The sequence below is a fragment of the Streptomyces niveiscabiei genome, assembly GCF_033794345.1.
GTDB classification, from domain to species: domain Bacteria; phylum Actinomycetota; class Actinomycetes; order Streptomycetales; family Streptomycetaceae; genus Streptomyces; species Streptomyces niveiscabiei.
Window position 1 is genome coordinate 1 of record NZ_JARAYJ010000026.1, and the last position, 115,343, is coordinate 115,343.

The window sequence follows — 115,343 nt, forward strand, 5'->3', positions numbered from 1 at the left end:
CCCACCCTGCCGACCACGCCCCCACCCACCCCACCCCCACCCAGCCCCGCCGGCGCATGATGACGAGGCCCTTCGGGCCGACGGGGGTCCAGGGGGCGGAGCCCCTTGGCGGGGTCGAAGGGGCGGAGCCCCTGGAGGACGGGAAGGGTAGGGGCGGCGGGGGCGAGAAACCCACCCGAGAAACCCACCCGGGAAACCCACCCACAGCCCTCAACGCAAAGCGCGCCCCACCCCGACCCCAGCCGGAACAGAGCGCGCCCACGCACCACACACCTCACCCGGTGACGATGTTCACCAGCTTCGGCGCCCGAACGATCACCTTCCGCACCGCAGCCCCGTCCAGCGCCTTGACCACGGCCTCATCCCCCAGCGCCACCTTCTCCAGCTCCTCCTCGGAGATCCCCGGCGACACCTCCAGCCGAGCCTTGACCTTCCCCTTGATCTGAACGACGCAGGTGACGGTCTCGTCGACGACGTACGCGGGATCGGCGACCGGCAGAGCCTGATGCACGACGGACGACGTGTGCCCCAGCTTCCGCCACAGCTCCTCGGCGACGTGCGGAGCCAGCGGAGCGACCAGCAGCACCAGCGCCTCGGCGACGGACCGGGAAACCGGCCCCCCCACCTTGGTCAGATGGTTGTTCAGCTCGGTGATCTTGGCGATGGCGGTGTTGAACCGCAGCCCCTCCAGATCACCACGCACCCCGTCGATGGCCTTGTGCAGGGCACGCAGCGTGGCCTCGTCAGGAGCGACGTCGACAACGGTCACCGCACCGCTAGCCTCGTCGACGACATTCCGCCACAGCCGCTGCAACAGCCGGAACTGCCCGACGACGGCCCGGGTGTCCCAGGGCCGGGAGACGTCCAGCGGCCCCATGGCCATCTCGTACAGCCGCAGCGTGTCGGCCCCGTACTCCTCACAGATCTCGTCGGGAGTGACGGCGTTCTTCAGGGACTTGCCCATCTTCCCCAGCAGCCGCGAAACCTTCTCGCCCTGGTAGAAGTACGAACCGTCCCGCTCCTCGACCTCGGCGGCGGGCACCGGGAACCCGCGCTCGTCGCGGTAGACGTACGCCTGGATCATCCCCTGGTTGAACAGCTTGTGGAACGGCTCGGCGGACGAGACGTGCCCCAGGTCGAACAGCACCTTGGACCAGAACCGGGCGTACAGCAGGTGCAGGACGGCGTGCTCGGCGCCCCCGACGTACAGGTCGACGCCCCCGTGGGGCTGACCGGCACGCGGCCCCATCCAGTACTGCTCGATCGAGGGATCGACCAGCTGGGCGGAGTTGTGCGGGTCCAGATACCGCAGCTCGTACCAGCAGGATCCGGCCCAGTTGGGCATGGTGTTGGTCTCACGCCGGTACTTCCGGGGCCCGTCGCCCAGATCCAGCGTGACGTCGACCCAGTCCTGCTTGCGGGACAGCGGCGGCTCGGGCTTGGTGTCCGCGTCGTCGGGGTCGAACGTACGCGGCGAGTAGTCGTCGACCTCGGGCAGCTCCAGCGGCAGCATCGACTCGGGCAGCGCGTGCGCGACACCGTCCTCGTCGTACACGATCGGGAAGGGCTCGCCCCAGTACCGCTGACGGCTGAACAGCCAGTCCCGCAGCCGGAAGTTGACGGTCCCGCGCCCGATCCCCTTGCGCTCCAGCCACTCGGTGACGCGCACCTTGGCCTCGGCGACGGGCAGCCCGTCCAGCGAGATCTCGCCGTTGGCGGAGTTGACGATCTTCGCGTCGTACGACGAGAAGGCGTCCTCCCACGCGGCGGTGTCGGTGCCGCGCCCGTCGGTCGGCTCGACGATGCAGGTGATCGGCAGCTCGAAGGCGCGCGCGAACTCGAAGTCGCGCTGGTCACCGGCGGGTACGGCCATGATGGCGCCGGTGCCGTAGCCCATCAGGACGTAGTCGGCGATGAAGACGGGGACCTGCTCGCCGTTGACGGGGTTGACGGCGTACGCCCCGGTGAAGACGCCGGTCTTCTCCTTGGCCTCGGCCTGCCGCTCGACGTCGGACTTGGCCCCGGCCTGCGCGCGGTAGGCGGCGACGGCGTCGACGGGGGTGGCGTGCCCGCCGGTCCATACCTCGTGCGTGCCCTCGGGCCAGACGGCGGCGGTGATCTTCTCGACCAGGGGGTGTTCGGGGGCCAGGACCATGTAGGTCGCGCCGAACAGGGTGTCGGGCCGGGTGGTGAATACGGTAATCCGATCTTCGGCCTCACCCGCCGAAGCGCCCCCGGCCGAAGCGCCCCCGGCCGAACCGCTCACCGCGAAGTCGACCCGAGCCCCCTCACTGCGCCCGATCCAGTTCCGCTGCTGCAACTTGATGGCCTCGGGCCAGTCCAGCTCGTCCAGATCGTCCAGCAGCCGATCGGCATACGCGGTGATCCGCATGTTCCACTGCCGCAGCTTGGTCTTGAACACGGGGAAGTTCCCGCGCTCGGACCGCCCGTCGGCGGTGACCTCCTCGTTGGCCAGCACGGTCCCCAGCCCGGGGCACCAGTTGACCGGCGCCTCGGAGGCGTACGCCAGCCGGTACTCCCCCAGCAGGTCGGCCCGCTCGGCGGCGCTCAGCGCGCTCCAGGAACCGCCGCCGGGAACCGCCCGCTCACCGCTCTCGAACTGCGCGACCAGCTCGCTGATCGGCCGGGCCCTGCCCGCCTCCTCGTCGTACCAGGACTCGAAGATCTGGACGAAGATCCACTGGGTCCACTTGTAGTACTCGGGGTCGATGGTCGCGAAGGAGCGGCGCTTGTCGTGGCCCAGGCCCAGCCGGCGCAGCTGGGCCTTCATGTTCTCCATGTTGGCCTCGGTGGACACGCGCGGGTGCGTGCCGGTCTGCACGGCGTACTGCTCGGCGGGCAGCCCGAACGCGTCGAAGCCCAGGGTGTGCAGGACGTTGTGCCCGGTCATGCGCTGGAAGCGGGCGTAGACGTCGGTGGCGATGTACCCCAGGGGGTGGCCGACGTGCAGCCCCGCGCCGGAGGGGTAGGGGAACATGTCCATGATGAACTTCTTGGGCCGGGCGACGACCTCGGGGTCACCGGCCAGGTCGCCCGTGGGGTTGGGCGCGGAGTACGTGCCCTCGGCGTCCCAGAAGTCCTGCCAGCGTGCCTCGATGTCGGCGGCCAGCGCGGCCGTGTAGCGGTGCGGCGCAACCGTCTCGGCGGCTGCGGGGTTCGTCTCGCTCATGATCCTCAAAGCTCCATCGATCGTCATCTGCCCAGCGGGGCCCGGAAACGAAAAATCCCCTCGCGCAGGAGGGGAAGCCACGCCGACTCCGACCACACTCACCGGCGGTCGGGACTGGTCAGCGCGGCCCGCTAAGCAGAAGGCGTACGGCACACATGTCGTCAGGGTACCGCAGGGCTTGAGCAAGCTGCGACGAACCTGCGTATAGCTGTACGACACCGCGAGCACGGGAGCAAAAACTGACTACTGTTCAAAAATTACCTGACACAACACCTCCTATAGGGACATCGCCTCGGCCACCCCTCCCTTAGGTAACAGCCCAATAACTCAAACTCGTACCCATCGGTATGGCGCCCACTTAGAGTTCGGCAGCGGGACCGCTTTCCCGGACTGCTCGGAGTTGCCCCCATGAACCCTCGTCGTAGTAACACCTCGCTCCCCCAGCCGGGGCGGTCCGCGTACGGGATCGCGACGGCTGTCGTCCTCGTCCTCATACCCGTGGTGGTGGTCCTCGGAGGCAACTGGCTCCAGGAGTTCCTGAACTTCGGTGCGGGCGTGCTCTCCCTGGTGAGCCTCACCTGCTCGGTGATCTGGGGGCTCGTCGCCCAGGACCGGCTGATCCTCAACACGCGTCAGCGGATCGTGGCGCAGGGCATCCACCGGGTGACCGCCGTCGCCTCGATCGCGTTCCTGCTCGTGCACATCAGCATCAAGCTCGCGCTGGAGCACACGGTCCTGATCGGCGCGCTGATCCCCTTCAGCCTCGGCATCAGCGGCAGCGGCGGCCTGATCGGCCTCGGCTCGCTGGCCGCGCTGCTGATGATCTTCGTCGGCGTGACGGGCGCGCTGCGCAACCAGTTCGCCTCCCCGGCGGCGACCGCCGCGCGCTGGCGGATGATGCACATGATGGCCTACCCGGCGCTGTGCGCGGCCCTGGTCCACGGCCTGTTCGCGGGCCGCGCGGCCAAGCCGTTCTTCGTGGTGAGCTACCAGCTCTGCCTGGTCGGCGTGATCGCCGCGCTCGCCCTGCGCGCCGCCCCCCGCTCCTTCAAGCGCAAGGTCGCCGACCGCCTCGGCGCGATCATCGGCTCCGAGGGCGGCATGCGCGACGACCTGGAGCAGAGCCGCGCGCGGGTCGCCGAGTCCGGCCCCCAGGAGCGCGCCCCGCGCGCCGAGCGCGAACGCCCGGCGGCCCCGAAGACGTCGTCGCTGTTCGGTACGCCCGCCCCGGAGGCGGGCGGTTTCGCCGCCGCCTACCGCAACGCGCCGCCCACCCCGCAGCCGACGTACGGCGCGGGCATGCCGTACGACACGCAGGCCACGGCGGCGATGCCGCGCATGGACGGCCCCGGCAGCACGTCCGGCAGCTGGCCCGTCCCGTCCCCGCCGCCGGTCGGCGAGGCCCCGCCGTCCGCGTACGACCCGATGCAGGACACCGGGTTCAACATCCCGGTGTACGGCACCCCGCAGCCCGGCCAGACCCCCAACCCGAACGACCCGTACAACAACGGGACCCCGCCCGGCTCGGGCGAAGCTTGGAACACGCCTTCCGGAGGCTATAGGTGAACGAGGCCCTGCCCGACGTCCCAGAGGTCCGCGTGGTCGGTCTTCCGCAGCTCACGTCGGGTTTCGACCTTGTCGAACGGCTCGATCTGCCCATGCATCTGAAGGTGCACGGGCCGCTGGAGCCGATCGGCGGCGAGAAGCTCGCGCAACTGGCCGAGCGGATCAGCCTCAAGGGGCGCGGCGGGGCGGGCTTCCCGTTCCACAAGAAGCTGCGCTCGGTCGCGGACGCGGCGATCAAGAAGGGCATCCGGCCCGTCGTCGTCATCAACGGCAGCGAGGACGAACCGGCCTGCCGCAAGGACACGGTGATGATCAACCGTGCCCCGCACCTCATCCTGGACGGCGCGCTGCTGTGCGCCGAGGCGCTCGGTGCCCGCACGCTCGTGGTGGGGGTCACCCGTGAGTCGACGCAGCGCTCGATGGAGGCGGCCCTCGCCGAGCGCGGCCTCAGCGACAGCCGGCGTTCCGCGCTGCGCGCCTTCGTGCAGCGCAACCCGATCCGCATGGTGACGGGCGCCGCCGCGTCCCTGATCCGCTCGATCGACGGCGGCCCCGCGATCCCGCCGGGCCGCAAGACCAGCGCCTCCCAGAACGGCGTCGGCGGCGCCCCGACCCTCCTGTCGAACGCCGAGACCTTCGCCCAGCTCGCCATCGCGGCCCGCATCGGCCCGGAGCGCTACGGCAACACGGGCCTGTACGACGAGCCGGGCACCGTCATGCTGACCGTCTCCGGCGCGGTGGCCCGCCCGATGGTCATCGAGGTCCCGACGGGCGTGCCGCTGCGGTACGTCCTCCAGCTCGCCGGTGCCCCGCCGGTCCCGCAGGGCGTGCTGACGGGCGGCTACCACGGCAAGTGGATCGACGCGGCGACGGTCAACGAGGCCGTCGTCTCCCGCAACTCCCTGGACGCCGTGGGCGGCGCGCTGGGCGCGGGGGCGATCCTGCCGATCAGTCAGGAGACGTGCCCGCTGGGCGAGTCGCTGCGCGTGGCGCAGTGGCTGGCGGAGGAGAGCGCGGGGCAGTGCGGCCCCTGCTACCTGGGGCTGCCGGCCGCCGCGCGCGGTATGGAGGACATCCTCAACGGCGGTGGTCCCGCCGCCCTTGAGGCCCTCAAGCAGGTCGCCCGCAACGTCAAGAGACGCGGCGCCTGTTCGCACCCCGACGGCTCCGCGATGTTCCTCGAATCGACCATCAAGGCGTTCACGGACGACCTCGCGGCGCACGTCCTGGGCAACGGCTGCGGGCGCCCCGTGGAGGGCGTGCTCCCCCTCTTCGAGGACGGCCAGCTCCCGGCCGGCATCCCGGGCGGCGCGCCTGCGGAGGACGCCTCGGGCAGCCGCCAGAAGATCTTCGTCGACTGGACCCTGTGCCGGGGCCACGGCCTGTGCGCGGACATCCTCCCGGAGGTCTTCCAGCTCGGCGCCGACGGCTTCCCCACCGTCGCCCAGGCCAAGGTGCCCCGGTACGCCGAGGCCAAAGCTCTACGCGCGGTGCGCCGCTGCCCCGCCCTCGCCCTGCGCATCGAGGAGGACACCCGGGGCCAGGCTCCCGCCAAGAACCTCCCGGTCCTCTCGAACCGCGAGGGCGGCGGGGGCAGGGGACGGCGGGCGCTGGGCCGCTGACCCGGACACCGAAGGGGCCGTCCACCGAGGGCGGCCCCTTCCGTCCCACCCCCCATGGGCAACGAAAAATCCCGCCGGATCCAGGAAGGATCCGGCGGGATCTGCTGTGGAGCTAAGGAGAATTGAACTCCTGACCTCCTGCATGCCATGCAGGCGCTCTACCAACTGAGCTATAGCCCCGTGCGGTGGTCCGCCGGGTTTCCCTGGCGGCGACGCCAACATTACACGGTCACCGGGGTGCTCCACCAAATCGGTTTACGCGGTGACGAAGGAGTAGAAGCGCTTGAGGGTGCAGTGCTCCTCCAGGAGCCGCCCGTAGATGGGCTCGCCCTCCAGCTCGCGGTACGTCTCGATGGGGTCGCCTTTTATGATCAGCGCCCGCGCGCATTCCTCGCACCAGTACTGGTACTCGGGGTTGACCGGTTCCATGTCGCGGACGATCGGGGTGCCGCTCCCGCACCAGTCGCATTTCCGCCTGTGTGCACCCATCGCTCAGCTCCAGCTGTGGCCGCAGGCCGTGCACACGTAGGAGATCCCGCCGTTGTCGCCGAGGACCTGGGCGACGAACGCGGAACCGCAGGAAGGGCAGGAGAGCCGGGTGGCCGTGTCCCGTGTCGACCCCGCTCCGGAGAGGTGGCCGACCTCTCCGAGGATGCTCGCAGGCATCACTGCTCCCTCCCGTCGGGCCGCGCTCCCATCCGGCCGTTTGATTCTGCCACGGCCGGACCGACACGGTCAGCGACGCCTCAGTACCAGTCCGGACACGGCCCCCGCGACGGCGGTCGCGGCAAGCGCGTACATGCACACGAGAAGCGCTTCCGAAGAGGTATACGCCCGAGGCCCCTCAAGTGACTCAAGGCGGTTCAGGAAGAGTGTGCCGAAGGCCGAGACGCCGACCAGCTGGCCGACCTGGGTGACGGTCGCGAGCAGCCCGCTGGCGTCCGCCGCGTCCTCGGCCCGTACGGCCGCCAGCGCGCGCGTGAGGGTCGGCCCGAAGGCCATCGCGAGCCCGGCCCCCAGGCCCGCGTACGCGACGTACACGGCCGCCCCGCCGTGGCTCCCGTCCCGCAGCGCGAGCCCCACCCCGGTCACCGCCGCCGCGACGAGCGCGAACCCGCCCGGCACCAGCGCCCGCTGGAGCCGGGCCGGCCACCTCCGCCAGGTCAGCCCGACCGCCCCGAACACCACGGCGGTCGGCCCGAACGTCAGCCCCGCGCGCAGCGCGCTGTACCCGAGCCCGGCCTGGAGATGCAGCGTCAGGACAAACAGGAAGGCCCCGTTGACGGCCATCACGGCGGCGATCCGTACGACGGCCAGGGCCGTACCGGGGTGGCGCAGCACCCGGGGCGCGATCAGCGGTACGCCCCCGTGCCGGGCGAGCCTCGACTCGTGGGCGCGGAACAGGGCGAGGACGGCGGCCCCGGCGAGCAGCGACAGCCACGACCACAGCGGCCAGCCGGCCTCCTGCCCGAGCACCAGCGGCACGGTCACGAGCGACACGGCCGCCCCGAGCAGGAGCTGTCCGGGCCAGTCCAGCCGGCGCGCGGACCCGGCACCACCCGCGCGCGGGAGCACGCGCCGCCCCACGACCAGCAGGAACACCCCGACCGGCACGTTCACCAGGAACACCGGCCGCCACCCGGTCCCGAACAGGTCCGCGCTCACCAGCACCCCGCCGACGATCTGCCCGGCCGCCGCGCCGACCGCGAGGACGGCCGAGTACACCCCGAGCGCCCGCACCCGCGCCTCCCCGGTGAACGCCCGCTGGATGAGGCTCAGCACCTGCGGAATCATGACGGCCGACCCGGCGCCCTGCACCAGCCGGAAGCCGATCAGCCCGGCCGCCCCCTGCGCGAGCCCGCACGCGAGCGACGCCCCCGTGAACAACGCGAGCCCGGCGAGATGCACCCGCCCGTGCCCGAACCGGTCCCCCAGCCGCGCACCGGTGATCAGCAGCACCGAGTACGTGATCGCGTACCCGGCCACGACGAGCTGGAGCTGCGCCCCCGAGGCGCCGAGGTCGGAACCGATCGTGGGGGCCGCGACGTTCACGATGAAGACGTCGAGCAGCGCCATGAACAGGGCGGCGAGCACGGCGGCGAGCAGCCGCCCGGAGCCACTGTCAGTGGCGGGGGTTTTACTTGGAGCAAGCGGTGTGGTGGTCATGCCGCCGAGCCTGACCCCGCTCCGGTACGGGTGCCGAGAGCTCACCGATGCTGGTACCGACACCACCAGGCAGCCAACTGGCGGCACGCGAGGGGGAGTTCGAGGATGGGGGACGTGACGGTGGGGACGATGCCGACAACGACGACAACGACACGCGCCGCGCAGCGCCGCCGCCCCGAGCTGGCCGCCTTCCTGCGCACCCGCCGCGCCCGCCTCACCCCGGCCGACGTCGGCATGGCCCCCGGCCTGCGCCGCCGCACCCCCGGCCTGCGCCGCGAGGAGGTCGCCCAGCTCTCCGGCGTCGGCGTCACCTGGTACACGTGGCTGGAACAGGGCCGCCCGATCAACGCCTCCGCGCAGGTCCTGGACGCAATCGCGCGCACCCTGCGCCTCGACCAGCCCGAGCGCGAGCACCTCTACCACCTCGCGGAAGTCCCGTTCACCGCCCACCCGCGGGCCGAGAACCACCGCGTCACCCCGGAGGTCCAGGGCATCCTCGACGCCCTCGCCCCGCGCCCGGCGGTCGTCTACAACGCCCGCTACGACATCCTCGCCACCAACTCCGCCTACCGCGCCCTGTTCTTCCCCGTCGAGGAGGGCGTGCAGAACGCCCTGTGGCGCCTGTTCACCGCGGGCGACGAGGAGTGCCCCCTCGCCTTCCGCGACCAGGAACTCCCGGTCATGGTCGCCACGATGCGCTCCGCCTACGGCCTGCACGCCGGCGAACCGGCCTGGGAGGGGTTCGTCCAGAGCCTGTCCGCGGCCAGCGAGATGTTCGCCCGCCTCTGGAAGTCCGGCGACGTCGTGGAACCCGGCCGCCGTGTGAAGGTCTTCCGCGACTGCGGAGTCGGCGAACTGCGGATGACCTCGATGTCCCTGTCGATCGACGGGATGCCGGAGTGCCGGATCGTCGTCTACACGCCGAGCGACGAGGAATCGGCGGAGCGGACAAGGCGGCTGACGACAAAGAATCCCGCCCCCACCGGGGACGGGATCCTGAGGAGTGGAGCTAAGGAGAATTGAACTCCTGACCTCCTGCATGCCATGCAGGCGCTCTACCAACTGAGCTATAGCCCCTTGTGTTCTTCCCGTTCCGTCTGGCCGGGCGAACAAGAAGAACTTTAGCCTGCGACCTGCCGGAAAGTGAAATCCGGGGTGCGGGCCGCCGGGGACGGTCAGTCGTCGTCGCCGAGGACGGGTTCCGGGAGGGTTCCGGCGTTGTGCTCCAGGAGCCGCCAGCCGCGGGCGCCCTCGCCGAGGACGGACCAGCAGCAGTTGGAGAGCCCGCCGAGGGACTCCCAGCTCCCGGAGTCGAGCCCGAGGAGGCGCCCGATGGTGGTGCGGATCGTGCCGCCGTGGCTGACGACGACGAGCGTGCCGTCGTCGGGCAGCTTCTCGGCGTGCCGCAGGACGACGGGGGCGGCCCGGTCGGCGACCTCGGTCTCCAGCTCGCCACCGCCCCGCCGGACCGCCTCGCCGCGCTTCCACGCGGTGTACTCGGCGCCGTACCGCGTGACGATCTCCTCGTGGGTCAGCCCCTGCCAGACGCCCGCGTACGTCTCGCGCAGCGCCTCGTCGTGGGTGACGTCGAGGCCGGTGAGCGCGGCGAGTTCGGCGGCCGTGTCGGCGGCGCGGGAGAGGTCGGAGGCGACGATGGCGTCCGGCCCGAGGGAGGCCAGCAGGCGGGCGGCGCGGCGCGCCTGGGCGACGCCGGTCCCGGTCAGGGCGACGTCCGTGGTGCCCTGGAAGCGGCGTTCCACGTTCCACGCGGTCTGGCCGTGCCGCCACAGGATGACCCGGCGGCCCCGCCCGGGCCTGCCGTCGGCGACCTCACCCGTGGCGCTCACCACTCACCGCCGGCGCTGTCCTCGGCGGCCTGGAGCTTGGCGTGCTCCTCGCCCTTGCCGCGGGTCGCCTTGGCGTCGGCGGGCAGGTCGAGCTCGGGGCAGTCCTTCCAGAGCCGCTCCAGCGCGTAGAACACCCGCTCCTCGCTGTGCTGGACGTGGACGACGATGTCGACGTAGTCCAGCAGCACCCAGCGCGCCTCGCGGTCGCCCTCGCGGCGTACCGGCTTGGCGCCCAGCTCCTTGCTGAGCCGCTCCTCGATCTCGTCGACGATCGACTTGACCTGGCGGTCGTTGGGGGCCGACGCGAGCAGGAAGGCGTCCGTGATGGAGAGCACATCGCTCACGTCGTAGGCGATGATGTCGTGCGCGAGCTTGTCGGCCGCGGCCTGGGCGGCGGCCGAGATGAGCTGGACAGAGCGGTCGGTGGCGGTCACTGCACGGCTTTCCCTAGACGGTCGGTTACCTGTCAAGGGTCTCACGGCCGGCCGAGCCCGCTCACGCGATAAACATCAGGACGCCGACCGCTTGTAGTCCTTCCCGAGGATCACGGTGACGTCCCCGCCGGAGGCCGCCGTGGATTTCCTGACGGCGCCGTCGGCCAGGCCGAGGGTCTTGGCGACCTCGGTGGCGTTGTTCTTGTCGGCGTCGTCGCTGTAGGTGACGGACGAGGTGGCGGCGGTCGAGGTGGCGGTGCCGCCGTCGAGGACGGTGAAGCCGCCGTTGAGCAGGACGACGCGGGCGTCCTCGGAGTCGGCCCGCTTCCCGGTGGCGTTCTGCACGGAGACGCGGACGGCGGCGCCGGGGTCGGGGCTCTTGGCCGTACCGCCGAGGACGTCCTTGACGACCTCGCCGCTCGCCTCGGCGCTGAGGGTGCCGTCCTTCTGGACGGGCAGGGTGTCGGTCCTGTAGTCGCCGCCCTTGGCGAGGGTGGCGAGGTTCGCGAGGAAGGCGCCGAGGTCCTTGTCCGTGAGGGACGGGTCGAGGATCTGCGCGAGGGTCTGGACGGTGACGGTCGCGGCCTGCGCGTCGGAGGAGACCTTGCGCAGCACCCCCTGCATGACCTGCCCGAACCGCGCGAGCTGGGCGTCCTGCGTCTCCTCCTCGCCCCGGTACGTGGCGTACGCGACGGCCATCTTGCCGCTGAGCGACTGCTTCTCGCCCTTGTTGACCAGCGCCTCGGCGCCCTTCTTGGCGGCCGGGTCGGGGACGGTCGTGTCGGTGTCGACCTCGATGCCGCCGACCAGGTCGACGAGGTTCTGGAGGTAGGGGGTGTCCAGGCGCCAGGTCCCCTCGATGCTCGTGCCGAGGACGGTGTCCAGCGCGTCCCGGGTGCCCGCCGAGCCGTCGTCGTCCACGGACTTCGCGAGCGTCGTGCTGTTCCCGTCGTCCGTGGTGACCACGAGGGAGTTCGGCAGGAGGACCGTCGTCCCCCGCTTCGCGGTCGTGTTGTCGACGAGCAGCAGCGAGGAGGTGCCGCCCTTCGCGGTGTCGTGGAGGTGGACGACGACGACGTCCCGCTTCTGCGCGGCGCCGCCGGTCGCTGTGGTGGCCTTGCCGTCCGAGGAGGACAGGCCGGGGAGCTTGCCCGCGTAGGCGAGATAGCCGAGCCCGCCGACGGCGGCCAGCGCGAGGACGACGACGAGCGCGACGAGCCGGCTCTTCGCGCGCCGCTTGGCCTCCTCGCGGCGCTCCGTGCGGTTCTCCGTGAAGTTCAGCCAGTCGATGACGTCCTCGGAGTCGGCACTCGGCTCCTCGACGAACGCGAACTGCTCGGTCTTGTACTCCCGTTGCTCCGCGGCGGGGGCGTCCTCGGCGGGGGCCTGCGGGGCCTCCTCCGGGGCGGGGGTGGACTGCTGGGGCGGGATGTAGGCGGTCGCGGTGGCCTGCTCGGCGCTCGGCCCGCTGTCCGCCGCGGTCTGCTCGTAGGGGGCGTAGGGGGTGGGGTACGAGGGTGCGGGCGCCGGCTGCTGCGCCGTCCCGTACGCGTCGTACCCGTAGCCCTGCTGGGGGTACTGCTGCTGGGGGTAGCCCTCGTAGACCTGCTGCCGGCCCGCGTCGTACCCGTAGCCCTGCTGGCCGGCGTACGGGTCGTAGGGCTGCTGCTGGGGGACCTGTTGCTGGGGGCGGCCGTAGACCGGGCGGCCGTAGTCGTCGTAGCCGACCACGACGTACGGGGTCTCCTCGTCGTCCGACTGGTCCGCGTCGTAGCGGTTGTTCACCGGTGCCCCTCTCGGCCTGCTCGCCTCACTCGCCGCGGTACAGCTCGCGCTTGTCGATGTAGCGCACGACGCCGTCCGGCACCAGATACCAGACGGGGTCCCCCTTCGCGACGCGTGCGCGGCAGTCGGTGGAGGAGATGGCGAGCGCGGGGACCTCGACGAGGGAGACGATGCCGTCGGGCAGGCCGGGGTCGGCGAGGTTGTGGCCCGGACGGGTGACGCCGATGAAGTGCGCGAGGGCGAACAGCTCGTCCGTGTCGCGCCAGGTGACGATCTGCGCGAGCGCGTCGGCGCCGGTGATGAAGAAGAGGTCCGTGTCCGGGTTGAGGGCGCGCAGGTCGCGCAGGGTGTCCACGGTGTAGGTGGGGCCGCCGCGGTCCATGTCGATGCGGCTCACCGAGAACTGGGGGTTCTCGGCGGTCGCGATGACCGTCATCAGGTAGCGGTCCTCCGCCGGGGAGACCGCGCGGTGGCTCTTCTGCCAGGGCTGGCCGGTCGGGACGAACACGACCTCGTCCAGGTGGAACGCCGCGGCGACCTCACTGGCCGCCACGAGGTGTCCGTGGTGGATCGGATCGAACGTCCCGCCCATGACGCCGAGGCGGCGTTTGCCCGGGGTCGACGGGCCGGTAGGCATGTCCTGCTCTCCCATGCGGCAGACCCTACCGGCACCGGGTGAAGGTCCTGTCAGGTGTCTCAGCGGTCGCGGTTGAAGCGGGTGGTGATCCACAGCAGGAGCATCAGGATCAGGAAGGCCGCACCACCGGTGACCAGCGGGTCCAGGCTCTCGTGGTTGCCACCGTGCTCCTCGCCCTCGGCGGCGAGGGTGACCAACTGAACTGCGGTGCTGTGGAAGCTCATCTTCGTCAGGACCTATCCGGTGAGGGCTACATAAAGACGTCGGCCCATCGTACGGGGAGGCCCCGCCGGCGATCACGCCGACTCCGCCATCCAGCAGGCCGGGCGGGGAACTTTCCCGGGGCGTCAGTCGTCCTTCTTGTAGCCGCGCAGCAGGAACCACCCCGTCAGCACACAGCCCACGACCATCACGACCAGGACGATCCGGAGCAGGTTCCCCGGTCCCTGCTGGTCTGCGGCGGCGAGCCAGACGGCGGGGTTGTGCTCCATGGTGCGGGACTCCTTAGGTGTAGTGCCCGTCCACCGTAACTCCGCCTAGGCTGGCAGCGTCCTCGGGGGCACAAAGGACCGCACAAGGGTCAGCAAAGGGGCCGTAAGAAGCCCCGCCGAAGAAGCTCACTCATATCTCGCACATGGGGGATGACATGTCCGACGACGGCCCAGAGCAGAACAACGACGAGCAGAGCGGCCACGAGAACGTGCCCAGCAGGCAGCGCAGGCGATTCCCGGAGATCTCCTCGCGTGCCTACGAACACCCCGCCGACCGTTCCGCCCTGGTCGCCCTGCGCAAGCTGAGCGGCTTCGACACGGTGTTCAAGGCGCTCAGCGGGCTCCTCCCGGAGCGCAGTCTGCGCCTCCTCTTCCTCTCCGACTCGGTCCGCGTCTCCGAGCAGCAGTTCGCGCACCTCAACGACATGCTGCGGGACGCCTGCTACATCCTGGACCTGGAGAAGGTCCCGGCGATGTACGTCAACCAGGACCCGCAGCCCAACGCCATGTGCATCGGTCTCGACGAGCCGATCATCGTCGTCACCACGGGCCTCGTCGAACTCCTCGACGAGGAGGAGATGCGGGCCGTCATCGGCCACGAGGTGGGCCACGCCCTCTCCGGGCACTCCGTGTACCGCACGATCCTCCTCTTCCTCACGAGCCTCGCGCTCCGCGTCGCCTGGATCCCCCTGGGCAACCTCGCGATCATGGCGATCGTGACGGCGCTGCGCGAGTGGTTCCGCAAGTCCGAACTCTCCGCCGACCGCGCGGGACTACTCGTCGGCCAGGACCTCAAGGCCTCCATGCGCGGCCTGATGAAGATCGCGGGCGGCAACCACCTGCACGAGATGAACGTCGACGCGTTCCTGAAGCAGGCCGAGGAGTACGAGGAGGGCGGCGACCTCCGCGACTCCGTCCTCAAGATCCTCAACGTCCTCCCCCGCTCCCACCCCTTCACGACCGTCCGCGCCGCCGAGCTGAAGAAGTGGGCCGAGTCCCGCGACTACCAGCGCATCATGGACGGCCACTACCCGCGCCGCACCGAGGACAAGGACACCTCGGTCACCGACTCCTTCCGCGAGTCCGCGGCCAGCTACGCCTCCAACGTCAAGAACTCCAAGGACCCGCTGATGAAGCTGGTCACCGACATCGCCGGCGGCGCGGGCGACCTCGGCGGCCGGGTCCGCCGGGGCTTCGGGGGCGGAGGCCGCACCTCGACCCCGACGAAGGACCGCCCGCAGACGGACGCGGAGGGGGACGAGCAGTAGCAACCCCGGCCATCCTCTCCGTACCGACCGCCCGGGCCCGGTACGGAGAGGGGGCTTACGGAAGGTGCCGGTAGACGTCCCGTCGGTTGCCGACCGCCAGGACCCACACGATCATCTGACCGTCCTCGACGGTGTAGACGATGCGGTAGTCACCGACCCTGAGCCGCCACCGGGCGCTGTGCCCTTGGAGCGCCCTGACGTCGAACGCGGTGGTGTCCCCGGCGTCCATCGCCTTCTGGAGTTCGGTGAGGCGGTGCAGGACACGGAGGGCGTCCTGGCGCGGGATCTTGAGCATGTCCCGCTGGGCGTGCGGCGTGAACCGCGTGAGGTACCCCACGGCGTCATCCTTGATGGGCACGGAGCAAGGCGGCCATCTCTTCGAGCGAGACCGACCCCTGCACCCCCTCGGACTCGGCCTCGTCGGCCAGCCGGTTCAGCCACGCCTCCTCGGCGCTCTCCGCGACCTCACGCAGGCGCCGATACTCCTCGATGTCGATCACGACGGCTTCCTGCTTGCCGCGTCGGGTGATGATCGTCGGGGTCCCCTCCCGGCGAGCACGGTCGATCACGTCAGCGAGGTGACTACGGACCTCGGCCATGGACTCAATCACCGGATCACTCATGCCATCAATGTACTAGATGTACATGAACGGCGGCCCTCTCACACCTTCGGCAGCGCCCCGCCCGCCAGCGTCCCGCACAGTGCCGCGGTCGTCCCCGTCCCGTACGGGTCTGTTCCTGCGGGGCCGGCGGTTCCTGCTGTCTGGCCCGCCAGCAGGGGCCGTAGGTAGCCGACCGCGTCCGAGGAGCAGGCCAGGGGGCCCGCCTGGGTCGAGGAGACGAGGAGTTGGGTCTGGCGCAGGCGCAGGTCGTCGTGGTCGAAGCGGAAGTGGAGTTCGCGGCGGACGGTGAACAGGGAGGCCTGGGCGGAGGGGGTGGAGGCGGGGCGGAGGGCGTAGACGTAGGTGTGGTCGGCGGTGACCTCCAGGGTCTCGGAGTCCGTCTCGGCGATGCCGAGGGTGCCGCGGACGCGGATGCCGGGGTCGGCCAGCTTGACCTGGTGGGGGTCGAAGCGGACGAGCCAGCCGGTGGGGGCGTGGCGGCCGTCGGCGGAGGGGTGGGTGAAGCTGGCGTCGAACTGGTCGAGCTGGGCGGAGTCGAGCAGCACCCGGGCCGCCCGGATCTGCTGGCCGAGAATCACCTCCGGGTAGAGGGCCGAGCGGACGATGTACTCCTTGGCCGTGGTGAGCGCGGTGACGACCTGGCTGTCGGAGAAGTGGGCGGTGCGCCGCGCGGCGGGCAGGGTGACCCCGTCGGCGCCGGTCCTGAACTCGGCGGCGGGGCTGTGCTCGAAGAGGTACCCGGCGTCGGCGGCGCCGGGTACGGGGGACTGCGGGGCGAGCGGCACGACGGTCATCCGCAGGGGCTCGACCGCCCGCCGGGCGCCCGGCGACTGGTAGGGGCTGCGGACCCCCATGTAGATCGCCGTGCCGAACGCGATCGTGATCAGCAGGGCGAGGAAGAGGACCTGCCGGGTCAGCCCCCGGCGTAAGGGCGGGGGCCTGCGCCGTACGGCGGGCGCGTGGTCGCCGATGCGCTCCTGCGCGGAGTACTCCTGGAGCCGGGCAGCGCGGACGAACGACTCGTCGAAGACGACGGATCGGTACTCGTCCTCTCCACCGGCAGGAGTGCCCTCGGGTGTCCCCTCCGGTGGGTCTCCAGGCCCGCCCATACCTTCAGAGTAGGTCTCAGGGGCCTCGGGTAAACGCCCTGTCGCAGGACAACTTCTGACAGGTTCTCAGCAACCGCTCACGGCGCCTGCGGGACCACCGAGACGGGCGGCGGGCCGGACGGCGTCGCGTCCGCGCCGGTCGACGTGGGCGGTGCCTGCCGGCTGCCGCCGCTGCCCGCGGAGGCGCCCCGGTAGACGGCGGTGAAGGCGAGCGCGACCATGCCGACGCCCATGACGAGGGCGAGGAGCCAGGCGACGGGGCGGTGCCAGCGGACCTGTTTGCCGTACGCCCCGTAGAAGCCGTACGAGGCGGGGGCGCCGTAGCGGGCGTCGAGGACCTCGGGGTCGTCGAGGTCGTCGAGGTCGTCCACGGGGGCGTGGCGGTCGCTGCGGGCGCGGCCTCCGCGGGCTTCCGCCTCGGCCTCGGCTCTCGCCTCGGCGGCGGCCAGGAGGCGTTCGACGGCGGACGGCTCGTGGTGCTGGGCCGCCCGCACGAATGCCTCGTCGAAGACCACGGAGGCGAACTCTTCGTCCGACACTCCGCGGTCGTGGTCGTCGTCGGGCTGTCCGCCGTCAGGAAACGGCGTGCCCCCCACGTCCTCCGGCATCGTCCCAGAGTAGACCTGAGGGGTCCGTTTGGGCAGACGGTATGGATATTCGCTCACCCGATGAGACGCCTCTCACGCAAGGGAGTTCACTTCCGGATGTGGCCGTCCCCGGTGACGATGTACTTCGTGCTGGTCAGCTCCGGCAGCCCCATCGGGCCCCGGGCGTGCAGCTTCTGCGTCGAGATGCCGATCTCCGCGCCGAACCCGAACTGTCCGCCGTCCGTGAACCGGGTGGACGCGTTCACGGCGACGGTCGTCGAGTCGACCAGCTGGGTGAAGCGGCGCGCGGCCTGCTGGGAGGTGGTGACGATCGCCTCCGTGTGGCCCGAGGTCCACAGCCGGATGTGCTCGACGGCCTTGTCCAGCGAGTCGACGACGGCCGCGGCGATGTCGTACGACAGGTACTCGGTCTCCCAGTCCTCCGCGGTGGCCTCCACGACCGTCGCGGACGAGTCCTTCGCGTACGCCATGACCCGCTCGTCCGCGTGGACGGTCACCCCGGCCTCCGCGAGGGCGTCGAGGGCGCGGGGCAGGAACTCGGGCGCGATGTCCTGGTGGACGAGGAGGGTCTCGGCGGCGTTGCAGACGCTGACGCGCTGCGCCTTGGAGTTGATGAGGATGTCGATCGCCATGTCGAGGTCGGCCTGCGCGTCGACGTACACGTGGCAGTTCCCGGTCCCCGTCTCGATGACCGGGACCGTCGACTCGGACACCACGGTCTGGATCAGGGCGGCGCCGCCGCGCGGGACGAGGACGTCCACGAGCCCGCGCGCCCGCATCAACTCCCGTACGGATTCCCGGCTTTCGCCGGGCACGAGCTGTACGGCGTCGGCGGGCAGCCCGGCGCCGCCGACCGCGTCGCGCAGGACGCGGACGAGGGCGGAGTTGGAGGAGTAGGCGGAGCCGGAGCCGCGCAGCAGGACGGCGTTGCCGGACTTGAGGCACAGGGCGGCGGCGTCGACGGTCACGTTGGGCCGGGCCTCGTAGATGATCCCGACGACGCCGAGCGGCACGCGCACCTGGCGCAGGTCGATGCCGTTGGGCAGGGTGGAGCCGCGCACGACCTCGCCCACGGGGTCGGGCAGCGCGACGACGTCCCGGACGTCGGAGGCGATGGCCCGGATCCGCTCGGGCGTGAGCGTCAGCCGGTCGATGATCGCCTCGCTGGTCCCGGCCTCGCGCGCCCGCGTCACGTCCTCCGCGTTCGCCTCGACGATCTCCCCCGTCCGCACCTCCAGCGCGTCCGCGATGGCGAGCAGCGCGTCGTCCTTCACGGCCCTCGGCAGCGGCGCGAGATCTGCGGCGGCGGCCTTGGCCCGGTAGGCGGCCTCGATGACCGGGGACATGGCGTCGTACGGAGAGAGGGTGGTCATGGGGAAAGCGTAGTGCGCGGCGTGAGGGCGTCCATCTCGTGGTCCACACCGCGAGACGGGTCAGAACGGGTGCACGCCCACCGGGGTCGCCGGGAGGGGGCCGTAGCCCTCCGCGACCCGCTGGTGGTACGTCTCGCGGTCGATGACCTCCAGGCCGACGATCTCCCAGGGGGGCAGGGCGGCCGTCTGGCGGTGTTCGCCCCAGAGGCGCAGGGCGACGGCCGCCGCGTCGTGGAGGTCGCGGGCCTCCTCCCAGTAGCGGATCTCCGCGTGGTCGGGGGCGTAGCGGCTGGTCAGGAGGAAGGGGTGGTCGTGGGCGAGTTGTTCGAGCCCCCGGCGGAGGTCCTGCACCGGGACCGCCGCGCCGGAGACGCTGAGGGTGACGTGCCAGAGGCGGGGGAGGTCCTTCGGTTCCTGGTACGTCTCACCCGCCGCGACGCTGGTCAGTCCCCCGCGGGCCGTCGGCCCGGGGCGCGTTCGACTCACGACGGCCTCCTTGACAGCTTGTACCTGGAACACAGTTGAGCAGGCCGCCGCCGTCCGCGGGGCACTTTCACGGAACGTCCCCCGGCGGTACGGAGACCGTTCGAATGCGGGGCGGGACGCTCACACGCCGGGGAGAGCGCCGTACGGTCAGGATTCCGCCAGTACCACCAGGTCGTCCCGGTGCACGACCTCCCGCTCGTACGCCGCCCCCAGCTCCCGCGCCAGCTCCCGCGTCGACCTGCCGAGCAGCTGCGGGATCTCCTTCGCGTCGAAGTTGACCAGCCCCCGCGCCACGGCCCGCCCGCTCGCGTCCCGCAGCTCGACCGGGTCACCGGCGCTGAAGTCGCCCTCCACGGCCGCGATGCCCGCCGGGAGCAGCGACGTGCGGCGCTCCACGACGGCCGTGACCGCGCCGTCGTCCAGGGTCAGCGAGCCCTGCGGGGTCGAGGCGTGCTGGAGCCACAGGAGGCGGTCGGCGGAGCGCTTGCCCGCGGGGTGGAAGTACGTCCCCGTGTCGCCCCCGGTGAGCGCCTCGGCGGCGAAGACCGCGCTGGTCAGGACGACCGGGATGCCGGCCGCGGCGGCGATGCGGGCCGCCTCGACCTTCGTGACCATGCCGCCCGTGCCGACGCCCGCCTTGCCCGCGCTGCCGATCTCGACGTGCGCGAGGTCCGCCGGTCCGTGGACCTCCGCGATCCTCGACGTGCCGGGCCTGCCGGGGTCGCCGTCGTACACGCCGTCGACGTCCGAGAGGAGGACGAGGAGGTCGGCGTGGACGAGGTGGGCGACGAGGGCGGCGAGCCGGTCGTTGTCGCCGAAGCGGATCTCGTCCGTGGCGACCGTGTCGTTCTCGTTGACGACCGGGAACGCGCCCATCGCGAGGAGCTTGTCCAGGGTGCGGGAGGCGTTGCGGTGGTGGGCGCGGCGGCTCATGTCGTCGCTGGTGAGGAGGACCTGGCCGACGCGGACGCCGTAGCGGGCGAAGGAGGCGGTGTAGCGGGCGACGAGGAGGCCCTGGCCGACGCTCGCCGCCGCCTGCTGGCGGGCCAGGTCCTTGGGGCGGCGGCGCAGTCCCAGCGGGGCGAGGCCCGCCGCGATCGCGCCGGACGAGACCAGGACGATCTCCTTCTCGCCGCCGCTGCGGGTCTTGGCCAGGACGTCGACGAGGGCGTCGACCCGGTCGGCGTCGAGGCCGCCGGAGGCGGTGGTGAGGGAGGAAGAACCGACTTTGACGACGATTCGCCGTGCGTCTGCTACCCGCTGCCTTGCCGCTGTCACCTGCGTGTCCTCACTGCGTCTGGGATTCGCAATGTACGTGAGGAGCCCGGGGCGGTGCGCGCCCGTTTCAGAGTGCGGAAGCCAGCGAACGCCTGTACGCCACGCAGTCCTCGTACTTCGGCAGGATGCCCGCCTCCAGCGCCTCCGCCAGCGTCGGTGCCTGTGCGTCCTTCTCCGACAGTTCCGGCTCGCCGGAGACCGGCCACTCGATGCCGATCTCCGCGTCCAGCGGGTGCAGCCCCCGTTCCCGCTGGGGCGCGTACCCCTCGGAGCACAGGTAGGTCACCGTCGCGCCGTCGGTGAGCGCGCAGAAGCCGTGGCCGAGGCCCTCGGAGAGGTACACGGCGTTGCGGGTCTCGTCGTCGAGGCGGACGGCCTCCCACGTGCCGAAGGTCGGGGAGCCGACGCGGATGTCGACGATGACGTCGAGGACGGCGCCCTTGACGCAGGTGACGTACTTGGCCTGGCTGGGCGGCACGTCCGCGAAGTGGATGCCGCGCACGACTCCGGCCGCCGAGACGGAGAGGTTGGCCTGCCGCAGGTCGAGGGCGTGGCCGACGGCCTCCTCCAGCCGTTCGGCCTTGTACAGCTCCATGAACATGCCGCGGGAGTCACCGAACTGCCGCGGCACGAACTCCCAGGCACCCTCGATGGAAAGGGGGCTGACCTTCATGAGACAGGGTCCTTCTCTCAGGCTCTCAGGCTTCGTACGTGAGCAGGTCGAGCAGGTAGTCGCCGTACCCGCTCTTGGTCAGCGGCTCGGCCAGCGCCCGCAGCTGGGCGTCGTCGATGAACCCGGCGCGCCAGGCGGCCTCTTCGAGGCAGCCGATCTTCATGCCCTGGCGTTCCTCGACGACGCGGACGAACTCGGAGGCCTGGACGAGGGACTGGAAGGTGCCGGTGTCGAGCCAGACGGTGCCCCGGTCGAGGACGGAGACGTGCAGTTCGCCCCGGTCGAGGTAGTACTTGTTGACGTCGGTGATCTCCAGCTCGCCGCGCGCGCTGGGGGTGAGGTTCTTGGCGATCTCGACGACGCGGCTGTCGTAGAAGTACAGCCCGGGGACGGCGTACCGGGACTTCGGCTGCGCGGGCTTCTCCTCGATGGAGCGGGCGCGGCCGTCCTCGTCGAAGTCGACGACGCCGTAGGCGGTCGGGTCGGAGACGGCGTGCGCGAAGACGACGCCGCCCTCGGGCTCGGCGTAGCGCGCGAGCTGCCGGCCGAGGCCGACGCCGTGGAAGATGTTGTCGCCGAGGATGAGGGCGACGGGCTCGTCCCCGATGAAGTCCTCGGCGATGAGGAACGCCTCGGCGATGCCGTTGGGCTTCTCCTGCGTGGCGAACTCGATGTTGAGGCCCCAGTCGGAGCCGTCGCCGAGGAGCCGCTCGAACTGGGGTCGTTCGTCGGGTCCGGTGATGATCAGGATGTCCCTGAGGCCGGCCATCACGAGGGTGGTCAGCGGGTAGTAGATCATCGGCTTGTCGAAGACCGGCATGAGCTGTTTCGACACCGCACGGGTGATCGGCCACAGTCGGGAACCGGTACCACCGGCGAGCAGGATTCCACGCATGGACAAGCACCCTACGGCAGGTGGGGACCCCCGATTGTCCCGGTGCCGACCTCATCGGGCACAGTTCGCACAACAAACAGAGCGACAACAGGCACGGAACAGTACCCATGCCGACGGCCTAGAATGCGGGTTCTTATGAGGATTCTTGTCACCGGCGGCGCCGGATTCATCGGGTCACAGTTCGTGCGGGCCCTGCTTCTGAACGAGCTCCCCTCGGGCGAGGGCGCACAGGTCACGGTTCTCGACAACCTGACCTACTCCGGCAACCAGGAGAACCTGGCCCCGGTCGCGGACAAGGCGGGCTACACGTTCGTCCACGGCGACATCCGGGAGTACGCCACGGTCGACGACGTGATGCGCGGCCAGGACGCGGTCGTGCACTTCGCGGCCGAGTCCCACGTGGACCGCTCGATCGCGGACTCCTCCCCGTTCGTCACGACGAACGTGCTGGGCACGCAGGTCCTGCTGGACGCCGCCAAGCGGCACGGCGTGGCCCGCTTCGTGCACGTCTCCACGGACGAGGTGTACGGCTCGATCAGCGAGGGCTCCTGGACCGAGGACTGGCCGCTGGCCCCGAACTCGCCGTACTCGGCGTCGAAGGCGGGCTCCGACCTGCTGGCCCTGTCCTACCACCGCACGCACGGCATGGACGTCGTCGTCACCCGGTGCTCGAACAACTACGGGCAGTACCACTTCCCGGAGAAGATGATCCCGCTGTTCACGACGAACCTGCTGGACGGCAAGAAGGTCCCGCTGTACGGCGAGGGCCTGAACATCCGGGACTGGCTGCACGTCTCCGACCACTGCCGGGGCATCGAGATGGTCCTGCGCGGCGGCCGGCCGGGTGAGGTCTACCACATCGGCGGCGGCACCGAGGTGACCAACAAGGAGCTGACCGGTCTCCTCCTGGACGCCTGCGGCGCGGGCTGGGACATGGTCGAGCACGTCGAGGACCGCAAGGGCCACGACCTGCGCTACTCCCTGTCGATCGAGAAGATCCGCACCGAGCTGGGCTACGAGCCGCTGGTGACCTTCGAGCAGGGTCTCGCCTCGACCGTCCAGTGGTACCGCGACAACCGCGCCTGGTGGGAGCCGCTCAAGGCGAAGGCGGCGCTTCCGGCATGACGCGCTGGCTGATCACCGGCGCGGGCGGGATGCTCGGCCGGGACCTCGTGGCCACGCTCCCCGGCGAGGTCACCGCGCCGACCCGCACGGAGCTGGACATCACCGACCCCGCGGCGGTCCGCGCGGCCGTCGAGGGTCACGACGTGGTGGTCAACGCCGCCGCGTGGACGGACGTGGACGGCGCCGAGACGGACGAGGCCGCCGCGACCCGCGTGAACGGCGAAGCCGTACGCGTCCTGGCCGAGGCGTGCGCGCCCGGCCGCACCAAGCTCATCCAGGTCTCCACCGACTACGTCTTCCCCGGCGACGCCGGCGAGCCCTACCGCCACGACTCCCCCACCGCCCCGCTGAACGCCTACGGGCGCGGGAAACTCGTGGGTGAGAATGCCGTGAAGATGCTGCTGCCGGATTCCGGATACATCGTGCGCACGGCGTGGCTGTACGGCGCCCACGGCCGCAATTTCGTCTCGACGATGCTGAAGCTCGCCGAGTCCCGGGACACGGTCGAGGTCGTGGACGACCAGCGCGGCCAGCCGACGTGGACGGTGGCGCTGGCCCGGCAGATCGCGGCGCTCGGCGAGAGCGACGCCCCGGCCGGCGTCTACCACGGCACCGCGTCCGGCACGGCGACCTGGTTCGACCTGGCGCGCGCCGCGTACGAGCTGTCGGGCCTGGACCCGGAGCGGGTGCGCCCGACGACGTCCGAGAAGTTCGTACGGCCGGCCCGCCGGCCCTCGTACAGCGTGCTGGCGCACGACCGATGGGCCGCGGCCGGTGTCGCCGTGCAGCCCGACTGGAAGGCGCAGCTCGCGGAGTACCTCGGGTGAGCCTCCTCGACCGCATCACCACCGCCCTGCCGTCCGGCACGGCGCTCGTCGGGGCGGGGACGGCGCTGCTCGGCATAGCGAGCTACGTGCATCTCGCGGCGGCCGGGCACACGCTCGACGTCGACGACATGGCGAGCTTCTCCGTGCTGTGGACGGTCGTGTCGTCGATCGGGCTCGGCCTGTTCTTCCCGGTGGAGCAGGAGATCACCCGGCTCGTGGCGTCCCGTGTCGTGCACGGCGACGGCGTGGCCCCGGTGCTGCGGCGCGGCGCCGCGCTGTCGCTGGGGCTGCTGGCCCTGGTGCTGGTGCCGCTCGGGGTGTTCTCGGCGAAGGTCGCGGACGTCCTCTTCCACGGCGACGAGGCCCTGGTCCTCGCCCTGGGCGGCGCGTTCGCGGCCCTCGCCATCGCGTACGTCACCCGCGGCGTCCTGGCGGGCCTGGGCCGCTTCCAGGCGTACGGCACGCAGCTCGGCCTGGACGGCGCGTTCAGGATCGTGCTGCCGGGGATCCTCGCGGTGGCCGGCGTGAAGTCGGTGTTCGCGTTCGCGGCCGTCCTGACGGTCGCCCCGCTGCTCGCCGTGCTGCTGACGATCAAGCCGGTGCTGAGCGGCAGCCACCACGGCACCCCGGCGCACTGGCGGGACCTGATCGAACACCTGGGCCTGCTGGTCGGCTCGACGCTGCTGGCGCAGCTCCTCGTGAACATCGCGGTGATCAGCACGAAGCTGATCTCGACGAACGACGACGCGCTGGTCGCGGCGCTGCTGTCGGCGCTGGTGGTGGCCCGGGTCCCGCTGTTCGTGTTCGGGGCGTTCCAGGTGTCGCTGCTGGCGGGGCTCTCCTCGGCGGCGGCCGAGCAGGACTGGGCGGGCTACCGGCGGCTCCTGCTGCGGGCGGCGACGGTCACCGGCGGCCTCGGGGTCGCGGGCGGGATCGGCGCGACCGCGCTGGGCCCGGCGCTGCTGCCGGCGCTGTTCGGGGCGCCGGACGTGCTGACGGGCGTCGACTTCGCGTGGCTGTCGCTGGGGACGACCCTGTACATGCTGGCGATGGTGCTCGGCCAGGCCCTGCTGACGAGCGGGGGCGCGCGCAAGCAGCTGCTGGCGTGGGTGGTCGGCACGGCGGTGCTGCTGGCGGTCACGTTCAGCTCGCTGGAGCTGCGGACGCGGGTGGAGGTGGCGTACGCGGCGGGGTCTTTCGCCGTCGTCGCCTTCATGACACTCGTTGTTCGAGCTCGTGTAGGCTACCGTTCGCCGCACTGACGAGAGTGACCATCTTCCCCTCACTCTGGGTAGTCACCGTGACGGACAGTGGATCACAGTCCGACGGCCCCCTTTCTGTGGCCGTCCACCTTTTCGGAAGAGTAGACAGGCCCTCTAGCCATGCAACTGTGGATGCTGACCTCGGTCACCGGCGTCTTCCTGGTGCTCTGCATCGTGGAACTCCTGCGCCGCCGCAAGCTCAAGGAGAAGTACGCGTTCCTGTGGGTGTTCACCGGCATGGTGATCATCCCGCTCGGCTTCTTCCCCTCAGGCCTTGACTGGGTGGCGCGCAACGTCGGGGTCCGCTCGGGTGTGAGCCTCATCCTCTTCCTCAGCGTCGCCTTCCTCTTCATCGTCTGCCTCCAGCTCAGCTGGGAGGTCGGGCACCTCGAAGAAGAGGGGCGCACGCTCTCCGAGGAAGTCGCGCTGCTGCGCATCGACGTCCAGGAACTGCGTCAACAACTGTCCGAGGGCGAGACGACCGTCGCCTCGGGGGACTCGGGGAGGCTCAAGTGATCGACGGCAAGCGCGTCCTGATCATCATGCCCGCGTGGAACGAATCCGAGGGCGTCGCCGACGTCGTCAAGGAGGTCTACGCGACGCTGCCGGGTGTCGACATCCTGGTGGTCGACGACGGCTCGGGCGACGAGACCGCGAAGGTCGCGGGCGCGGCCGGGGCGACGGTCATGAAGCTGCCGTACAACCTCGGCGTGGGCGGCGCGATGCGCGCCGGCTACAAGTTCGCGCACGACCGCGGCTACGACGTCGCCATCCAGGTCGACGCGGACGGCCAGCACGACCCGCGCAACGTGCCCGAGCTGATCGCGCGCCTGGACGCGGGCGCCGACCTCGTGATGGGCGCCCGGTTCGCGGGGACCGGCGAGTACGAGGCGCGCGGGCCGCGCCGCTGGGCGATGCTCGTCCTCGCGTTCTGGCTGTCGCGGATGGCCCGCACCAAGCTGACCGACGTCACCTCGGGCTTCAGGGCCTGCGGCCCCGACCTGATCGACGCGTTCGCGCGCTGGTACCCCGTGGAGTACCTGGGCGACACCGTCGAGTCGACGATCGCCGTGGTGCGCGCCGGGTACAAGGTCGAGCAGGTGCCGGTCGCGATGCGGGCGCGCACGACCGGTACGCCGAGCCAGTCGCCGTGGAAGGCGACGATGTACCTGGGCCGGATCGGGATGATCCTGCTGCTGGCCTTCAGCCGCCGCTCGGCGCTGGGTCCGGCGCGCAAGCGGTCCCAGCAGAAGGCACGGGAGAAGCAGGCCTCGTGACCATCGACATCATGCTGCCGCACTACGGCGACACCGCCCTGATGCAGGCGGCCGTGCAGAGCGTGCTGGACCAGACCGACCGGGACTGGCGGCTGACGGTCGTCGACGACGGCCGCGAGCCGGACGTCCCCGAGTGGTTCGCCTCCCTCGGCGACGAGCGGGTGCGCTACCTGCGCAACGAGGTCAACCTCGGTATCACCCGCAACTTCCAGAAGTGCGTGGACCTCGTCGAGGCCACCCACTTCACGATGCTCGGCAGCGACGACCTGATGATGCCGACGTACGTCGAGACGCTGCGCGCGGCGATCGAGGCCGAGCCCGGCGCCGCGATCTACCAGCCGGGCGTCGAGGTCATCGACGAGCACGGCAAGCCGGTGACGACGCTCGGCGACGAGGTGAAGCGGCGCCTGTACGCGCCGAAGACCAGCGACGGCAAGCGCCTGGTGCTGTCCGGCGAGCCGCTGGCGGCGAACCTGCTGGGCGGGAACTGGCTGTACTTCCCGTCGATCTGCTGGCGCACGGACGCGGTCAAGGCGGTCGGGTTCCGCGAGGAGCTGTCCGTCATCCAGGACCTGGCGCTGATCATCGAGCTGATCCGGCGCGGCGAGTCCCTCGTCGTCGACCCGGCCCCGGCGTTCCGCTACCGCCGCCACTCGGCGTCCCTGTCCTCCGCGGAGGCGGCGACGGGGTCGCGGTTCGGGGAGGCGGTGCGGTTCTTCAACGAGGTCGCCGACGATCTGGACCGGCACGGCTGGCACAAGGCCGCCAAGGCGGCCCGCCGTCATCTGTCGATGCGGCTGCACGCGCTGACGATGCTGCCGGGCGCCCTGCGCCACCGGCGCTCGGACGCGGTGCGCCGGCTGCTGGGGTACGCGCTGACCCGGGCCGAGTGAACGGCCAAGGAACCGCAAAGAACCACCCGCTGTCCGGGGGTTCGTGGAACCCCACTCCGCCGAGCCCCCTCCTCCCGTCCGAGGCCCGTTCCTCCTCCGTCGCGAAAGCTACTGACCCCTTATGACTGCCACTGGCTCCGAAGACCGGTCCCCCCGTTTCAGCATCGTCGTGCCGGCGTACGGCGTGGAGGCGTACCTGCGCGACTGCCTCGACTCCGTGCTGGAGCAGGCGTACGGGGACTTCGAGGTCATCGCGGTCAATGACGCGTCGCCGGACTCGTGCGGCGAGATCATGTCCGAATACGCGGCGGCCGACTCGCGCGTGATCGCCGTCCAGCTCACCGAGAACGTCGGTCTCGGCCGGGCCCGCAACGCCGGGATGGAGCGGGCGCGGGGCGAGTACCTGATCTTCCTGGACAGCGACGACGTGATGCTGCCGGGCTCGCTCCAGGCGATCGCGGGCCGCCTGGAGGACACCGGCGACCCGGAGCTGCTGGTCTACGACTACGACCGTACGTACTGGGACGGGCGGGTCACGCCGAACGCGAAGCGCAAGGCGCTCACCGACGCCCCGGCGGGGTCCTTCTCCCTCGACGACCACCCGGTGCTCCTCGAACTGCTCCAGGTCGCCTGGAACAAGGCGTACCGGCGGGACTTCGTCGAGCGGTGGGGGTTCGTGTACCCGACCGGGTACTACGAGGACACCCCGTGGACGTACCCGGTGCTGGTCGCCGCCGAGTCGATCGCCGTGCTGGACCGGGTGTGCGTGCACTACCGGCAGCGCCGGCAGGGGTCGATCCTCTCCTCCGCGAGCCGTAAGCACTTCGAGGTGTTCGACCAGTACGACCTGGTCTTCGGGTTCCTCGCCGCGCACCCCGAGTTCGACCGCTGGCGCGGGCCGCTGTTCGAGCGGATGGCGTTCCACCTCGGAGTCATCGAGCGGATGCCGGGCCGGCTGCCCGCGGGCGCCCGCGCCGAGTTCCGGGGCCGGCGCCTGGAGGCCGAGCGCCGGCACCGCCCGGCGGGCCACCGGGACTCCGCGAAGAAGCCGGCCAAGTCGGGCGTACGGCGGGTCGCGAACCGGCTGCCGAACCGGCTGCGCAGGCCCGCGCGCAGTGCGTACCGGGCGGCGGCCAGGCTGAAGAAGCCGGTGCGGACGGCCGTCCTGATGACGTACTACCGGGCGCAGCGGATGCTGCCGGTGAAGAAGGACACGGCGGTGTTCGCCGCGTACTGGAACGCCGACTACGCCTGCAACCCGGCGGCGATCGACCAGAAGCTGCGGGAGCTGGCGCCGAACGTGAAGCCGACGTGGGTGCTGAAGCCGAGCCCGCGCAACCGGCCGCCGGCCGGGACGCCGACCGTGCACCCGGGGTCGTTCGGGTTCTGGCGGGCGATGGCGCGCTCGCAGTACTTCGTCAACAACGTCAACTTCCCGACGAAGGTCGTCAAGCGGCGCGGCCAGGTCTTCGTGCAGACCCACCACGGCACGCCGCTCAAGCGGATGGGTGTCGACCAGGTCGAATACCCGCTGGGCGCCGCCGAGCTGGACATGCGGCTGCTGATGGACCGGGTCGACCGCTGGGACTACAGCGTCTCCTCCAACAGCTTCACCACCGCCGTCTGGGACCGCGCCTACCCCTCGACCTCGTACACGTCCCTCGACTACGGCTACCCGCGCAACGACGTCCTCGCGAACGCGACCGACGAGGACCGCGCGAAGGCCCGCGCCAAGCTGGGTCTTGAGCCGGACGAGAAGGTCGTCCTGTACGCGCCGACCCACCGCGACTACCAGTCGACGCCGCAGCCCCTGCTGGACGTCGAGCACTTCGCGCACAGCATCGGCGCCGGGTTCACGGTCCTGGTGCGCGCCCACTACTTCAACCTCGACACCTCGCACGGCGGCAGCGAGGGCGTCATCGATGTCAGCGGCCACCCGAGCGTCGAGGAGCTGTACCTCGCCGCGGACTGCCTCCTCACGGACTACTCGTCCCTGATGTTCGACTACGCGCTCCTCGACCGGCCCATCGTCCTGTACGCCAACGACTGGGACGTCTACCGCGCCACCCGCGGCACCTACTTCGACATCCACTCGGTGTCCCCCGGACCGGTGGTCGCCACCCGCGACGACCTCATCGACGTCTTCCGCTCCGGCCGCTGGTCCGACGACAACTCCGCGAAGGCCCGCGGGGAGTTCCGGCGCCGGTTCTGCGAGTACGACGACGGGCGGGCGGCGGAGCGGGTCGTACGACGCGTCTTCCTGGGGCAGGAACCGGAGCCTCCCGTGCGAGGCTAAGAGCTACGTGTCCGGCTTGAAGCTGTTTCGCGATCGGTTTCCTGAGAAAGGCGCAGTACCCCGATGCCTCCCCGTCTGTCAGTTGTCGTTCCCGTCTACAACGTGGAACTGTTCCTCGACGAGTGCCTTCAGTCACTCACGGACCAGACGTTCACCGACTGGGAGGCCGTCGTCGTGGACGACGGCTCGACGGACGGCAGCCTCGCGATCGCCGAGCGGTGGGCCGCGAAGGACGACCGGATCAGAGTGGTCCCGCAGCGGAACCAGGGCCTCGGCCCGGCCCGCAACACCGGCGTCGCGCACCTCACCGACGGCACGGAGTTCATCGCGTTCGTCGACAGCGACGACATCGTCCTGCCGGACGCGTACGAGCGGTTCATCGCGAGCCTCGACAAGACGGGCTCCGATTTCGCCAGCGGGAACGTCAACCTGCTGAAGGCCGGCGAGATCCTCAACTCCCCGCTGCACCAGAAGCGGCTGCGCACCGACCGCGAGCGCACCCACATCAGCCGCGACAAGGACCTCGTCTACGACCGCACCGCCTGGAACAAGGTCTTCCGCCGCTCCTTCTGGGACAAGCACCACTTCGAGTTCCCCGGCATCCTCTACGAGGACGCCCCGGTGACCCTCCCCGCGCACTTCCTCGCCAAGGCGGTCGACGTGCTGGGCGAGCCGGTCTACCTGTGGCGCCAGCGCACCGGCGGCGCCCCCTCGATCACCCAGCGGCGCACCGAGCCCGTCAACGTCCGCGACCGCATCCGCTCCTGCGACTCGGTGAGCCGCTTCCTCGCCTCGCAGCCCGGCGAGAAGTACGCGGCGCACAAGCGCTGGTACGACGAGATCTTCATCACCGACGAACTCCCCCTGTTCATGGGCGTCCTGGACGAGGCGGGCGACGAGTTCCGCGAGCTGTTCATGACGGGCGCCGCCGACTTCCTGGGCCGCGTCGACCCGGCGGTCTTCCCCCGGCTGCCCGTCTCGCTGCGCCTGAAGTGCCACCTCATCCAGGAGCAGCGCCTGGACGAGCTGATGGACCTCCTCGCCTACGAGCGGGAGACCGGCCGCGCGGTCCCGGTGGTCCGGCAGGGCCTCAAGCACTTCGCCGACTACCCGGTGCTGTCCGGCAAGGGCGCGGTGCCGCGTTCGGTGCTGCGCGTCGACACGGACTTCTCGGCGCGCGCCCGCGCGGAGGAGATCGTCTGGGACTCCGGCAAGCTGCGCATCACCGGCCACGCCTACATCCGCAACCTGGCCGCCGAGCGCCCCCAGCCGACGGCGCTGCGCGTCCTGATGCTGCGCGAGAACGGCAGCCGGCGCACCGTCCTGGTCCGCCCGAACCGCGTCCAGGCGGCCCGTGCCACGCAGACGTCCGGGCAGTCGCTGCACAACTACGACTGGTCCGGGTTCTCCCTCGACCTCGACCCGCGCAAGTTCAAGGCGCGCGGCGGCTGGCGGGACGGCGTGTGGCGGCTGACCGTCGCCACCGTCCAGCAGGGCATCGTGCGCCGCACCCGCCTGAAGGCCGGCGAGAGCGGCAGCGCCGAGAGCCCCGTGCCGCACTGGGTCGAGCGGGACGTACGGGTCGTCCCGTTCGTCACCGACGACCACATCTACCTGCGCGTCGAGCGGGTCCGCGCCAAGCTCACCGGCCACCGGGCCGAGGGCGGCGTCCTGGAGCTGACCGGCACGCTGGGCCACGAGGCGGTCGGCGGCAAGCTCGGCCTGCGCCTCACGCACGGCTCGACGCAGGCGACGCTGGCCTACGACGTGGAGCGCGACGGCACGACGTTCACCGCGCGCGTCCCGCTCGCCGACCTCGCCGTCGACGGCCGCGACCTCGGCAACTGGGACCTCACCGACAAGTGGACCGCCGAGATGTCGGTGGACGGCCGCTTCCACCCCGTCGCCGTCACGCCACAGGAGGGCGGCCTCACCGGCCAGTACCCCGTCGCCGGCGAGCCCGTCTGGGGCGGGCGCACGGTGTCCGTCGCCGACGACGGCGTGGGCCGCCTCGCGCTGCGCACCCAGGCCGCGCAGCCCGCGATCACCGAACTGTCCGTGGACCCCGAGGGGCGCGTCACGCTCGCCGGGGCGCTGCCGGTGACGGTGGACGAGCCCGTCGAGATCGTCATGCGGCACAGCCGCCACTCCGAGGAGCACTCCGCCCCGGCGACCCTCGTCGACGGCGTCTTCCGCGCCGAGTTCCTGCCCGTCCCGGACAGCCTCAGCGAGGTCCCCCTGCGGCAGGGCCGCTGGTACCTGACGGCGCGCGCCGCCGAGAGCCGTACGGAGGTGCCGCTGCGGGTCGCCCCGGCCGCGCTCGGCGCGCTCCCGCTGCGGTTCGCCGTCCGCGGCCGGGACTACGCCCTCACCCACCGCTTCTTCGACCGCCTCCTCATCGAGGCGGCGCCCGACCTGCTGCCGGACGAGTTCGGCTGGTTCCGCCAGCGCGAGCTGCGCACGGGCGTGTACGCCGACGCGCGCACCGCGCCGCTGCGCGACACCGTGCTGTACGCGTCGTTCTCCGGCCGCCAGTACTCCGACTCGCCGCGCGCGGTGTACGAGGAACTCGTGCGCCGGGGCGACGAGCTGGAGCACATCTGGGTCGTCGAGGACAAGCGGGCGCAGATCCCCGAGGGCGTCAAGGTGATCCGCCGGTGGAGCCGCGACTGGTACGAGGCGCTGGGCCGCTCCCGGTACATCGTCACCAACACGCACCTGCCGCACTGGATCCGGCGCCGCGAGGGCCAGGTCATCGTGCAGACCTGGCACGGCACCCCCCTCAAGCGCATCGGCCACGACATCGACAGCGTCCAGTTCGCCGACCGCAAGTACCTCACCAAGGTCGCCGAGGAGACGCCCAGCTGGAGCTTCCTCGTCTCCCCGAACCGCTTCTCGACGCCGATCATGAAGCGGGCCTTCCAGTACGACGGGGAGATCCTGGAGTCGGGCTACCCGCGCAACGACATCCTGCTCGCGCCGAAGACCGAGGACCTCGCGCGCACGGTGCGGGAGCGGATCGGCCTGCCGGAGGGCAAGAAGGTCGTGCTGTACGCGCCGACCTGGCGCGACGACCAGTTCTACCGGGCCGGGAACTACAAGTTCGACCTGCGGGTCGACGTGAAGAAGGCCCGCGAGAAGCTCGGCGAGGACCACGTCCTGCTGGTGCGCAAGCACTCCAACATCGTCGACGCGGTCCCGGGCGCCGGGGACGGCTTCGTCTTCGACGTCTCCAGCTACCCGGACATCGCCGAGCTGTACCTGATCACGGACGTCCTGGTCACGGACTACTCGTCCCTGATGTTCGACTTCGCGAACACGGGCCGTCCGATGCTGTTCTTCACGTACGACCTCGAGTACTACCGCGACCAACTGCGGGGCTTCTACTTCGACTTCGAGCGGCAGGCCCCCGGCCCGCTGCTCCAGACATCCGACGACCTCATCGACGCGCTCGGCGACATCGAGCGCATCCACGCCTCCTACGCCGACGCGTACACCGAGTTCAAGAAGATGTTCTGCGACCTCGACGACGGCCACGCCGCCGAGCGGGTCATCACCCGGATGCTGGAGCTCGCGCACCCCGACCGACCTGCCACGGAGCGTTGAGAGTGCCCACAGTCTCCTCGATGAGGACCAGCCTGCAAGCACGCTGGGAGCGGATCCCGCCCAAGCGCCGCATGCCCCTCACGGTGTACGCCGTCACCCAGTTCGTCTTCCTGCTGTGGTGGGCGGCGTTCTATCCGGGCGGGATGAGCTACGACTCCATCTCGTACGTCTGGCACGTCACCACCAACCACTGGATGTCCAACCACTCGGTCGCGTACGACGCGCTGGTGTGGCTGTCCATCAAGCTCACCGGTGACCTGGCGCTGCTGACGTTCGGGCAGTCCGTCGGCATGGCCGCCGCGCTCGCCTATGTCGCCGTCACGCTGCGGCACTTCGGGGTCCCCGGCAAGTGGAGCGCGCTCGCGGCCATCGCCTGCGCGGTCCTGCCGTCCATCGGCACGTTCACCATCTTCGTGTGGAAGGACGTCCCGTTCGTCATCGGCGCGCTCCTCGCGTTCGGCGCGGCCGGGCGGCTCACCGTACGCCGGATGCGGGAGCGGCAGGCCGTGCACGACACGGTGTTCCGCAACCAGGTGATCGTGCTGTTCGCCGGGTTCCTGATGATGGGGCTGTTCCGCAACAACGGGCTCCTCGTCGCCGTCATCGCCTGCCCCGTGCTGCTGCTGGTGCTGCCGAAGATGCGCCGGGCGATACTCATCGCGACCGTCATCCCGGCGGTCATCTCGGCCGGGCTCCAGCTGGTCATCTACCCCGCGCTCGGCGTCAAGACGCCGACCAAGGACCAGGTGTACGCCCTCAACTACGCCGACATCGCCGTCGTGTACGGCAAGGCGCCCTGGACGTTCACCGCCGCCGACAAGAAGCTCATGGCCGAGGTCGCGCCGCTCTCCCACTGGAGCGGGCGCGCGGCGAACTGCTGGAACGCCGACTGGGCGATGCGCAAGCCGATGAACCGCGAGAAGGCCGCCGAGCTCAACACCGAGCTCCTCGACCTGTGGGGCCGCGTCCTCGAACGCACCCCGGACCAGATGATCGGCGCGCGCCTGTGCCGCTCGCAGATCGCCTGGGGCATCTTCCCCGGCCCCGCCTCGATGGACGGCAACACCCTCATCTCCGTCCCGTCGGTCCCCAAGAACCTCTACGGCTGGGCCGACTGGAACCCGGAGATGGCCAACAGCCCCTACCGGGACAAGCTGAAGATCCGCCCCCTCAGCGACACCCTCCACGACGCCGCGTACTTCACGTGGAAGGCCAGCAAGACCCCCCAGCTCCAGTGGATCCTCTTCCGGGGCGCGTTCTGGTGCTACGCCGCGTACGCCGTCTTCTACATCTTCTCCCGCCGCAACCGCTCCTGGGCCCCGGTCGGCATCCTCTCCATCCCCCTCGCCCTCCAGCTGACCGTGGTCGCCGCCAACCCGGCACCGCTGGCCCGCTACATGTTCGCCCCGATGTTCCTGGGCATCATGACGATCCCGCTCCTGGCGGCCCGGCCGAAGTGGGGCCGGGCAGCGGAGACGGCAACGGCGAAGCCGTCCGCTGAGGCTTCGCCGGAGCCGAAGACGACGAAGCAGAAGGAACCCGAGGCTTCACCGGAACCGGTCGCCTGAGGCTGTTCTGCAAGGGCCCGCCCACTTTCCCCACGGGGACGGTGGGCGGGCCCTTCTCCGGCTCAGAACAGGAGCAGCGCGGCCACGGGAACGACGACCATCTGCACGCCCCAGAAGACGGCCACGTGCCGACGGGGCATGGAGTTCGACTCCGCCGGAACGCCCCGGTGCCACGCCGCGTAGGAGTCGGCGAGCGCGTGCCGGGCGAAGAACATCGACAGCGCCAGCCCCATCATGCTGAGGGAGAAGACGAGCGCCATCTCGATGCCTTCGAGATAGATCATGAAGAAGTAGCTGACGAGCGAACCGCCCACCAAACGCGAGCCCGCCCCTCCCCGGTTCGGGGTGGGCGGGCTCTTCAGGTGCGCGGCGTCGGTCAGAAGGGCTCGAAGCCCTCGAACTCCTGGGACGCCTCGTCGCGTTCCGCCTGCTTGTCGCGGCGGCGCTGGGTCGCGGGGCGGGGGGCGTCGAAGCGGTGGTCCTCGCCGCGCCGGCCGAGCATCTCCGCGCCGGCCATGACCGTGGGCTCCCAGTCGAAGACGACCGCGTTGTCCTCGGGCCCGATGGCGACGCCGTCGCCGGAGCGGGCGCCCGCCTTGAGGAGTTCGTCCTCGACGCCGAGGCGGTTGAGGCGGTCGGCGAGGTAGCCGACGGCCTCGTCGTTGTTGAAGTCGGTCTGCCGGACCCAGCGTTCGGGCTTCTCGCCCCGGACGCGGAAGAGCCCGTCCTCCTCCTGGACGACGGTGAAGCCCGCGTCGTCCACGGCCTTGGGCCGGATCACGATCCGCGTCGCCTCCTCCTTCGGCTTCGCGGCCCGCGCCCTGCCCACCAACTCGGCCAGCGCGAAGGAGAGTTCCTTGAGGCCGAGGTGCGCGACCGCCGACACCTCGAAGACGCGGTACCCGCGCGCCTCCAGATCGGGCCGGACCATGTCCGCGAGGTCCTTGCCGTCGGGGATGTCGGTCTTGTTGAGGACGACGATGCGCGGACGGTCGCTCAGACCGCCGTACTGCCGCAGCTCCTCCTCGATGACGTCGAGGTCGGAGACCGGGTCGCGCTCGGACTCCAGCGTCGCCGTGTCGAGGACGTGCACGAGGACGCTGCACCGCTCGACGTGCCGCAGGAACTCCAGGCCGAGCCCCTTGCCCTGGCTGGCGCCGGGGATCAGCCCGGGGACGTCCGCGATGGTGTAGACGGTCGAACCGGCGGTCACCACACCGAGGTTGGGCACCAGGGTCGTGAACGGATAGTCGGCGATCTTCGGCTTCGCCGCCGACAGCACCGAGATCAGCGAGGACTTGCCCGCACTCGGGTACCCGACCAGCGCGACGTCCGCGACGGTCTTCAGCTCCAGGACGATGTCCCCGAGGTCCCCCGGCACACCCAGCAGCGCGAACCCGGGCGCCTTGCGGCGGGCCGACGCCAGAGCGGCGTTCCCGAGCCCGCCCCGGCCGCCCTGCGCGGCGACGTACGAGGTGCCGTGGCCGACGAGGTCCGCGAGGACGTTGCCCGCCTTGTCGAGGACGACCGTGCCGTCCGGGACCGGCAGGACCAGGTCCTGGCCGTCCTTGCCGGACCGGTTGCCGCCCTCGCCCGGCTTGCCGTTCGTCGCCTTGCGGTGCGGGGAGTGGTGGTATTCGAGGAGCGTCGTCACGGACTGGTCGACCGTGAGGATCACGTCGCCGCCGCGCCCGCCGTTGCCGCCGTCGGGCCCGCCGAGCGGCTTGAACTTCTCACGGTGGACGGAGGCACAGCCGTGACCTCCGTTACCCGCGGCGACATGCAGTTCGACGCGGTCCACGAAGGTGGTCATGGTCAGTGCCTCCAGATATCAGGGTGTTACCTATACCAACACGCGAAAGGCGGACCCGCCTTCCCGACCGGGAAGTGAGGTCCGCCTCGCGAAGCTTTCCGAATCAGCCTGTTCAGGCGACCGGAACGATGTTCACGACCTTACGGCCACGGAACGTACCGAACTCCACCGCACCGGGCTGGAGCGCGAACAGCGTGTCGTCGCCGCCACGACCCACACCCGAACCCGGGTGGAAGTGCGTGCCGCGCTGACGGACCAGGATCTCACCAGCGTTGACGACCTGACCGCCGAAGCGCTTCACGCCGAGCCGCTGGGCATTGGAGTCGCGACCGTTCCGGGTGGACGATGCGCCCTTCTTGTGTGCCATTGCTCAGTCCCTCTTTACTTCGCGGCCGTCGGGATGGACGTGACCTTGATCGCCGTGTACTGCTGACGGTGACCCTGGCGACGGCGGTAGCCGGTCTTGTTCTTGTAACGCAGGATGTCGATCTTCACACCCTTGTGGTGGTCCACGACCTCGGCCTGGACCTTGATGCCGGCCAGCACCCACGGGTCGCTGGTGACAGCCTCGCCGTCGACAACGAGCAGGGTCGAGAGCTCGACCGTGTCGCCAACCTTGGCAGTGGAAATCTTGTCAACCTCAACGATGTCGCCGACAGCAACCTTGTGCTGGCGACCACCGCTGCGCACGATGGCGTACACGCGGATCTCACTCTCTCGCTCGGAATCGGCACCCCCGCAGTCCAGCCGACCGGTCGCAAACACAGCCAGCCTCTCCCGACTACGAACCGCACCCGGAAGGAAGAAAGGTTTACGGGGATGTGGCGCACCCATTGACACGCCGACGCCCCAGGCTACGAGGTGTCCCCCGTACAGGTCAAACCGGGCTGGGGAAGGGTGAGGCGCCGGGGGCATTTTGTGAACAGGCGGCTGGACATCGCCCCTAAGGGGCGCGGGGAACTGCGCGACAAGCCACGAAGCACCCGCACCCGCCCCCCAACACAAAGCGGCACCCCCTACGAAGCACCACGCTCCGCAGGAAGTGCCACTCTGCCCAGCCCAGACCTCAGCTCTCGTCAGCCGCAGCCGACACCGACGGAGAAGCAGCCTGCTCAGCCGCAGCCGTCTTCTTGGCGGCAGCCTTCGTCGCCTTCTTCGCCGTCGTCTTCTTGGCGGCGGTCTTCTTCGCAGCCGTGGTCGTCTTCTTAGCCGCGGTCTTCTTAGCGGTAGCGGCCTTCTTCGCGGTCGCCTTCTTCGCCGTCTTCCGAGCCGCCGTCTTCTTCGCGGGAGCAGGCGCCTCCTCCTCGACAGCGACCGGCACGACCACGACAGCCGCCTCTTCGGAGGACGTAGGAGCAGCAACCTCCCGCACGGCCCGCCGACGCGGACGCGCAGGCGCGGCGACCGCCTCTTCGACAACCGGCGCCTCGACCACAGCCTCCGCCACCGGAGCCGCAGCCTCGACCACCGTCACGACAGCGGCCTCAGCCCCGGACGGCGACCCCGCAGGCGCGGACGCCTTCCGAGTAGCCCGCCGACGCGGACGCGCCTCGACAACCGGCGTCTCGACAACAGGCGTCTCGACAACAGGCGTCTCGACAACAGGCGTCTCGACCACCGTCTCCTCGACCACCGGCGTCTCCACAACAGCCGGCACCTCCGAAACCGGATCCTCGACAGCCACCGGATCAGCAGCGACCTCAGCAGCCGAAGCCACCTCACTCACCGCGTCCTTGCGAACCGCACCCCCGGGAGAGGAAACCCGCCGACTGGCCCGCCGACGCCCCCGCCCCCGAGTAGCCGCAGCCTCGGCCTCAGCCACGCTGCTGTACAGCTCCTCATCAGGCTCGAACTCAGGTGCAGGCAACGAGACGGGAGCAGCCACCTCAGCGGCAACCTCCTCCGCACTCTCCTCAACGGCGACCGGCGTCACATCCTCGACGACATGCTCGTGAGCGCCCTGCTCATCCCCACCCCGCCCCCGCTTCTTCCGCTTACCGCCCCCACCGGAGACGGACGGCTGGTCGAGGTGAACGATCACACCCCGCCCGTTGCAGTGCACGCACGTCTCGGAGAACGACTCCAGCAGCCCCTGCCCGACCCGCTTACGCGTCATCTGCACGAGCCCGAGCGACGTCACCTCGGCGACCTGGTGCTTCGTCCGGTCCCGGCCGAGGCACTCCAGCAGCCGCCGCAGCACCAGATCCCGGTTCGACTCCAGGACCATGTCGATGAAGTCGATGACGATGATCCCGCCGAGGTCCCGCAGCCGCAGCTGCCGGACGATCTCCTCGGCCGCCTCCAGGTTGTTGCGCGTGACGGTCTCTTCGAGGTTCCCGCCCTGCCCGGTGAACTTCCCGGTGTTGACGTCGACGACGACCATCGCCTCGGTCCGGTCGATGACCAGCGACCCACCGCTGGGCAGCCACACCTTCCGGTCGAGCGCCTTCGCGAGCTGCTCGTCGATCCGGTACGTCGCGAAGACATCGACCTCGGACGTCCACCGCGACAGCCGCCCGGCGAGGTCCGGCGCGACATGCGCGACGTACCCGTGGATCGTCTGCCAGGCCTCGTCACCGCTCACGACGACCTTGGAGAAGTCCTCGTTGAAGATGTCGCGGACGACGCGGACGGTCATGTCCGGCTCGCCGTACAGCAGCGCGGGAGCGTTGCCGGTCTTGGCCTTCTTCTTGATCTCTTCCCACTGCGCCTGGAGCCGCTCGACGTCACGGCGCAGCTCGTCCTCGCTGGCGCCCTCGGCGGCGGTGCGCACGATGACGCCCGCGTCCTCGGGGACGATCTTCTTGAGGATCGTCTTCAGGCGGGCCCGCTCGGTGTCGGGCAGCTTGCGGCTGATCCCGGTCATGGAGCCCTCGGGGACGTACACGAGGTAGCGCCCCGGCAGCGAGACCTGGCTGGTCAGGCGCGCGCCCTTGTGCCCGATCGGGTCCTTGGTGACCTGCACCAGCACGGACTGCCCGGACTTCAGCGCGGACTCGATGCGCCGGGGCCCGTTGGCCATGCCGAGCGCCTCGAAGTTGACCTCACCGGCGTACAGGACGGCGTTGCGCCCCTTGCCGATGTCGATGAACGCGGCCTCCATGGACGGCAGCACGTTCTGCACCTTGCCGAGGTACACGTTGCCGACGTACGAGGTCGACTGCTCCTTGTTGACGTAGTGCTCGACGAGCACCCCGTCCTCCAGGACACCGATCTGCGTGCGCTCGTGGCTCTGCCGGACGACCATGACGCGCTCGACGGCCTCACGGCGCGCGAGGAACTCCGCCTCGGTGATGATCGGAACCCGGCGACGCCCCTGCTCACGCCCCTCACGGCGGCGCTGCTTCTTCGCTTCGAGCCGCGTCGACCCCTTGATCGACTGCACCTCGTCGGACGGCTCGGCCTGCTTGCGCGGCTCGCGGACCTTCACGACGGTCCGCTCGGGGTCCCCGTCACCGTGCTCGGCCTCGGCCCCGGAGTCCCCGGCCCGACGACGCCTACGACGCCGGCGACGGCTCCCGGCGGTGGAGCCGGCCGCCGTGTCCTCGGCGTCCTCTTCCTCCTGCTCGGCGCTGTCCTCGGCATCCTGCTCGGCCTGCTCGGCGGCCAGTTCCTCGGCGTCGCCGGCCTCGTCCTCGGCGGCCTCGCCACGGCGACGGCGACGGCCACCGCGACGGCGGCGACGGCGCGACCCGGTCTCCTCGGCCTCGTCGTCGACGGAGTCCTCGGCGTCGGCGGCGTCGACAGCGTCGGCGTCGTCCTCCGGCTCCTCCTCGGCGACGGGCTCGGGCTCCACGACCGTCTCGACGACGTCCTCGGCGGGCGCGGCGGCACCCCGGCGACGGCGGCGGCGCCGCGAGCCCGCGGGCTCCTCGGCGGCCGGCTCGACGGGGGCGGCGACGGCCTCTTCCACGACCTCTTCGACGGCCTCGGGCTCCACCTCCGCCTCGGCGGCAGCGGCCTCGGCCGCCGCCCGCTCCGGCGTCTGGAACTGGAACTTCGGCTCGGTGAACACCGGCGCCTGGAACACGGCCACGGCGGGCCGGGAGGGGCGCTTCGGCGACTCGTCGGCGGCGGACGCGGGCTCGGAGAAGCCACCGGCGGCCTTGCTGACGACACGGCGACGCGAGCGGCGCGGGGAGGCGTCCTCGGCGGGCGCCTCGGCGGCGGGCGCGGCTGCCGCGGCCCGGCCGGCTCCGGCCCTGGTGGCACGGGCCTTCACGGAGGTCTCGGGGGCCTCGGCCTGCACGGCGGCCTCGGTCTTCGCGGCAGCCGGGGTCTCGGCGCTCGCGGGAGCCGGCGTCTCGGCGGCGGCCTCGTTCTCGGGCGCCCCGGCGGGCGAGGTCACCCGGCGCGTGACCCGGCGACGGCGGCGCGAGCCGGTGTCCTCGGCGACGGCCTCTTCGACGACCGGCGCTTCGGCTGCGGGGGCGGCGGGCGCTGCGGTGGCGGCCACCGGAGCCTCGACGGGCTCGGGCGCCCCGGCAGGCGCGGACGCCCGACGGGTCGCCCGGCGGCGGGTGCGCGGAGCCGGAGCCTCTTCAGCGGCCTCTTCCACAGCGACGGCCTCTGCCTCGGCTTCCTCGGCGGCGGCCTCGACAGGCGCCGTCTCGACGACGGCGGCGGTCTCGGCGGGTGCCGTCTCGGCGGGCGCGGTCACGACCGCCTCTTCGGCGGCCTGCGGAGCCCCCGCCGGCGCGGACGCCCGACGGGTCGCCCGGCGGCGCGTACGCGGAGCGGTCTCAACCGGCGCGTCGGCCGCCCGCTCCTCGGCTGCCGCGGCCTGCGCGGGCGCGGTCTCGGCCGGTGCTTCGGCGCGTACGGCCTCGTCGGCCTGTATGGCCGAGCTGTTCTCGGCACCTCCCTCGGCACCGGCGGGCGGGCCCGCCGGGCGGGACGCGGCACGGCGCCGACGACGCGGCGGCAGGGTGTCGCTGGGAGTGTTCTGTTCGGAACCCTCGATGGGGTCGGTCGGTTCGAGCATGCGGGCGTTTCTCCCGTCGGGCTCCCGGGCGCCGCGCCTGGTCCGGCGCCGGCCATGAGGGCCGGTCACCGCTGACGTCCGCGGGGTACGCGAGTCGCGTTCACCGCCGCCGGGGCGCGGGCGCCGCACGGGAGCTTTCCGTGTCCTGTCTCGCCGGTTCCGTACGCCGTGTTGCGTACGGCCTGGCGAAAGTCTTGTGGTCGGTGCGCTGCCCGACCCAGGTGGCTCCCGAGTACGAGGGCGGCGCTACGACGTCCGTCCTTCGCGGGACCTTCCCCCTGCCTACGCCTTCGCGGCGGCAGCCGGTTCGGCCGTTGAGAGGGCCTGAGCTGCCTCGCGGTCGGGCGCGAGCGGGTCGGTCACCGTGCCGGTCTCTTCATCGAGCAGCCCCTGCGCCAGCCTGGTCACCGCTGCGGGGACCGGCGGCGCCAGGTCGGCCACGGCGCGGAGACCGGACAGGACGTCGTCGGGTCGAACGGCAGGCGTCACGTGCCGAACAACCAGCCGCAGTATCGCACAGGGCTGGTCCGTCGGCCTATCAGCCAATTCACTCTGTGTTGTTTCCAGGTGTACGACAGCGGCGCGCGCGTCGAAATTCCTGACGCCGTTCTTCGTGGCCCGCTGGACCTCGACGGCCTCGGCGGCGTTGAACGCGGCCACGGCCTTCTCGGCGTCGCTCTGCTCCACGCCGGCCAGCCGCAGCTCCCACACGGAAGCCGTCAGCCGGTCCGCGAGCCCCGAGGTCCTGGCCTCGACCGCGTCGGTGATGTCGAGGCCGTCGGGCAGCGACTCGTCGAGCAGTGCCCTCAGCCGCTGCGGGTCCCGCGCCGCCGTGAGCGCGATCTCCAGGTACTCCGCCTCGCTGCCCGTGCCGGTGGGTGCGGCATTGGCGTACGACACCTTCGGGTGCGGCGTGAACCCGGCCGAGTACGCCATCGGCACCTCGGCCCGGCGCAGCGCCCGCTCGAAGGCGCGCTGGAAGTCACGGTGGCTGGTGAACCGAAGGCGACCGCGCTTGGTGTACCGCAGTCGGATGCGCTGCACCGCGGGCGCGGGCGGCGGTCCTTCGGGCTGTCGCTTACCCAGTTTGGCTCAGTCCTTAGTGAGAGCTGTCGTACTTCTACCCAGAGTACGTCCCTCGCCGCCCCCAGGTTCCCGCCGAGCGACCGCTTCCCTCTCAGGGGGTGCCCCGAACAGCGTCCTGCGCAGGTCGGCGCGGGTCTGGCGGACCGTCTCGCGCGCGGAGGCGAGGACCTGCCGGGTGACGCGGCCCACACTGCGCGCGGCTTCGGCGGCGGGCCGCAGGACGGCGTCCCGTACGACGTGGCCGACGGGAGTCAGCACCGTCGTATAGACCCACCGCACGGGCTCCACGAACACCCACCGGAACACGCCGACGAGGAACCGCCACACGGCGAGCGAGACCCATCCGGCGATCCGCCACGCATGCCCGAGCGCGTCCCCCACCTCCCGCGCGACCACTCCGAGCACCCGCCCCACCGGCGCGAGCACCCAGCGCCACAGCGCGACCAGCGGCAGCACGAGCAGGACGCGGACCGTCCAGTAGAGGGCGAGCCACACGCCCGTACCCAGCAGGACGACCCCCCGCCACACGCCGGCGGCGACGAACGCGATCCCCCGCCACGCTCCTCGCGCACACCACGCGATCCCTCTGCCGACCGGCGCGAGGACCCATGCGTACAGCCATCCGGCAGGCACGACGACCAGACACCGCGTCAGCCACGCGACTCCGGCGCCGAGCGCGGCGATCCCCGTACCGATGCCGCGCAGCACCCACATCGCCCCGCGTCCGACGGGCGCCAGCACCCACACGACGCCGTGTCCGAACGCGACCAGCACGTTCCGGTAGAGCCAGAGAGCGGGCACCACGACAAGCACCCGCCCGAGCCACCCCAGCCCCGTCCCCACCGGCACCACGACGTACCGCCAGAGCCCCACCACCGGCCAGACGAACACTGCCTTCCCCGCCCACGCCAGCCCCCGCCCCACGGGCCGCAGCACGGAATCCCTCAGCACCCGCCCCACCACGACGAGCCCGTCCCACACCACCCGCACCGGCACGACCAGCACCAACACCACGATCCGCACCGGAATCCGGATCGCGACGACTAGACACCCCTCGGCATCCCGCCGAGCCCCCTGCGACTGTCCGCGCTTCTCCAGATCCATAACGGCATAGACGCTACGCCAGCCCACAAGGATGCGGCCAAACCCCCGCCCTCAGTATCGAACCTGCAACAACCGCTCGGACCCCGCGAAGCCGGCCCGCACATACGCGGGCACCGCCCGCCCCGACGCATGCACGGTCAGCCGCTCGACCCCCAGCTCCCGGGCCCGCGCCACCACAGCCCCCAGCAACCGCCCGCCCACCCCGGCCCCCCGCTCCTCCGGCACCACGTACACGCACTGCACGTCCCCGGAGACCCGCTCCGGCGCGGTGGGCGTGGGCACCCGCGGCACGACAGCGACCCACGCCATGCCGACGACCCGTTCCCCTCGCACCACCACCGTGCACCAGTGCGACCCCGCGTTCTCCTCGGCCCACTTCACGAACCCGCGCACGAACTCCTCCCGCCCCACCACGGCGGCCTTCCCGTCCTCCTCGAACCACCGCCACCGCAATCCGGCGACGGCTTCCAGCTCCCGCGCTTCGGCGGTTCTGATGGTGATCTCGTCCGGCATGGGGTCCCTCTATTCCACGTCGAGGCCGAAGTCGCGTATCAGTTCCTCCAGGCCGTCCCGGTAGCCCTTGCCGCCCAGGACGAAGTCCCAGTCGCCGGTGGGGCGGCGGCGGAAGGAGCCGAGGACCAGGGCGGTTTCGCCGGGGCGGCCGTCGGAGACCTCCAGGACGCCGAGTTCGGCGGCGCGGGCGTCGAGGAGGCGGATGCGGGCGTCGGTGAAGCCGGCGAGGTCGGCGTGCGGGTCGGTCTCGGGGTCGACGGCGGCGACGAGGACGAGGCGGTCGGCTGTCGCGGGGAGCGCGTCGAAGGTGACGCGCAGGGAGGCCCGGTCCGGGGCGGCCGGCGGCAGGGCGCGTACCGAACCGTCCGGGGTCGCCGGGTTGTTGAAGAAGACGAAGTGGTCGTCGTCGAGGACCCGGTTCCCCCGGCAGACCAGCGCGCAGACGTCGAGCGCGACCGTGCCGGACCAGGACATGCCGAGGACGTTGTGATCGTCGTCCGGCGGAGTGCCGTCGCCCAGGCGTCCGCGCAGGCCGTGGCGGTGGAGGAGGTCGACGAGTTCGGGGCCGGAGATCAGCTCCAGGGGCTTGCGGTCCGCGAAGTCGTGCGAGCCGGGACCGAACGACGAGGTCGTCACCAGGACCCCCTTATTGGCGCCCTCGGACTGCACTGTGCCGAACAGATCCCGGACCGCCGAGGGCGGCACGGTGTTGCGGTACCGCTTGACCTGCACGACGATCTTCGCGCCACGGATCATGGCCGCGTCACTCGCGACGACGTCCACCCCTCCGTCTCCCGACCGCTGTGTCGTCACCGCCTCCATCCCCATCGCCCGGAGCAACTCCGCGACGAGTTCCTCGAAGGCGATCGGGTCCATCGCGTAGAGGTCGGGTTCGTCGTCGTCCCGGTGGGTGACCACGCGGTTGCCGACGTCGTGGGGGCGGCGGTCCGGGCGTACGGCGGCCAACTGGTCGGGGCGGGCGGAGAGTTGGCCGCGCAGGCCGGTCGTGAGGCAGCTGACCGCGTCGACCTGGGCGAGGTTCAGGTGGACGAAGGAGGAGCGCCGGGCGAGGACGGTGACCAGGATGTGCCGGGCGCGCAGGCCGGTCGCGGGGTCGGGTTCGTCGACGAAGCCGTTGAGGACGACGGACTCCAGGGCGCCGGAGGTGTCGGCGGCGTACAGCTCGTGCAGGACGAGCAGCGCGGACTGTGCCAGCGTCTCCCGGTACAGCGCCCGGCGCTGGGTCACCGGGCGGGCGCTCTCCCGGTACTGGTTCTCGCCCGGCGACCAGCGCACCGACTTCGCCTCGGGGACGACGCCGTAGCCGGGGAGTTCCCAGTCCAGGACGAGCTGGCGGGCCGCCTGGTCGTAGGCGGCGGAGAGCTGGCGGGGGAAGTTCTCCGGCCAGGACGGGGAGGCGTACAGCGCGGCGGTGAAGTACTCGACGACGGCGTCGGGTTCGCCCCGTTCGATGCCGCGGGCCGCTTGGGCGACGCCCGCGTTGTGGCGGCGTACCTCGGTCCGTACGCCCTCGGCCCACTGCTCGTACTGCCGCCGCTGTGCGGCGAGTTGCTCCAGGCGCTGGGTCTCGGCGGCCTGGGCCGCGTACCACGCCTGCTCGAAGCGGGCGCGGGCCTCGGCCTGGGCCTGGGCGCGGCCGTTGGCCGTCCAGCCGCCGTGCGCGGGGAACTGGCTCGGGTCGGGCATGAGCACCGGGTGGGCCAGCGCGCCGGGGTCGAAGGGCGGGACCTGTTCCGTGCGCAGCAGCGCGTCCGGGCGGAACGCCGCCGCACCGCACCCGGTCGCGAGCAGGCCCTGGAGCGTGGCCACCCGTGCCTCCAGCTCGGCGGTCCGCCGTGCGGCTTCGGCCCTGTGGTCCTGCGCGGCCTGCCGCTCGTACGCGCGCGCCTGCCGCTCCCGCTCCCTGTGCTGCCGGGCGGCGGCCTGCGCCTGCCGCTGCTGCTCACGCTGCATCTCGGCCCAGACGCCGACCATCCCGGACCTACGACGACTCATCGGACGGAGCCCCTCCCCCTGTGTGACAGGACGACTCTATCCAGCGATCATGCCGACGGGCCCTCCCCCGAAGGGAAGGGCCCGGTAAGCGGCGTACTACTTGTTGACCACGCTCAGCGGCAGCAACTTCTTGCCCGTGGGCCCGACTTGGATGTGCGTGTCCATCGCCGGGCACACCCCGCAGTCGAAGCACGGGGTCCAGCGGCAGTCCTCGACCTCGGTCTCGTCGAGGGCGTCCTGCCAGTCCTCCCAGAGCCAGTCCTTGTCGAGGCCGGAGTCGAGGTGGTCCCAGGGGAGGACTTCCTCGTAGGTGCGCTCGCGGGTGGTGTACCAGTCGACGTCCACGCCGAACTGGGCCAGGGACTTGTCCGCGCAGTCCATCCAGCGGTCGTAGGAGAAGTGCTCGCGCCAGCCGTCGAACCGGCCGCCGTCCTCGTAGACGGCGCGGATGACGGCGCCCACGCGGCGGTCGCCGCGGGAGAGGAGGCCCTCGACGATGCCGGGCTTGCCGTCGTGGTAGCGGAAGCCGATGGAGCGGCCGTACTTCTTGTCGCCGCGGATCTTGTCGCGGAGTTTGCCGAGGCGGGCGTCGGTCTCCTCGGCGGAGAGCTGCGGGGCCCACTGGAAGGGGGTGTGGGGCTTGGGGACGAAGCCGCCGATGGAGACGGTGCAGCGGATGTCGTTGGCGCCGGAGACCTGGCGGCCCTTGGCGATGACGTTCGCGGCCATGTCGGCGATCTGGAGGACGTCGTCGTCGGTCTCGGTGGGCAGACCGCACATGAAGTACAGCTTCACCTGGCGCCAGCCGTTGCCGTACGCGGTGGCGACCGTACGGATCAGGTCGTCCTCGGAGACCATCTTGTTGATGACCTTGCGCATCCGCTCGGAGCCGCCCTCGGGGGCGAAGGTGAGGCCGGAGCGGCGGCCGTTGCGGGTCAGCTCGTTGGCGAGGTCGACGTTGAAGGCGTCGACGCGGGTGGAGGGCAGGGAGAGGCCGATCTTGTCCTCGGTGTAGCGGTCGGCGAGGCCCTTGGCGATCTCACCGATCTCGCTGTGGTCGGCGCTCGACAGGGAGAGGAGGCCGACCTCCTCGAAGCCGGTCGCCTTCAGGCCCTTGTCGACCATCTCGCCGATGCCGGTGATCGACCGCTCGCGCACGGGGCGCGTGATCATCCCGGCCTGGCAGAAGCGGCAGCCGCGCGTGCAGCCGCGGAAGATCTCCACGGACATCCGCTCGTGGACCGTCTCCGCGAGGGGGACGAGCGGCTGCTTCGGGTACGGCCACTCGTCGAGGTCCATGACGGTGTGCTTCGACACGCGCCACGGGACGCCGCTCTTGTTGGGGACGACGCGGGCGATACGGCCGTCCGCGAGGTACTCGACGTCGTAGAACCCGGGGATGTACACGTTGCCGGTCTTCGAGAGGCGGAACAGCACCTCCTCGCGGCCACCGGGGCGGCCCTCCGCCTTCCACCGCCGGATGATGTCCGTGATGTCGAGGACCGCCTGCTCGCCGTCCCCGATGACCGCCGCGTCGATGAAGTCGGCGATCGGCTCGGGGTTGAACGCGGCGTGGCCGCCCGCGAGGACGATCGGGTCGTCCAGGCCGCGGTCCTTGGCCTCCAGGGGGATGCCCGCGAGGTCCAGGGCCGTCAGCATGTTCGTGTAGCCCAGCTCCGTGGAGAAGGACAGGCCGAACACGTCGAACGCCTTCACCGGGCGGTGCGAGTCCACGGTGAACTGCGGGACGCCGTGCTCCCGCATCAGCGCCTCCAGGTCCGGCCACACGCTGTACGTGCGCTCGGCGAGGACGCCGTCCCGCTCGTTCAGCACCTCGTAGAGGATCATGACGCCCTGGTTGGGGAGCCCTACCTCGTAGGCGTCGGGGTACATGAGCGCCCAGCGGACGTCGGTGGCGTCCCAGGGCTTGACGGTGGAGTTCAGCTCGCCGCCCACGTACTGGATCGGCTTCTGCACATGCGGGAGCAGAGCTTCGAGCTGCGGGAACACCGACTCGACAGACATCGCGCGAACTTTCGTGTGCGGGGAACGGCGGGAACGACAGGGGTGACCATCTAGCCTAACGCGCCCGGAGGTCTGCCCCGGCCGTTCAGATCCCCGTCCCGCCCCTCACCTCCGCCCACAGCCCCGGCAGCTCCGCCTCGTCGGCCGCCGACCGGCGTTCCTCCCTGCCGTACAGCAGGCCGTACGTGAAGGCGTTCTCGCCCGCCGCGTGCGCCTGGGCGGCGATCTCGCGGAGCGCCTCGCGGGCCATCACGCTGTCCTGGTGGTCGCCGAGGAGGTTCTGGAGGGACTTGGCGGCCTTCACCATCGCCGTCGCGGGGGCGCCCAGCGCCTGTTCCGCCGCCTCCGCCGAGTACCTGGTCCGCTTCGCCTTCTTGCGTGCCTCGTGCAGCGCGAGGTCCCGCTCCGGGCCGGACGAGGGCTGCGCGAGGGCGTCCTCGACGAGGGCGGCGACCTTCGCGAAGTCCTTGCGGACGGCCGCGGCGATCACCTTCTCCGGCGCCCCGGACGCCTTCGCGGCGAGCGGGGGCTCCGCGACCAGCGCGTCCAGCTTGTCGAGCAGCGTCAGGTACCGCTTTCCGTCCAGTACGGCGATCAGGCGCCTGCGCGAGCCGCCCCGGCGGGCGTGCGACCAGGTCCGTACGCGGGTCCGGACGGGGCCGGCGACCAGGTGGCGCGGGAGCTTGTCGAGGCCGGCGGCGATCCTCTCGGTGAGGACCTCCTGGTCCCGGTCCACGCCGAGTTCCCCCGCGAGCCACTTCAGCTCGTCCCCGACGGGGTCGGTCACCGTACGGTCCAGCACCTTGCCGAAGGACCGGAACGCGCTGCGCATCCGCCGGGTGGCCACGCGCATCCTGTGCACGGAGTCGTACTCGTCCTGCCGGACAGCGGGGTCGAGGGCGACGATCGCGTCACGCTGGGCACGGAGGTAGGCGAGGACGTGGTCGGCGGCGGTTTCGGGGGCGGGAGTGGGGGTGAGGTGGGGAGTGGGGGTGCTCGGCGTCTTGGCTGTGCGGGAGGTGTCGGCGGCGGTCTTCCCCGGCTTCCCGGGCTTCCCCTTCGCGTCCGGCTTCCCCGGCTTCCCCGCCTTCCCCTTCGTGTCCACCTTTCCGGGGGCCTCCGCCTTCTCGGGCTTGCCTTTCCCGGGCTTGCCCTTGCCCGCCTCGGTGCGCACCGCGGTCTCGGTGCCCGGCGCCGTCTCCGTCAGGGCCCGCGCCAGCTTCGACTCCGACTTCGAGCGGCGTACGCCCGCCTTGCGAAGGCGTTTCTCGACGTGGTCGAGGAAGGCGGGGTCCACGCCGTCGGCGAGCTCCACCTCGATCTCCGACCACTGGGCCACGCCGGCGCCGCCGCTCAGCCGCTCCGCGCGGACCGCGTCCACGCTGACCTCCGCGAGCGGCCTGCCCTCGCCGTCCACCAGGTCCCGTACGTCCCGCGCGGAGCGCAGTCTCACGACCGGTACGAGCTCGGCGTCCCGCACCCTCGACCTGACCAGCCCCGCGAGGCTCCGCGGCAGGGTCGGCGAGAGAGGTGCCCGCACCTCGTCCCGCACCCCCGGCCCCACGGGAAACTTCAGATGCCACCCCGCGTCCGACCCCCCGGTACGCCGCCGCAGCGTGATCGACGCCGCCGCGAGCCGCCCGTCCGGGGTGTCGTAGTACGTGGCGTCCAACTCCGCCACGCCCTTGTCCAGCACGGCCTCGATCCCGGCAACGCCCGTCAGATCCGGCAGCCCGCTCTCGTCGGATTCGTACTTGCGCTCGATCTCGCGTTTCGTCTCCGCCATGGATCGAATCTAGTGGCACCCGGGCCAAAGCGGCAGAGGGAAATGAAGGGTGAATACACGACGAACACGCAGATAACCGGGGGTGGGGCGGCGGAGGGACGGGCCGTACGGGCGGGGGCGCTCCCCCGGCCGCCCTGTCGCCCGCCCCGCCGCCGGAGGCTCACGCCGACATGGGTCTCTGGACCTTGATGGACTGGAGCAGACCCACCGCCACCCAGACCGCGAACATCGATGAACCGCCGTACGACACGAAGGGCAGCGGCAGGCCGGTGACCGGCATGATGCCGAGGGTCATGCCGATGTTCTCGAACGCCTGGAAGGCGAACCAGGCGACGATGCCGGCCGCGACGATCGTGCCGTACAGCTCCGTCGTCTCGCGGGCGATCTTGCAGGCCCGCCAGAGGACGATGCCGAGGAGGAGGATGATCAGGCCCGCGCCGACGAAGCCCAGTTCCTCGCCGGCGACCGTGAAGACGAAGTCCGTCTGCTGTTCGGGGACGAACTGGCCCGTCGTCTGGGAGCCGTGGAAGAGACCGGAGCCCGTGAGGCCGCCGGAGCCGATCGCGATGCGGGCCTGGTTCGTGTTGTAGCCGACGCCCGCCGGGTCCAGCTCGGGGTTGGCGAACGCGGCGAACCGCGCGATCTGGTACTCGTCGAGGATCCCCAGCTGCCACACCGCGAGCGCACCGGACGCGCCCGCGCCGAGGAGACCGAAGATCCAGCGGTTCGACGCGCCGGACGCGAGCAGGACGCCGAGCACGATCATCACCATCACCATGACCGACCCCAGGTCCGGCATCAGCATGACGATCAGCATCGGCACGGACGCGAGGCCCAGCGCCTGGAGCACCGTCCGATGGTCGGGGTACGGCTTGTCACCCGCGTCCACCCTCGCCGCGAGCAGCATCGCCATCCCGAGGATGATCGTGATCTTCACGAACTCCGAGGGCTGGAGGGAGAAGCCGCCGCCCAGCACGATCCAGGAGTGGGCGCCGTTCACCGTCGACCCCAGGGGGGTCAGCACGAGCAGGATGCCGAACACGGAGAGGCCGTACAGGATCGGCACCGCGTTGCGCAGTGTGCGGTGGCCGAGCCAGACCGTGCCGATCATCAGCGCGAGGCCGATGCCGGTGTTCATGAGGTGGCGGAGGAGGAAGTAGTACTGGTCGCCCTGGTTGATCTCCGTGCGGTTTCGCGTCGCGGAGAAGACCAGGAGGGAGCCGATGCAGGAGAGGGCCAGGGCGGAGAGCAGTATCGGCCAGTCGAGGCGCCTTGCGAGCGAGTCGCGGGCGAAGATCCTGGTCCAGCCTGCGCGGTCTGGGCCGTAGCCCGAGACGGAGAAGGTGTTGCCGGTCATTTGGCTTCCCTCCTCGGGCGGCGGAGGAGGGACCGCAGGCCGTGGGTGCCTCGTAGTGTGGATTGGCGAGTGCGGGTTCGTTGTGGTTGATCGCGCCCCGCGGCGGAGCCGCTGATAGACACAGCCCCGCGCCCCTTAAGGACGTTGCCCGGACCCGTGTCAAGAAGGCCCCGCCTCCTCCTCAACCGCCTACGTGTGTCCTGGTTGCCGCCCGTGCTCGCCGGCACCGTGCCCCCCGGCAGTGTCCCATCCTGCTTCGGCTTCTCCGTCTGGTTCGCCCGCTGGTCCTTCGCCGGGTCCTTCGCGATCTTCGGGGACGTGATCGTGCCGTCCGTCTGGATCTTGGGGAGGGTTTTCTGGGGGGTGGGGAGGAGGGCGTTCTTGGGGGTGATCGTGCCGTCGTCCGCTACGCCGTACAGGGCGTCGTAGATGTTGCGGACGGCGGGGCCGGACGCGCCGGAGCCCGTGCCGCCCTGGGAGATCGTCATCACGATCGCGTAGTCCTTGGTGTACGTCGCGAACCAGGACGTCGTCTGCTTGCCGTAGACCTCGGCGGTACCCGTCTTCGCGTGCATCGGGATCTTCGCCTGCGGCCAGCCGACCTGGGCGAACCGCCAGGCGGCGGTGCCTTCGGTGGCGACGCCGGCGAGGGCCTCGTCCATCTGGGCGAGGGTGGTCTTGCTTATGGGGAGCTTGCCGTGGGACTGGGGCTTGATCTCGGTGGTCGTCTTGCCGTCGGGGCTGATGACGGCCTTGCCGACGGTCGGGTTCCAGAGGGTGCCGCCGTTGGAGATCGCCGCGTAGATCGTGGCCATCTGGATCGGCGTGACGAGGGTGTCGCCCTGTCCGATGGAGTAGTTGATCTCGTCACCGGCGCGCATCTGGTTGCCTTCGAGGCAGTTCTCGTACGCGATCTGCTCGACGTACGAGCCGCCCTTCTTGCCCTGCTTGCACCAGGCGTCCTTGTTGGCCTTCCAGTAGCTCTGCTTCCACTGGCGGTCGGGGACGCGGCCGGTGACCTCGTTGGGGAGGTCGATGCCGGTCTCCTTGCCGAGGCCGAACTGGTGGGCCGCCTTGAAGAAGTAGTCGTTGGGGTTCTTCGGCTTGATGCCGCCGTCCTTCTGCCATTCCCGGTGCGCCAGGCCGTAGAAGACGGTGTCGCAGGAGACTTCGAGGGCGCGGCCGAGGCTGATCGGGCCGAAGTTCTCCGACTCGAAGTTCTTGAAGACCTGCCCGCCCACCGAGTACGAACTCGTGCACGGGTAGCGGCCGTTGAAGTCGTAGCCCGCCTCCACCGCCGCCGCCGTGGAGATCACCTTGAAAGTGGAGCCCGGTGCCGACTGACCCTGTATGGCCCTGTTGAGCAGCGGGTAGTTGGAGTCCTTGCCGGTGAGCGACTTGTAGTCCTTGGCGGAGATCCCGCCGACCCACGCGTTCGGGTCGTACGTCGGGTTCGAGGCCATCGCGACGATGCGGCCGGTCTTGGCCTCCATCACGACGACGGCGCCGGAGTCCGCCTTGTAGCGCTCATTGGTGTTGCGGTCCCACTGCTTGCGGGCTTCCTTCATCGCGTCGTTCAGCTCATACTCCGCGACCCGCTGCACCCGGGCGTCGATGCTGGTGACGAGGTTGTCGCCGGGCTGCGCCGGGGTCGCCTCGGCCTGGCCGATGACGCGGCCGAGGTTGTCGACCTCGTAGCGCGTGACGCCCGCCTTGCCGCGCAGTTCCTTGTCGTACTCCCGCTCCAGGCCCGACCTGCCGACCTGGTCGGAGCGCAGGTACGGCGAGTCGCTGTCCTTGGCCTGCTGGATCTCGTCGTCGGTGACCGGCGAGAGGTAGCCGAGGACCTGCGCGGTGTTGGACTTTCCGGGGCCGGGGTAGCGGCGGACCGCTTCCGGCTCGGCGGTGATGCCGGGGAAGTCCTCGGCGCGCTCGCGGATCTGGAGGGCCTGCTTGGCGGTGGCCTCGTCGGTGATCGGGATCGGCTGGTAGGGCGAGCCGTTCCAGCAGGGCTGGGGGGTCTGGGCGTCGCAGAGGCGGACCTTCTGCTGGACCTCCTCGGGCGTCATGCCGAGCACGCCCGCGAGTTTGGCGAGGACCGCCTTGCCGTCGTCCTTCTGCTTGAGCAGGTCGGTGCGCGAGGCGGAGACCACGAGCCGGGTCTCGTTGTCGGCGAGGGGTACGCCCCGGGCGTCCAGGATCGAGCCGCGCACCGCCGGCTGCACGACCTGCTGGACGTGGTTGCCGGACGCCTCTTTCGCGTACTCGTCGCCCTCCCGGATCTGGAGGTACCACAGGCGCCCGCCGAGCGTCGCGAGCAGGGAGAGGACGAGGATCTGGATCACCACGAGCCGCGTCTGGACCCTGGGCGTCCGCCCGGTCTCCGGGATGTTCGTCACTGCCTCCCCCTCCCAGCCCTTGCCACGCCGTGAATCGAATGTCCGTACGCCTCGTGAACGGCCGGGCCACCCGCCCGCGTTCCGCCGCCGTTCACCCCTGCGAGTGAATTCCGCCCGGAAATCCCGGAGAGAACCCCGCGCGACTCCCCCGCCCTCACAGCCGCTTCACCCCTTTGATCCGGCCCGTGCGCGCGGCCGACCTCTTCGCCGCCTTCATCTTCAGCCCGCTCCCCCGCTGCCCCCCGATCCGCAGCCCGGTCCCGGACGACAGCCACCCGGCGGACACGTCCCGCGCCTTGGACGCCGAACTCGCCTCCGCCAGCGGGTCGTTGTCGGCGCGCCGGGCCAGGAACATCACGGCGGGCACGACGAACGGCGCGAGCAGCAGGTCGTACAGAGCGGCGCTGAACAGCAGCCCCCCGATCCCGACGTGCCGGGCGGAGGTGTCCCCGACGAGCGCCCCGACGGCGGCGTACAGCAGCGTCGAGCCGATCGCGGAGGCGACGACGACCAGCATCGGAGCGGTGGCCGACTTCAGCCGGCCGGTCTCCGGTTTGATCAGCCCGGCCGCGTAGCCGATGACGCTGAGGACGAGGGCGTACCGCCCGGCGGCGTGGTCGGCGGGGGGCGCGAGGTCCGCGAGGAGGCCCGCGCCGAAGCCGATGAGGGCGCCGCTGGTGTGGCCGTAGACCATCGCGAGGCCGAGGACCGTGAGGAGCAGCAGGTCGGGGACGGCGCCGGGGAGGTGGAGCCGGGCCAGGACGCTGACCTGGACGACGAGGGCCACGACGACGAGGGTCGTGGAGAGCAGGATGCGGTTGACGCGCATGGGGGGTTTCAGCTCCTACTGCTCTTGCTGGTCGTTGGTCCGGCCCTGGTCCGGTGCCGCGGCTCCCGGTGTCACCGTGACGGTGACCGTCGGCGTGGGGACGGGCTTCGGCTTGGCCGGCAGGACCGTGTCGCGCGGGTCCTTCTTCGGCGCCTCGACGACGACCCCCACGATGTCCAGCTTGGTGAAGCTGACGTACGGCGTGACGTACAGCGTCCGCGTCAGGTCGCCCCCGGAGGGGTCGACGCGGGACACGATGCCGACCGGTACGCCCGGCACGAACGGCTTGTCGGCCTGGGAGCCGAAGGTGACGAGCCGGTCGCCCTTCTTCACCTCGGCCTTGCCGTTGAGCAGTTCGACGCGCAGCGGCCGGTCGCCCTGCCCGGACGCGAACCCGAGTTCGTCGGACGCCTCCATGCGCGTACCGACCGTGAAGTCGGGGTCGTTGGCGAGGAGCACGGTCGACGCGTTGGGCCCGACGGTCGTGACGCGGCCGACGAGGCCGTCCCCGTTGAGGACGGTCATGTCGCGCTGGATGCCGTCGCTCGCGCCGACGTCGATGGTGATCGTCCAGGAGAAGCCCTGGGCCGCCCCTATGGCGATGACCTGCGCGCCCTTGATGCCGTACTGGCCCTCGCCGGCGATCTTCAGCATCCGGTCGAGCTGGGTCAGGCGGCTGCGGTTGCGGTCGTCGCTGCCGAGCTTCGCCTTGAGGGCCGCGTTCTCCTTCTCCAGGGCGGCGAGCCGGTCGTGGCGCTTGCCGGAGTCGCGTACGGCGGAGACCGCGTTGCCGACGGGGTCGACGGCCGAGGCGACGCCGTTCTCGATGGGTCCGAAGACCGTCGCGGCGGCCTGCCGGGCGCCGTCGACCGGAGAGTCCTCACCTCCCCTGATGTCGACCGTGATCAGCGCGAACGAGACGGCGACCAGCAGTACCAGGAGCAGCCGGCTCTCTCGTGTGTCCCTCACGTGCGGCGGCCGTGCCTTCCTCATAAGAATTGCGGGAATTACGGGAATGGGGGGAACTGGGGAAGCTTATGCCTCTATATCAACGATCCGCCGCACGAGAGGAGATCGTCTCGTACGGCGGAATCGACGTGTTACGTCATCTGCGCGGCGCGGCGTCCAGCACCTGCTGGAGCGCCTCGAACTCCTCGACGCACTTGCCGGAGCCGAGCGCGACGCTGTCCAGCGGGTCCTCGGCGATGTGGATCGGCATGCCGGTCTCGCGGCGCAGCCGCTCGTCGAGGCCGCGCAGCAGGGCGCCGCCGCCGGTGAGGACGATGCCGCGGTCCATGATGTCGCCGGACAGCTCGGGCGGGCACTTGTCGAGGGTCGTCTTCACCGCGTCGACGATCGCGTTGACGGGTTCCTCGATCGCCTTGCGGACCTCGGCGGCCGAGATGACGACCGTCTTGGGCAGGCCGGAGACGAGGTCACGGCCGCGGATCTCGGTGTGCTCGTCGTCGTCGAGGTCGTACGCCGAACCGATCGTGATCTTGATCTGTTCGGCGGTGCGCTCACCGAGGAGGAGGGAGTACTCCTTCTTGATGTGCTGGATGATCGCGTTGTCCAGCTCGTCGCCGGCGACGCGGATGGACTGGGCGGTGACGATGCCGCCGAGGGAGATGACCGCGACCTCGGTGGTACCGCCGCCGATGTCGACCACCATGTTGCCCGTGGCCTCGTGGACCGGCAGGCCCGAGCCGATGGCCGCGGCCATGGGCTCCTCGATGATGTGCACCTGGCGGGCGCCGGCCTGCGTCGACGCCTCGATGACGGCGCGGCGCTCGACGCCGGTGATGCCGCTGGGCACGCACACGACGACGCGCGGGCGGGCGAGGTAGCGGCGCTTGTGGATCTTCAGGATGAAGTAGCGCAGCATCCGCTCGGTGATCTCGAAGTCGGCGATGACGCCGTCCTTGAGCGGACGTACGGCGACGATGTTGCCGGGGGTGCGGCCGATCATCTTCTTCGCCTCGGCGCCGACCGCGAGGATCCCACCGGTATTGGTGTTGATCGCGACCACGGACGGCTCGTTGAGGACGATCCCGCGACCCCTGACGTACACCAGCGTGTTGGCGGTCCCGAGGTCGACAGCCATGTCACGGCCGATGAACGACATTGAGTTCCCCATCAGGATTCGTCTGGCCTTCCCACGAGCTTTTGAGGGCTTTTCAGGACGGCGAAGTGGGTGCGGTGACGTGAAGGCTTACATCGTAGACGCGCCTTCACGGACACCGCGCGAGGGTCTTCGCCATTGTCAGCACGTGCCGACCCGCCTCGCTTGTGGAGACGGTCCATCGGGGGCACGCGTTCCCCCGATCGGCACCGCATATGCCGAAGGACGGCCGAAAATGTACGGCCGTCCCCAGGCTGACGAACAGACGATCTGACCCAGTGTCAGAAACGTCCACGAAAACTCCCGAAAAGTTCATGGACGCCGTTGTACGAAGGTCAGGCGCGACCCGGGAAGAACAGCTTGACCTCGCGCTCCGCCGACTCCTCCGAGTCCGAGGCGTGGATCAGGTTCTCCCGGACGATGGTCCCGAAGTCGCCCCGGATCGAGCCGGGCGCGGCGGCGATCGGGTCCGTCGGACCGGCCAGCTGCCGCACGCCCTCGATGACCCGCTCGCCCTCGACGATCAGCGCGACGACCGGACCGGACGCCATGAACTCGACCAGCGGCTCGTAGAACGGCCGGCCCACGTGCTCCGCGTAGTGCTGCTCCAGGATCGCCCGGTCCAGCGTCCGCAGCTCCAGCGCGGTGATCCGCCAGTCCGCCTTGCGCTCGATACGGCCGATGATCTCGCCGGTCAGGCCACGACGGACGGCGTCGGGCTTGAGGAGGACGAGGGTGCGCTGGCTCACTGAAGGGCTCCTTCGCTGCTGATGTGCGGTGTCACGAGGCTACAGGGCGTGTCGGGGCCGCCGTCACGCAGCGTCAGGTGTAGTGGAGGCCGCCTGCGCGGCGAACCTCGCCCTCGCCTCGTCGACCTTGCGGCCGTAGTGGACCGACGCACCCCACAGGGCCGCGAAGACCGCGCCCATGAAGAACATCAGCGGGACGAAGACGCCCGAGACGATCAGGGCGATCTGGAGCCCCCAGCCGAGGGCGACGCCGCCCGGGCGGGTGACCAGGCCGCACAGCAGGACGCTCAGGAACATCAGCGTCCCGCACACCGTCCAGACCGTGCCCATCGACAGGTCCGGGTCCTTCATCGCGACCAGGCCCGCGAAACCGATCAGGAAGAACTCGCCGATCAGCGTCGACGAACAGAGCGTGCGCATCCCTCAGCGCCTTCCCAGGAGCAGGCGGGCCTCGCCCACCGTGATGACCGAACCGGTGACCAGGACGCCCGCGCCGGAGAACTCGCCGTCCTCCTCGGCCAGGGTGATCGCGGCCTCCAGGGCGTCGGGGAGACGGGGCTCGACCTGGACCCTGTCCTCGCCGAAAATCTCCACGGCAACAGCGGCGAGCGTATCCGCGTCCATCGCGCGCGCCGTCGAGTTCTGCGTGACCACGATCTCCGCGAAGATCGGCTCGAACGCCTCCAGCAGGCCCCGTACGTCCTTGTCGCCGGCCGCGCCGACCACGCCGATCAGCTTGCTGAAGTCGAAGACCTCGCTGATCGCGTCCGCGGTCACGCGCGCGCCCGCCGGGTTGTGCGCGGCGTCCAGGACGACCGTCGGGGAGCGGCGCACGACCTCCAAGCGGCCGGGGGACGTGACCTTCGCGAACGCCTTGCGGACGACCTCGATGTCGAGGGGCTCCGCGCGGGCAGCGCCGACGCCGAAGAACGCCTCCACCGCCGCGAGGGCGACCGCCGCGTTGTGCGCCTGGTGCGCGCCGTGCAGCGGGACGAAGACCTCGGGGTACTCGCCGCCGAGCCCGCGCAGCGTCATCAGCTGGCCGCCCACCGCGACCTGCCGCTCCACGACGCCGAACTCCAGGCCCTCGCGCGCGACCGTCGCGTCCACCTCGACCGCGCGCTTCAGCAGGACCTGCGCCGCGTCCACCGGCTGCTGGGCCAGGATCACCGTCGCGTCCTGCTTGATGACGCCGCCCTTCTCGCCCGCGATCTGCGCCGGGGTCGAGCCGAGGCGGTCCGTGTGGTCCAGGGAGATGGGGGTGATCACCGCGACGTCCGCGTCGATCACGTTCGTCGCGTCCCACGTGCCGCCCATGCCGACCTCGACGACCGCGACGTCCACCGGCGCGTCCGCGAACGCCGCGTACGCCATGCCCGTCATCACCTCGAAGAAGGACAGGCGGTACTGCTCCTTCGCGTCCACCATCTCCACGTACGGCTTGATGTCCTCGTACGTCTCGACGAACCGCTCCGCCGACATGGGGGCGCCGTCCAGGCTGATGCGCTCGGTGATCGACTGGACGTGCGGGGAGGTGTACCGGCCCGTCCGCAGCTCGAACGCGCCGAGCAGCGACTCGATCATGCGGGCGGTGGAGGTCTTGCCGTTCGTGCCGGTGATGTGGATCGACGGATACGAATTCTGGGGCTCCCCCAGGACGTCCATCAACGCCGCGATCCTCTTCACGGACGGCTCCAGCTTGGTCTCACCCCACCGGGTCGCCAGCTCCGACTCGACGCCGCGCAGCGCCTTGTCGACCTCGGGGTCGGCGGGGCGACTCGGCACGTCGTCACCCTCCGGCTGGCCCCCCTGGGTACGCAACGTCCGGCTCCCCGCCTCGATGACCGCGAGGTCGGGGTCTCGGTCGGTCTCGGCGGCGATGATCTCGTCGAACGGGTCGCTTTGTGTCACGGGGTCCAGTCTACGGAGGGGGTGTGACAGTTCGCCCAAGGAGTGGGGGGTACAGCGAGAACGGCGGGTGCGGCGTGCGTCGTGGCTGGTCGCGCCCCGCGGCGGAGCCGCAGATCGACACAGCCCCGCGCCCCTAAAAGAACGCGAGTCACCCGGCATCAAAAAGGCCCCGGTGCTCCACAGCACCGGGGCCCTCTGAATCGCCTACGCCTTCGGCAAGTTCTCCAGCTGTGTCGTGATCCTCGCGATGTCCGCCTCCGCCTTCGTCAGGCGGGTCTTGATCTTCTCGACCACGTTCTCCGGGGCCTTGCCGACGAACGCCTCGTTGCCGAGCTTCTTCTCGGCCTCGGACTTCTCCTTCTCCGCCGCTCCCAAGTCCTTCGTGAGGCGCTTGCGCTCGGCCTCGACGTCGATCGTGCCGGAGAGGTCGAGGGCGACCGTCGCGCCGGCCACGGGGAGTGTCGCCGTTGCCGCGAACTCCTCGCCCTCCGGCTGGAGTCGGAGGAGCTGACGGATGGCGGCCTCGTGGGCCGCGAGGGGCGTGCCGTCCAGGGAGAGGCGGGCCGGGACCTTCTGGCCGTCCTTGAGGCCCTGGTCCTTGCGGAAGCGGCGGACCTCGGTGACGACCTGCTGGACGAGGGCGATCTCCTGCTCGGCCGTGTCGTCTCGGAAGCCCGAGTCAGCGGGCCACGCAGCCGTGACCAGCGTTTCGCCGCCCGTCAGCGTCGTCCACAGGGTGTCCGTGACGAACGGGATCACCGGGTGCAGGATGCGCAGCATGACGTCCAGGACCTCGCCCAGGACGCGCGCCGAGACCTTGGCCTGGTCGCCGCCCGCGAAGAACGTGGGCTTGGAGAGTTCGACGTACCAGTCGAAGACCTCGTCCCACGCGAAGTGGTAGAGGGCCTCGCTGAGCTTGGCGAACTGGAAGTCGTCGTAGAAGGCGTCGACTTCGGCGACCGTCTTGTTGAGGCGGGAGAGGATCCAGCGGTCGGTGGCCGAGAGCTGCTCGACCGGCGGGAGTTCGCCTTCGACCGTCGCGCCGTTCATGAGGGCGAAGCGCGTCGCGTTCCACACCTTGTTGGTGAAGTTGCGGGACGCCTGGACCCAGTCCTCGCCGATCGGGACGTCCGCGCCGGGGTTGGCGCCCTTGGCGAGGGTGAAGCGGACGGCGTCGGAGCCGTACTTGTCCATCCAGACCAGGGGGTCGACGGCGTTGGGGTTGGACTTGGACATCTTCTTGCCGAACTCGTCGCGGACGAGGCCGGTCAGGGCGATGGTCTTGAAGGGGGCCTCGCCGTCCATGGCGTACAGGCCGAACATCATCATCCGGGCGACCCAGAAGAAGATGATGTCGTGGCCGGTGAGCAGGACGTCGGTCGAGTAGAACTTCTCCAGGTCGGGCGTCTTCTCGGGCCAGCCGAGGGTGGAGAAGGGCCACAGGCCGGAGGAGAACCAGGTGTCGAGGACGTCGGCGTCCTGGGTCCAGCCCTCGCCCGTGGGCGGCTGCTCGTCGGGTCCGACGCAGACGACCTCGCCCTCGGGGCCGTACCAGATCGGGATGCGGTGGCCCCACCACAGCTGGCGCGAGATGCACCAGTCGTGCATGTTGTCGACCCAGTCGAAGTACCGCTTCGACATGTCCTCGGGGTGGATGGCGACCCGCCCGTCCCGGACGGCGTCACCGGCGGCCTTGGCGAGCGGCGCGACCTTGACCCACCACTGCATGGACAGCCGGGGCTCGACGGTCGTCTTGCAGCGCGAGCAGTGGCCCACGGAGTGCATGTACGGCCGCTTCTCGGCGACGATCCGCCCCTGCTCCTTGAGCGCGCCGACGACGGCGGAGCGCGCCTCGAAGCGGTCGAGGCCGAGGAAGGGGCCGTGGACGGTGATCACGCCGCGCTCGTCCATGATCGTCATGTTCGGCAGGTCGTGCCGGCGGCCGATCTCGAAGTCGTTCGGGTCGTGCGCCGGGGTCACCTTGACGGCGCCGGTGCCGAACTCGGGGTCGACGTGGGTGTCGGCGACGACCGGGATCGTGCGGTCGGTCAGCGGGAGCTTGATCCGCTTGCCGACGAGGTGCTTGTACCGCTCGTCGTCGGGGTGGACGGCGACGGCCGTGTCCCCGAGCATCGTCTCCGCGCGGGTCGTGGCGACGACGAGGCTGTCCTCGCCCTCGCCGTACCGGATGGAGACCAGCTCGCCGGCGTCCTCCTGGTACTCGACCTCGATGTCGGAGATGGCCGTCAGACAGCGCGGGCACCAGTTGATGATGCGCTCGGCGCGGTAGATCAGCTCGTCGTCGTAGAGGCGCTTGAAGATGGTCTGGACGGCCTTGGAGAGGCCCTCGTCCATCGTGAAGCGCTCGCGGGACCAGTCGACGCCGTCGCCGAGGCGGCGCATCTGGCCGAGGATCTTGCCGCCGTACTCGTCCTTCCACTGCCACACGCGCGCGGTGAACTCCTCGCGCCCGAGGTCGTGGCGGGACTTGCCCTCCTCGGCGAGCTGCTGCTCGACCTTGTTCTGGGTGGCGATGCCCGCGTGGTCCATGCCGGGCAGCCACAGGGACTCGAAGCCCTGCATGCGCTTGCGGCGGGTGAGCGCGTCCATCAGCGTGTGCTGGAAGGCGTGGCCCAGGTGCAGGGAGCCGGTGACGTTCGGCGGGGGGATGACGATCGTGTACGGCGGCTTCTCGCTGGAGGCGTGCGCCTCGAAGTAACCGCGCTCCACCCAGCGCTCGTACAGCGGCCCCTCTACCTCGGCCGGCGCGTACTGGGTCGGCAGGTCGGTGGTGGGCGCTGTGTGCTGCTGAGAGTTCTCGGTCACGCGCCAAGTTTAAAGGGGTCGCGGGACTGTCCAGAACTCGATTGTTCTGTAACGGGACGCACCCCGATGCCAGGAGTTCCCCGCGCCTGGGCCAGGATGTCAGGAGCACATAAAGCATCTGGAGGGGTACCCAGAATGAGCAACAACCAGCCGGGTCCGTACGGCGGTCCGCCGCAGCAGTCCGGTCCGTACGGCCAGCCTGGCCCCTACGGCGGTCAGCCGCAGCCCGGCTACGGGTACCCCCAGGGCGGCGGTGTGCCGCCGCAGCCCAACCCCTACAGCCAGCCGACGCAGCCGATGGGGCAGGTGGCCTACGGCCAGCAGGCGCCGTACGGGCAGCAGCCTCCCTACGGCGCCCCGCCGATGCAGCAGCCTCCCGCCCCCGCCGGGAAGAAGAAGCGCGCCGGGCTGATCGTCGGGGTCGCCGCGGTCGTCGTGGCCCTCGCGGTCGGCGCGTTCGTCGTGACGCAGGGGGAGAGCGGCAGCGGCGGGCTGGAGAACGACGGCGCGCACCGGCTCGACACCCCGGCGACGGTCGTCTCCGAGTACAAGCGGGTCGGCAAGGGCGGCGAGACGTCCGACGCGGAGACCGTCAAGTACCTCCAGACCAGCGGCGTCAAGGGCGGCAAGGCGGTCCTCGGGCAGTGGTCGACGGCCGACTTCGGCGACTACGACCCGAAGAACCCCGACCCGGCCGATCTCCCGTCCCGGGCCGAGCTGTTGACCGCGCGCGGGGTGACACTGCTCGGCGGGTACGGCGAGATAGCCGACCCCCAGTCGACCCTCGACAAGTACTTCCTCGCGATCACCGCGCAGATCGACGCGAACAACAAGAAGATCGAGGCGGGCGGCACGTCGTCCGGCGGCGCCTCCAAGACGACCCTCGAAGGGCAGCCGGAGCAGGTCGACATCGACGGCGCGGTCGCCAAGTGCCAGGCCGCGTCGAGCGTCAACGCCCTGACGAAGAAGGTCTCCACGGACTGGTTCTGCGTCTGGGCCGACTACAGCACGGTCGGCATGGTCTCCCCCGGCGACAACACGAAGAGCATCGACAAGGCGACCGCCGTGGATATGACCGGCAAGCTGCGCAAGGAAGTTCGCGTCAAGCTCTGAGGGTGTTCCGTACGTGGATGAGGGGCCCGGAATCGATTCCGGGCCCCTCATCCACGTAACTGTCCGGGTGCTACGCGGACTTCTGCTCCCCCGGCCCCCGGCCGCCGCGCGAATCCCTCGGGATCAGCGTCGGGTTGACGTTGGAGAGGACGACGTCCGCGGTGATGACGACCCGTGCCACGTCCTTGCGGGACGGGACCTCGTACATCACGCCCTGGAGGACTTCCTCCATGATGGCGCGCAGGCCGCGGGCGCCGGTCTGGCGCAGGATCGCCTGGTCGGCGATGGCTTCGAGGGCCTCGCGCTCGAAGTCCAGCTCCACGCCGTCGAGTTCGAAGAGGCGCTGGTACTGCTTGACCAGGGCGTTGCGGGGCTCGATGAGGATCTGGAGGAGGGCCTCGCGGTCCAGGTTGTGGACCGAGGTGATGACGGGGAGGCGGCCGATGAACTCGGGGATCATGCCGAACTTGACGAGGTCCTCCGGCATGACCTCCTCGAACTGGTCCTTCGACTGGAGTTCGCGCTTGGAGCGGATCGTCGCGCCGAAGCCGATGCCCTTGGCGCCCGCGCGGGCCTCGATGATCTTCTCCAGTCCGGCGAAGGCGCCGCCCACGATGAACAGGACGTTCGTCGTGTCGATCTGGATGAACTCCTGGTGCGGGTGTTTGCGTCCGCCCTGCGGGGGCACCGACGCGGTCGTGCCCTCCAGGATCTTCAGCAGGGCCTGCTGGACGCCCTCGCCGCTCACGTCACGGGTGATCGACGGGTTCTCGCTCTTGCGGGCGACCTTGTCGATCTCGTCGATGTAGATGATCCCCGTCTCGGCCTTCTTGACGTCGTAGTCGGCCGCCTGGATCAGCTTCAGCAGGATGTTCTCGACGTCCTCGCCGACGTACCCGGCCTCGGTCAGCGCCGTCGCGTCGGCGATGGCGAACGGGACGTTCAGCATGCGCGCGAGGGTCTGGGCGAGGAGCGTCTTGCCCGAGCCGGTGGGGCCGAGCAGGAGGATGTTGGACTTCGCGAGCTCGATGGCGTCCTCGCGGCTCTGGCCGCCGCCGTTCTCACCGGCCTGGACGCGCTTGTAGTGGTTGTACACCGCTACCGAGAGGGCCTTCTTCGCGGCCTCCTGGCCGACGACGTACCCCTCCAGGAACTCGTAGATCTCGCGGGGCTTGGGGAGTTCCTCCCAGCGCACCTCGCTCGTCTCCGCGAGCTCCTCCTCGATGATCTCGTTGCAGAGATCGATGCACTCGTCGCAGATGTACACACCAGGCCCTGCGATGAGCTTCTTGACCTGCTTCTGGCTCTTGCCGCAGAACGAGCACTTGAGCAGATCGCCGCCGTCACCGATGCGTGCCACGGTGTGCTTCCCCTTCGCCATGGGAGACGCCTGGACGCTTACGAGTCCAGCGGCTCCTGGTGCTGCCTTATGTCGACGGTACCTTGCCTGACCCCCCGTTCGGGTCCCCCTTGGCACGGTTCACTTTGACGTGGACCGTGTCAAACCGTGCCAAGGGGCGGCAGACGGATTCGCCCGCGCGTCAACGGATGGACGCGTTGTTCATCTTCCGGGTGGAGATGATCTGGTCGACCAGGCCGTACGCGAGCGCGTCCTCGGCGGTCAGGATCTTGTCGCGCTCGATGTCCTCGCGGATCTTCTCGATCGGCGTGGTCGAGTGCTTGGCCAGCATGTCCTCCAGCTGGCCGCGCATGCGCAGGATCTCGTTGGCCGCGATCTCCAGGTCCGAGACCTGGCCCCGGCCCGTCTCGCTGTAGGGCTGGTGGATCAGGACGCGGGCGTTCGGCAGGGCCATGCGCTTGCCGGGGGTGCCGGCGGCCAGCAGGATCGCCGCGGCGGAGGCCGCCTGGCCCATGCAGACCGTCTGGATGTCCGGCTTCACGAACTGCATGGTGTCGTAGATCGCGGTCAGCGCGGTGAACGAGCCGCCGGGGCTGTTGATGTAGACCGAGATGTCCCGGTCCGGGTCCATCGACTCCAGGCACAGCAGCTGCGCCATGACGTCGTTGGCGGACGCGTCGTCGATCTGGACGCCGAGGAAGATGACCCGCTCCTCGAAGAGCTTCGCGTACGGGTCGTACTCGCGGATGCCCTGCGAGGTGCGCTCGACGAAGCGCGGGATCACATAGCGGGACTCGGCCTTCGGGCCGGTGTACTCGGCCTGGGCGCTCTCGTGCAGTCCGCTGCCGGGAAAGCTGTTCACGGTGTCTCCTGAGAAGGCTGTGCTGGGCGGTGGCTGGTGGTGGGGCGGACGGGCGTGGTCGGGGGTCGGGGCGGGGCGGGGCCCTGCGGGGCTTCACGGGCGGGTGCCCGCGGGTCCTGACGGACTCGCGGGGCCCTGGCGGTCCGGCGGTTCCCTGCGGGGCCCTGGGGGCTCGCCGGGTTCCTGCCGGGTCCCCCGGGCCGACGGACTCGCCGGATCCTCTCGGGCCCTGACCGGTCCGGCGGGCCCTCGGGGTCACGGGGCCCTCGCGGGTCCTGCGGCCCTCCGGAGCCCTCGGGAGGCTCTGCCGGGCTTCCTGTGACCCGCCGGGGCCCTCGCGGGGCTCCAGCGGGCTCTGCGGGACTTCGGGGTCCTGCGGGGCCTCGGGCCGGAGCCGCCTCGCGGGGCCCGTCCCAGGGGTGGGTCCGCGCGGGGCGTTCCCTCACGGGTTCCGGAGCCGTCCGGCCGGTCCCTTCCGGGGGCGGCCCTTCCAGCTGCCCACCGCAGGCTCCCGAGCCCTTCGGGCCCCGGTCCCCTGAGGTTCCGAACCATCCGGACCTGTCCCCTCGCGAGTCCCGGACCCGTCCGGTTCGGTCCCTCCGAGGTTCCGTTCCGGCCTGGAGTTCCGAACCCGTCCGGTCCCCCGAGGATTCCGAGCCGTCCGGCTCGGCCACGAGGTTCCGGGCCGGCTCCTGCGGGCCGCGAGCCTTGCGGGTCCAGGGCTCGTCGGCCTCCGAGTCCGGCGCCGTGGGGATTCGGACCCCTTCGGACCGGTCCCGGGGGGACCTCGCAGGGCCCGGGTGGGGGCGCCGGCTCTGTCGAACCCGGCCCCGTCAAGTCCCGTCTCCCTGGGTGACCCCCGGAGGGCTACGCCCCGGTGCCGCCGCCGCCCGGCATGCCGGCGGCTGTGGCGATGACGTCGTCGATGAGGCCGTACTCCTTGGCCTCGTGGGCGTCGAACCAGCGGTCACGGTCGGAGTCGCGGGTGATCTGCTCGACGGACTGGCCGGTGTGGAGGGACGTCAGCTCGGCCATGCGCTTCTTCGTGTGGAGGAGGCGCTCGGCGTGGATCTTGATGTCCGAGGCCGAACCGGCGAGGCCGGCGGACGGCTGGTGGATCAGGATCTCGGCGTTCGGGAGCGCGAAGCGCTTGCCCGGGGTGCCCGCGCTGAGGAGGAACTGTCCCATGGAGGCGGCGAGGCCCATCGCGATCGTCACGACGTCGTTCTTGATGAACTGCATCGTGTCGTAGATCGCCATGCCGGCCGTGATGGAGCCGCCGGGGCTGTTGATGTAGAGGTTGATGTCCTTGGCGGGGTCCGCGGCGGCCAGCAACAGCAGCTGCGCGGTGATCCGGTTCGCGATGTCGTCGTCCACCGGCTGGCCGAGGAAGATGATCCGCTCGTTGAGCAGACGGTTGTAGACATGGTCGCCGAGTCCACCGCCGATAGACGGCTCGCCTGCGGCGGAGGGCATCAGATTCGTCACGTATCCACCTGCTCGTCTTACGACGGCGCCGGGCCGTCTCACGTTTCCCTGCGGGGGCCTTCGGCTGTCCAGCCGATAACGCAGGCCCTCTATCCATGGACCCTAACGCGCGGGTCCGTTCGGGGAATCCCGCAAAGGTTGGTGTTCGCCGGGGGCGTAGACCCGCGCCCCGACGAAGACCGGAAACGAACGAACAGGCCCCGGGTTCGGAAGAACCCGGGGCCCGTCGTCAGTCTGCTACCGCTCAGGCGTCGGCCTTCTCCTCGGACGCTTCCTCGGAAGCGGCCTCGGCGTCGTCCTCGTCCTCGTCGTCGAGGTCGATGACCTCGCCGTTGGTGTCCTTCACCGTGGCGGACTCGACGACCAGGGCCAGGGCCTTGCCGCGGGCGACCTCGCCGACGAGCAGCTGGACCTGGTTGCCCTCGACGACGGCCTGCGCGAACTGGTCGGGGGACATGCCGGAGGAAGCCGCGCGGCGCATGAGGTGCTCGGTCAGCTCCTCCTGGTTCACGGAGAGCTTCTCGCGCTTGGTCAGCTCGTCGAGGACGAACTGGGTCTTGATGCCCTTGACCGCGGCGTCACGGGTCTCGGTGTCGAACTCCTCGGCGGTCTTGCCCTGGAGCTCCAGGTACTTGTCGAGTTCGAGGCCCATCTGGGGCAGCTGGTGGTGCTCCAGGTTGTGCTTGCGGGTGTTGATCTCCTCTTCGAGGAGCTTCTCGGGCACCGGCACCTCGACGATGTCGAGGAGCTTCTCCAGGACGCGCTCCTGGGCCTGCGTGGCCTGGTCGTACTGCTTCATGTTCTCCAGGCGCTTGCGGCTGTCCGCCTTCAGCTCCTCCAGCGTGTCGAACTCGGAGGCGAGCTGCGCGAACTCGTCGTCCAGCTCGGGGAGTTCACGGGCGGCGACCTGGGTGACCTTGACGGTGACCTCGGCCTCCTTGCCCGCGCCGGTGCCGCCCTTCAGCTCGGAGGTGAAGGTGGCCTCGCCACCGGCCTCCAGGCCCTTGACGGCGTCGTCGATGCCTTCCAGCAGCTCGCCGGAGCCGATGGTGTAGGAGACGCCGTTGGCGATGCCGTCCTCCAGCACCTCGCCGTCGACCTTGGCCTCCAGGTCGACGGTGACGACGTCGCCGTCCTCGGCGGCGCGCTCGACCGGGGAGGTGGAGGCGAAGCGCTCACGGAGCTGCTCGACGGACTTCTCGACGTCCTCGTCGGTGACCTCGACCGCGTCGACCTCGACCTCGATGGAGGAGAAGTCCTCGGGGAGTTCGAGGGCGGGGCGGACGTCGACCTCGGCGGTGAAGTTCAGCGTCTCGCCGTCCTTCAGCTCCGTGATGTCGACCTCGGGCTGGCCCAGGACGCTCAGCTCGGCCTCGTTCACGGCGTCGGTGTAGAACCTCGGGAGGGCGTCGTTGACGGCCTCCTCCAGCACCGCACCGCGGCCGAAGCGCTGGTCGATGACCCGGGCCGGGATCTTGCCCTTGCGGAAGCCCTTGACCGTGACCTGCTGGTTGATCTTCTTGTACGCCGCGTCGAGGCTGTCCTTGAGCTCCTCGAAGGGCACCTCGATGCTGAGCCGAACCCGAGTCGGGTTCAGGGTCTCCACGGCGCTCTTCACGGTTCGGTCTCCTTGGGGGCTGACTTCTTGGTTTCCGCCGGGACCTCGATTGGTCCGGCCGATCGCCGCCCGGAGACTTCCAGAGAGTGAGAGACACGGGCGTGCAGCCTGCATAGTAACCGCAGCCGCCGAGGCCCCCCAAAGCCGATCACCGCGGTGATCGCGAAGGTGGTCGGGGTAGCGGGATTTGAACCCACGGCCTTCCGCTCCCAAAGCGGACGCGCTACCAAGCTGCGCCATACCCCGTGCTGGTGCGACACGTAGGGTACATGCCCGGACGCGGTCCGGCCGCCGCATTCCGCGGGCGCACGGGCGCATCAGCCCGGGGCGGCGGAAGGGGTGTGCGGCAAAGGGGGATCAGCCGCTACGATGCTCCTGTGTCGCGGGCTTCTCTGACCTGCGGCGCATTGTGTGCGGGCGTAGCTCAATGGTAGAGCCCCAGTCTTCCAAACTGGCTACGCGGGTTCGATTCCCGTCGCCCGCTCTGTGAACGACCCGAGCCGGGCCGGAGGTTGATCCTCCGGCCCGGCTCTCGTCATGTCAGAAGTTGATGTCGGCGATCGCCTTCGTGATCGAGTTCATGAGGTCGTTTATCGTCGGCGCGAGGCCGGTCGAGGCGAGGAAGAAGCCGAAGAGGACGGCGACGACCGCCGGGCCGCCCTTGATGCTGCCGCTACGGATCATGACCACCAGGACGATCGCCAACAGCAGCACCACTGACAGAGAAATGGCCATGACTGATCACACGCCCTAGGTCGGTTCGCTCTCCCGAGACCATCGTGCCACCAACAGGCGCATGTCATGCGGGGTGTTGCCCACCAACTGGTGGCGAACAGGTGAGCAGCGAGACGACGATCGCGTCGAAGAGTCCGTTCTGTGCGGCCTTGTCGATTCCGCCCTCGGACATCCGCTCGGCCCGCAGCAGCGCGGTCGCGGCGCGTACGGCGTCGGCGGGCAGGAGCCGTCCGCCGGCGGGGAGTTCGGGCCAGGGCCACTCCGTCCAGCGGTGTTCCGGGGTGACCGCGCCGAGTTCGTACAGGGCGGCGACCACACGCCACAGGGGCGCGCTGTACTTCGGGTACGGGACCTGGATCGCGCCGCTCTCCGATCTCTCCCCGCCGCCCCACTCCACCTTCCGGTCCGCGTCCGTGAGCGCCTCGTACGCCTCTCTCAACTCCCGCCACTCGTCGGCCCCTCGGGGGCTCAGTTCGGCGAGGAGGCGGTGATCGTCGGAGTCCTCGACGCGGTGGGCGAGGCGGTGCACGACGTCCATGCCGCTCGCGCCCAGGACCTCGCCCGCGCCGGGTTCGCGGCTCAACCCGGCGAGCAGGAGCAGCGGTTGGACGCCGGGGCGCTCGCCGGCCTCGTACAGCTTCTTGGCCCACTCCTCGGCGAGGTCGTGGACGGCGGTGCTGTGGGCGCGGCGGTGGAGCCAGCCGGTCTCGGCGCGGGTGTGGTCGGCCCAGGCGTAGCCGGCGGTCTCGCCGGTGGGGGCGGTGACGGGGAAGTACCAGACGGGGTGGCGGGGGTCGGGGAGGCCGGTGGGCGGCCTGGTCATGGGGTGTCCTTCCGGGCCGGGGCGCGGCCTCGTCTCAGAAGCGGGCCGACGATGCCGTGGGGCCCTCGCGGCAGACGAGGAGGAGGGCCCGGTCGTCGTTGACGTCCTTCGCGACCGCTTCGATGAGGTGCCAGGCGGCGCCCTGGAAGCCGCCCGCGACGTAGCGGTCGGCCTCGCCCGTCAAGCGGTCTATGCCCTCGACGATGTCGCGGTCGGAGGTCTCCACCAGGCCGTCCGTGAAGAGCATCAGGACGTCGCCGGGGCGCAGGGTGCCCTTCACCGGGTCGAACTGGGCGCCCTCGTAGACGCCGAGGAGGGGGCCCTCCGCAGCCTTCTCCTCCCAGCGTCCGCTGCCCGCGCTGAGCTGGAGGCCCGGCGGGTGGCCCGCCGAGTACAGCTCGTAGTCGCCCGAGTCGAGGTCCAGGACCAGGTGGATGGAGGTCGCGAAGCCCTCGTCCCAGTCCTGGCGCAGGAGGTAGCCGTTGGCGGCCGGGAGGAAGGCGTGCGGGGGCAGCGAGCCGAGGAGGCCGCCGAAGGCGCCGGACAGGAGGAGGGCCCGCGAGCCCGCGTCCATGCCCTTGCCCGATACGTCCGTGAGGACGACCTCCATCGTCCGGCCGCCGTTCGTGCGCGCGGCGACCACGAAGTCGCCGGAGAACGACTGGCCGCCCGCCGGGCGCAGCGCCATCTCGCGGTGCCAGCCGGGCGGGAGCTTCGGGAGCTTGCTCTGGACGCGGATGCGTTCGCGCAGGTCGAACAGCATCGTGCCGCCCCGGCGCCACGGGACGCCGACCCGGCTGCGGAACTGGGCGATCAGCAGGCCGAAGAAGCCGCACGCCGCGACCACCAGGACCACGCCGGGGGTCACCCTGGAGGGGCCCTCCGTGTACGGGCCCAGCTGGACCGACTCGATGATCAGGGCCGTCGCCGCCGCCGCGTACAGGGCCAGCAGGCTGGAGGGGCGCAGCAGGAGGCCGCCGGCCACGATCGGGAGGACCAGGGCCGCCGGGGAGAACCACACCGAGTTCGCCAGCGTCGCCATCATGATGACCGGGACGGTGAGGAGGAGGCCGGCCAGCGCTATCCAGTCCGAGCCGTCGCCGCGGAAGTAGTCCACCGCGCTTCTGCGCAGGCCGGTGCGGACCCGGTGCATCAGATGCCGCAACCGGGCCGTGAACGTCTCGGCTTCCGCGCGCCGCTGTCGTCCTGCTGCCATTAGTTCGGGACCCTATCCATCCAACCCGCCGCTTGGCACGGGAGGTCCCACTTGTCCCCCGTCCGAGGTTCGGCCTCCCAGTGAACTTCATGGGGAGCGGTTCGTGTGCGGGGAGGGCGGAATTCGATCGGTCGTCCCGGGTTGGGGTGGTTCGGGGTGATCACGCGGTTTGGCAGGTCGGGCACCAGAAGAGGTTGCGGTTCGCGAGGTCGGCTGTGCGGATCGTCGTGCCGCAGAGGTGGCAGGGCTGGTTCGTGCGGCGGTACACGTAGACCTCGCCGCCGTGGTCGTCCACCCTCGGGGGGCGGTTCATCGCCTCCGGGGTGTGCTGCGGGCGGACCGTGTCGATGCGGTTGTTCTTCACGCCCTCCCGCATCAGGTCCACCAGGTCCGTCCAGATGCCGGTCCACTCCGGCTCCGTGATGTGCCTGCCCTGGCGGTACGGGTCGATGTTGTGCCGGAACAGGACTTCCGCGCGGTACACGTTTCCGACTCCCGCGATGATCTTCTGGTCCAGGAGGAGGGCGGCGATCGTCGTGCGGCTGCGGTGGATTCTGGCGTACGCCGATTCCGGGGTCGCGTCGTCCCTCAGGGGGTCCGGGCCGAGGCGGTCGTGTATCGCCCGCTTCTCCTCCGGGGTGATCAAGGCGCAGGTCGTCGGGCCTTTCAGGTCCACGTACGTCGTCTTGTTCGTCAGGCGGAGGCGGGTCGTGTCCGTGGGCGGGGGCGCGGGGGTGTCGCCGAAGGTGACCTTGCCGAAGAGGCCCAGGTGGATGTGGATCCAGGCCGTGTCGCCGAAGGCCAGGAAGAGGTGTTTGCCGTGGGCCTCGGTGGAGGTGAGTTCCGTTCGGGTGAGGAGGGCCGCGGAGTCCGAGAACTTGCCCTGGGGGCTGGTCACTTCGGGGGCGGTGTCCTGGAAGCGGGCCGCGTAGTCCTGTGCCAGGCGGTGGATCGTGTGGCCTTCCGGCACAGTGCTTCCTCTCATCCTTCGAAGGGGCGTCCTCAATCGCCGGACAGGCCGAAATGTGCGGGCCGGCCTTGAGAGGGGGCCGTCCGGCCCCCTGCTCCCTCTACTGCTGCGGGTGGTGTGCGGGGATCTCCGGGAGGTCGCCCGTCGTTTCGTACGCGCTCAGCATGTCGATGCGGCGGATGTGGCGTTCGTCACCGGAGAAAGGGGTCGCGAGGAAGGTTTCGATGAACTTGGCGGCCTCGTCCTGGGTGTGCATGCGGGCGCCCACCGCGATGACGTTGGCGTTGTTGTGCTGGCGGCCCAGGGAGGCTGTTTCCTCGCTCCAGGCCAGGGCCGCCCGGACGCCCTTGACCTTGTTCGCGGCGATCTGTTCGCCGTTGCCGGAGCCGCCGATGACGATGCCGAGGGAGTCGGGGTCGGACGCGGTGCGTTCGGCGGCGCGGAGGCAGAAGGGGGGGTAGTCGTCCTGGGCGTCGTAGATGTGGGGGCCGCAGTCGACGGGGTCGTGGCCGGCTGCCTTGAGCCAGTCGACGAGGTGGTTCTTGAGTTCGAAGCCGGCATGGTCGGAGCCTAGGTACACGCGCATGGGACGAGTGTGACATGCGGGTTGCCGGGGAGAGTCAGGGGTGTGCGCCGGGCGGCGCGCATCGGTAGTTCGACGAAACGTCCAGATCACAGTCGTCGCCGATCCTTAATGGCAGGTACACGGACAGCTTCACCTCCGTTTCACTGGCCGCCAGCACTCGCACCCCTCCCCTCTCCCCCACGCCGCGCGAAGGACGTCCCCGATGACTTCTCCCCCGACTCTCTCCAAGGCTCCCGAGAACCCCCAGGAACCCGGCCCCGGCCTCCAGGCGGGACTGAAGAACCGGCACCTGTCGATGATCGCGATCGGCGGGGTGATCGGCGCCGGTCTGTTCGTCGGGTCGAGCACCGGCATCGCGACCGCGGGGCCCGGCATCCTCCTGTCGTACGCGCTCGTCGGCACGCTCGTGGTGCTGGTGATGCGGATGCTGGGCGAGATGTCCGTGGCGAACCCGACGTCGGGCTCGTTCTCGGCGCACGCGGACCGCGCGCTCGGCCCGTGGGCGGGGTTCACGATCGGCTGGCTGTACTGGTTCTTCTGGGTCGTGGTGCTGGCGGTGGAGGCGACGGCCGGGGCGAAGATCCTGGAGTCGTGGATCCCGGCCGTGCCGCAGTGGGGCTGGGCGCTGATCGTGATGGTCGTGCTGACCGCCACGAACCTGGTGTCGGTCGGCTCGTACGGCGAGTTCGAGTTCTGGTTCGCCGGGATCAAGGTCGTGGCGATCGGCGCGTTCATCGTGGTCGGCGGGCTCGCGGTGTTCGGGGTGCTGCCGGGTGTGGAGAGCGACAAGGCGGGGCTCGGGAACCTCACGGACCACGGCGGCTTCCTGCCGAACGGCGCCGGCGCGATCCTCACCGGCGTCCTGCTCGTCGTCTTCTCGTTCATGGGGAGCGAGATCCCGACGCTGGCGGCGGGTGAGTCGGAGAACCCGCGGCAGGCGGTGACGAAGGCGACGAACAGTGTGATCTGGCGGATCGCGGTGTTCTACCTGGGGTCGATCTTCGTGGTGGTCACGCTGCTGCCGTGGAACGACCCGTCGATCAAGGACGAGGGTTCGTACGTCGCCGCGCTGGACTCGCTCGGGATCGCGCACGCCGGGCAGATCATGAACTTCATCGTGCTGACGTCGGTGCTGTCGTGTCTCAACTCCGGTCTGTACACGGCGTCCAGGATGGCGTTCTCGCTCGGCCAGCGCGGGGACGCGCCGAAGTCGTTCGCGCGGACCACTTCGCGGGGTGTGCCGCTGGCGGCGATCCTGTCGTCCGTGGTGTTCGGGTTCGTCGCGGTGTTCTTCAACTACGCGTACCCGGACTCGGTGTTCCTCTTCCTGGTCAACTCCTCCGGTGCGGTCGCCCTGTTCGTGTGGCTCGTCATCTGCTTCTCGCAGCTGCGGATGCGGAAGATCATCCAGGCGGAGGCGCCGGAGAAGCTCGTCGTGAAGATGTGGCTGTACCCGTATCTGACGTGGGCGACGGCCGGGTTGATCGTGTTCGTGCTCGGTTACATGCTGACCGACACGGAGCACGACGGCCGGACGACCGTGCTGTTGTCGCTGCTCGTCGCGGCCGGTGTCCTCGCCGTGGCCGTCGTGAAGTCGCGGCTGCGGGCGCGGGACGGCGTCACAGCACGGTGAAGCTCTCCTTCACCTCCTCGTAGACCTTGAGGGCACTCTCCTCCACGCCCGGCTGGTACCACGTGTTGACCTGGAACGACTTCCCGTCCTGGTCGAACCCGAGCAGCCGGGCGTGCCAGGGGGTGCCCTTCAGCGTGAACGTGTACTCCCACACGACCGCCGGGTTGCCTCTGAACTCCGTCTCCTCCAGGCGGAGTTTGCGGTAGTTCTGGCCACGGTGCGCGTCCAGCTCGGACTTGCGCCACGAGTCGATCAACGTGCCTCGCGCGAGAGCCGACTTGGCGAGGAGTTCCTGGGTGCCGTCGGGGGACGTGTAGTGGACCTCGGCGCCGGTCTTCACGTCCCGCCGCCAGCCGGCGGGGGTCTTCCAGGCGTAGCCGCCGGCTTCCTCGTGGGTGCCGGGGGGCGGGGTGCGGGGGCGGGCGGTGCCCTCGACCGTGGGCGTGGGGGCGGGGGTCGTGGTCGTGCCGGTCGCCTCGCGGTCGGGGTCGCCGCCTGAGGTGAGGAGGACGGCGGTGACGATGATCGCGGCCACCGCGGCGACTCCGGCCGCGGCGAGGGCGGTTGTACGGCGGTGGCGGGGCGGTTCTCGGGGGGTGGTGGGCGGCGTGGCGAAGGGGGAGGGCGGAGTCCTGGGGGGACGGGGCAGCGGGGTGGTGGTGAGGTCGGGTGGGGGTGGGGGTGGCAACTGGGCCTGGGCGGGGTCGGGTTGGGTGGCCTGTGAGGCGTAGGGCAGCGGGGTCGGCTGCGGGGTCTGTGCCGCTTGCGGTATCTGCGTCACCGGCGGCGCCTGTGTTGCTTGCGGCGCCTCCCCGAACCCCACCCGTACCGTCGGCGTCGGTTCCGGGAACGCCACCCTGCGCAGTTCCGTCTCCAACTCGGCGAGGTCCGGCCGCGCTTCGGGCTCCTTCTCCAGGAGCCGCCCCAGCACTCCGGCCAACTCGCCCGCGCTGTCGGGGAGTCGAGGCTCCTCGTACAGGACCGCGTGCAGCGTCGCCATCGTCGTGTCGCGGGCGAACGGGGAGTGGCCGGCGAGTGCCGCGCACAGGGTCGCTCCCACCGACCAGATGTCGGACGGCGGGCCCTGGGGGCGGCCGGAGACGCGCTCGGGGGCCATGTAGTCGGGGGAGCCGACGAGCATGCCGACCATGGTGAGCGCCTTGGCGTCCTGGATCGCGGCGATGCCGAAGTCGGTGAGGACGACCCGGTCGCCGTCACCCTCGACCAGGACGTTCCCGGGTTTGATGTCCCGGTGCAGGACTCCTCGCGCGTGGACCCGCCGGAGCGCGGCGACGAGTCCGAGGCCGACCCCGGCGGCGGCGACGGGGCCGAGGGGGCCGTCCTCGACGGTGATCCGCTCCAGGGAGCGGCCCTGGACCAACTCCATGACGATCCACAGGAGTTCGCCCTCGTCGACGACGTCGTAGACGCGGACCACGTTGGGGTGGTCGATGCGGGCGGTCGCGCGGGCCTCGCGCAGGGTGCGTTCGCGGCGGGTCCTGGTGTCCTCCGCGTCCGTGCCGTCGATGCGTATTTCCTTGACCGCGACCAGGCGGTCCAGCATTTCGTCGGCGGCCCGCCACACCCGCCCCATTCCCCCCTGCCCGATACTGACGGCCAACCGATATCGCCCGGCCACCAAAAGCCCGGGAACACCGCCGCTGCTGCTGTTCCTCGGCAATCCACTGCTCCCTTTCACCGGCCGTACCACCGGAAACACAATGGTCACACTTCAGGCCGTACCAGCATAGTGGCGGGAAATCTTGTGGTACCTCTTCAAGTACCGCGAATTCAGGTGCGGTATCAGGGGGAGCGAAAGAGGGGGACGGACATGAGTTCTCGACACGGTAGGGCTGCCGCCGGTGCGGCCGTCGCGGCCGGGCTGGTCGCGGTGCTGGTCCTGGCGCCGCAGGCGGGCGCGGACGAGGGGCCCGGCAGTGGCAAGGGCGGCAAGGCGGTCGATCCCGCGCCGGCCGGCGTCAAACCGACCACGACACTTCCCGAGCGCATCTCGGTCGACAACAGCACCAGCAAAACCACTCTCACCGCGACCGTGAAAAACGAGGGCACGAAGGAGAGCGGCCGGATCAGGCTCCTGGTCGTCGGTTTCGAGGGCCTTTCGATCAACGGCGTGGAAGGCTGTACGCAGCTCCCGAAAGAAAACCTCCCGGAGGGCTCGAACAGCGGTTTCAATTGCCCGATCGACACCTTGGCGGCGGGCGCGACGAAGTCGTACAAAGTCGATGCCACCTACGACCTCAAGAAGCAGGGCAAGATCTGCCTTCCCGTCCAGTCGGCGGACGGCAAAAAGACGTACTGGCAGCAGGGCCCGGTCCCCTTCGGCTCCTCCAACCCCGCCCCCAACGCCCCCGCGACCCCGCTCCTCCTGGGCACGGACAACAAGCCGGTGACACCGGGCGCGGACCAACTCCCCAACACGGGCCCGGCAGACGAGTTGCTCCCGCTGGGGGCGACGGGAGCGGCGCTCCTGACGGCGGGGGCAGCGGGCATCTGGTGGTCGCACCGCCGCCGCGAGGGGAAACTCCGGTAGGAGAAACGCCGAAGAGGCTCGCGAGAGCGATCTCGCGAGCCTCTAAAGCCCGGGCAACCGTCGGTCTTTTTTAGGGGCGCGGGGAACTGCGCGAACAACCCCCACCGGCCCGCAGCCGACCAACTACCGTCGTTCGAGCAGCTTCCAGACCCCCGGCACCAGCCCCATCGCCAGCGCCGCCTTGAGCGCGTCGCCGAGGAGGTACGGGGTCAGGCCCGCGGCAACCGCCTGGGACGCCGACAGGTCCGCGGCGTACGCGAGGTACGGGACGCCGATCGCGTAGATCAGGGCCTCGCCCAGCACGACCGCGCCGGCCATGCGCCACACGGTGCGATCCGCGCCCCGGCGGGCCAGCGCGCCGACGGCCGTGGACGCCAGCAGCAGGCCGAGGACGTAGCCGAAGGACACCATGCCCGCGCCGGACGCGCCCTCGGCGAACCACGGGACGCCAGCGACCCCGGCGACGGCGTACAGGGCGAGCGCGAGGAAGCCGCGGCCCGCGCCCAGCGACGTACCGACGAGCAGCGCGGCGAAGGTCTGGCCGGTGACCGGGACGGGGGAGCCGGGGACCGGGACCGCGAGCTGGGCGGCGAGGCCGGTGAGGGCGGCACCGCCCACGACGAGCGCGGCGTCGCGGACGCGGCCGGCAGGGAGGAGATCGGCGAGGACCCGCCCGGGGGCGGACGTTGCGGCGAGGGTGCTCATACAAGGACTCCGCGGGGACGGTGGATAAGGGGGACCTAAGGACGCTATCCCAGACTCCTTGGGCCGCGAACCGTCAGGCGTCGACAAACGGCAGGTCAGCGCATTGGTGGGCTCTACACAAACCGCTCCCCCACACGTGATTCCGGTCACGGAGGGAACGTGACCGGCGTCGGTAGGGTGGAACCCTTTGCCCACCTACCGCATTGGACGAGCCGCGCCCATGCCCATACGCACCACTTCCGAGACCCCCGCGACCGCGCCCGGTCTCACGCACGCCCTCAAACAGCGCCACCTGTCGATGATCGCCCTGGGCGGGGTCATCGGCGCCGGCCTGTTCGTCGGCTCCGGTTCCGGCATCGCCGCCGCCGGTCCCTCGATCGTCCTCGCCTACGCCCTGTCCGGCGCCCTCGTGATGCTGGTGATGCGGATGCTGGGCGAGATGTCGGCGGCGTACCCGTCGTCGGGGTCGTTCTCCTCGCACGCCGAGCGCGCGATCGGGCCGTGGGCCGGGTTCACGGTCGGGTGGGCGTTCTGGATCCTGCTCTGCACGGTCGTCGGGCTTGAGGGCATCGGCGCCGCGAAGATCGTGACGGGGTGGCTGCCGGGGACGCCGGAGTGGATGTGGGTCGCCCTGTTCATGGTCGTGTTCTGCGGGATGAACCTCGCGGCCGTGAAGAACTTCGGCGAGTTCGAGTTCTGGTTCGCGGCGCTGAAGGTCGGGGCGATCTCCCTGTTCCTGGTCCTCGGCGTGCTGGCCATCGCGGGGCTGCTGCCCGGCACGGACGCGCCGGGCACCGCCAACCTCACCGACCTCGTCCCCAACGGCGGCGAGGGCTTCGTGATCGGCCTGCTCGCGACGGTCTTCGCGTACGGCGGTCTGGAGACCGTCACGATCGCGGCGGCCGAGTCCGAGGACCCCGTCCGGGGCGTGGCGAGCGCGGTCCGTACGGCGATGTGGCGCATCGCCCTCTTCTACGTCGGCTCGATGGCCGTCATCGTGACGCTGGTCCCCTGGGACTCGAAGGAGGTCACGGAGAAGGGCCCGTACGTCGCCGCCCTCGACCACCTCGGCATCCCGGGCGCCGGTCAGCTCATGAACGTCATCGTCCTCGTCGCCCTGCTCTCCGCGATGAACGCGAACATCTACGGCGCCTCGCGCATGGCGTACTCGCTGGTGGAGCGCGGGCAGGCGCCGAAGGCTCTGGGCACCGTGTCCGGCGGGGTGCCGCGGGTCGCCGTCCTCGTCTCGTCGGTCGTCGGGTTCGGGTGCGTGCTGCTGTCGTACTGGCGGCCCGACGACGTCTTCATGTGGCTGCTGAACATGATCGGCGCGGTCATCCTCGTCGTGTGGATCTTCATCGCCGTGTCCCAGCTGCTGCTGCGCGGGCGTACGGAGCCGGAGCGGCTCGTCGTGCGGATGTGGGCGTTCCCGTGGCTGACGTGGGTCGCGCTGGCGGGGATGGTGGCGGTGTTCGTGCTGATGGCCCGGGAGGGGGATACGCGGACGCAGTTGGTGTGGACGGGGGCGATGACGGTGGTGCTGGCGGGGGCGGGGTACGGGTGGCAGCGGGCGAGGAAGGGCTGACGGGCGGGGCTCGCTGACGGGCGGGGCTCCTGCTGCTAATCTCTAATTGCATACTGGTCGCAATAAGAAACAGTGCGCAGGAAAGGTTCTGAGAGGACCCCCATGCCCGTCTACACGCTGCCTGAACTCCCGTACGACTACTCCGCGTTGGCCCCCGTCATCAGCCCCGAGATCATCGAGCTGCACCACGACAAGCACCACGCGGCGTACGTGAAGGGCGCCAACGACACGCTGGAGCAGCTCGCGGAGGCGCGGGACAAGGAGGTGTGGGGAGCGGTCAACGGGCTGGAGAAGAACCTCGCGTTCCATCTCTCCGGGCACATCCTGCACTCCATCTACTGGCACAACATGACCGGCGACGGCGGCGGCGAGCCCCTCGCGGCCGACGGGGTCGGGGAGTTGGCCGACGCCATCACCGAGTCCTTCGGCTCCTTCGCCGGGTTCAAGGCGCAGCTCACCAAGGCCGCCGCCACGACGCAGGGTTCCGGCTGGGGCGTCCTCGCCTACGAGCCGCTCAGCGGGCACCTGATCGTCGAGCAGGTCTACGACCACCAGGGCAACGTCGGCCAGGGCTCCACGCCGATCCTCGTCTTCGACGCCTGGGAGCACGCCTTCTACCTCCAGTACAAGAACCAGAAGGTCGACTTCATCGACGCGATGTGGGCGGTCGTCAACTGGCAGGACGTCGCGAAGCGTTACGCCGCCGCGAAGTCCCGTACGGATGTGCTGCTGCTGAACCCCTGAGGTTCCTCGTGAGCGTCCTGCCTCGTGATCGTCTTCTCAACTTTCACCTGGGGCGGGCGGATTGAGGGAAGCCCCCGTGAGGACGTGACTCACGGGGGCTTCCTGTACCTGGAGTTGAGGCGTTACGGCTTGCGGCCGAGCCCCCCGTGCTGCCCGATCGGCGTCGTGTCCGCGCCGGGCTCGGGGCGCCACAGCGGTACGGAGACGACTCCCGGCTCCACGAGCTCCAGCCCCTCGAAGTAGCCCTCGATCTCGGAGATGGGGCGCAGGAAGTACGGGACCGCGCCGGTCTCGTTGTAGCCGTCCTGCGCGTGCTCGTACGCCGGGTCCGTGCCCCGCGAGCCCTCGTTGAGGGACAGGTAGCTGCCCGAGGGGAGCCCCGCGAGGAACGCGCGGACCAGGTCCCGGGCGCGGTCGTAGCCGTCGACATGGCCGAGGATGCCGCTCAGGATCAACGCGACCGGCTGCTCCAGGTCGAGCGTCCTGCCGGCCGCCTCGATGATGCGCTCCGGGTCGTACAGGTCAAGGTGCTCGTACGCCGTCTTCCCCTCCGGCGAGGAGTACAGCAGCGTGCGCGCGTGCGCGAGGATCAGCGGGTCGTTGTCGACGTACACGATCTTCGACTCCGGCGCGTACCGCTGCGCGACCTCGTGCGTGTTCTCCGCGGTCGGCAGGCCCGTCCCCACGTCCAGGAACTGCCGCACACCCGCCTCCTCCACGAGGTACCGGATGGAACGGCCCAGAAAAGCGCGGCTGCTGCGGGCGATGGTGACGATCCCGGGGAACACCGCCGTGTAGGCGTCCCCCGCCGCCTCGTCCACCGGGTAGTTGTCCTTGCCGCCGAGCCAGTAGTTCCAGATGCGGGCCGAGTGCGGCACCGTGCTGTCGATCTTCGTCATGCGCTCCATGGTGCCCTCTGGGGGAACTGGCGCGCGAGGGCTTCGAGTTGACGGGGTACCGAGAGCCTGGGCGGGTGAAGGTGTCAGCCGATGGCCCGGTAGCCGGTGAACGCCTCGGAGGCGATGCTGGCGTTGCTGGGAGTCGTGGCGATGTCTGCGAGATCTGGAATGAGTCGCTTCGATCCTCCCCTCTGGGTCTTACTTCCCAACGTTCACTTCCTGAGTCGACGCGGTCCAGGTTCATTCCTCCGTACGGAGGAGGGGGCGCCCGGCGTGGTGGCCGGGTGCCCCCTTCTTTCCCCCCGGGTGCTGCCCCGGTTCCCCTCCTGATTTACCGGGGCAGCACCACGACATAGGCGGACGGTGGGCGGTCGGCGGCGGCGAGGAGGGCTGTGCGGAGCACCATCGCTTGCTGTTCCATCGACTCGCGGAGTTTGCGGGGGGTGATGTGGACGACTGTGATGCCGAGGCGTTCCAGGGTTTCGCGTTTGCGGGCGTGGTCCGTCCAGAGGGCGTCGTCGTTCTGGTGGGGGGTGCGGATGTCGAGTTCCAGGGCGACCGCGTGGTCGGGCCAGTACGCGTCGAGGCCGCCGAGGTGGGGGCCGCCGGGGAGGCGGAGGTCGACGTTCCAGAGGGGGTCGGGGAGGGCGTGGTCGCGGACCAGGCGGTAGAGGCGGTTCTCGGCGAGGGCTCGGCTCTCGGCCAGCAACGCATCGACCGCGTCCACGACATGCGGTTGCGTCAGGAGCTTCGCCCGGCTCAACTCCCGTACGGCTGCCGCCGGTTCACAGTGGCCGTCGCGTACCGCCTCCGCCATCAGGCGGCGTACGGCGCCGGGGTCGGTGAGGTCGGTGAGCGCGTCGGCGAGGGCGCGGGCGGCGGGGGCCGTGGGAACGCCGTTGAGGAGCAAGGGAGTTGGTGGGGCCGCGGTGCGGATGATGCGGACGTACCCCGTGGAGCGCAGGCGGCGCAGGCGGGGGACGAGGACGTCGATGCGGTCGTCGGCGGGGAGGGAGGCGAAGCCGTGGAGACGGAGGGCCGCGAGGCCGGTGAGCATGGACTCGGCGTCGGGGGTGCCCTGCCGGGGTACCGCCGAACTCCGGTTCTCCCGGGCGGCGTAGAGGAGCGCACCCCGTACGCGCTCCTCGTCGGTCAGCCGCCCGGCGTGCAGCGCGTACACCCCCGGCAGCACCTGCTGCCAGGGCCCGCCGGGCCGGCAGCGTTCGTTCGTCTCGGCCTGGGAGATTCCGTGGGAACGGAGTTGATGGGCCGTCAGGAGGGCGGAGTCGGTGGCGGCGCAGCTGCGGGGGGTGTCGGCGTTCATGGAATCGGGATTCCCGCGGGCATCCGGCGCTTTAACCGGTGTTACACGCTCGTCGACAAATGCGGACAACGCCGCACTAAAGGACGGATGTTCGGATGCCGATAAGCGGCGAAAATCGCTGGTACCGGGGGCGGATGGCGGAGGTTACGGGTTTGAGTGGCCGAATTCCGTAACGGTCACCGAAAGCAGAATTGCTGGCCATAGGGCCAAAGCTTTCCGGTCTGAGTAGTCGTACTCATGGCACCGGAACCCGGGCCCGCCATGATGAGGCTGCCGAGAAGAAGGAGCGCCTCCGATGTCCCTGTCCGCACCTGTCCGTGGCCGTACGGCGACCCCCTTGGATCAGCCCTCCGCGCTCCCCCGCGTCTGTGCCGCGGTGGCGGTCGCGGGGGTCGCCGTCTCCGCCTGGGCGCCGTACGACCGGATGACCTGGCTGCTGGAAGTGGTGTGGGTGCTGATCGGGCTGCCGTTGGCCGTCGTGACCTGGCGGCGCTTCCCGCTGACGGGCCTGCTGTGCTGCCTGCTCGCGGCGCACGCGCTGGTGCTGGCGCTGGGCGGGCACTACACCTACGCCCGGGTGCCGCTGGGCGAGTGGGTGCGGGACGGGCTGGGGCTGGCGCGGAATCCGTACGACCGGTTCGGGCACCTGATGCAGGGCTTCGTGCCGGCCATCCTGGTACGGGAGCTGCTGAGCCGGACCTCGCCGCTGCGCGGCAGCCGCTGGCTGGCGCCGCTCACGGTCTGCGCGTGCCTGGCCTTCAGCGCGCTCTTCGAGATGTTCGAGTGGGCGGCGGCGGTCGTCGGCGGGCACGCGGCGGACGACTTCCTGGCGACGCAGGGCGATGTGTGGGACACCCAGTGGGACATGTTCTGCGCGCTGATCGGTGCCACCGTCGCGCTGCTGCTGCTCAGCAGGTGGCACGACCGGCAGCTGGCCCGGCTCTGAAGCCGCGTGACGGCCTCGGTGGCGGGCCGGCGTTCCCGCCGGCCCGCCCGGCGTCAACTCCCCTACAGCCCCTGCGCCTTCAGCGCCCGAGCCAGATCGTCGCGCCCCTCCAGCACGAGCCTGCGCAGCGCGGGCGCGGCCTCCTCGTGCGACGCCAGCCAGGCGTCGGCGGCCTCCAGCACGGAAAGCTCGGCCCCCGGCACGGGATACGCCGGGAACAGCCCCGACACCACATCCACCCCGATCTGGATGGACCGCTCGGCCCAGACCCGCTCGATGGCGTCGAAGTACTTGGCGACGTACGGCGCGGTCAACTCCCGCTGGGACGACCGCGCGAACCCGGCGATGGTCGCGCCGACGAGCGCGTTGGACAGTGCGTCGCCCTCGACGACCTGGGCCCAGGCCTGCGCCTTGACGGCGGCGGAGGGGCGGGACGCGAGGCAGCGCACGTGGTGCCGCTTCCCGGAAGCCGTGTCGTCCCGGACCAGCTCGGCCGCCAACTCCCCTTCTCCCACGGCCCCGTGGGAGGCGAGGGCGTCGAGGAACGTCCACCGCAGCTCCTGGTCGACGTCGAGCCCGGCGATCTTCTCGGACCCGCCCAACAGCCCCCGCAGCAGGGCGAGTTCATCGTCGGACGAGGCGACGGACGCGAAGAACCGGGCCCAGGCGAGCTGAGGCTCGCCGCCGGGCTCGGCGGCGCGGAGGTCCCTCAGCGCGACCCGCGCGATCAGCGCCTCCCCGTCCGAACGCCCGGCGGCCGGTACGTAGTTGACGAGCGCGGACCCGGCCCAGGCGTGGAGCATCTGCAACACCCCGATATCGGACTCCCGTTGGGCGAACCGGCCCACCAACTCCACGAAGTCCAGGGCGGGAAGCAGCGCGTCCCGGGTCAGGTTCCACAGCGCGGACCAGCACAGGGCGCGCGCGAGCGGGTCGACGATGTCGCCGAGGGACTCCTTCAGCGTCTCCAACGACCGTGCGTCGAACCGGATCTTGCAGTACGTCAGGTCGTCGTCGTTGACGAGCACGAGGTCGGGGGCCTCGGCGCCGGCCAGCTCCGGCACGACCGTCCGCTCCCCGGTGACGTCCACCTCGGCGCGCGCATAGCGCACGACCCCGTCCGGGGTACGCCGGTACAGGCCGACCGCGACCCGGTGCGGGCGGGCGGGCAACTCCTCCTGGAGCACGGCGAGTTCGGCGATCCGGCCGGCCTCGACCCGTACCTCGGGCGTCAGCGAGTTGAGGCCGGCGGTCTGGAGCCAGGAGCGGGCCCAGGTCCCCATGTCCCGTCCGCTGGTCTCCTCCAGGACGGACAGCAGGTCCCCGAGGCGCGTGTTCCCGTAGGCGTGCCGCTTGAAGTAGCGCCGCGCGCCTTCGAGGAACGCGTCCTGGCCGACGTACGCGACGAGTTGCTTCAGTACGGAGGCGCCCTTCGCGTACGTGATGCCGTCGAAGTTGAGCTTCGCGTCCTGGAGGTCGCGGATGTCGGCGGTGACGGGGTGCGTGGAGGGGAGCTGGTCCGCGCGGTACGCCCAGGACTTGCGGCGGTTGGCGAACGTGATCCAGCCGCTCTCGAAGCGGGTCGCGCCGACGAGGGCGAAGGCGCCCATGAAGTCCGCGAAGGACTCCTTGAGCCACAGGTCGTCCCACCACTCCATGGTGACGAGGTCGCCGAACCACATGTGGGCCATCTCGTGCAGGATGACGTTCGCGCGGGCCTCGTACGACGCCTGGGTGACCTTGCCGCGGAAGATGTACTCCTCGCGGAAGGTCACCAGACCCGGGTTCTCCATCGCGCCGAGGTTGTACTCGGGGACGAACGCCTGGTCGTACTTCCCGAAGGGGTACGGGTAGTCGAAGTGGTCGTGGAAGAAGTCGAGCCCCTGCTTGGTGATCAGGAAGACGTCGTCCGCGTCGAAGTGGGGGGCGAGGCCCTTGCGGCACATGGCGCCGAGGGGGATCTCCAGTCGGCTGCCGTCCTCCAGTTCCCGCTCATACGTATCCGTCACGTAGTGGTACGGGCCCGCCACCACGCACGTGATGTACGTCGAGATCGGCTTCGTCTCCGCGAACCGCCATACCCCGTCGGTCTGGGTCCCGACTCCGTTGCTCCAGACGGTCCACCCCTCCGGCGCCCGCACCTCGAAGCGGAACGGCGCCTTGAGGTCGGGCTGTTCGAAGTTGGCGAAGACGCGGCGGGAGTCGGCGGGCTCGTACTGCGTGTAGAGGTAGACCTCGCCGTCCTCCGGGTCGACGAAGCGGTGCAGGCCCTCGCCGGTACGGGAGTACGCGCACTGCGCGTCGACGACCAGCTCGTTCTCGGCGGCCAGGTCCTCCAGGGCGATGCGCGCGCCGTCGAACACCTCGCCCGGGTCGAGGTCGCGGCCGTTCAGGGAGACGGCCGTCACGCTCGGCGCGATCAGGTCGGCGAAGCTCGTCGCGCCGGGCTCGCTGCACCGGAAGCGGATCGTCGTCACCGAGCGGAACGTACGGTCGCCGACCGGGTCGCCCACCGCCGAACGCAGGTCCAGCGACACCTCGTACGCGTCGACCGACAGCAGCGCGGCCCGCTCCCCGGCCTCGTCGCGGGACAGATTCTCACCAGGCACCGACGGCACTCCCTCAGACAATCGTGGACTCGGCGCGACCCGTTCGCGGTACGCCTGGACAGCACCGATCCTGCCATGCGCGCCTGACCCGACACATGGGGGAACACTCCTGGGAATGGTTGGCGCGGGTCGTACGTTGGCACAGGGATACCCATACGTTCCCAGCCGTGGCGCTCCTGAGGAGAGACATGTCCGAGAAGACCCCCGTCGACTTCTGGTTCGACCCGCTGTGCCCCTGGGCCTGGATGACCTCCCGCTGGGTCCTGGAGGTCGAGAAGCAGCGCGACATCGAGGTCCGCTGGCACCCCTTCAGCCTCGCCGTCCTCAACGAGGACAAGCTCGACCAGCTGCCCGCCGAGTACCGGGCGCTGCTGGAGACGCAGGCGTGGAAGCCGATCCGGGTCGTCGCCGCGGCCTGGCAGAAGCACGGCTCCGAAGTCCTCGGTCCCCTCTACACCGCGCTCGGCACGCGCTTCCACAACGGCGGCAAGGGGCCGTCCATGGGCAGCGACGACGAAGGGCCGATGCTCGAATCGATCGCCGGGGCGCTGGCGGACGTCGGCCTGCCCGCCGACCTCATCGACTACGCCCACCAGGAGGACTTCGAGTTCGACGCCGAGCTGCGCGCCTCCCACAAGGAGGGCATCGACAAGGTCGGGCAGGACGTCGGTACGCCGGTCATCGCGGTGCCCGGGCCCGACGGTGAGGAAGTCGCCTTCTTCGGGCCTGTGGTGACCCCGGCTCCCAAGGGTGAGGCCGCGCTCCGTCTCTGGGACGGGACCATCGCGGTCGCCTCCGTGCCGGGGTTCTACGAGATCAAGCGGACCCGTACGCAGGGGCCGATCTTCGAGTAGGGGTTCAGGGTTCCGCCGGGATCTCCAGCTCCTCCGGCAGGTTTCCGCCCACCTGCCAGTTGTCCTTCCGCTGGATGCGGCGGCAGCCCGTGCCGGTGCACCTGTGATACGCGGCCGGCCGGAACCTCTCCCCCTGTTCACTCGCGAAACGGCTCATGACCTCCGCCGCTGCGGCGATCTCGGCACCCACCAGGTCCCTGAATCGCCGCAGCGGGCCTTTCGCGCAGGTGGGGTTGGGGCATCGGACGTCGGGCATGCGTGCCTCCTCTGACCGGGGGGAGGAGCATAGGGCGTGCGGCGTCTGGAGGGGCGGGTTTTGCTGAGCTGCTCTGCGTCACGCTTCCGCGCGGAGCAGCTTTTTCACGTTCTCGGCGTCTCCCTCGCTGAGGAGGATTCTTATCTCGCCGTGTTCCGGTGGGGTGTACGTGAGGGTTGTCAAACCCGTTCGCCAACTGGGCTGTTGATTGATGTGCAGGCCGCGGGGGAGTTTGATTCCGGTGCCCCAGCGGCGGGTGAACGTCGGTTCTTCGTCCGGGGGTGCGGAGATCTTTCCGTACACACTTCCGCGTCTGCCCAGCCCTTCTCTCCATGTCACCCGGCAGGGGAAGCTCGCGGCACCGGCATCCATGGCGGCTCGTCGGGTGGATCTTCGCCGGGTTGCTGCGCGTACAGCGGCGCCCGTGAGTAACGCGAGCCCCGAAAGCACGGCGAACTCCAGGAGGATCGACATACCGACGGGTCCTCTCGTTGTGCGATCTACAGGTTGCTGGACTCGGGAGGTTGCTGGACTCGGGGCAGGGCGTCTTTCGCGGTGCCCCCGAGGTGGCTCCGGGTGGGCTGGAGGGTATCCGACTGGGGAGAAGGGTGGAGGGTGTTGGCGCCGGTGGTCTCTGCGGGCCCTTGAGTGCTCCGTCTTTCCCCGGGGTACGGCGCTCGCTCCAACTCCCGTGGGGGCGGAGGCTGACGTCGGATCCGTTTCCGGGGACGTCTCTGCTGCCGGGGATGTTCAGACGTTCGCTGAAGCGCCGGGCTACTGGGGGGCGTCGAGGGAACTCGGCCTTCGACGATCGTGGGGCGGTGAGCAGCGGGAGGCTCGGGCGGGGGCTGGGCGTTGAGGAGTTCGACGGGGGTGGGTGGGTAGGGGTGGCGGGGATAGGGTTTGGTCCGGAGGTTCAGGGAGGGGTGGAGAAATGTCCGGTTCTCGGGAAGTGACGAGAAACGACCGCTCGCCCGGCTAAAGGCCCAGGCCACGAACTGTGGTCCCCGCGCACGCGGGGGTGTTCCCCAGGCGCACCTGGGTGTTGCCCGGTTTCCCGAGTGGTCCCCGCGCACGCGGGGGTGTTCCCAGCGCGTTGTACGTCGGCGCCGTGGCGGGGCAGTGGTCCCCGCGCACGCGGGGGTGTTCCCGGACACGATGTCGCCGGTCACGAGGCCGGGGTGTGGTCCCCGCGCACGCGGGGGTGTTCCCAAGGGCACCGTCTCCAAGTCGCTGAAGTCGCTGTGGTCCCCGCGCACGCGGGGGTGTTCCCTACCTGCACGGCGCGCACGTCGGCGGCGCCGAGTGGTCCCCGCGCACGCGGGGGTGTTCCCGTGCGGGAGTCGGGGTAGTAGCCGATGTCCGCGTGGTCCCCGCGCACGCGGGGGTGTTCCCGGTGAAAGGAAGTTCTCGTTCACAACCCGGGAGTGGTCCCCGCGCACGCGGGGGTGTTCCCAGTCGAGAGGGGTACCCCTCTCGATCGGAAGGGTGGTCCCCGCGCACGCGGGGGTGTTCCCAGGTGCAGGCGATGGCCGACGCCATCCGCCAGGTGGTCCCCGCGCACGCGGGGGTGTTCCCCCCGCCCTCGTCCTCAAGGCTCTGGACGCCCAGTGGTCCCCGCGCACGCGGGGGTGTTCCCTCTGGCGGGAGTGGGCGCTCCCCCTCAGACAGGTGGTCCCCGCGCACGCGGGGGTGTTCCCGGGGGGTCATTTCGACTTCGATTCGGCGCGGAGTGGTCCCCGCGCACGCGGGGGTGTTCCCGACCGTGACCAGCCAGCAATCCATCGACGCCCGTGGTCCCCGCGCACGCGGGGGTGTTCCCTGGACAGGCTCTCGCGCGATCGACTTCAGCTTGTGGTCCCCGCGCACGCGGGGGTGTTCCCCGATTGTCGGCGTCTGACACAGCCTCAATTCGGTGGTCCCCGCGCACGCGGGGGTGTTCCCGAACCGCGACGCGTCCACGTCGTACCGTCCTTGTGGTCCCCGCGCACGCGGGGGTGTTCCGACCGGCACCAGGACCTGGACGAGCCCCGGGTGGTGGTCCCCGCGCACGCGGGGGTGTTCCCCGTTCTCCGCGCCCGGCTGGAGCCCGAAATCGGTGGTCCCCGCGCACGCGGGGGTGTTCCCGGGGACACGGCACCCTGGCGTGGCCCGCTGACGTGGTCCCCGCGCACGCGGGGGTGTTCCCGCGGCAGGTCCTCGATGCGGCTCCTGAGGGTCGTGGTCCCCGCGCACGCGGGGGTGTTCCCGTTGCGCTCGCGTTGCGGTTGGGGAGGGAGCCGTGGTCCCCGCGCACGCGGGGGTGTTCCGCCGATCCACACGTTGCGGCCCTGCCGGTACCGGTGGTCCCCGCGCACGCGGGGGTGTTCCCTCCGGCCGCTTCACCGCCAGCGCGAGCCGCCAGTGGTCCCCGCGCACGCGGGGGTGTTCCCTTGGAGCCGAAAGATCTCCTCGTGGTCGATTAGTGGTCCCCGCGCACGCGGGGGTGTTCCCTCCCGGTACATCTCCGCCGAGCTGACGTACACGTGGTCCCCGCGCACGCGGGGGTGTCCGCATCTTGCGCGTCACGACGTTCGAGGTGCCGATGTAGTCCCCGGTCGCGGGTGTGGCGGAGCTGGAAGGGCATGTGGTCCCCGCACGCGGGGGTATGGAGGGATTTCTCCTGATGGCCTGGAGCGTCTGATGTGGTTAGCGAAATTGAGGGAGATGGCTGTCGCGGTGATCGCGATGCGGTCGGTGGACGGTTAGGGCGAGGTTCAGTGGGCGGCATTCGGAGTTTTTAGGGAGACCCGATAGTCAGTTCGACGTCGAATTTGCGGAATCAGCCTGACCTGGCCTCAGAGGGGAGACGTGGATCGAGCCACCGGCACCTTGCTGTCCCTGTCTGCCGCGCTGACCAGTATCGGGTTGACCATCACTCCGGCCAGTTCGGTCGATTCCTCGCGCATCGGTCCCTGGCATGTATCCAGGGGCGGTGGCGAGGAGATCATCCTGTTCGACAGTCGGCGATGAAGTCGGATTCCGTGGCGGATCGTTCATGTGGACCGCTGAATTTCAGATCGGGTTCGAGTTCCGCCGCTACGCTGCGGTCGGCGCGGGCACTCGCAGGATTCAGATCAACAGCATCTGCAACATCAGCGGGCCGCCGTCCGCAGGCTGTGGCTCGTCCCAGGAAGTGCAAGTGACACCTCGCAGGGAGGACTTTCCTGGTGGTGACTCACACGGTATGAAGACCCTGCCGTGCTCTGGTGGAACCTTGAGACAGTGACGACCTCAGGAGTCATCGTGCTACCGGCACGGTCGGCTATCCCTGATAGGTGCTGGCCGGTACGGTCTCGGGCCGGTCGGTACTTCGTGGTCGCCACCAGTTGCGGGTCAGCAGTGCTCCCACCACTGCGCCCGCCGTGTTGAGCAGGACATCGTCCGTGGACGATACGCGGCCCACCGCCAGTGCGTACTGGGTGATCTCCACTGCCGTCGAGAGGAGTGCCGCGATGGCGGCCACCCTTCCCAGGGTTCTGGAACGGCGGCTCCGGATCGGCGGCGTTTCCGCCGACGTTGAGGAGCGTGACGTCCGAGAAGGCCAGTTGAGAGGAGGCGAAGGAGACCGACAGTTCGCCAAAAGGCATCAGGCTCAGCGTTCTCTGGTTTCCGTACCCCTGGGACAGGGTGACGTAGAGGTACGGCAGGAGCGACGCGATCAGCAGGCCGTCCAGGAGTACGTCACGTCTTACGTCAGCCGAAGTTCTTTTCCGGCGGCGCCAGTTGTGGAACGTCCAGGCCACGCCGAGGCATGTCGGTACGCCGAGAAGGACCGCCGCCGCCAGTTCGTCCGCGTACGAGTTCCAGGCCCGACCCACGCTCGCCTCCTGAGCCGACGGCGAGTTCCGTCCGCCGAGCGTATGGCTCGGGTTGGGGTGCGGATTCGTTGGCGTGGGGGGCGGTTGGACCGGAACTGGTGTTCAGCGCTGCGGGAGGTGGGCCGTGATGGTTTTCCCGAGGTTCTTGTGGGGGTGCCAGGAGAGGTGGGTGGTGAGGGCGGTGACCACCTGGAGGCCGCGGCCGGCCTCGGGCGTGGGGGTTTCGCAGAGGGTGGGGAAGTCGGGGGTGGGGTCCGAGACTTCGATCAGGAGGGTGTGGGGGGAGGGGGCCAACAGGGCCAGGTGGAGCCAGAGTTCGTGGCCGGGGCGGCGGGCGTGGCGGATCGCGTTGGCGACGAGTTCGGAGACGATCAGGATCGCGTCGTCCTTGTCGCCGGGCCAGTCCCAGAGGGTGAGGCGGCGGAGGGTCTGGCGGCGGGCGAGGGGGACGCTGCGGAGGGTCATGGGGTAGCTCATGTTCCAGGACTCGGTGTGCGGGGTGGTGGGGGTGGGAGCGGGGGTGGTCATGTGGGGTCCGGTCCTTTCGGTTGCTGCTGTGGGTCCACGGTGGCGGGACCACTATTCGAGCCGCAATCGAAACTCCCCAGAAATTTCAGAGAAGCTATAAGTGGAATATGCCTAGATCTGCACAAGGAGCTGCGGGGGCCGCACAGGTGGTGCCACACTCTGCACACGGACACACACCGTACGCACGTAGGCACAGAGGAGTGCACATGGCTGCCAAGCGCGGGCGCACAGGTCAGAGGCTTGAACTCGGGCTCCAGTTGCGGGCTTTGCGGGAAGGCTGCGGGCTCGGAGAGCGGGGCGGCGGGTTCACGCGGAAGCAAGCGGTCGTCGGGCTGAAGCTCTCCGAAGCGTCACTGCTGCGCATCGAGGCGGGTGAGCTGAACTTCCGCAACGTCGGTGATCTGCGCAAGCTGTTGGAGAAGTACGGAGTAACCGATCCTGAGGTCATCGACGCGCTGGTCGGCCTCAACAAGGAGACGAACCAACAGGATTGGCTGACGCAGTTCCGGGGGCTGATGCCTGTCGGGATGCCGGCCTTCGTAGGGCTGGAGCCAGAGGCACGCAGCATGCGGGCGTACCACCCGTCCCTGGTGTACGGCCTCCTCCAGACCGAGCGCTACGCGCTTGCCCTCCTCGAAGCGCACAAGCCGGTCGAGGAGCACACCTCCGAGTTCATTCGCACCAACGTGGAGTTGCGGATGCGGCGGCAGGAAGTGCTCACCCGGGAGGACCCGGTGAAGCTCCGCGTGATCCTCGGCGAGGCCGCTCTGAGGTACCCGGTGGGAGGTGCCGACGTGATGCGTGAGCAGTACGAAAAAATCGAGGAGGTGGCCGACTGGGACCATGTCACCGTTCAGGTACTGCCGTTCCGGTCGGGCTACCGCTCGACCAACGACTTCGCGATCCTCGACCTCGGTGACAACCTTCCGGCCAGGGTGCAGATCGACAGCGCCTGGGGTGCCACGCACACCTCGGACAAGCGGCGTGAAGTCGACCGGTTCATCCGCCGGTTCGACGCCATGACAGCATCGGCGCTACCTCCCGAGGACACTCCCGGTTTTCTTCACCGAATGGAACGAGAGCTCTAACTCATGTACGCGCGCTACACAGCACCCGAACTCGCCCCTGAGCAGGCCTGGTTCAAGTCCTCCTACAGCGACGGCACGGGCCAGAACTGCCTCGAAGTCGCCTGGATCAAGTCGTCTTACAGCACCGGTGGCCAGAACTGCGTCGAAGTCGCCGCCCTGACCCCCAACATCGGCGTCCGCGACTCCAAGAACCCCACCGGCCCCGCCCTGTTGCTCCCCCCCTCCGCCTGGTCCCCCTTCCTCACGCACCTGCGCGAGACCTCCGCGTAGCACGACCACTCACCCGGTCCAGCAGCGCCGCGTAGGACGCGATCATCCGCGTCCGGCTGAACCGCTCACGGCTCGCGGCGAGCGTGGAGCCCAGCTCCGCTCTCGCCGCGACCGCCTCGGACCATGCCGTAGCGATGACCCCGGCGTCGAAGGGGGTCACCAAGCCGTGCCCCGCGACGATGGACGCGCTGTCCCCGACGTCCGTCGTCACCGGCACCGCGCCGCACATCATCCCCTCGATGAGGCACAGCGGCGCCGCCTCGCCCCACGCCGAGGTGAGCGCCACGACGTCCGACGCGGCGTACAGCGCCTCCATGTCGCGGCGTACGCCGAGCAGGTGCACCCCGGTGTCACCGAGGCCCGCAGCGGCCATCTCCGCCAGGAGCCCGGCGTTCTCGGCGCTCATCCCGGCCCCGCACATCAGGACGTGCCCCTGAGGCTCGCGGGAGAGCCATTCCGCCGCCGCCCGCAGGAACAGCGGGACGTTCTTCATGCCGTCGTAGCGGGCGGCGAAGATGACGACGGGAGCCGACTCGGAGATGCCCAGCTCCGTACGGACGGACAGCCGCCGAGCCGCGTCGGGACGGAAGCGGATCAGGTCGACGCCGTTGGGGATCACCGCCAGCAGGTCACCCGGCACGCCGGCCGCCTCGTACGCCGCACGGGTCGACTCCGCGCAGCAGACCGCCGCCGCGACCTTGCCGTCCGCGATGCCGGTCAACAACTGATCCAGAGACTGGTTCTCCGGGTCGGAGCGGTGCAGGCCGACGACGACGGGGCGGCGGGGGAGGCCGGCTTGGTTCAGCAGAGCGAGGGGCTGTTCCTTCAGGGACAGGATGACGTCCGCTTCGGCCATCGCCCGCGCCGTATCGGCCAGTTCGGCGCCCGTGAAGGTGGCCGGATCGCCACCCGAGTACGTCCGCCCGAGCGCGCTCACCGGCACCCCCGCCGCCGTCAGCCGGCGATAGCACGTGTCGTTCTCCATGCGCTGCCGGGTCGCCTCGCGGTGGACCTCTGAGTGCATGCTGAGGACCCGGTGGTGCTGGCCCCCTTCGCTGAGGCCCAGCACCACGTCGCTGTGGACGATCCGGGCTCCCCCGGAGAAGAAACCCTCGTAGACAGACAGCACACGGAGCATTCGCGCTCACCCGCCTTGCACATGTATCAAGCCATCCCCGTGTTGGTGCGGGTTAGCCGATATCAGGCGGTACGGATATTTCCGGCGGATGAACTGGATGTTTTATTTCGCGAGATCCTGGATGACGGCGAGGTCGGATTCACCCGAACGGCTTGCGCCCGGTGCGGGGTTTCCGCAGAATTCCGCTTCGATGACCGGCACGACGTCGCCCGTCCAGTCCCCGTTCAGGTTGAAGGCGACCGAGTGCTTGCCGTCGGTGGTGGTGAGGGCGACGGAGCTGGAGCCGTGGATGCCGCCGTCGTGGCCCCAGACGGTGACGCCGCAGGAGAGGGTGCCGGTGGCGATCCCGAGGCCGTAGCCGGAGGTGGAGTTGACCGTCTTCATCTCCTTGAGCTGGGCCGGGGGCAGGAGTTTGCCCTGGAGGAGGGCGCTGTAGAAGCGGGTCAGGTCGCCGGAGGTGGAGATCATCTCGCCCGCCGCGCCCGCGAGGGAGGGGTTGAGTTCGGTGACGTCGTACGTCGGCCCCTCGGCCGTCTCCGCGAGCTTGCCGTACGCGCGGGAGGCCGGGCGCGGCAGGGTGACGGAGTTACCGGGGACCGAAGTCTCCTTGAGGTGGAGGGGGTTGAGGATTCTGGTGCGGACTTCCTGGCCGTAGGGGTGGCCGGTGGCCTTTTCGATGACCATTCCGGCGAGGATGTAATTCGTGTTGGAGTAGCTCCAGTTGGTGCCGGGGTCGAAGTTCGGGGCGTGGGACATGGCGACGCCGATGGCATAGGACGGGGTGTGGCTCTTGAAGCGGTTCTTGTAGAAACCGTCCTTCAGGAAGTAGTCCCGCCCGAACTGCTGGTCCTCCGTGTAGTTGTAGATCCCGCTGGTGTGGTTGAGGAGTTGGCGCAGCGTGATCCGGCTGCCGTCGTGGCCGTTGCCGTGCACGACCCCCGGCAGCCACTTCTCGACCGTGTCGTCGAGCGACAGCCTGCCCTCGGCCTCCAGTTGGAGCAGGACGGTCGCGACGAAGGTCTTGGTGATGCTGCCGACGCGGTAGTGGTCGCCGGCCGAACGCGGCTTGCCGGTACGGAGGTTGCCGACCCCGGCGGTCGTCGACCAGGCCCTGCCGTCGGAGCGGGCCGTCAGCGTGACGCCGGGTACGCCCTCCTGGACGACGCCCTCGACAGCCTTCCGGGTCGGCTCATGAGACGTCGGTTCGTGCGACGTCGGCGCGGCGGCCAGCGCCGGTGCCGCGAGGGCCACCGTCGCCGTGAGGGCCGTGGCCGCCAGCACCGTCGTACGGAGTTTCTTCATGGGTTTCCCCCTGCTCGTGATCATGCGGTCAGGGGGAGGGACGCCGTTGGATCAGGGCGAGTTGTCCTTGATCCGGAGGGTTGGGCGGCATTCAGCCAAGGTGGCCCGTCGCCGGGCGTTCGCGCCAGAGGCGTACGGATCTGGCGACCATGTCGCCCGTCGGGAGGTCCGGCAGGGTGTCGAGGTCGTGCCAGGCCGCGAGGTCCGTGGAGCCGTTCTCCTCGGGGCGCAACTCGCCGCCGGTGACCTTCGCTTCGTAGATCAGGGCGATGCCGTGGTGGTCGCGGGGGGTGCGCAGGCCCCGGCGCGGGAGCGGGAGGCGGCGGGAGACGACGCCCAGGAGGGCGGTCACCTCCACCTCGTACCCGGTCTCCTCGTCCAGTTCGCGGGCCACCGCGTCGTACGGGTCCTCGCCGTGTTCCACTCCCCCGCCGGGCATGATCCACACGCCCGTGCCGCCGGGTTCGCGGAAGCGGGTCAGGAGGATGCGGTCGTTCTCGACGATGACCGCGTACGCGGCCGTCCTTCGGGTTCTTCTCACAGGCTGGTCACAGCTCCCTCGCAGCAAGAGTCTCTTTGTCCTGAAATAGGCGCCTGCTCACCAAAGTCCATCGCGGGTTTTCCCCATACATCCACCACCTCCCGGCCAACTCTCCCCAAATAACCGTCCCGTAAGTAAAGCTGGGCGATCATCCGGGATCACTTCTGACTTGAGCTAGGGATGCCCATGATCCACACCCCCCACAGACGGACGGTCCGAATAGCCGTCGCAGCGGGGCTCGTCGCCGCGCTGTCGGCCGCAGGTCCCGTGCCGCTGGCGTTCGCCGGGGACCAGCACTCCACCGTGGCCCCCAAGTCCGCGAGCACCGACAAGCTCGGCCAGGACGACGCGGCGGCGCTGACGGACGCGAAGGCGGAGGGCGACAGGACCGTCACGATGATGGTCGCGACCACGCCGGGCGAGACCGCGCAGGTCACGAAGCAACTCGACGGTCTGGACGGCGGGTTCGTCGGCCGCAAGGACGACGCGCTGGGGTACGTCCGCGCGACTGTCCCCACCGGCAAGGCCGACGCCGCCATCGCCGCCGCGTCGAAGCTGAGGTCCGTGCAGGCGATCGACCTCCGCCAGGAGATCGCCCTCGACGACCCGACGCCGAGCGGCTCCAAAGAGGCGTCCAAGAGCGGGAGTTACCCCGCCCCCGGCAAGAAGACCCCGGCGACCAACCCGTACAACCCGTCCTTCGAGACGGGCGCGGTGTCCTTCGTCGAGGACCACCCCACGTACGACGGCCGCGGCGTCACCATCGGCGTCCTGGACTCCGGCGTCGACCTCGGCCACCCGGCGCTCCAGAAGACCACGACCGGTGAGCGGAAGATCGTCGACTGGGTCACCGCGACCGACCCCGTGGTGGACCGCGACGGGACCTGGCTGCGGATGAACTCCGCTGTGTCCGGGCCCGAGTTCACCGCCGCCGGCCGTTCCTGGAAGGCGCCCGCCGGAAGCTTCCGGTTCCAGACCTTCGCCGAGTCCGCCACCAACGGCGGCGACATGGCGGGGGACTTGAACCGCGACGGCGACAAGACCGACGTGTGGGGCGTGCTGTACGACGCCGCCGCCGGTACCGTCCGCGTCGACCTCGACAACGACGGCGACTTCACGGACGAGACGCCGCTGAAGCCGTACAAGGACGGTTTCCAGATCGGGTACTTCGGTGTCGACGACCCGAAGACCGAGATCGCCGAGCGCATCCCGTTCGTCGTCGAGATCCGCAAGGACGTCGTCTTCAACGGCGCCGGCGACAAGTCCGACTACGTCAGCATCGGCGTCGTCGAGTCCCGCCACGGCACGCACGTCGCCGGGATCACCGCCGCCAACTCCCTGTTCGGCGGCAAGATGAACGGCGCCGCGCCGGGCGCGAAGATCGTGTCCTCGCGCGCCTGCACGTGGACCGGCGGCTGCACGAACGTCGCCCTCACCGAGGGCATGATCGACCTCGTCACCAAGCGCGGCGTCGACATCGTGAACATGTCGATCGGCGGCCTGCCCCCGCTGAACGACGGCAACAACGTGCGCGCCCAGCTCTACACGCGCCTCATCGACCAGTACGGCGTGCAGCTCGTCATCGCCGCCGGCAACGAGGGCCCCGGCACCAACACGATCGGTGACCCCGGCCTCGCCGACAAGGTCATCAGCGTCGGGGCGTCCATCTCCAAGGAGACCTGGGCGTCCAACTACGGGTCCCAGGTGACCAAGAAGTACGCGATGCTGCCGTTCTCCTCCACCGGTCCGCGTGAGGACGGCGGGTTCGTGCCGACGCTCGTCGCGCCGGGCGCGGCCGTCAACACGATGCAGACGTGGTCGCCGGGTGCGCCGGTCGCCGAGGCCGGGTACCAACTGCCGCCCGGGTACGCGATGTTGCAGGGCACGTCGATGGCGTCGCCCCAAGCCGCCGGTGCCAGCGCGCTGTTGCTGTCCGCCGCCAAGCAGCGGAAGATCGCCCTGTCGCCGCTGACGCTGCGAACCGCCCTCACCAGCACGGCTCGTGAGATCAAGGGCGTTCCGGCGCACGTGCAGGGGTCCGGGCTGATCCGGATCGTGCAGGCGTGGGACGCGATCAAGAAGGGTGCGACCGCGCACGACTACACGGTCAAGGCGCCGGTCAGCACGGCCCTTTCGGGCTCGCTGAAGGAGCCCGGCTTCGGTACCGGGATCTACGACCGCGAGGGCGGTCTGAAGGTCGGGCAGAAGCGGGTGTACGACGTCGTCGTGACCCGGACTTCCGGTCCCGCCAAGGCGGTCAGGCACAGCGTCTCGCTGAAGACCAACGACGGTACGTTCAAGCTGCTCGGCGGGAAGTCCGTCAGCCTGCCGCTGAACACGCCGGTCACCGTCAAGGTGCAGGCCCAGGCCAAGTCGGCGGGCGTGCACAGCGCGATCGTCGAGCTGGACGACAAGGCGACCGTCGGGGTGGACCAGAAGATCCTGTCGACCGTCGTCGTGTCCAAGGCGCTCGCCGCTCCGGCGTACTCGTTCTCCAAGTCGGCGACCGTGCAGCGGAATTCGAGTCACTCCTACTTCGTGACCGTGCCGCAGGGCGCCAAGACCCTCGAGGTCGCGCTCGGCGGGCTCAAGGACAAGAGCCAGACGCGGTTCATCTCCCTGCACCCGTACGGGGTGTTGATGGAGGACGGGGCCACCGTCTACTGCTACAACGACTACAACAACCCCGACCTGCCCAACAACTGCCGCCCGGATCTGCGGACTTACGCGAACCCGACGCCGGGGGTCTGGGAGATCGAGGTCGAGTCGCGTCGTACCTCGCCCTACCTCGACAACCCGTACACGCTCGATGTGTCGGTGCTGGGTACGGAGTTCTCGCCGGCCGTGCGTACGGTGCCCGAGGCCCGCGTCGGTACGCCGGTCGCCGCCGAGTGGGCCGTCACGAACAACTTCGCGCCGCTGAACGCGAAGCTGGAGGGCGGGTCGCTGGGGTCCGCGAAGCTGGCTGCGCCGACCATCGCGCACGGTGCTTCGCAGACGTCGACCGTCGTCGTTCCGGCCGGAGTCGAGCGGTTCGACGTGTCCATCGGGGGCGTGTCCGACGCGGCTGCGGATCTCGACCTGGTCGTCTACCGGGACGGTGTCGAGGTCGGCAAGTCCGCCGACGGGGACTCCGAGGAGTCGGTGAGCCTCGTCTCGCCCGCCGCCGGGACGTACACGGTCGTCGTCGACGGGTACAGCGTGCCCGCCGGGACCACCACGTTCCAGTACAAGGACGTGTACTTCTCGTCCGCGCTGGGGTCCGTCTCCGCGGACTCCGGGGCCGCCGTGTCCATCCCGAGCGGTGGCACCGCGACCATCTCCGGGAACGTCCTCGTGAAGGCCGCCGGGCCCGAGGGACGCGAGTTCTTCGGCGAGGTCCGGCTGGTGAACGCTCGCGGGACCGCCGCGGGCGTCGGGACCGTCGTCATCGAGAAGGTCGTGGGCTGACAGCCTGAAACGGCAGGGCGGGCGCTCCCCCAAGAGCGCCCGCCCTGTCGTCGTCCCACCCCTTTTTCCCCCGTGTGTCCCCCACCTCTTTCCGGCCGACGCCCACCCCCGTGACGGCGCCGGCCGGTGTCCGGTGTGCCGGGTGATGCCCTCCCCCGAGGGAGCACCACCCGGCGATCACGAGATTAGGCCGGGTGTACGCGTGGGAGGGGGGTTCGGTTGTGGCACCACGCGGCCATGGCCGGGAGATGCCAAGAGGTCACGCCGGGTGAATCGAACGCGGATACGGCGAAAAGAGGGATCGGATACCGTCAGCCCCAGTCACATGCCAACGACAGATCTCGGCCGCGCGACGGCCTTCGCAGGGGGAACCATGCTGGAGACCATCGGCATCGACCAGTCGACCCACGACGTCTACCGGTCTTTGCTGCTGCACCCCTCCTGGACCCTGGAGGACATCGCCCGCGAGACAGGGCTCGCGGAGGCGGACGTACGCGCCGCGCTCGACCGGCTGACCCAACTCTCCCTGCTGCACGAGGCCGCGGGCCACCAGTTCGTTCCCGTGAGTCCGGAAATCGTCCTCTCGCCGCTGCTCCAGCGCAGGGAGGCGGAGCTGGACGAGCAGCGCGCCCGGCTGTCCCAGGAGCGCGCCACGCTGGCCGCGCTGACCTCGGACTACGCGAACATGGCGGCGCACCGCGTGGACAGCGGGGTGGAGCGCCTGGAGGGCGTCGACGCGGTGCGGGTGCGGCTGATGGAGTTGGCTCATCAGGCACGTATCGACGTCCGGACCTTCGTGCCGGGCGGCGCGCTGAGCGCGGCGGCGCTGGAGGCCGGGCGGCCGTTGGACGAGCAGCACCTGAGCCGGGGTGTGCGGATGCGGACGGTGTACCTGGACAGCGTCCGCAACGACCAGCCGACCGTGGAGTACGCGAACTGGCTCGCCTCGCGCGGCGGCGAGACCCGTACGGTTCCGGCCCTGCCGATGCGGATGATCCTCTCCGACCACACGACCGCCGTGATCCCCATCGACATCGACGACAGCCGCAAGGGCGCCCTCCTGATCCGCTACCCGGGGATGGTGCGGGCGCTGGAGGAGCTGTTCGACATGGTGTGGGAGAACGCGGTGCCGCTGGGCTCGGCGCCCCAGGACCCGCCCCCGGACGCCCCGACGGACCGCGAGGCCGCGCTGCTGAAGATGCTGGCGGCGGGGCTGACGGACGAGGGGATCGCCCGCAAGATGGGCGTCTCGCTGCGGACGGTGCGGCGCAACACGGCGGACTTGCAGCGGCGGTTGGGGGTGCAGAGCCGGTTCCAGGCGGGGGCGGAGGCGGTGCGGCGTGGCTGGCTGTGAAGCGCCTTTCGGTTGCTGGCCGCTCCCTGCCATGACCGGGGGCTGACAGCGTTCTCGTACCGATCTGCGTGCATCCGGTGCCTAAGGTCGCCCCGTGTACGCAGTCAAGGTCGTTCTCCTCCCGTCGGCGCCCGTCGCTATGCCCAGCGACCAGCGGCTGCACGCCGTGGCCGAGACCACGAGAACCGCCCCGCAGCCGGGCATCGCCCATGTGTCGCTCGCGCGGTGGGGGCGGCGGCTGGTCGGGATGACGTTCGTGGAGGCGGGCAGCCTGGACGAGGCGCTGGACCGGGCGCGGGACGGCTGGGCGGACTGGCTGCGCGTGCCGGGCCTGCTGCCGGACTGGGAGCTGGGCGACTGCCGTCCGGACCGTTATCTGTACGGGGAACCGCGGGGCGGGCGGGTCGCGTGATCACCGGTGATCCAGGTGTGGTCCATGCGTGACCTGACTGGCATGTGACTGCCATGGCCTCCTGAGGCCAGCGAATGGACATGACAGCGGCATGGCCGCCGGACCATCATCGTGGCTGGCACACGCTCACCGGGACCGAAGAAGAACGAAGAAGAACGAAGAAGCAGGGGCTGAGAATGAGACGCATCACCGGCCGAGCCGTCCGCACCGCCCTCGCCGCGCTGGCGGTCACCACGATGGTGGCGCTGCCGCTGGCCGTGGCGGGGCACCAGGGTTCGGCTTCGCACGGGCCGCAGGTCGTCGCCGCCGGCGACCCGCTGGACGACCCGGTCGTCACGAAGCCGAACAAGCCGAGTGGGGACGACACGGGCAGCTGGGTCTGGGACGACTGGGAGTAGACCGGGGGATTCCGACCGAACGGGGGATCACGGGGAAGGGCGGGTGCCGGGGGGCGCCCGCCCTTTCCCGTGCGGTCAGGGCCCGCAGGAGGGGGACTCCCGCAACGCCCGGGTGAGGGTGGGGAGTTCGGCGGCGATCTCCTGGTTCCCGATGAAGAGGTCCTCGGGTGTGGTGGAGCCCGGGGAGAGGACGGCCAGGACAGGGGTGCCCCGGGTGAGGGGGGTGTCTGTCGTGAAGGTGACGGCAGTCGGCCCCGGCGTCGGCTTGTAGGCGCGCGTCACCTTGAGCGTGACCTCGGTTCCCTCCACGGCGGTGACGGTGCCCGTCACGACCGTCGCGGCGCACGCCAGGTACGCGGGGCCGGGCCGGGAGCCCGCCCTCGCCCCTTCGTCCGCCGCCGAGGAAGTCGCCTTGTCCGCCGAGGAGTTGCCGTTCGCGCCGAGAAGGGCGAGCCCTCCGCCGAACAAGGTCAGGGCACCCGCCGCCGCGACACCCACCAGGGCGACCCTGAGCCGCCGGGTCCGCCGCGGGGCGAGCTGGACGACCGGCGCGGGCGGGTCCAACTCCCGCGCGATCAGCGCGAGGTGGGTGCGGAGTACGGCGATGTCCTCGCGTGCCGCGCGCAGTTCGGGGGTGTCCGGGGCCGATTCGCCGGTGATCGCGGCCAGGAGGGCGGCGTCGTCCTCGTACACGTCGTCTTGCTCCGCCATCTCACACCACCTCGTCCTCGTGCAGCCGGGCCCGCAGCGCCTTGACCGCTGTGTGCAGGCGGCTCTTCACCGTGCCCTCGGGAACGCCGAGTTGGTCCGCGATCGACGCGACGGGGAGGTCGGCGTAGAAGCGGAGGATCACCACCTGGCGCTGGGGGTCCGGGAGTTGGTCCAGGCCCTGGGCGACCGCCAGGGACAGCACGCTCGTCTCCTCGCCGGACGGCTGCGCGGACTGGCGCAGCGAGGCCAGGCGTTCGCCCAGGCGGTCCTGGCGGCGCCGCGCGCGGTGCCAGTCCATCGCCAGGTTGGAGGCGACGACCGCCGCCCACGCGGAGACGTCGCGCGGGGCCTCGTACCCCTTCGCCGCGCGTTCCAGGAGCCGGAGGCGGACCTGCTGCACCCCGTCCGGCAGGTCCGTCTGCGGCACCCCGCCGAGGGCGAGGATCGCGCGGACCCGGCGTTCCTGGGCCGCGTCCAGGGGGTCGTCCGGGGAGTCCCCCTGGCCCTTCCGGTCGCGGCGCGTCGTTCTGCGCAGCACGGACACCCCTCCCCGTCGGCGTTTCCTCTACGACGCGGGACGGGGGCGAAACGTTCGTGGGGCGTAGGTCACATTCGGGGGCCGGCGCGGAACGGATTGCGGCGGGTGGCGGTTCCGGGGCGAATATCTCCAGCTCAGGGCGGGTACGACGGGAGTTCTGGAGCCGTTCCCGTCGGTCCGTCCCGGTGTCGTGGGCAAAGAATTGGACAGGTGGACCGGGGTGGGCCGCATGATGGAAACGCCGCAGACACATCAGGTACAGCTACAGGGAGTCGCCGTGAGGGTCGGAATCGTCGGAGCAACCGGGCAGGTCGGGACGGTCATGCGCAGGATCCTCACGGAGCGCGCGTTCCCGGTGACCGAGCTGCGGTTGTTCGCGTCGGCTCGTTCCGCCGGGTCCGTGCTGGACGGGGTGACCGTGGAGGACGCGGCGAGCGCCGACTACTCCGGGCTGGACATCGTGCTGTTCTCCGCGGGCGGGTCGACCTCCAAGGCCCTCGCCGAGAAGGTCGCCTCCCAGGGCGCCGTCGTCATCGACAACTCGTCCGCGTGGCGGATGGACCCCGAGGTGCCGCTCGTCGTCTCCGAGGTCAATCCGCACGCCGTCGCCGCGCGGCCCAAGGGGATCATCGCCAACCCCAACTGCACGACCATGGCCGCGATGCCGGTGCTGAAGGTGCTGCACGCCGAGGCGGGGCTCGAAACCCTCGTCGCCACGACCTACCAGGCCGTGTCCGGGTCCGGGCTGGCCGGGGTCGCCGAACTCGCCGACCAGGTACGGAAGGTGGCCGACGACGCGGAGAAGCTCACGCACGACGGCGGCGCGGTGTCCTTCCCCGAGCCCGGTGTCTACAAGCGGCCCATCGCCTTCAACGTCCTCCCCCTCGCCGGGAACCTCGTCGACGACGGGGCGAACGAGACGGACGAGGAGAAGAAGCTGCGCAACGAGTCGCGGAAGATCCTGGAGATTCCCGCGCTGAAGGTCTCCGGTACGTGTGTCCGGGTGCCCGTCTTCACCGGCCACTCCCTCCAGATCAACGCGAGCTTCTCGCGGCCGATCAGCCCCGAGCGCGCCCTCGAACTGCTGTCCTCGGCGCCGGGTGTCGTCGTCACGGACATCCCCACGCCGCTCCAGGCCGCCGGGCAGGACCCCTCCTACGTGGGCCGGGTGCGCCGGGACGAGACCGTGGAGAACGGCCTCGCGCTGTTCGTCTCCAACGACAACCTGCGCAAGGGGGCCGCGCTGAACGCGGTGCAGATCGCGGAGCTGGTGGCGGAGGAGCTGAGCGCGTAGGCGCTGCGCTGGGGCGGGGAGCGTCTCGCCTTACGGTCGTGCCCGGCTCTGGTCATCGCGGCGTCGCGTCGCCGCGATGACCGGTGCCGCGACGAGGGCGAGGGCGGCGCCGAGGTAGAGGACGGCTGTCGGGCCGTACGCGTCCGCTGTGCGGCCTCCCGTGAACGCGCCCAGGGCGATCGCCGAGTTGAAGACCCCCGCGAACAGGGCCGACGCCGCTTCCCTCGCGTGCGGTACCGCTGACGTCAGCCAGGTCTGGGCCGAGACCGAGACGCCGCCGTAGAGGAGCCCCCAGAGGGTGAGGAGGGCGGTGGTGAGGGGCAGGGAGGCGTCGGCGGGGGCCAGTAGTACGACCGTAGTACCCAGGGACGACGCGACGAGGACGAGGATCCGGCCGGGGTTCGCGCCCGCCCGCGTGCCGATCGCGAAGGTGCCGACGACGCCTGTCACCCCGTACCCCAGGAGGAGTACGCCGACGGCGCTCGCGGTGAGGCCGTCGACGCGTTCCAGTACGGGGCGGACGTACGTGTACGCCGCGAAGTGGCCGGTCACCAGGAGGGCTACGGCGGTGAGGCCCCGCCTGAGGCGCGCGTCCCTGAGGAGTTCGGGGAAGACCGTGAGGCGTACCGGTGCCTCCGCCGGAAGGAGGGGGAGGGTGATGTGCAGGGCCGCCGCCACGGCGACCGCCAGCACCGCGAGCGCCGCGAAGGACCAGCGCCAGCCGGCGAGGGAGCCGAGGAAGGTGCCCGCGGGGACGCCGATCACCGAGGCGACGGCGATGCCGGAGAAGACCAGGGCCGTGGCCCGTCCGGCGTACCTCTCGGGTATCAGCCGCGCCGGGAGACCCGCCGCGACCGCCCACACCCCGCCGATGCAGACCCCGACCAGCGCCCGCGCGACGAGCAGGACGGCCAGGTCGGGGGCGAGGGCCGAGAGCAGGTTGGCGGCGGCGAGGAGGAGCAGCAGGGCGGTCAGGACGTGCCGCCGGTCCGCGCGGCGGGCGGCGACCGGGAGGAGGGGCGCGGAGACGGCCGCGACCAGTCCGGGGAGGGTGACGGCGAGGCCCGCCGTACCCGTCGAGACGCCCAGGGAATCGCCGAGGGACGTGAGGAGGCCGACGGGGAGCATCTCGGTGGTGACGACGGAGAACGTGGCGGCGGCGAGCGCGAAGACGCCGGGCCAAGGGGCCGCTGGGGAGCGGGAGTCGGTGACGGACCGGGGGGCGGCGGAGGTCCGGGGTTCCAGGGAGGACATGCCTCCACTTTTCGCGCCGGGCCCCCGCGGGAACAACGGCGGAGTTCTCACCCTTCCATGAGCGTGACTTATCGATCCGCCCCCGACCTGCGCGAGCTGGAGTGCTTCCTCGTCCTCGCGGAGGAGCTGCACTTCGGCCGGACCGGCGAGCGGCTGTACGTCTCGCAGGCCCGCGTCAGCCAGCTCCTGCGCTCGCTGGAGCGCCGGATCGGCGGCCGGCTGGTCAGCCGTACGAGCCGCCGGGTGGCCCTGACCCCGCTGGGTACGCGCTTCCTCGCGCGGGCCCGTCCGGCGTACGAGGGCCTCGTGGCCGCCGTCGAGGACGCGCGCGGCGCCGCGCCGAGGCTCGGCTTCCAGGGCGCGGTGGATGCCGGACTCACCGGTGTCGTACGGGAGTTGGGTGACGTCGAGCTCGTGGAGCTGCCGCTGTCCGACCCCTTCGGCGCGGTACGCTCCGGCGCCGTGGACGCGGCCGTCGTGCTGCTGCCCGTGCGGGAACCGGACCTCGTCCTCGGGCCGGTCTTCTCCCGGCATCCGCAGACGCTCGCCGTCCCCCGTACACATCCCTTCGCGGCGCGTACGGCCGTCTCGGCGGCGGAGGTCGCGGCGGAGCCGCTGGTCAGGCCCGCTCCCCCGGCCCCCGCGTACTGGCGTGCCGCGCAGGCGCCGGGGGCGGGCGGGCCCGAGGCGGGGACCCTCCAGGAGGGGCTGACGCTGGTCGCGACGGGGCGTGCGGCGATGCTGCTGTGCGCGCCGACGGCCGCCGCGTACCGGAGGGCGGACGTCGTCGCGGTGCCCGTCGAGGGGCTCGGGGAGTCGGCGTTGGGGCTGGTGTGGCCGCGGGGCGGGGAGGGGCGGGGGGTGCGCGCGCTGGCGGAGGCCGTGCGGGGGCTGGCGGGGGCGGAGGGCGGTGCGGGCCCGGCGGGGGCGTGTGCTGGGCGATAGTGGCTGCGTGCCCGGAGGCGGCACGTGGAAAGATGGCCACAACCCACGCATAACGAGGAGATGACCGCGTGCCTGGCACAAACCTGACTCGCGAAGAGGCTCAGCAGCGGGCTCAGCTGCTCACCGTTGACTCGTACGAGATCGATCTCGACCTCTCCGGAGCGCAGGAGGGCGGCACCTACCGGTCCGTGACCACGGTGCGCTTCGATGTCGCCGAGGGCGGCGCCGAGTCGTTCATCGACCTGGTCGCCCCCGCGGTCCTGGAGGTGACGCTGAACGGGGACGCGCTGGACCCCGCCGAGGTGTTCAAGGACTCCCGCATCGCCCTGCCCGGCCTGCTCGCCGGTCCGAACGTCCTGCGCGTCGTCGCGGACTGCGCCTACACCAACACCGGTGAGGGCCTGCACCGCTTCGTCGACCCGGTCGACCAACAGGCGTACCTGTACACGCAGTTCGAGGTGCCGGACGCCCGCCGCGTCTTCGCGTCCTTCGAACAGCCCGACCTGAAGGCGACGTTCAGGTTCACGGTCAAGGCGCCCACCGGCTGGACGGTGGTCTCCAACTCCCCGACGCCCGAACCCAAGGACGACGTCTGGGAGTTCGAGCCGACGCCGCGCATCTCGACGTACATCACCGCGCTGATCGTCGGCCCGTACACTTCCGTGCACAGCGTGTACGAGAAGGACGGCCAGACCGTCCCGCTCGGCATCTACTGCCGCCCCTCGCTGGCCGAGTTCCTCGACTCCGACGCCATCTTCGCGGTGACCCGGCAGGGCTTCGACTGGTTCCAGGAGAAGTTCGACTACGCGTACCCGTTCAAGAAGTACGACCAGCTGTTCGTCCCGGAGTTCAACGCGGGCGCGATGGAGAACGCGGGCGCGGTGACGATCCGCGACCAGTACGTGTTCCGCTCGAAGGTCACGGACGCCGCGTACGAGACGCGCGCCGAGACCATCCTCCACGAGCTGGCGCACATGTGGTTCGGCGACCTCGTCACGATGGAGTGGTGGAACGACCTCTGGCTGAACGAGTCGTTCGCGACGTACACGTCGATCGCCTGCCAGGCGTACGCTCCCGACTCCCGCTGGCCGCACGCCTGGACGTCCTTCGCGAACTCCATGAAGACGTGGGCCTACCGCCAGGACCAACTCCCGTCCACGCACCCGATCATGGCGGAGATCAACGACCTGGACGACGTCCTCGTCAACTTCGACGGGATCACGTACGCGAAGGGCGCCTCCGTCCTGAAGCAGCTCGTCGCGTACGTTGGGATGGACGCGTTCTTCCAGGGCGTGCAGGCGTATTTCAAGGCGCACGCGTTCGGCAACACGCGGCTTTCGGACCTGCTCGGCGCGCTGGAGGAGACCTCCGGGCGTGACCTCAAGTCGTGGTCGAAGGCGTGGCTGGAGACGGCCGGGATCAACATCCTGCGGCCGGAGATCGTCACGGACGCCTCCGGTGTCATCACGTCGTTCGCGGTCCGCCAGGAAGCCCCCGCGCTGCCGGCCGGCGCGAAGGGCGAGCCGACGCTGCGCCCCCACCGCATCGCCATCGGCCTGTACGAACTGGACGACGACAGCGGCAAGTTGGTGCGCGACGAGCGCATCGAGCTGGACATCGACGGGGAGTCGACGGACGTACCCCAGCTGATCGGCAAGCGCCGCCCGGCCGTCGTCCTGCTCAACGACGACGACCTCTCGTACGCGAAGGTCCGCCTCGACACGGAGTCGCTGGCCTTCGTCACCGAGCACCTCGGCGACTTCGAGTCCTCCCTCCCCCGCGCCCTGTGCTGGGCCTCCGCCTGGGACATGACCCGCGACGCGGAACTCGCCACGAGCGACTACCTGTCGCTGGTCCTCTCCGGGATCGGCAAGGAGTCGGACATCGGCGTCGTCCAGTCCCTCCAGCGGCAGGTCAAGCTGGCGCTGGAGCTGTACGCGGCTCCGGCCAAGCGGGCGTCCCTGCTGACGCGTTGGACCGAGGCGGCGCTGGAGCACCTGCGTGCGGCGGCCCCCGGCAGCGACCACCAGCTCGCGTGGGCAAGGGCGTTCGCGGCGACGGCCCGCACGGACTCCGAACTGGCGCTCCTTGAGGGCCTGTTGGACGGTTCCTCCGTCGTGGAGGGGCTGGCCGTCGACACCGAGCTGCGGTGGGCGTTCGTCCAACGCCTCGCGGCTGTGGGCCGGTTCGACGAGGCGGAGATCGACGCCGAGTACGAGCGCGACAAGACGGCGGCGGGAGAGCGGCACGCCCTGACGGCCCGCGCCTCCCGGCCCACCGCCGAGGCCAAGGCCGCCGCCTGGTCCTCCGTCATCGACTCCTCGGACCTCCCCAACGCCCTCCAGGAAGCCGTGATCGGCGGCTTCGTCCAGCCCGAACAGCGCGAACTGCTCGCGCCGTACACGGAGAAGTACTTCGAGGTCGTCAAGTCGATCTGGGACTCCCGCTCCCACGAGATCGCCCAGCAGGTCGCGGTCGGCCTCTACCCGTCGGTCCAGGTCTCCCGGTCGACCCTGGACGCCACGGACACCTGGCTCTCCACCGCCGAACCCAACGCCGCGCTGCGGCGGTTGGTGTCGGAGTCGCGGTCGGGGGTCGAGCGTGCGCTGAAGGCACAGGCCGCTGACGCGTAGCGGTACGAGCATGCGAGGGGCGCCCGGCGTTTTCGATGCCGGGCGCCTTTCGCTTACCGACCGGGATGCCGGGGCCTCAGGGCGCGGACGCCGTGATCGCCGGTTCGCCCGTCTCCCTCACACCCGTTGGAGTTCACGGGGTGCGGACACCGGCGTCGTACGAGCCGCCGGCCGCAGCTGTCCGATGACCGTCGCCCCCAACGCCACCCCCATCCCCACGAGTTGCAGGGCCGTCAGCGGCTGGCCGAGGGCCGCCCAGCCGAGGGCCGCCGCTGTGACCGGGGAGAGGGAGCCGAGGAGGGAGACCTGGGTGACGGAGAGGCGGCCGATGCCGCGGAACCAGAGCCAGTAGGCGACGGCCGTGTTGGCGAGGGCGAGGTAGAGGTAGCCGCCGATCGCTCGGGCGTCGAGGGCGGGGGGCGCGCCCTCGATCAGGAGGGCCAGGGGCGCGATCAGGAGGCCGCCCGCGGTGAGTTGCCAGCCGGCGAGGGTGAGGGGGCCGGCGCCGGTCGGGCGGCCCCACTTCTTCGTCAGGACGGTGCCGGCGGACATGGAGGCGGTGGAGGCCACGGCGGCCGTAATACCCAGGGTGTCCAGCGCGCCGCCCGCCTTGAGGACTACGAGGGTGACGCCGAGGGCCGCCGCGATGCCGGTGAGGAGGGGGCGGACCGTCGGGCGTTCGCGGAGCACCAGCGTCGAGAGGGCCAGCACGAACAGCGGCCCCGCCGAGGAGACCGCCGCCGCGAGCCCTCCGGGCAGCCGGTATGCGGCGAGGAACAGCAGCGGGAAGAACGCGCCGATGTTGAGCGCGCCCAGCACGCCCGCCTTCCACCACCAGGCGCCGCGCGGCAGCGTGCGGGTGAGGGCGAGGAGGAGCAGGCCGGCGGGGAGCGCGCGCATGAGGCCGGTGAAGAGGGGCCGGTCCGGTGGGAGGAACTCCGAGGTCACGGCGTAGGTGGTGCCCCAGGAGACGGGGGCGAGGGCGGTGAGGAGGACGGTTGCGGACTTCATGGGACACCCCGGTGTGGTAGCTCGACGATGATTAGCTTAGTGCTAAGCGAATTAGAGTCAAGCTACTTAGGGGTAAGCCGGTCAGAGGTAAGCGGGTGGGGGGCAAGATGGTCGGAGGTAAGCCGGTCGGGGGGCAAGCCGGCTCCGCTTGAGATACTCCCCCCATGAGCACGCCCCCCAAGGACCCCGTGGACGCGATCGTCGACCAGTGGGCCGCCGCCCGCCCCGACCTCGACACCGCCGCGATGGCGGTCTTCGGCCGCATCTCCCGCATCGCCCGCGCGATGGGCGACCGCGCCGAACGCGCCTACGCCCCGTACGGCATCTCCCGCGGCGAGTTCGACGTCCTCGCGACGCTGCGGCGCTCCGGCGAGCCGTACTCCCTCTCGCCCCGCGAGCTCTCCTCGACCCTCATGCTGACGACCGGCGGTATGACGGGCCGGCTCGACAAACTCGAACGCGCGAGCCTGCTGCGCCGCTCCCCCGACCCCCACGACCGCCGGGCCCTGCGGGTCACCCTTACGGAGGACGGCCTCAAGGTCGTCGACCAGGCCGTCGCGGCCGGGCTCGCGGTCCAGCAGCAGGCGATCTCGGTCCTGGACGCGCAAAAGGTCGGCCAACTGGCCGACCTTTTGCGGGAGCTGCTGCCGGGGACTACACAGGAGTAGCCCTCGGGGGGTACCCGGTTAACCCTCAGGAGGGAGGCACCCGTATGCGTTCAGAAAGCGGACGTCAGGCCTTGGAAGCCTTGGGCTCGCGGTCCTTCGACTTGTCCAGGACCCAGACCAGGCCGGCGATCGCGAGGAAGATCCCGATCGGCGCCACGACGAACAGGCCCAGCGTGTCGACGACACTCAGACCCGGACCCGGGTCGTCGCCGTCGTCGCGCGTGAGCGCGAGCGCGGGGGACGACATCAGCAGCATCATCAGCGTCGTACCGGCCGCCAGGGTGCCGGCGCGCAAGGCGTTCTTCTTGTCCACGGTGCAAAAGTAGCGAACCCCGGGGGAGCCCGCTCGCTCGGGGTGCCTTAAGAAGAGGGCGGCCGGGTGCCTCCGCGGTTCGCGCGGGGCGGTGACCGGGTGCCTCCGCGGCTCGGGCGGGGTGGTTCAGGGCACCAGTACGACCTTCCCGAGATTGCCCCGCGCCTCGATCACCCCGTGCGCCCGGCCCGCCTCCGCCAGCGGGAACTCCGCCGAGACGCGAGGCCGCAGCGCGCCCGTGGCGTACTGGTCCCACAGTTCGCTCACCCACCCCGCGTACCTCTCCGGTTCGCGCCTCGCGATCGCCGCCACCTGGAAGCCGGTGACCGAAGCGCTCCGCACGAGCAACTCGTACGCGTCGACCGTCCCGCCGCCCGAGCCGAACGCCACCAGTCGGCCACCCGGCGCCAACGCCCGTACCGCAGGCCCGAGTACGTCGCCGCCGACCCCGTCGAGGACGACGTCCACCGGCTCGCCCCAGCTCTCGTCGCCGTACAGGACGACCTCGTCGGCGCCGAGTCCGCGCACGAACTCCGCCTTGTCCGCGCTGCTCACGGCGGCCACGACACGCAACGCCCCCTTGTTCCGGACGAGTTGCAGCGCCAGCGACCCGATCGCGCTCGCCGCGGCCGTGACGAGGACGGTGTCACCCTTCCCGACTCCCCCCGCCTCCACGGCTCCTCGCGCCACCGCACCGCTCCTCACCAGCGCCACGGCGTCGACGGCGCTCGCGCCCTCGGGCACGGCGGACGCCATCTCCTCGCGGAGGGTGGCCAGTTCGGCGTACGCGTGCGAGAAGCAGAGACCGGTGACGCGGTCGCCCACCGCGAACCCCGTGACCCCGTCCCCGAGCGCGACGACCCTCCCCGCGACCTCCCCGGCCAGCGGCCCGACCCCCTCGCGCACCTTCCGCACGGCGGGCAGCGTCACGCCGACCGCCTCCGCCCGGACGAGAAGCTCGCCGGGGGCGGGGGCGGGTGCGGGGACCTCTTCCAGGAACAGCACCTCGGGCCCACCGCGGACCTCGTACCGGACACGTCGCACAGTCACCTCCACGTAGCCAAACTCGTTGGGACACCCAACGGATTTCGAGGTTAGCCGTCATACCGTTGGGATGTCCAACGTTTTCCGGCTACCCTGCGGACATGACCCGACCCCGCCCCCTCACCCACATCCAGTCCCTCCCCAGCTGGCTCGCCGGCCGCGTCGCCGCGCGGGGGCGTGAGCTGGTCGCGGAGGCGTTCGCGGTGGAGGGGCTGCGGCTGGCGCAGCACGCGGTGCTCGCGGCGGTCGCCGAGCACGGGCCGGTCGCGCAGGCGGATCTGGTGCGGCGGCTGGGGTTCGACGCGAAGGACGTCGTGCTGGTGGTCAACCACCTGGAGGGGCAGGGGTACGCGGTCCGGGAGCCGGACCCGGCGGACCGGCGGAAGAACGCGGTACGGGTGACGGCGGAGGGGGTGCGGGTACTGGAGCGGTGCGCGGGCCTCGCGGAACGGGCGAACGCGGAGCTGCTGGCGCCGCTGGGGGCGGAGGAGGCGGAGAGGCTGATGGAGCTGCTGCGGCGGGTCCACGAGGCGGCGGGGTAGCTCGCGCGGGGGACGGCGAGGTAGCTCCCGAGGTGTAGTGCGGGACTACCTCAGAGCCGCCCTCCCTAGAGTCGCCCCCGCCTCAGAGCCCCCCTCACCCACCCCCTCCCCCACTCCCCCGCAACGCCTCGAACAACGCATGCACTCGATCCGACCCCGCCAACTCCTCCAGGCTCACCGCCCTCCCCTCCCCGTCCGCGATCGGCAGCCGCCAGTTCGGATACTGGTCCCACGTCCCCGGCAGGTTCTGCGGACGCCGGTCCCCGGCCGCGTCCGGCAGCCACACCCCGACCAGCGAGGCGGGCGTACGCATCAGGTACCGGTAGACGGCCCGGACCTGGGACTCCTCGTCGCCGCCACCCCCGCCGATCACCCCCAGCCACTCCCGCACATCGGCCGCGGACGCCGCCCGTTCCCCCTCCAGCGGCCCGTCCAACAGCCCCAGCCGCTCCCGGAGTTCGACATGCTCCCCGCTGAGGCGGGCGGCGGTCGACGGCAGGTCGTGGGTCGTCGCCGTGGCGAGGCAGTCGGCACGCCAGCGTTCCGCCGGAATGGGCCGCCCGTCCCCGTCCCAGTCCCGCTCGAACCACAGCACGGACGTCCCGAGCACCCCGCGTTCCCGCAGGGTCTCCCGCACACCGGGCTCGACGGTCCCCAGATCCTCGCCGATCACCACCGCCCCCGCCCGCGAAGCCTCCAGCACCAGCACCGCCAGCATCGCCTCCGCGTCGTACCGGACGTACGCGCCGTCCACCGGCGCCTCGCCCTCCGGCACCCACCACAGCCGGAACAACCCCATCACGTGGTCGATCCGCAGCGCGCCCGCGTACCGGAACAGCCCCCGCAGCAGCTCCCGGAACGGCCGGTACCCCGCATCGGCGAGCCGGTCCGGACGCCATGGCGGCAACCCCCAGTCCTGGCCGAGGGAGTTGAAGGCGTCGGGGGGTGCGCCGACGGACATCTGCCGGGCGAAGAAGTCCTGTTGGGCCCAGGCGTCGGCGCCGCCCGGATGCACGCCGACGGCGAGATCGTGCACGACGCCGAGCGCCATCCCCGACTCCCGCTGTACGGCGCCGAGTTGGGTGTCCGTGTACCAGGCGAGCCGGCAGTGGAAGTCGACCCGCTGCATCAACTCCAGCCGTGCACGGGCGGTTTCGCCGGACCGGGGGTCGCGCAGCCCGGCCGGCCACCGCGTCCAGTCGGCGCCGTACACCTCCGCCAGCGCGCACCACGTCGCGTGGTCCTCCAGCGCCTGCCCCTGTTCGGCGAGGAAGTCGCAGTACACGGCCCGCCGCCCCGGCCCGAGCGGAACGGCGGCGACAGCTTCCAGCGCCTCGCGCTTCAACGCCCACACGGCGTCCCGGTCGATCAACTCCCCCTTCTCCAGGACGTCTTGGCGCAGTGCGGCGCCCCGGGCCTGGAGCGCGGCGCCGTCGACGTACGCGAACTCGGGAATCTCCTCGACCCGCAGGTACACGGGATCGGAGAACCGCCGGGAGGAGGGCCGGTACGGCGAAGGGTCGGTGGGCGGTCCCGGCACGGCCGCGTGCAACGGATTGACCTGCACGAACCCCGCGCCGAGCCCTCGCCCGGCCCACTCGGCCAGCTCCCGCAGATCCCCGAGGTCCCCCATGCCCCACGAGCGCCGGGAGAGCAGTGAGTAGAGTTGGACGAGAATCCCGTACGACCGCGCGGCCGGAGTGGGCAACCGCGCGGGCGCGACGACGAGGTGGGCCACACCGGTCCGCCCGTCGGGCACAGTGACGGTCAACTCGTGCACGCCGAGGGGCAGTTCATCCAGCCCGTCCCGGACTTCCCCCTCCTCGGTGACAACGCGCACCGCGCTCCCCTCGGGAAGCGCGGGCGCCGCCTCACCCGCCCACCGCACCAGGGTCGGCGCCACCACCCGCTCCCCCACCACCCGCCGCCGCTCGCGCAGCGCCTCCCGCACGGCCTCCGGGCTCCCGGCGTCGACCCCCAGCGCGGCGAGCACCCGCACCAACGCGGTACCGGAAGCCTTCACCACCCGCCCCGGCCCAGGACTGAACGCCGGAGCCACCCCGTACAACTCGGCAAGCTGCGCCAGCTCCGCACCGGCCACGGCATCGGCCACGACGACCTCCTCGACAGGCGGGACGGGTCACCCCAGGACTACCCCATGCGTACTTCGCGGACGCCCCCGCAACTCCGCACATCGCCCACTAGAGTCTCCACTTGTGCCGTACGTCACAACCTGGGGGGTTGCATGCGGGAAATGGCCAAGGGGTCGAACGTCGCGCTGGCGGCGTTGAGCGAGCACACCGGTTCGGTGATCGTGAGCCTGAGCTGGGTGAGCCCGACGGGCGAGGGGGACGCCGATGTGTCGGTGCTGCTGCTGGACGAGAACGGGAAGGTGCGCAGCGACGGGGACTTCTACTTCTACAACAACCCCGTCGCGGCCGACGGCAGCGTACAGATGCTCGGCAAGACGCCGACCGGCAGCGGCGACGAGGACCGGATCAGCTTCGATCTGACCGTGGTCCCGCCGGAGGTCGACCGGATCGTCGTGGCCGCGAGCCGCTACGGGGGCGCGGGCTTCGGGGAGTTGGAGGACCTCAAGGTGACGCTGGCCGACGGGAGCGGGGAGGCGCTCGTCGGGTTCGCCATCGAGGACGCCGGGGCGGTCGGCGCGATCATCTTCGGGGAGCTGTACCGGCGGGGCGAGGAGTGGAAGTTCCGGGCGGTCGGACAGGGCTACGACGCCGGAC

The 115,343-nt window shown here is 70.5% G+C and carries 99 protein-coding genes, 4 tRNA genes and 1 CRISPR repeat array (1 of these 104 running past the window's edge); of the genes, 33 read left to right on the plus strand and 70 right to left on the minus strand.

The window, feature by feature from the left end; genetic code table 11:
- Window positions 1-274: 274 nt before the first annotated feature.
- Complete coding sequence (leuS, locus tag PV682_RS29560; RefSeq protein WP_319734851.1) at window positions 275-3,190, minus strand: leucine--tRNA ligase; 2,916 nt, start codon at window positions 3,188-3,190, stop codon at window positions 275-277.
- 408 nt (window positions 3,191-3,598) lie between these two features.
- Between leuS and PV682_RS29565 the strand changes: the two genes are divergently transcribed.
- Window positions 3,599-4,756, plus strand: a complete 1,158-nt coding sequence (locus tag PV682_RS29565) for a cytochrome b/b6 domain-containing protein (RefSeq protein ID WP_319734852.1) — start codon at window positions 3,599-3,601, stop codon at window positions 4,754-4,756.
- Complete coding sequence (locus PV682_RS29570; protein ID WP_319734853.1) at window positions 4,753-6,378, plus strand: NADH-ubiquinone oxidoreductase-F iron-sulfur binding region domain-containing protein; 1,626 nt, start codon at window positions 4,753-4,755, stop codon at window positions 6,376-6,378. The genes PV682_RS29565 and PV682_RS29570 overlap by 4 nt, the downstream gene beginning before the upstream one ends.
- A gap of 107 nt (window positions 6,379-6,485) precedes the next feature.
- On the opposite strand, the gene PV682_RS29575 is transcribed toward PV682_RS29570, so the two are convergent.
- The 4 genes from PV682_RS29575 to PV682_RS29590 all read right to left on the minus strand — a co-directional run bounded on the left by PV682_RS29575 (window position 6,486) and on the right by PV682_RS29590 (window position 8,544).
- Window positions 6,486-6,558 (minus strand) — tRNA-Ala (locus PV682_RS29575).
- A 75-nt stretch (window positions 6,559-6,633) separates the two neighbouring features.
- Window positions 6,634-6,867 carry a hypothetical protein gene (locus tag PV682_RS29580; RefSeq protein ID WP_053750770.1) on the minus strand — a complete coding sequence of 78 codons (234 nt, stop codon included), beginning with the start codon at window positions 6,865-6,867 and terminating at the stop codon, window positions 6,634-6,636.
- A 3-nt stretch (window positions 6,868-6,870) separates the two neighbouring features.
- Window positions 6,871-7,044 (minus strand): hypothetical protein, encoded by a 174-nt coding sequence (locus PV682_RS29585; protein WP_107103936.1) that lies wholly within the window; start codon window positions 7,042-7,044, stop codon window positions 6,871-6,873.
- A gap of 69 nt (window positions 7,045-7,113) precedes the next feature.
- Window positions 7,114-8,544 (minus strand): MFS transporter, encoded by a 1,431-nt coding sequence (locus PV682_RS29590; RefSeq protein ID WP_319734854.1) that lies wholly within the window; start codon window positions 8,542-8,544, stop codon window positions 7,114-7,116.
- Window positions 8,545-8,649: 105 nt separating this feature from the next.
- Here PV682_RS29590 and PV682_RS29595 point away from each other — a divergent pair, with 105 nt between their 5' ends.
- Complete coding sequence (locus PV682_RS29595; RefSeq protein ID WP_319734855.1) at window positions 8,650-9,567, plus strand: helix-turn-helix transcriptional regulator; 918 nt, start codon at window positions 8,650-8,652, stop codon at window positions 9,565-9,567.
- On the opposite strand, the gene PV682_RS29600 is transcribed toward PV682_RS29595, so the two are convergent.
- The 7 genes from PV682_RS29600 to PV682_RS29630 all read right to left on the minus strand — a co-directional run bounded on the left by PV682_RS29600 (window position 9,549) and on the right by PV682_RS29630 (window position 13,738).
- A tRNA-Ala gene (locus tag PV682_RS29600) sits at window positions 9,549-9,621 on the minus strand. The two genes, PV682_RS29595 and PV682_RS29600, sit on opposite strands and share 19 nt — an antisense overlap.
- A 98-nt stretch (window positions 9,622-9,719) precedes the next feature.
- A complete protein-coding gene (locus tag PV682_RS29605) occupies window positions 9,720-10,391 on the minus strand; it encodes a histidine phosphatase family protein (protein WP_319734856.1) in 672 nt (223 codons plus the stop codon).
- Window positions 10,388-10,825 (minus strand): ribosome silencing factor, encoded by a 438-nt coding sequence (gene rsfS / locus PV682_RS29610; RefSeq protein ID WP_109362240.1) that lies wholly within the window; start codon window positions 10,823-10,825, stop codon window positions 10,388-10,390. Before rsfS ends, PV682_RS29605 begins: the two co-directional genes overlap by 4 nt.
- Before the next feature lie 75 nt (window positions 10,826-10,900).
- Window positions 10,901-12,610 (minus strand): LCP family protein, encoded by a 1,710-nt coding sequence (locus tag PV682_RS29615; RefSeq protein ID WP_319734857.1) that lies wholly within the window; start codon window positions 12,608-12,610, stop codon window positions 10,901-10,903.
- Window positions 12,611-12,635: 25 nt separating this feature from the next.
- On the minus strand, window positions 12,636-13,262 hold the full coding sequence (gene nadD, locus PV682_RS29620) for a nicotinate-nucleotide adenylyltransferase (protein WP_055722179.1): 627 nt from the start codon (window positions 13,260-13,262) through the stop codon (window positions 12,636-12,638).
- Window positions 13,263-13,306: 44 nt separating this feature from the next.
- Window positions 13,307-13,471, minus strand: a complete 165-nt coding sequence (locus tag PV682_RS29625; RefSeq protein ID WP_319734858.1) for a hypothetical protein — start codon at window positions 13,469-13,471, stop codon at window positions 13,307-13,309.
- Between the two features lie 123 nt (window positions 13,472-13,594).
- Window positions 13,595-13,738 carry a hypothetical protein gene (locus PV682_RS29630; protein WP_165854481.1) on the minus strand — a complete coding sequence of 48 codons (144 nt, stop codon included), beginning with the start codon at window positions 13,736-13,738 and terminating at the stop codon, window positions 13,595-13,597.
- 155 nt (window positions 13,739-13,893) lie between these two features.
- Here PV682_RS29630 and PV682_RS29635 point away from each other — a divergent pair, with 155 nt between their 5' ends.
- The gene (locus PV682_RS29635; RefSeq protein ID WP_319734859.1) at window positions 13,894-15,006 is read left to right on the plus strand and encodes a M48 family metallopeptidase; all 1,113 of its coding nucleotides are present in this window, start codon (window positions 13,894-13,896) and stop codon (window positions 15,004-15,006) included.
- A gap of 55 nt (window positions 15,007-15,061) precedes the next feature.
- On the opposite strand, the gene PV682_RS29640 is transcribed toward PV682_RS29635, so the two are convergent.
- From PV682_RS29640 to rfbA, 9 genes are all read right to left on the minus strand, one after another.
- Entirely contained in the window at window positions 15,062-15,343 is a 282-nt protein-coding gene (locus PV682_RS29640; protein WP_319734860.1) for a type II toxin-antitoxin system RelE family toxin, read from the minus strand.
- A gap of 4 nt (window positions 15,344-15,347) precedes the next feature.
- Complete coding sequence (locus PV682_RS29645) at window positions 15,348-15,629, minus strand: type II toxin-antitoxin system Phd/YefM family antitoxin (protein WP_319734861.1); 282 nt, start codon at window positions 15,627-15,629, stop codon at window positions 15,348-15,350.
- 38 nt (window positions 15,630-15,667) lie between these two features.
- Window positions 15,668-16,738 carry an SCO2583 family membrane protein gene (locus tag PV682_RS29650; protein ID WP_319734862.1) on the minus strand — a complete coding sequence of 357 codons (1,071 nt, stop codon included), beginning with the start codon at window positions 16,736-16,738 and terminating at the stop codon, window positions 15,668-15,670.
- A 77-nt stretch (window positions 16,739-16,815) separates the two neighbouring features.
- Complete coding sequence (locus tag PV682_RS29655; protein ID WP_319734863.1) at window positions 16,816-17,346, minus strand: SCO2584 family spore wall biosynthesis protein; 531 nt, start codon at window positions 17,344-17,346, stop codon at window positions 16,816-16,818.
- Window positions 17,347-17,432: 86 nt separating this feature from the next.
- Window positions 17,433-18,719 carry a glutamate-5-semialdehyde dehydrogenase gene (locus tag PV682_RS29660; protein WP_319734864.1) on the minus strand — a complete coding sequence of 429 codons (1,287 nt, stop codon included), beginning with the start codon at window positions 18,717-18,719 and terminating at the stop codon, window positions 17,433-17,435.
- 60 nt (window positions 18,720-18,779) lie between these two features.
- Window positions 18,780-19,205 carry a hypothetical protein gene (locus tag PV682_RS29665; protein ID WP_319734865.1) on the minus strand — a complete coding sequence of 142 codons (426 nt, stop codon included), beginning with the start codon at window positions 19,203-19,205 and terminating at the stop codon, window positions 18,780-18,782.
- A 147-nt stretch (window positions 19,206-19,352) separates the two neighbouring features.
- Entirely contained in the window at window positions 19,353-20,483 is a 1,131-nt protein-coding gene (proB, locus tag PV682_RS29670; RefSeq protein ID WP_319734866.1) for a glutamate 5-kinase, read from the minus strand.
- Window positions 20,484-20,550: 67 nt separating this feature from the next.
- Window positions 20,551-21,156 carry a dTDP-4-dehydrorhamnose 3,5-epimerase gene (gene rfbC / locus PV682_RS29675; RefSeq protein ID WP_319734867.1) on the minus strand — a complete coding sequence of 202 codons (606 nt, stop codon included), beginning with the start codon at window positions 21,154-21,156 and terminating at the stop codon, window positions 20,551-20,553.
- A 25-nt stretch (window positions 21,157-21,181) separates the two neighbouring features.
- Window positions 21,182-22,051 carry a glucose-1-phosphate thymidylyltransferase RfbA gene (rfbA, locus tag PV682_RS29680; RefSeq protein WP_319734868.1) on the minus strand — a complete coding sequence of 290 codons (870 nt, stop codon included), beginning with the start codon at window positions 22,049-22,051 and terminating at the stop codon, window positions 21,182-21,184.
- Window positions 22,052-22,186: 135 nt separating this feature from the next.
- On the opposite strand from rfbA, the gene rfbB reads away from it, so the two are divergent.
- The 9 genes from rfbB (at window position 22,187) to PV682_RS29725 (ending at window position 34,905) form a co-directional block, all read left to right on the plus strand.
- Window positions 22,187-23,176: a dTDP-glucose 4,6-dehydratase gene (gene rfbB / locus PV682_RS29685; protein WP_055721477.1), complete on the plus strand. Its 990-nt coding sequence runs from the start codon at window positions 22,187-22,189 to the stop codon at window positions 23,174-23,176.
- Complete coding sequence (rfbD, locus tag PV682_RS29690; RefSeq protein ID WP_319734869.1) at window positions 23,173-24,003, plus strand: dTDP-4-dehydrorhamnose reductase; 831 nt, start codon at window positions 23,173-23,175, stop codon at window positions 24,001-24,003. The genes rfbB and rfbD overlap by 4 nt, the downstream gene beginning before the upstream one ends.
- On the plus strand, window positions 24,000-25,265 hold the full coding sequence (locus PV682_RS29695) for a polysaccharide biosynthesis protein (RefSeq protein ID WP_319734870.1): 1,266 nt from the start codon (window positions 24,000-24,002) through the stop codon (window positions 25,263-25,265). The genes rfbD and PV682_RS29695 overlap by 4 nt, the downstream gene beginning before the upstream one ends.
- A 120-nt stretch (window positions 25,266-25,385) precedes the next feature.
- Window positions 25,386-25,781: a DUF2304 domain-containing protein gene (locus tag PV682_RS29700; RefSeq protein ID WP_055721480.1), complete on the plus strand. Its 396-nt coding sequence runs from the start codon at window positions 25,386-25,388 to the stop codon at window positions 25,779-25,781.
- The gene (locus PV682_RS29705; protein WP_055721481.1) at window positions 25,778-26,542 is read left to right on the plus strand and encodes a glycosyltransferase family 2 protein; all 765 of its coding nucleotides are present in this window, start codon (window positions 25,778-25,780) and stop codon (window positions 26,540-26,542) included. Before PV682_RS29700 ends, PV682_RS29705 begins: the two co-directional genes overlap by 4 nt.
- Window positions 26,539-27,435, plus strand: a complete 897-nt coding sequence (locus PV682_RS29710; RefSeq protein WP_319734871.1) for a glycosyltransferase family 2 protein — start codon at window positions 26,539-26,541, stop codon at window positions 27,433-27,435. Before PV682_RS29705 ends, PV682_RS29710 begins: the two co-directional genes overlap by 4 nt.
- A 121-nt stretch (window positions 27,436-27,556) precedes the next feature.
- Complete coding sequence (locus tag PV682_RS29715; protein ID WP_319734872.1) at window positions 27,557-29,731, plus strand: bifunctional glycosyltransferase/CDP-glycerol:glycerophosphate glycerophosphotransferase; 2,175 nt, start codon at window positions 27,557-27,559, stop codon at window positions 29,729-29,731.
- Window positions 29,732-29,794: 63 nt separating this feature from the next.
- The gene (locus PV682_RS29720; RefSeq protein ID WP_319734873.1) at window positions 29,795-33,337 is read left to right on the plus strand and encodes a bifunctional glycosyltransferase/CDP-glycerol:glycerophosphate glycerophosphotransferase; all 3,543 of its coding nucleotides are present in this window, start codon (window positions 29,795-29,797) and stop codon (window positions 33,335-33,337) included.
- A gap of 20 nt (window positions 33,338-33,357) precedes the next feature.
- Complete coding sequence (locus PV682_RS29725) at window positions 33,358-34,905, plus strand: DUF6020 family protein (RefSeq protein WP_319734874.1); 1,548 nt, start codon at window positions 33,358-33,360, stop codon at window positions 34,903-34,905.
- 62 nt (window positions 34,906-34,967) lie between these two features.
- Here the strand turns inward: PV682_RS29725 and PV682_RS29730 are convergent, their stop codons facing one another.
- The 20 genes from PV682_RS29730 to PV682_RS29825 all read right to left on the minus strand — a co-directional run bounded on the left by PV682_RS29730 (window position 34,968) and on the right by PV682_RS29825 (window position 62,425).
- Window positions 34,968-35,219 carry a hypothetical protein gene (locus PV682_RS29730; protein ID WP_319734875.1) on the minus strand — a complete coding sequence of 84 codons (252 nt, stop codon included), beginning with the start codon at window positions 35,217-35,219 and terminating at the stop codon, window positions 34,968-34,970.
- Between the two features lie 62 nt (window positions 35,220-35,281).
- Window positions 35,282-36,718, minus strand: a complete 1,437-nt coding sequence (obgE, locus tag PV682_RS29735; protein ID WP_109362247.1) for a GTPase ObgE — start codon at window positions 36,716-36,718, stop codon at window positions 35,282-35,284.
- 112 nt (window positions 36,719-36,830) lie between these two features.
- Window positions 36,831-37,085: a 50S ribosomal protein L27 gene (gene rpmA, locus PV682_RS29740; RefSeq protein WP_040253648.1), complete on the minus strand. Its 255-nt coding sequence runs from the start codon at window positions 37,083-37,085 to the stop codon at window positions 36,831-36,833.
- Between the two features lie 14 nt (window positions 37,086-37,099).
- Entirely contained in the window at window positions 37,100-37,420 is a 321-nt protein-coding gene (gene rplU / locus PV682_RS29745) for a 50S ribosomal protein L21 (protein WP_055721489.1), read from the minus strand.
- A gap of 364 nt (window positions 37,421-37,784) precedes the next feature.
- The gene (locus PV682_RS29750; protein WP_319734876.1) at window positions 37,785-41,702 is read right to left on the minus strand and encodes an Rne/Rng family ribonuclease; all 3,918 of its coding nucleotides are present in this window, start codon (window positions 41,700-41,702) and stop codon (window positions 37,785-37,787) included.
- Window positions 41,703-41,984: 282 nt separating this feature from the next.
- On the minus strand, window positions 41,985-42,746 hold the full coding sequence (locus tag PV682_RS29755) for a TIGR03936 family radical SAM-associated protein (protein ID WP_319734877.1): 762 nt from the start codon (window positions 42,744-42,746) through the stop codon (window positions 41,985-41,987).
- A gap of 48 nt (window positions 42,747-42,794) precedes the next feature.
- On the minus strand, window positions 42,795-43,892 hold the full coding sequence (locus PV682_RS29760; protein ID WP_319734878.1) for a hypothetical protein: 1,098 nt from the start codon (window positions 43,890-43,892) through the stop codon (window positions 42,795-42,797).
- A 51-nt stretch (window positions 43,893-43,943) separates the two neighbouring features.
- Entirely contained in the window at window positions 43,944-44,405 is a 462-nt protein-coding gene (locus PV682_RS29765; RefSeq protein WP_319734879.1) for a GNAT family N-acetyltransferase, read from the minus strand.
- 9 nt (window positions 44,406-44,414) lie between these two features.
- Window positions 44,415-46,421: a restriction endonuclease gene (locus PV682_RS29770; RefSeq protein ID WP_319734880.1), complete on the minus strand. Its 2,007-nt coding sequence runs from the start codon at window positions 46,419-46,421 to the stop codon at window positions 44,415-44,417.
- Window positions 46,422-46,517: 96 nt separating this feature from the next.
- Window positions 46,518-48,446 (minus strand): TIGR03960 family B12-binding radical SAM protein, encoded by a 1,929-nt coding sequence (locus PV682_RS29775; RefSeq protein ID WP_319734881.1) that lies wholly within the window; start codon window positions 48,444-48,446, stop codon window positions 46,518-46,520.
- Window positions 48,447-48,531: 85 nt separating this feature from the next.
- Window positions 48,532-50,232 (minus strand): CYTH and CHAD domain-containing protein, encoded by a 1,701-nt coding sequence (locus tag PV682_RS29780; protein WP_319734882.1) that lies wholly within the window; start codon window positions 50,230-50,232, stop codon window positions 48,532-48,534.
- A 160-nt stretch (window positions 50,233-50,392) separates the two neighbouring features.
- Window positions 50,393-51,589 carry a rod shape-determining protein RodA gene (gene rodA / locus PV682_RS29785; protein ID WP_319734883.1) on the minus strand — a complete coding sequence of 399 codons (1,197 nt, stop codon included), beginning with the start codon at window positions 51,587-51,589 and terminating at the stop codon, window positions 50,393-50,395.
- Window positions 51,586-53,988: a penicillin-binding protein 2 gene (mrdA, locus tag PV682_RS29790; RefSeq protein WP_319734884.1), complete on the minus strand. Its 2,403-nt coding sequence runs from the start codon at window positions 53,986-53,988 to the stop codon at window positions 51,586-51,588. The genes rodA and mrdA overlap by 4 nt, the downstream gene beginning before the upstream one ends.
- 154 nt (window positions 53,989-54,142) lie before the next feature.
- Window positions 54,143-54,817: a rod shape-determining protein MreD gene (gene mreD, locus PV682_RS29795; protein ID WP_319734885.1), complete on the minus strand. Its 675-nt coding sequence runs from the start codon at window positions 54,815-54,817 to the stop codon at window positions 54,143-54,145.
- A gap of 15 nt (window positions 54,818-54,832) precedes the next feature.
- Window positions 54,833-55,786 carry a rod shape-determining protein MreC gene (gene mreC / locus PV682_RS29800; RefSeq protein ID WP_319734886.1) on the minus strand — a complete coding sequence of 318 codons (954 nt, stop codon included), beginning with the start codon at window positions 55,784-55,786 and terminating at the stop codon, window positions 54,833-54,835.
- A 136-nt stretch (window positions 55,787-55,922) separates the two neighbouring features.
- Window positions 55,923-56,942, minus strand: a complete 1,020-nt coding sequence (locus PV682_RS29805) for a rod shape-determining protein (protein WP_055721576.1) — start codon at window positions 56,940-56,942, stop codon at window positions 55,923-55,925.
- 332 nt (window positions 56,943-57,274) lie between these two features.
- Window positions 57,275-57,688 (minus strand): nucleoside-diphosphate kinase, encoded by a 414-nt coding sequence (gene ndk / locus PV682_RS29810; protein WP_319734887.1) that lies wholly within the window; start codon window positions 57,686-57,688, stop codon window positions 57,275-57,277.
- A 63-nt stretch (window positions 57,689-57,751) separates the two neighbouring features.
- Entirely contained in the window at window positions 57,752-58,108 is a 357-nt protein-coding gene (locus PV682_RS29815) for a DUF4233 domain-containing protein (protein WP_319734888.1), read from the minus strand.
- Between the two features lie 3 nt (window positions 58,109-58,111).
- Window positions 58,112-59,599 carry a bifunctional tetrahydrofolate synthase/dihydrofolate synthase gene (gene folC / locus PV682_RS29820; protein ID WP_319734889.1) on the minus strand — a complete coding sequence of 496 codons (1,488 nt, stop codon included), beginning with the start codon at window positions 59,597-59,599 and terminating at the stop codon, window positions 58,112-58,114.
- A 204-nt stretch (window positions 59,600-59,803) separates the two neighbouring features.
- Complete coding sequence (locus PV682_RS29825; protein ID WP_319734890.1) at window positions 59,804-62,425, minus strand: valine--tRNA ligase; 2,622 nt, start codon at window positions 62,423-62,425, stop codon at window positions 59,804-59,806.
- Between the two features lie 135 nt (window positions 62,426-62,560).
- Between PV682_RS29825 and PV682_RS29830 the strand changes: the two genes are divergently transcribed.
- Window positions 62,561-63,538 carry a hypothetical protein gene (locus PV682_RS29830; RefSeq protein ID WP_319734891.1) on the plus strand — a complete coding sequence of 326 codons (978 nt, stop codon included), beginning with the start codon at window positions 62,561-62,563 and terminating at the stop codon, window positions 63,536-63,538.
- Window positions 63,539-63,608: 70 nt separating this feature from the next.
- Here PV682_RS29830 and clpX read toward each other — a convergent pair whose 3' ends face one another.
- The 5 genes from clpX to PV682_RS29855 form a co-directional block, all read right to left on the minus strand.
- Window positions 63,609-64,898, minus strand: coding sequence for an ATP-dependent Clp protease ATP-binding subunit ClpX (gene clpX, locus PV682_RS29835; protein WP_109362284.1), 1,290 nt, complete (start codon window positions 64,896-64,898; stop codon window positions 63,609-63,611).
- A gap of 181 nt (window positions 64,899-65,079) precedes the next feature.
- Window positions 65,080-65,760: an ATP-dependent Clp protease proteolytic subunit gene (locus PV682_RS29840; RefSeq protein WP_319734892.1), complete on the minus strand. Its 681-nt coding sequence runs from the start codon at window positions 65,758-65,760 to the stop codon at window positions 65,080-65,082.
- 867 nt (window positions 65,761-66,627) lie between these two features.
- Window positions 66,628-67,248 carry an ATP-dependent Clp protease proteolytic subunit gene (locus PV682_RS29845; RefSeq protein WP_165854482.1) on the minus strand — a complete coding sequence of 207 codons (621 nt, stop codon included), beginning with the start codon at window positions 67,246-67,248 and terminating at the stop codon, window positions 66,628-66,630.
- 244 nt (window positions 67,249-67,492) lie between these two features.
- Window positions 67,493-68,866: a trigger factor gene (gene tig, locus PV682_RS29850; protein WP_319734893.1), complete on the minus strand. Its 1,374-nt coding sequence runs from the start codon at window positions 68,864-68,866 to the stop codon at window positions 67,493-67,495.
- A gap of 169 nt (window positions 68,867-69,035) precedes the next feature.
- Window positions 69,036-69,112 (minus strand) — tRNA-Pro (locus tag PV682_RS29855).
- Between the two features lie 167 nt (window positions 69,113-69,279).
- On the opposite strand from PV682_RS29855, the gene PV682_RS29860 reads away from it, so the two are divergent.
- A tRNA-Gly gene (locus PV682_RS29860) sits at window positions 69,280-69,350 on the plus strand.
- A gap of 56 nt (window positions 69,351-69,406) precedes the next feature.
- On the opposite strand, the gene PV682_RS29865 is transcribed toward PV682_RS29860, so the two are convergent.
- From PV682_RS29865 to PV682_RS29885, 5 genes are all read right to left on the minus strand, one after another.
- Window positions 69,407-69,601: a hypothetical protein gene (locus tag PV682_RS29865; protein WP_010355309.1), complete on the minus strand. Its 195-nt coding sequence runs from the start codon at window positions 69,599-69,601 to the stop codon at window positions 69,407-69,409.
- A gap of 64 nt (window positions 69,602-69,665) precedes the next feature.
- Window positions 69,666-70,424, minus strand: coding sequence for a DUF6508 domain-containing protein (locus tag PV682_RS29870; RefSeq protein ID WP_319734894.1), 759 nt, complete (start codon window positions 70,422-70,424; stop codon window positions 69,666-69,668).
- A 34-nt stretch (window positions 70,425-70,458) separates the two neighbouring features.
- A complete protein-coding gene (locus tag PV682_RS29875; RefSeq protein WP_055723192.1) occupies window positions 70,459-71,640 on the minus strand; it encodes a PP2C family protein-serine/threonine phosphatase in 1,182 nt (393 codons plus the stop codon).
- A gap of 160 nt (window positions 71,641-71,800) precedes the next feature.
- Complete coding sequence (locus PV682_RS29880) at window positions 71,801-72,610, minus strand: Fpg/Nei family DNA glycosylase (RefSeq protein WP_319734895.1); 810 nt, start codon at window positions 72,608-72,610, stop codon at window positions 71,801-71,803.
- A gap of 100 nt (window positions 72,611-72,710) precedes the next feature.
- Complete coding sequence (locus PV682_RS29885) at window positions 72,711-73,196, minus strand: ribose-5-phosphate isomerase (protein WP_319734896.1); 486 nt, start codon at window positions 73,194-73,196, stop codon at window positions 72,711-72,713.
- Between the two features lie 202 nt (window positions 73,197-73,398).
- Between PV682_RS29885 and PV682_RS29890 the strand changes: the two genes are divergently transcribed.
- Window positions 73,399-74,829, plus strand: coding sequence for an amino acid permease (locus PV682_RS29890; RefSeq protein WP_319734897.1), 1,431 nt, complete (start codon window positions 73,399-73,401; stop codon window positions 74,827-74,829).
- Here PV682_RS29890 and PV682_RS29895 read toward each other — a convergent pair.
- A complete protein-coding gene (locus tag PV682_RS29895; protein ID WP_319734941.1) occupies window positions 74,816-76,471 on the minus strand; it encodes a serine/threonine-protein kinase in 1,656 nt (551 codons plus the stop codon). The two genes, PV682_RS29890 and PV682_RS29895, sit on opposite strands and share 14 nt — an antisense overlap.
- Before the next feature lie 189 nt (window positions 76,472-76,660).
- Between PV682_RS29895 and PV682_RS29900 the strand changes: the two genes are divergently transcribed.
- Entirely contained in the window at window positions 76,661-77,380 is a 720-nt protein-coding gene (locus PV682_RS29900) for a hypothetical protein (protein WP_319734898.1), read from the plus strand.
- Window positions 77,381-77,503: 123 nt separating this feature from the next.
- Here PV682_RS29900 and PV682_RS29905 read toward each other — a convergent pair whose 3' ends face one another.
- Window positions 77,504-78,085 (minus strand): biotin transporter BioY, encoded by a 582-nt coding sequence (locus tag PV682_RS29905; RefSeq protein ID WP_319734899.1) that lies wholly within the window; start codon window positions 78,083-78,085, stop codon window positions 77,504-77,506.
- Window positions 78,086-78,305: 220 nt separating this feature from the next.
- Here PV682_RS29905 and PV682_RS29910 point away from each other — a divergent pair, with 220 nt between their 5' ends.
- On the plus strand, window positions 78,306-79,670 hold the full coding sequence (locus tag PV682_RS29910) for an amino acid permease (RefSeq protein WP_319734900.1): 1,365 nt from the start codon (window positions 78,306-78,308) through the stop codon (window positions 79,668-79,670).
- 102 nt (window positions 79,671-79,772) lie between these two features.
- Entirely contained in the window at window positions 79,773-80,414 is a 642-nt protein-coding gene (locus tag PV682_RS29915; protein ID WP_319734901.1) for a superoxide dismutase, read from the plus strand.
- A gap of 122 nt (window positions 80,415-80,536) precedes the next feature.
- Here the strand turns inward: PV682_RS29915 and PV682_RS29920 are convergent, their stop codons facing one another.
- Window positions 80,537-81,313, minus strand: a complete 777-nt coding sequence (locus tag PV682_RS29920) for an SAM-dependent methyltransferase (protein WP_319734902.1) — start codon at window positions 81,311-81,313, stop codon at window positions 80,537-80,539.
- Between the two features lie 331 nt (window positions 81,314-81,644).
- Complete coding sequence (locus tag PV682_RS29925; RefSeq protein ID WP_319734903.1) at window positions 81,645-82,637, minus strand: hypothetical protein; 993 nt, start codon at window positions 82,635-82,637, stop codon at window positions 81,645-81,647.
- A 424-nt stretch (window positions 82,638-83,061) separates the two neighbouring features.
- On the opposite strand from PV682_RS29925, the gene PV682_RS29930 reads away from it, so the two are divergent.
- Window positions 83,062-83,583 carry a DUF2238 domain-containing protein gene (locus tag PV682_RS29930; RefSeq protein WP_319734942.1) on the plus strand — a complete coding sequence of 174 codons (522 nt, stop codon included), beginning with the start codon at window positions 83,062-83,064 and terminating at the stop codon, window positions 83,581-83,583.
- 62 nt (window positions 83,584-83,645) lie between these two features.
- Here PV682_RS29930 and pepN (PV682_RS29935) read toward each other — a convergent pair whose 3' ends face one another.
- Window positions 83,646-86,192, minus strand: a complete 2,547-nt coding sequence (pepN, locus tag PV682_RS29935; protein ID WP_319734904.1) for an aminopeptidase N — start codon at window positions 86,190-86,192, stop codon at window positions 83,646-83,648.
- Window positions 86,193-86,380: 188 nt separating this feature from the next.
- Between pepN (PV682_RS29935) and PV682_RS29940 the strand changes: the two genes are divergently transcribed.
- Entirely contained in the window at window positions 86,381-87,046 is a 666-nt protein-coding gene (locus PV682_RS29940; RefSeq protein WP_319734905.1) for a DsbA family protein, read from the plus strand.
- 4 nt (window positions 87,047-87,050) lie between these two features.
- Here the strand turns inward: PV682_RS29940 and PV682_RS29945 are convergent, their stop codons facing one another.
- The 4 genes from PV682_RS29945 to PV682_RS29960 form a co-directional block, all read right to left on the minus strand.
- Complete coding sequence (locus PV682_RS29945) at window positions 87,051-87,302, minus strand: hypothetical protein (RefSeq protein ID WP_319734906.1); 252 nt, start codon at window positions 87,300-87,302, stop codon at window positions 87,051-87,053.
- Between the two features lie 78 nt (window positions 87,303-87,380).
- A complete protein-coding gene (locus PV682_RS29950; RefSeq protein ID WP_319734907.1) occupies window positions 87,381-87,776 on the minus strand; it encodes a hypothetical protein in 396 nt (131 codons plus the stop codon).
- A 526-nt stretch (window positions 87,777-88,302) separates the two neighbouring features.
- Window positions 88,303-89,856: a CRISPR direct-repeat array (repeat unit 29 nt; unit sequence GTGGTCCCCGCGCACGCGGGGGTGTTCCC).
- Window positions 89,857-90,606: 750 nt separating this feature from the next.
- Complete coding sequence (locus PV682_RS29955) at window positions 90,607-90,924, minus strand: VanZ family protein (RefSeq protein WP_319734908.1); 318 nt, start codon at window positions 90,922-90,924, stop codon at window positions 90,607-90,609.
- 340 nt (window positions 90,925-91,264) lie between these two features.
- Complete coding sequence (locus tag PV682_RS29960) at window positions 91,265-91,690, minus strand: ATP-binding protein (protein WP_319734909.1); 426 nt, start codon at window positions 91,688-91,690, stop codon at window positions 91,265-91,267.
- Between the two features lie 206 nt (window positions 91,691-91,896).
- Between PV682_RS29960 and PV682_RS29965 the strand changes: the two genes are divergently transcribed.
- Both PV682_RS29965 and PV682_RS29970 read left to right on the plus strand, forming a co-directional pair.
- Entirely contained in the window at window positions 91,897-92,778 is an 882-nt protein-coding gene (locus PV682_RS29965; protein ID WP_319734910.1) for a helix-turn-helix domain-containing protein, read from the plus strand.
- A gap of 3 nt (window positions 92,779-92,781) precedes the next feature.
- Window positions 92,782-93,048: a DUF397 domain-containing protein gene (locus PV682_RS29970; RefSeq protein WP_319734911.1), complete on the plus strand. Its 267-nt coding sequence runs from the start codon at window positions 92,782-92,784 to the stop codon at window positions 93,046-93,048.
- On the opposite strand, the gene PV682_RS29975 is transcribed toward PV682_RS29970, so the two are convergent.
- The 3 genes from PV682_RS29975 to PV682_RS29985 form a co-directional block, all read right to left on the minus strand.
- The gene (locus PV682_RS29975; RefSeq protein ID WP_319734943.1) at window positions 93,020-94,177 is read right to left on the minus strand and encodes a glycosyltransferase; all 1,158 of its coding nucleotides are present in this window, start codon (window positions 94,175-94,177) and stop codon (window positions 93,020-93,022) included. The genes PV682_RS29970 and PV682_RS29975 overlap by 29 nt on opposite strands.
- Window positions 94,178-94,288: 111 nt before the next feature.
- Window positions 94,289-95,488: a serine hydrolase domain-containing protein gene (locus PV682_RS29980; RefSeq protein WP_319734912.1), complete on the minus strand. Its 1,200-nt coding sequence runs from the start codon at window positions 95,486-95,488 to the stop codon at window positions 94,289-94,291.
- A gap of 91 nt (window positions 95,489-95,579) precedes the next feature.
- Window positions 95,580-96,029 (minus strand): NUDIX hydrolase, encoded by a 450-nt coding sequence (locus PV682_RS29985; protein WP_319734913.1) that lies wholly within the window; start codon window positions 96,027-96,029, stop codon window positions 95,580-95,582.
- Window positions 96,030-96,215: 186 nt separating this feature from the next.
- Here PV682_RS29985 and PV682_RS29990 point away from each other — a divergent pair, with 186 nt between their 5' ends.
- The 4 genes from PV682_RS29990 (at window position 96,216) to PV682_RS30005 (ending at window position 101,643) form a co-directional block, all read left to right on the plus strand.
- Complete coding sequence (locus PV682_RS29990) at window positions 96,216-99,479, plus strand: S8 family serine peptidase (protein ID WP_319734914.1); 3,264 nt, start codon at window positions 96,216-96,218, stop codon at window positions 99,477-99,479.
- Window positions 99,480-99,852: 373 nt separating this feature from the next.
- Window positions 99,853-100,833 carry a helix-turn-helix domain-containing protein gene (locus PV682_RS29995; RefSeq protein ID WP_319734915.1) on the plus strand — a complete coding sequence of 327 codons (981 nt, stop codon included), beginning with the start codon at window positions 99,853-99,855 and terminating at the stop codon, window positions 100,831-100,833.
- Window positions 100,834-100,927: 94 nt separating this feature from the next.
- Window positions 100,928-101,245 carry a hypothetical protein gene (locus PV682_RS30000; protein ID WP_055721827.1) on the plus strand — a complete coding sequence of 106 codons (318 nt, stop codon included), beginning with the start codon at window positions 100,928-100,930 and terminating at the stop codon, window positions 101,243-101,245.
- Between the two features lie 176 nt (window positions 101,246-101,421).
- Window positions 101,422-101,643, plus strand: coding sequence for a hypothetical protein (locus tag PV682_RS30005; protein ID WP_319734916.1), 222 nt, complete (start codon window positions 101,422-101,424; stop codon window positions 101,641-101,643).
- A gap of 75 nt (window positions 101,644-101,718) precedes the next feature.
- Here PV682_RS30005 and PV682_RS30010 read toward each other — a convergent pair whose 3' ends face one another.
- Both PV682_RS30010 and PV682_RS30015 read right to left on the minus strand, forming a co-directional pair.
- Window positions 101,719-102,354 carry a hypothetical protein gene (locus PV682_RS30010; RefSeq protein ID WP_319734917.1) on the minus strand — a complete coding sequence of 212 codons (636 nt, stop codon included), beginning with the start codon at window positions 102,352-102,354 and terminating at the stop codon, window positions 101,719-101,721.
- A gap of 1 nt (window position 102,355) precedes the next feature.
- Complete coding sequence (locus tag PV682_RS30015; protein WP_319734918.1) at window positions 102,356-102,892, minus strand: RNA polymerase sigma factor; 537 nt, start codon at window positions 102,890-102,892, stop codon at window positions 102,356-102,358.
- A 277-nt stretch (window positions 102,893-103,169) separates the two neighbouring features.
- On the opposite strand from PV682_RS30015, the gene PV682_RS30020 reads away from it, so the two are divergent.
- Entirely contained in the window at window positions 103,170-104,186 is a 1,017-nt protein-coding gene (locus tag PV682_RS30020) for an aspartate-semialdehyde dehydrogenase (protein WP_319734919.1), read from the plus strand.
- 30 nt (window positions 104,187-104,216) lie between these two features.
- Here PV682_RS30020 and PV682_RS30025 read toward each other — a convergent pair whose 3' ends face one another.
- Entirely contained in the window at window positions 104,217-105,440 is a 1,224-nt protein-coding gene (locus PV682_RS30025) for an MFS transporter (protein WP_319734920.1), read from the minus strand.
- A gap of 57 nt (window positions 105,441-105,497) precedes the next feature.
- Between PV682_RS30025 and PV682_RS30030 the strand changes: the two genes are divergently transcribed.
- Both PV682_RS30030 and pepN (PV682_RS30035) read left to right on the plus strand, forming a co-directional pair.
- Window positions 105,498-106,385 (plus strand): LysR family transcriptional regulator, encoded by an 888-nt coding sequence (locus tag PV682_RS30030; RefSeq protein ID WP_319734921.1) that lies wholly within the window; start codon window positions 105,498-105,500, stop codon window positions 106,383-106,385.
- Window positions 106,386-106,453: 68 nt separating this feature from the next.
- Complete coding sequence (pepN, locus tag PV682_RS30035; RefSeq protein WP_319734922.1) at window positions 106,454-109,018, plus strand: aminopeptidase N; 2,565 nt, start codon at window positions 106,454-106,456, stop codon at window positions 109,016-109,018.
- 117 nt (window positions 109,019-109,135) lie between these two features.
- Here pepN (PV682_RS30035) and PV682_RS30040 read toward each other — a convergent pair whose 3' ends face one another.
- Window positions 109,136-110,029 (minus strand): EamA family transporter, encoded by an 894-nt coding sequence (locus PV682_RS30040; RefSeq protein ID WP_319734923.1) that lies wholly within the window; start codon window positions 110,027-110,029, stop codon window positions 109,136-109,138.
- A gap of 164 nt (window positions 110,030-110,193) precedes the next feature.
- On the opposite strand from PV682_RS30040, the gene PV682_RS30045 reads away from it, so the two are divergent.
- The gene (locus tag PV682_RS30045; RefSeq protein WP_319734924.1) at window positions 110,194-110,697 is read left to right on the plus strand and encodes a MarR family winged helix-turn-helix transcriptional regulator; all 504 of its coding nucleotides are present in this window, start codon (window positions 110,194-110,196) and stop codon (window positions 110,695-110,697) included.
- A gap of 64 nt (window positions 110,698-110,761) precedes the next feature.
- Here the strand turns inward: PV682_RS30045 and PV682_RS30050 are convergent, their stop codons facing one another.
- Window positions 110,762-111,010, minus strand: a complete 249-nt coding sequence (locus PV682_RS30050) for a hypothetical protein (protein WP_055724500.1) — start codon at window positions 111,008-111,010, stop codon at window positions 110,762-110,764.
- A gap of 126 nt (window positions 111,011-111,136) precedes the next feature.
- Complete coding sequence (locus PV682_RS30055; protein ID WP_319734925.1) at window positions 111,137-112,054, minus strand: quinone oxidoreductase family protein; 918 nt, start codon at window positions 112,052-112,054, stop codon at window positions 111,137-111,139.
- Between the two features lie 101 nt (window positions 112,055-112,155).
- Between PV682_RS30055 and PV682_RS30060 the strand changes: the two genes are divergently transcribed.
- A complete protein-coding gene (locus tag PV682_RS30060) occupies window positions 112,156-112,596 on the plus strand; it encodes a MarR family winged helix-turn-helix transcriptional regulator (protein ID WP_319734926.1) in 441 nt (146 codons plus the stop codon).
- A 94-nt stretch (window positions 112,597-112,690) separates the two neighbouring features.
- Here the strand turns inward: PV682_RS30060 and malQ are convergent, their stop codons facing one another.
- Complete coding sequence (gene malQ, locus PV682_RS30065) at window positions 112,691-114,709, minus strand: 4-alpha-glucanotransferase (RefSeq protein WP_319734927.1); 2,019 nt, start codon at window positions 114,707-114,709, stop codon at window positions 112,691-112,693.
- A 132-nt stretch (window positions 114,710-114,841) separates the two neighbouring features.
- On the opposite strand from malQ, the gene PV682_RS30070 reads away from it, so the two are divergent.
- Window positions 114,842-115,343, plus strand: the start of a protein-coding gene (locus PV682_RS30070; protein WP_319734928.1) for a TerD family protein. It continues 1,499 nt past the right edge of the window; the window shows 502 of its 2,001 coding nt (coding positions 1-502); it begins with the start codon at window positions 114,842-114,844; the stop codon falls past the right edge of the window.

Bases quoted from the DNA above. Each gene is read 5' to 3' on its own strand.
- leuS (WP_319734851.1), bottom strand. From the start codon at position 3,190: ATGAGCGAGACGAACCCCGCAGCCGCCGAGACGGTTGCGCCGCACCGC.
- PV682_RS29565 (WP_319734852.1), top strand. From the start codon at position 3,599: ATGAACCCTCGTCGTAGTAACACCTCGCTCCCCCAGCCGGGGCGGTCC.
- PV682_RS29580 (WP_053750770.1), bottom strand. From the start codon at position 6,867: ATGGGTGCACACAGGCGGAAATGCGACTGGTGCGGGAGCGGCACCCCG.
- PV682_RS29585 (WP_107103936.1), bottom strand. From the start codon at position 7,044: ATGCCTGCGAGCATCCTCGGAGAGGTCGGCCACCTCTCCGGAGCGGGG.
- PV682_RS29590 (WP_319734854.1), bottom strand. From the start codon at position 8,544: ATGACCACCACACCGCTTGCTCCAAGTAAAACCCCCGCCACTGACAGT.
- PV682_RS29595 (WP_319734855.1), top strand. From the start codon at position 8,650: ATGGGGGACGTGACGGTGGGGACGATGCCGACAACGACGACAACGACA.
- nadD (WP_055722179.1), bottom strand. From the start codon at position 13,262: ATGGGAGAGCAGGACATGCCTACCGGCCCGTCGACCCCGGGCAAACGC.
- PV682_RS29625 (WP_319734858.1), bottom strand. From the start codon at position 13,471: ATGAGCTTCCACAGCACCGCAGTTCAGTTGGTCACCCTCGCCGCCGAG.
- PV682_RS29630 (WP_165854481.1), bottom strand. From the start codon at position 13,738: ATGGAGCACAACCCCGCCGTCTGGCTCGCCGCCGCAGACCAGCAGGGA.
- PV682_RS29635 (WP_319734859.1), top strand. From the start codon at position 13,894: ATGTCCGACGACGGCCCAGAGCAGAACAACGACGAGCAGAGCGGCCAC.
- PV682_RS29645 (WP_319734861.1), bottom strand. From the start codon at position 15,629: ATGAGTGATCCGGTGATTGAGTCCATGGCCGAGGTCCGTAGTCACCTC.
- PV682_RS29650 (WP_319734862.1), bottom strand. From the start codon at position 16,738: ATGGGCGGGCCTGGAGACCCACCGGAGGGGACACCCGAGGGCACTCCT.
- PV682_RS29655 (WP_319734863.1), bottom strand. From the start codon at position 17,346: ATGCCGGAGGACGTGGGGGGCACGCCGTTTCCTGACGGCGGACAGCCC.
- PV682_RS29660 (WP_319734864.1), bottom strand. From the start codon at position 18,719: ATGACCACCCTCTCTCCGTACGACGCCATGTCCCCGGTCATCGAGGCC.
- rfbC (WP_319734867.1), bottom strand. From the start codon at position 21,156: ATGAAGGTCAGCCCCCTTTCCATCGAGGGTGCCTGGGAGTTCGTGCCG.
- rfbA (WP_319734868.1), bottom strand. From the start codon at position 22,051: ATGCGTGGAATCCTGCTCGCCGGTGGTACCGGTTCCCGACTGTGGCCG.
- rfbB (WP_055721477.1), top strand. From the start codon at position 22,187: ATGAGGATTCTTGTCACCGGCGGCGCCGGATTCATCGGGTCACAGTTC.
- rfbD (WP_319734869.1), top strand. From the start codon at position 23,173: ATGACGCGCTGGCTGATCACCGGCGCGGGCGGGATGCTCGGCCGGGAC.
- PV682_RS29700 (WP_055721480.1), top strand. From the start codon at position 25,386: ATGCAACTGTGGATGCTGACCTCGGTCACCGGCGTCTTCCTGGTGCTC.
- PV682_RS29715 (WP_319734872.1), top strand. From the start codon at position 27,557: ATGACTGCCACTGGCTCCGAAGACCGGTCCCCCCGTTTCAGCATCGTC.
- PV682_RS29720 (WP_319734873.1), top strand. From the start codon at position 29,795: ATGCCTCCCCGTCTGTCAGTTGTCGTTCCCGTCTACAACGTGGAACTG.
- PV682_RS29725 (WP_319734874.1), top strand. From the start codon at position 33,358: ATGAGGACCAGCCTGCAAGCACGCTGGGAGCGGATCCCGCCCAAGCGC.
- obgE (WP_109362247.1), bottom strand. From the start codon at position 36,718: ATGACCACCTTCGTGGACCGCGTCGAACTGCATGTCGCCGCGGGTAAC.
- rpmA (WP_040253648.1), bottom strand. From the start codon at position 37,085: ATGGCACACAAGAAGGGCGCATCGTCCACCCGGAACGGTCGCGACTCC.
- PV682_RS29750 (WP_319734876.1), bottom strand. From the start codon at position 41,702: ATGCTCGAACCGACCGACCCCATCGAGGGTTCCGAACAGAACACTCCC.
- PV682_RS29760 (WP_319734878.1), bottom strand. From the start codon at position 43,892: ATGGATCTGGAGAAGCGCGGACAGTCGCAGGGGGCTCGGCGGGATGCC.
- PV682_RS29765 (WP_319734879.1), bottom strand. From the start codon at position 44,405: ATGCCGGACGAGATCACCATCAGAACCGCCGAAGCGCGGGAGCTGGAA.
- PV682_RS29770 (WP_319734880.1), bottom strand. From the start codon at position 46,421: ATGAGTCGTCGTAGGTCCGGGATGGTCGGCGTCTGGGCCGAGATGCAG.
- PV682_RS29775 (WP_319734881.1), bottom strand. From the start codon at position 48,446: ATGTCTGTCGAGTCGGTGTTCCCGCAGCTCGAAGCTCTGCTCCCGCAT.
- PV682_RS29780 (WP_319734882.1), bottom strand. From the start codon at position 50,232: ATGGCGGAGACGAAACGCGAGATCGAGCGCAAGTACGAATCCGACGAG.
- rodA (WP_319734883.1), bottom strand. From the start codon at position 51,589: ATGACCGGCAACACCTTCTCCGTCTCGGGCTACGGCCCAGACCGCGCA.
- mreD (WP_319734885.1), bottom strand. From the start codon at position 54,817: ATGCGCGTCAACCGCATCCTGCTCTCCACGACCCTCGTCGTCGTGGCC.
- PV682_RS29805 (WP_055721576.1), bottom strand. From the start codon at position 56,942: ATGTCGTTCATCGGCCGTGACATGGCTGTCGACCTCGGGACCGCCAAC.
- PV682_RS29815 (WP_319734888.1), bottom strand. From the start codon at position 58,108: ATGCGCACGCTCTGTTCGTCGACGCTGATCGGCGAGTTCTTCCTGATC.
- PV682_RS29830 (WP_319734891.1), top strand. From the start codon at position 62,561: ATGAGCAACAACCAGCCGGGTCCGTACGGCGGTCCGCCGCAGCAGTCC.
- PV682_RS29865 (WP_010355309.1), bottom strand. From the start codon at position 69,601: ATGGCCATTTCTCTGTCAGTGGTGCTGCTGTTGGCGATCGTCCTGGTG.
- PV682_RS29870 (WP_319734894.1), bottom strand. From the start codon at position 70,424: ATGACCAGGCCGCCCACCGGCCTCCCCGACCCCCGCCACCCCGTCTGG.
- PV682_RS29875 (WP_055723192.1), bottom strand. From the start codon at position 71,640: ATGGCAGCAGGACGACAGCGGCGCGCGGAAGCCGAGACGTTCACGGCC.
- PV682_RS29885 (WP_319734896.1), bottom strand. From the start codon at position 73,196: ATGCGCGTGTACCTAGGCTCCGACCATGCCGGCTTCGAACTCAAGAAC.
- PV682_RS29890 (WP_319734897.1), top strand. From the start codon at position 73,399: ATGACTTCTCCCCCGACTCTCTCCAAGGCTCCCGAGAACCCCCAGGAA.
- PV682_RS29900 (WP_319734898.1), top strand. From the start codon at position 76,661: ATGAGTTCTCGACACGGTAGGGCTGCCGCCGGTGCGGCCGTCGCGGCC.
- PV682_RS29905 (WP_319734899.1), bottom strand. From the start codon at position 78,085: ATGAGCACCCTCGCCGCAACGTCCGCCCCCGGGCGGGTCCTCGCCGAT.
- PV682_RS29910 (WP_319734900.1), top strand. From the start codon at position 78,306: ATGCCCATACGCACCACTTCCGAGACCCCCGCGACCGCGCCCGGTCTC.
- PV682_RS29915 (WP_319734901.1), top strand. From the start codon at position 79,773: ATGCCCGTCTACACGCTGCCTGAACTCCCGTACGACTACTCCGCGTTG.
- PV682_RS29920 (WP_319734902.1), bottom strand. From the start codon at position 81,313: ATGACGAAGATCGACAGCACGGTGCCGCACTCGGCCCGCATCTGGAAC.
- PV682_RS29925 (WP_319734903.1), bottom strand. From the start codon at position 82,637: ATGAACGCCGACACCCCCCGCAGCTGCGCCGCCACCGACTCCGCCCTC.
- PV682_RS29930 (WP_319734942.1), top strand. From the start codon at position 83,062: ATGACCTGGCTGCTGGAAGTGGTGTGGGTGCTGATCGGGCTGCCGTTG.
- PV682_RS29940 (WP_319734905.1), top strand. From the start codon at position 86,381: ATGTCCGAGAAGACCCCCGTCGACTTCTGGTTCGACCCGCTGTGCCCC.
- PV682_RS29945 (WP_319734906.1), bottom strand. From the start codon at position 87,302: ATGCCCGACGTCCGATGCCCCAACCCCACCTGCGCGAAAGGCCCGCTG.
- PV682_RS29950 (WP_319734907.1), bottom strand. From the start codon at position 87,776: ATGTCGATCCTCCTGGAGTTCGCCGTGCTTTCGGGGCTCGCGTTACTC.
- PV682_RS29960 (WP_319734909.1), bottom strand. From the start codon at position 91,690: ATGACCACCCCCGCTCCCACCCCCACCACCCCGCACACCGAGTCCTGG.
- PV682_RS29965 (WP_319734910.1), top strand. From the start codon at position 91,897: ATGGCTGCCAAGCGCGGGCGCACAGGTCAGAGGCTTGAACTCGGGCTC.
- PV682_RS29970 (WP_319734911.1), top strand. From the start codon at position 92,782: ATGTACGCGCGCTACACAGCACCCGAACTCGCCCCTGAGCAGGCCTGG.
- PV682_RS29980 (WP_319734912.1), bottom strand. From the start codon at position 95,488: ATGAAGAAACTCCGTACGACGGTGCTGGCGGCCACGGCCCTCACGGCG.
- PV682_RS29990 (WP_319734914.1), top strand. From the start codon at position 96,216: ATGATCCACACCCCCCACAGACGGACGGTCCGAATAGCCGTCGCAGCG.
- PV682_RS29995 (WP_319734915.1), top strand. From the start codon at position 99,853: ATGCTGGAGACCATCGGCATCGACCAGTCGACCCACGACGTCTACCGG.
- PV682_RS30005 (WP_319734916.1), top strand. From the start codon at position 101,422: ATGAGACGCATCACCGGCCGAGCCGTCCGCACCGCCCTCGCCGCGCTG.
- PV682_RS30010 (WP_319734917.1), bottom strand. From the start codon at position 102,354: ATGGCGGAGCAAGACGACGTGTACGAGGACGACGCCGCCCTCCTGGCC.
- PV682_RS30025 (WP_319734920.1), bottom strand. From the start codon at position 105,440: ATGTCCTCCCTGGAACCCCGGACCTCCGCCGCCCCCCGGTCCGTCACC.
- PV682_RS30030 (WP_319734921.1), top strand. From the start codon at position 105,498: ATGAGCGTGACTTATCGATCCGCCCCCGACCTGCGCGAGCTGGAGTGC.
- PV682_RS30040 (WP_319734923.1), bottom strand. From the start codon at position 110,029: ATGAAGTCCGCAACCGTCCTCCTCACCGCCCTCGCCCCCGTCTCCTGG.
- PV682_RS30045 (WP_319734924.1), top strand. From the start codon at position 110,194: ATGAGCACGCCCCCCAAGGACCCCGTGGACGCGATCGTCGACCAGTGG.
- PV682_RS30060 (WP_319734926.1), top strand. From the start codon at position 112,156: ATGACCCGACCCCGCCCCCTCACCCACATCCAGTCCCTCCCCAGCTGG.